The sequence below is a fragment of the Paenibacillus nicotianae genome, from assembly GCF_042681745.1.
GTDB lineage: Bacteria > Bacillota > Bacilli > Paenibacillales > Paenibacillaceae > Saccharibacillus > Saccharibacillus nicotianae.
Genome location: NZ_JBHUGF010000010.1, coordinates 1,268,769 through 1,384,111, shown reverse-complemented (window position 1 = coordinate 1,384,111; position 115,343 = coordinate 1,268,769). Strand labels below are relative to the sequence as shown.

Genomic DNA, 115,343 nt, shown 5'->3' with positions numbered 1-115,343 from the left:
GATTGTATCCAGATTCGTTCCTTTTCAGGTTTCCCCAAAATCACACCTTCAGGTGTACCTGTCAAAATAATATCACCCGGGTTAAGCGTCATGTGCTGAGAAAGATAATGAATAATATAACGACAATCGAAAATCATATCCGATGTATTGGAATGTTGGACTTGCGCTCCATTCAGATAGGCACTGATCTGTAGCTGATTGGGATCACCCACTTCATCGGCTGTAACCAGATAAGGGCCAATTGGTGCAAAATGAGGACATGTTTTGCCTAGCAACCATTGGCTGGTGAGCATCTGTAGATCGCGTGCAGAGACATCATTAGCAGCACAATAACCAAACACATAATCTAAAGCCTCTTCTGTGCTCACCTGACTCGCTTGCTGGCCGATCACTATACATAGCTCTGCTTCATAATCAACTTGTGTACTGGCTGGTGGGAGCGGTACAGATTGCAGATGACCTGCTACAACATCAGAGAATTTGCTAAAGACAACAGGTGTTTGCGGAATCGGTGCATTCGTTTCTTCTGCATGACGGCGATAATTTAGACCAATACAGATCAACTTACCGGGGTTTGGTATAACAGGTAACCATTCGATATCTTGTTCGGCAATCGATTGCGCTAAAAGTTCAGTGGTGTGTTGTTCTAAGATGTGTTGAATCTGTGTATGTAATCCATGTTGTGACCAGAGATCGTCAATCTGTACAGGAAGGGTTAACGAGGAATCGACAAAAGGTTGTAATGCAGACATAGGTACAATCACATCGTCTACAGCTATCCCGATGTGTTGCTGTTGTTGATAATTAAAATGAACATATTTCATATCAGAACACCTCCAACACTAATCATGACAGGCTGAAGGTGTTCTTTCAACTATTCTCTATGGGATATTGCTAGAAATAAGATTAATTATGGTAATGAAACACTTCAGGGATCACTTCAGATGTTGTTCCTTGACGATTGGTTATTAGCATATCCCCCATAAATTGTTGCCAGCGCTGATTAGCGGGATGTACCGCCAGTTGATCCATCGCCGATTGATAATGATCTACTTCCATATAAGCAAATAAAGTACCTTCATGTAAAAAAATACTATACGTATGAATCCCTACTTCACCGAACGCTTGAAGCAGCTCTGGATATACTGCTTGATGACGTTCAATATATTGTGCTTGATCTTGCGGATTAATATGTAATACAAATGAAACTCTTTCCATGTTCAACATCCTCTCTACATGATTTATTTGATTTATTCTATCTAAATTGTAAGCGTTATCCATCTAATAATCAAAAGACTTCTTTTACTTTTTTTAGACATTTTTCGACTGATTTTATGACGTTTGAACTTGATAAAGTGTTTCAAATAAATAAATTAGGTCTAAATACATGGAGCTCAGTTAATTGTTATACGCATGATGAACTGTTCATAAGATGCCTTTCTTCGTGTGATGTAATGCTATTCTCACTTCTATAGCATACTCAATGATAAATCCCCCTTTTCTTTCAGAATTATGATTCAGATGTCAATGGTTGTACATACGATAGTTATAGCTTAGATCCAATCAGCTATGAGGTAACGTAAACAAAAAAGAAATACGATAAAGGAGTACAAGTTATGATTAAATTTGAAAATGTAAGCAAAACGTATCCCGATGGTTTTCAAGCTGTAAAGTCACTTAATTTTGAAATACGTGATGGTGAATTTCTAGTCTTTATCGGTCCAAGCGGATGTGGTAAAACAACAACGATGAAAATGATCAACCGTCTGGTATCTCATACCGGAGGTACTTTGTCTGTAAATGGAAAAGATATCAAAAAGCAAGATCCGGTCAAATTACGCCGTACGATGGGCTATGTTATCCAACAGGCTGGATTGTTTCCTCACTATACGATTGAGCAAAATATCGCGCTGATGCCTGAACTCAAAGGCTGGGATGAACAAAAGAAAAAAGCTCGTGTGATCGAAATGCTTAATCTGGTTGGTCTAGATCCTGAATTATTCGCTAAGCGATATCCCAAAGAATTATCCGGCGGACAGCAACAACGTGTCGGTGTAGCGCGTGCACTTGCAGCCGATCCTGATATTGTATTGATGGATGAACCTTTTGGAGCACTTGATCCGATTACACGAGAACAATTGCAAGATGAACTACTACGTCTACAACGTGATCTGAAAAAAACAATCGTTTTTGTTACTCATGATATGGACGAAGCTTTGAAATTAGGCGATCGTATTGCTGTGATGAAAGACGGCGAATTGTTACAACTTGATACGCCTGATATGTTATTGCGTGAGCCATCTCATGGTTTTGTAGAAGAATTTATTGGCAAAAACAGATTGTACCAGAATCCAGAGTATATTCCGGTGACGGATCTGATGCGTAAAGATCCGTCTACTTCGCTTCCGGATCGTACCCCTGCCAAAGCTATTACTTTCATGCGTCAACGCAAAACAGATACATTGTTAATTACTGATGCACAAGGCATCTTACTTGGAGTCGTATCTGCATACGATGTGCTTGCTAACATCGATACCGTAGCGACAATCGGCGAGATTATTAAGCCAGTACTTCATATCTTAAAACCAACAGATACAGCGCAAGATGCGCTATTAAATGTGGTAGAAGCTAAAAACGGAATTTTACCGGTAGTCGATGAACAAGGAAAATTGGTAGGTATAGTAACTCGTGGTACTTTGCTGACGATGTTTGCTAATCACTGGGCTGGAGGCGAAGTATAATGGAAAACATATCATTGTGGGAACAATTTATCCGTCAGTTTAATCTTCGTGGTCCTGAGCTACTTGGAGCGACTGGTGTTCATATTAAATTAGTATTGATCTCGATGTTAATTGCTATTGTTATAGGTGTGCCTGCTGGTATTCTGGTTGCACGTATCAAAGGATTACGTACACCGATTATAGGCGTAGCCAGTATTTTGCAGACTATTCCGGGTCTGGCTTTACTTGGATTTATGATTCCGATTTTCGGGATTGGTACGATTACAGCAGTAGCTGCATTATTCCTGTATTCTCTACTTCCTGTTATTCGTAATACATTTACAGGAATCAAAGATGTCGATCCAGCAATTATTGAAGCCGCTAAAGGCATGGGCTTAACGAGTCGTCAAATTTTGTTTCGTGTTCAGCTTCCACTTGCACTATCTGTCATCATGGCGGGAATCCGTACAGCTACCGTTATTAACGTAGGTACAGCGACGTTAGCTGCTTTTATAGGTGCAGGTGGTTTGGGAGACTTTATCTTCCTCGGTATTACTCGTAATATTGATGCCCTTATTCTATTGGGTGCTATTCCTGCGGCAATTCTTGCATTGTTATTCGATTACTTGCTGGGATTGGTAGAACGTTGGACAACGCCACGAGGATTGAAATAAGGAATCTGAAATGCAGGAGGAATAAAGTGATGAACCTAAATAAACGCTTGGGTACGTTATTGATATGTATATTGACTATAACTGCTCTGCTAACGACAGCTTGTAGCAACTCGGCAGCTACTGAAGGAACGACCGGTGGAGAAATCACGATCGGTTCCAAAAACTTTACTGAAAACATTATACTGGCTTATCTGATGGCAGATATGATTGAAAATCGTACCGGCATTAAAGTCAATCGTAAAGTGAATCTAGGTGGATCAAGTGTTGCCTGGACTGCTCTTCAAAATAACAATATTCAATTGTATCCTGAATATACAGGAACCATTGTTGCTAACTATTATCAACAAGAGACAACCGATTCTACAGGAACACTAGCAAGCGCTAAACGTTTGATGAAAAAAGATGATTTGCAATTTATTGCTCCGTTTGGATTTAGCAATACGTATTCGCTGGCAGTCAATCAAGAAACAGCGCAAAAGTATAATCTAAAAACATTTAGTGATCTAGCGAAAGTATCGCCTAATCTTGAATTAGCATCCGAATTTGAATTCACCGATCGTGCAGATACGTATCCTGGATTGAAGAAAAAGTACAATATGATTTTCAAAGATGTTAGAGGTATGGATCAAGGTATCAAGTACCGTTTGATTGGTCAGCATGACACTGATGTAGTAAGTGTCTACTCGACCGATGGTCAGATCAAGCTTAATAATCTATTTGTGCTCAAAGACGATAAGCACTTTTTCCCACCTTATGATGCAGGTGTAGCTGTTCGTTCAGAGACGCTACAGAAATATCCAGCAATTCAAAAAGCTTTAGAAGCATTAGAAGGCAAAATCAGTGAACAAGATATGCAGACGATGAACGCTAAAGTGGATCAAGGTTTCCGCGAAGATGATGTTGCTCACGATTTTCTTGTTTCTAAAGGCTTAATTAAATAAAACAAAAAGCAGTCATACTCTTCTTATTCACATAGGAAGAAATATGACTGCTTTTTTTGTGTTAACGCTCTATATTAAACCTGATGTGTCCAGAAGCGTTCTTTACCGAAACGCTCTTTGATTTCTTTATCTTTTAATGGGTTCTGACCTAGCATTTCAACCGCTTGAAATTGAGAACGGTGTGCCTCGATTGATTTCATTTTATTTTCTAAATAATCACTGACATCATTTTCGATATCAGGATGCCCTAGTTCAGCATAACAATTTTTAGAAAATGCCATCGTATGCAATAATGGACGTTCTGCTTGAGGTAGACGTTCTACTGCACGTACAACAGCCGCTCCGGTAGCATCATGGTCTGGATGAACGCTATACCCTGGAGAGAATGTAACGATCAATGAAGGCTTGAGTTCAACGATCATATCGTAAATCGCGCCATCCAATACTTCTTTGACTTCAAATTCAATCGTTTTGTCATGGAAGCCAAGCATACGCAAATCTTGAATCCCGATAGCTTGTGCAGACTCTTCCAATTCACCTTTACGAATAGTAGGTAATCCAATACGGTTTGTAAAAGGAGGAATCCCCATATTACGTCCCATTTCACCAAGAGTTAGACAAGCGTATGTTACTTGACCACCGCCAGCAATATGTTTGGCAAGTGTACCGGACAAGCTGAATGCTTCATCATCAGGATGTGGCAATACGACAAGGATACGAGAATCAGCAGGAATAAGAGAGAATGTTGTTTTTTTATTATTGTCCATTAGAAAGGCTCCTTACTTAGTTGCAAAGCAACTACTAATTTACCTTGCGTATCATGACCGGCTAGAATAAGACGCTCTTGCTCGGTTTCTTCATAATGGGTTAATCCTTCTGAATATACCCAACCTAGCTCTGTTTTGAGCCCTACACGATAAGGCCCTTCACCAGAGATAGAGCCATGAATATAACGTAAAGTTGCATTGCTGATAAAGGTCGCTGCTGGATGCTTGGTACTATCCAGATGAGCCGCATATGCTCCAGTGGTCATTTCCAAATGAATATACAAATCTTGATCTTGTAGATCATCGATTCGTTGTTGAATCAAAGTTGGTTCGATAAGTAACATAATATATCCTCCATCAGGTCTGATCTTTTATAGCCAAAGATCGGATTAAGTTATTCATAACATTGAAAAGCTAATCGTATATAGTCTACCTTTCAAAACACTTCATAGCAATACTTAACGTATTATACTATAATTTCTTTAGTTATGTATGAACATCCTTACACCAAAAATCACCCAAAGCCGCCAACGTTAAACAACGAAGAGGCTTTGGGTGATAATTTTTCACTTATAATGATTCGGTAAAACAAATACACTCATCGAATATACATTATGACGTTGAATCAAATATAAAGTATACATATGAATTACAATCACTACAGTACAATCAATCAGTACAGACCTTGAGCTTTCATATTTTCTACGACGATACGAGCCAACTCTGTTGCGCCTGCATAATTAGGATGCAATGTATCTCCATTCATATACAGAGCAAGCGTAGCATTTGCACCGATTGAAGTGAAATAAGCAGAGCTGAGTATATTAAGGTCGATTAACGGTACATTTTCTTCTTGAGCTAGTGCTATTGTAGCTGCACGATACCAGCGACCTTCTGCATGATGCACGCCTGAACTATCGAAATCAGTCGCTCTCCCTTGAGGAGTAGATAAGATAACCGTTGCTCCTTTAGCTTTTACTTGCTTTACCATATCGCGCATAATCTCTTTAAATTGTGCTTCTGTTGTATTATTTTTGGCATTCGTATCATTGATTCCCAGTTGCACAATAAAGTAATCACCTGGTTTGATGTATTTCAAAATGGCTTCAAGTTGTCCATCATCACGAAATCCACGAGCGATCTGTCCACCGGATGCCATATTGCGTACTAAATAATCATTTTGATTGATGAATTTAGATAACATCTGCCCCCATCCACCTTGTACACTATTGGCTAATGGATAGTAGTTGGCTACTGTTGAATCACCACCGACATAGATCGTTGGGTGTGTTGTAGGATTGGTAGAGACTTGAGTAATCTCTAATGCACTTAATGTAAAGACTGCGCCTACTTTACCTTCGGTCACTAAAAGATTAAGCTGACCGTCTGTAATAGGAATCTGAAATTGATCAGTGGCAAGATCGCCCGTCATATTAATAAGCTGATATACCCCTTCTGCCGCTACACTAGAGCGAGTCGTATTGCCGAGGGTTACTTTGACTTCATACAGCCCATTGGGCAAATCCACATTGAACGTATTATTACTTTTCGTGCCAAATGTTACAAATTGAACAGCATCGCTTCCTATGCCTGTGCCTGAAGCAGATACATTTTTGATATTTGATGGTGTATTGAATCCATATCCAGTAGAGGGATTATAGGCTGTAGAAGCTTGAACACCTGTATATCCAGATACTACACTACCAGCGCCAAAATCAAATTTGTAAGCGGTTGCAGAAGCGTGTACAGCAGATGATTGTCCCCAGCATGTACTTAACAATGCGCCTACCAACATCATACAGCTTAAAGTGCCCCATTTACTTCGTAGTTTGCTTTTCATTATCCATCCTCCTCTAAAATGTTAACGTTTTCATTACAGTGTTACTTATTCGCTTGAGAAGAGAAGTTATCCTTTATATCAACCGAGATATTCTTTATCAAAATGTAGAAATAAGAATATAAGAATATAGATACTACAGTACTGCTACAGATAAAATGTAAAATACACACCAAATATCCTGCTCACAAATAGCGGCAGGATATTGGCTAACTCCATTTATTCCAACAGAGTTATTGTATTTGGTTCTTTTTATTTCACAATCATCACTGGAGATTTAGCACGTTGAGTAACATAATGACTCACACTACCCATTACAAATTCGCTCACTGTTCCTAAGCCACGACTACCCATAATAATAAGATCTGCTTCAATACGATCAGCATACTTAACAATACCTTTGCCTGCACTACCTTGAATAACCGTAGCTTGAGCGTTCGGAATCGTTGAGATCAAGCGACGAAGATTAAGGCGTACATCCTCTTCTTCATGGTCAAAATAAGATTCTAGTTCATGGGTAGGAATGATTAACGGCTGTTCTAAAATTTCTGTAGACGTGGAATCCACATACAATACTTCAATGTGAGCGTTGAGCTCTGTTCCTAGTCCGATTGCTTTTTCCAATGCTTTTTGAGAGTGTTCTGAGCCATCATAAGGAACGAGAATGTGGGATAATGACATGGTTAACGCCTCCTTTTGGAATAGTACAGATCATTGATACACTACAATCTTATTCACTTCACCTTATCATCTGGCAGTATATATGCTTTTTTGATAAATCCACAGGTGATTTCTACAAAGCAGATATCGTACTAAATGTCTTGCTGTAGACATGCCTTTTCCTTCAGCTTAGTGGCTACCTGCCGGATGACTTATAGGGCTTGGTGCTGGCTTGATCAGCGCTGTACGAATCCATGTGATTCCAAAAGTAACAATAGCTATCCATAGTAAATGAATCACAAAGGAAGAAATAGAAGCCCCACTATAAATTAACCTTAAATAGCCCTGTATAGCATTAGGAGCTGGTAAAAAGTGGCCTACATTTCGATATAAAGGAGATAACATAGCAGCAGGGATAATATTTCCGGCTGTCATCAACTGAAGCGGAATGAGCGCTACGTTGAACAATGGAGCGACATTGCCGAACAAAGAGAATGCCATTTGTGTAACAGCGATACAAGAAATATAGACCAACAGATGAAAACTCCACATTTGCCAGAACGAAGCAACCGTATCTGCAAACAACGACGCGACTGTTGTAATGACTAATGAAGCCACAACAGCGATCACAAGCAGTAATATCTGTCTTCCCCAAAAGATCTGCCACTTACTATGATCACGCTTTAACATCATAGATGCAATATTTAATTGGATATTCATGGTCATTACACCAACATATGTGACAAAACCTAAAATCATCGGCAACATCGAAACTGCAAAATTCGAAATATCATGTGTTTTAACAATATTAGTGGTCACGATCTCTTGATGAACATCAGCAAAAGCATGTTCTCCAATCGTAGCGGAAATTTGCGTAGCAGAACTTTGAACAATCGATTTGGCAATATCTGAATTACCTTGATTGATATAATAATTTATTTGAGTACTACCTTTAGATGACACATCTTCTGTAAAATGAGCCGGAATAGAAATGACCATTGTTAGATCACCATTGTCCATCTGTTGTTGTGCTGTGGTTAATGAATCATAAGCCTTAGTCTGATAAGGAACACCTGTAGTGATCGCTTGAGCGATACGTTCTCCTTGCTGTCCATCTTCATTCACAATTCCAACCACCAGTTGATCTACTCGTTCAGTTGCTCCATGATATCCAGTCATCCAAAATAATAAAAATACTAAAGGTACAAAAATAGAAAATACAATCCCTACTTTGGTTTGTGTAATGCCCAAAAAATCTTTAAATGTTTTGAATACAGTCATTTGTTCTCCTCCAACTATCTTTTCTCTTTTTTACAAAATACATGCATAGGATATAAATGGTTGTGCATGTATTACACCAAAAAATATCCAGCTGACAACATCAGCGGGATAAATGTTCAAACGTCTGATTGATCATCGCAATGAATTGCTTGGTTTGTTCCGGGGTGAACAATGCGTTAATCTCGTCGTCCACTTCTTGCATCATCGGCTTCGTCTGCTGAATTAATTCTTGACCTTTGGTTGTTAAATGTAACAATACAGCCCGGCGATCCGAAGGATCAACAGTACGTGTTAGCAATTTCTTATTTTCCAGACGATCCAGTGTTTTGCCGATACTGGTCTGGTCTTTGGAAATTAACTCCGCTAACGCTTTCTGTGAGATTCCGTCATGACTTGCTAGATTATTAAGCACACCAAATTGTTCTGGAGTAATATCATAATCAAGTAATAAATGAGATGCTTTTTTCTTATAGGATAAATAGGTTCTTGATAGTAATAAACCTAACGGGTTCTGCTCTTGGTTAAATGGCATAATGATCCTCCTAAAAAAATACTAGCATAGCCGATTATCGACTATGCTAGTATATTCTGGTTACAAAGGTTTTGTCAAAAAGTATTTATTTAATCTCGTGGATAGTTCACACCCATGATATCCATAAATTTCACTTTGTTAACTTCTTCTTCATATTGTACATGTACTCTACCTGTACGTGGATCCATATTTACAATCTGACCACGTACAGGTTCTTCTGCGCCCCACACTGTCAGCAAAATTTCCGATTTCTCTTGATAGGCTTCAGTAAGTTGATTACCAATTTCTTCTAGTGCAAATTCATCCCTTGTTGGACGTTTTGCTACTTTTGCTTTAGCCAAAATTAACCCCCCTTTACACTTCTCTATTCTATTTTACATTTAACTTGATATTGATACAATAGTTCACACTAAAAAATAAGCACAAACGTTCGCTTTTTTTGATAATTTGACATTTTTTCATCTGATTTTCTGCAAAATAAAGAGGCACGACATCTAACTATCGTACCTCATAGATTATACGGTTAACTTTTACGAATCCAGACAGCCATATCGCCTTCGCTACGATTCGCCCATAGAAAATAAGGAATCGCTGTAAATGGCTGTTCTTGAATCGTAGGCGGACTATCTTGATACAAATGATCATCCCAATCGCTGGTCTGTTCGCGAGTAGCTGTGCCTTCTATTACAACAGCTCCTCCTAGTAATTGATCATCAAATCGTGCCGTTAATGATTGTGTCGGGTTGATCGATAGTGCAGAGATTAATTCTCCATTATCTGCTTGTTCCAGACAGTAGACCAGTGGCCCATGTTGCAAAGCGATTTTGCCAGAAGCAGCGCGTAATCTAGGATGACTATGAATCACTTGCACATGCATTTCCATATTCCACTCTACCCGATCATCTGCCGACCACTCTCGCTGAATATAGATATATCCATCCTGTACCAAAGATTGATAGTCAATAGATTCACCATTGATCGTTAGCGAAGCTTTTTTGCACCAACCCGGTAAACGTAAAGCTAATGTAAAGGATAAAGGTTGTTCCAATTGGAACGAAAAGCGTGTTGCTCCATTCCAGGGATATCCACTTTCTTGCTTGATCACAACAGATTGTTCTCCAAGTGCTAACTCTGCTTCGCCACCAATATAGAGATGGGTATAAATAGTATCTGGATTAGTACTGTAAATGTATTGTCCTAATGAACTCACCAGACGTGCAATATTAGGCGGGCAGCAAGAACACCCGAACCATTTCTGACGGACAGGCTTCACATGATGCTTACCCGGATTATGATGACATGCAGACGGCCATACTTCCAATGGATTTACATAGAAATAATGTTTACCATCCTGCGCCATGCCACCTATAACTGTATTATAAAGTGCACGTTCTAATACATCGGCATATTCGCCTTTGGCTTCGATCTGTAACATCCGATGTGCAAAAAATACTATTCCTACCGCAGCACATGTCTCGGAATATCCGCTATCGTTAGGTAGATCGTAATCGATTGTGAATGCTTCACCATGATGCGTAGAACCTATCCCTCCGGTCACATACATTTGCTTGTGTACCATATTGCTCCATAAAGTCTGACAGGCTTGATATAGACTGGTATCACCTGTTAAGCCAGCAAGATCAGCCATTGCTGTGTACATATAGACTGCCCGAACAGCATGCCCTACTGCTTCTTTTTGCTCTCGTACCGGAACATGTGCCTGACTGTATTGAAGATTGATCTCATTCGTTTTGCCTACAAAAAAGTTAATTCGATCTCGCTTCTCCCATTCTTGTGTTAAAAAGTTAGGCTGTTGTCCACGCTCATCGATAAAAAATTGACTCAATTGCAGATAACGTTGTTCTCCTGTCAGTCGGTATAATTTGACCAGAGCAAGTTCAATCTCTTGATGCCCGTCATATCCACGTAGTTGACCTTCTGCTGTTCCGAATACAGTATCAATATAATCGGCTAGACGGCAGACAACATCCAGCAGTTTTTGTTTACCTGTTGCTTGATAATAAGCTACTCCTGCTTCAATCATATGCCCGGCTGTATAGAGTTCATGACAATCGGCTAGATTTGTCCAGCGCTTCTCCGGTTCTTTAATTGTAAAATATGTATTTAAATATCCATCTTCACCCTGTGCTTCTGCAACAAGATCAATCACTTCATCAGTCAGACGCTCCAATTCTGCATCAGGATGAGTCATTAACGAATAACCAACCGCTTCAATCCATTTGGCTACATCGGTATCTTGAAAAACAAATCCGTTAAATTGCCCTTCTTTGCGACCGGCAGCAATTTCAAAATTCTGAATAGCATAACTAGGTTCAGCATCAGCAATACGGTCATGCAGAGCATCATACTGATAAGGAATCACAACCTGACGTACCAGTTCATTGTATTTTGTCCAAAATTCGTCTGCAATACGTACTTCTTTAGGTGTCACCGTATTTAGCATTTTATTCAGGGTAGACATAAGTATTCTCTCCTTTAGATGAGTTCTATTGGATATGATATCGCTTTGTAATGATTACGCTTTCAAATAATTGTTTATGTTATTATTAATTAATATCACATTTATTAACGATATACAATCATTTCATACAAATGAGATCATACATAGTGTTATTGTTTAATCGTAGTCATTTCGATTAATTTATGGTATAACAAAAGTATGAAACCATTACAATCTTCTACTCCGTTCAGTTATCGCAGTTATCTTGCTTTAAGTATTCCATTAATTATTTCCACAGTTACCACTCCTTTGCTTGGTGCTGTAGATACCGCTGTTGTTGGTCATTTATCAAGTAGTATTTACATAGGTGGCGTTGCTATTGGTACCCTTATTTTTAATACGTTATACTGGCTGTTTGGCTTTTTAAGAGTCAGTACTTCTGGATTTGCAGCTCAAGCCAAAGGAGCAGGACAATTAGAGAAAGGTTTTTCTGAATTGGTACGCCCTACTATTATCGCTATTCTGATCGGCTTACTTTTTATTATATTGCAGTATCCTATTTTACAAGGTGTACTGGCATGGATCAGACCCGGCGCTGATATTCGTGAGCAAGCTTCGATTTATTTTCATATTCGAATCTGGGGTGCTCCAGTGACTTTACTGAATTATGTTATTCTAGGCTGGCTTATTGGCATGGCACATGTGAGACAGACGTTGTTTTTGCAGATTGGTATTAATGTACTTAATATGATTCTTGCGATTGTCTTTGTACATGTGTTCCACTGGCAAGTCGCAGGAGTAGCTTCTGCTACATTGATTGCAGAGATAGCTGGTCTGGTATTTGGAATTGTATTAATCTGGCGTTCGCCGTATTTTAAATGGGGATCGATTTCTCAAGCAGGAGTATTTAATCGTGAAGCGTTGCGCCGTATGATTAGCGTAAATAGTGATCTATTTATCCGTACGATCTGCTTATTGGCGATGTTCAATATATTTACAGCAAATAGTACTTCATTTGGGCCGGAACTGCTGGCAGCTAATGCGATCTTATTGCAAGTCCATTATATTATGGCTTACTTTTTCGATGGTTTTGCCAATGCAAGCAGTATCTATGCAGGACAAGCTGGAGGTTCTCGTAATCCATTACTCCTTTGGCAAACGATCCGTTGGTCGTGGTACAGTTCATTTTTACCTGCTTTGTTAATTGTGATTGTTTATTGGATTTTCCATGAACCATTACTAGGATTATTTACAGATTCAGCAGCTACGATTGCACTTGCGAATGAGTATAGTTTCTGGTTATTGTTATTTCCTTTAGTTACAGGTGCAGGTCTGGTATTTTACGGTTTATTTACAGGGTTATCGGTAACCGCCCCTATTCGTAATTCGATGATTATTTCTTTCGTATTGTTTCTAGTCGTTCTTTGGATAGCTGTGCCTGTGTATGGTAATCATGGATTATGGTTAGCATTTATCGTATTCGGGCTTGGACGAAGTATATTTTTGTTAATCCGTATTCCTCGTTTACTTCAAGTTATTCCTGATTAATTCGTGGCTTGATTGTACAGAAAATCAACAACATAGCAAAAATAGGCATCCTTAATAGTAAGGTGCCTATTTTTGTACAAATTAAGTACATTATATATTGTTTAATAACGATTTTAAAATTCTTGCTGTGTCGGACGAATCAACACTTCATTAATAGCAACATGTTTGGGACGAGTCACTACATATTCTATTGCATCTGCAATATCTTGTGCTTCTAGCGGTGTAATATCACCAAACAATTTGCCCATCTCTTCCATTACTTCAGAACGGACATGAGAAGACAATTCGGTCTGTACCACACCAGGCTCTATCAATCCCACACGCACACCACGACCTGTTACTTCTTGACGTAGCGCTTCACTAAAAGCAACGACTCCAAATTTGGTCATATTGTATACAGCAGAACCAGCACCTGCACGACGACCTGCAACTGAACTAATATTGATCAAATCAGCAACTTGACGCTCGGATTGTTCTGCGGCTTTGAGTAAGTGCGGTAATGCAGCATGAGAAATATGCAATAATCCATTCACATTGATAGATACCATGCGTTCCCACTCTTCCGCAGGAGCATTCTCTGCTGGGCCTAACAACATCACACCTGCGTTGTTGACTACAATATCAAGATGGTTATATTGACTAATGGTTTGTTCAATCGCTTTTTGCGCTTGAGATTGATCTGTAATATCTGCTTCAATCGCCAAAGCAGAACCACCTTGTTCACTAATCTCTGTAACTAATTGATCCAGACGATCTTTGCGACGTGCTACCACGACTACAGTTGCGCCCTGTGCAGCTAGAGATTTAGCAGTTGCTTCCCCTATTCCGCTACTTGCTCCTGTAACTAATGCTACTGTTTCTTGTAGTTTTTTTGCCATGTATAACACTCCTTTATGCAGATTAAATTACAAATGTCTATAGTAATATACCCCTGTTAAGAAGAACACAATCAAATTTGAAACAATTCATTTAAAAAAAGAAGTTATCTTTTCTTCATATATGCTCTATACATACCGATTAAACCTAGTATATATTAAAAATAATTTTAAGATTATGATCAGTATGGTAAAGGAGTGGACCTAAATGAATAGCGAAGATTCACTGATTCATCCGCTTCTTAAGTTAGCTTTCGATGCTATGGAAGATCTAGTGTATATTATGGCTGTCCAAAATCGACAATTTGTCTATTGTTATGTTAATCGAAAAGCAGAATTGTTCAGTGGAATCTCAAAAAAGGATATCGGAAAAAACTTTTTTGAACTTTATAGTGAACGGAATCAGTATGAAATGGCGCAGTATTTGCACAATAAATATTCTAAAGTGCTGGTACAAGCGCAAAGTGTACGTTTTGATGAAGGTCATTTGCTACCGACAGGAACGTTAAGTGGAGAAAGTATTATTTCTCCAATTTTCAGTGAAAATCAGATCATTACCCATCTGGTCTGTATCACTCGAAGTTATGAAGAACGTCATCAGTATAAAGAAAAAATGCAATATTATGCTTACCATGATGAATTAACTCAATTGTTGAATCGACGTTTTTTGTATGAGTTCGTTACTCATCCAGCTTATTTATTTATGTTTGATATCGATAATCTCAAATATGTAAATGATACACTGGGTATGGAAAGCGGCGACGCTTTGTTGATCGAAGTCGCCGGGCGGCTCAAGCGTAATTTCAGTTCAGAATATATCAGTATTCGACTTAGTGGAGATGAATTTATACTGGTATCGAATCGCCAACAAGAACATCCTGAGCAGATGGCGCAGATTATTATTTCTTTGATGAATGAACCGTTTACCTTTAACAATCGTCAAATCAAAATTAATGTAAGTGTAGGTATTGCTCATTTCTCGGAAGACATCAATATTTCGATCGCTTTACGACGCGCTGATATTGCGCTTTTTCATGCGAAAACAAGTGGTCGTAATAAACATCATTTATTTTGTGAACAGACTCAGTATGAACAGGTCGTTCGCTTTAATTACGAATTAGCATTAAATAGTTGTCTGGAAAAAGAAGAGTTACAATTACTATATCAACCGATTTATGGTAATAAACAAAAGCAAGTCGTAGCTGTAGAAGCATTACTTCGCTGGAAAAAAGATCATAAATATATGGTTTCTCCGGCTGATTTTATTCCAGTAGCAGAACAAACTGGGCTGATTATTCCTATAGGAGAATGGGTAATTCGTCAAGCTTGTCATGACCTCCCTATTGTTCAAGCCAAGTATGGACAACAGACCAAAATTGCGATTAACATTTCTAGGATTCAATTAAGTGAACCTGATTTTATTGATCGTATTAATCAGATTCTAGAGGAAGAACAAGTAGATCCGCAGTATATCGATCTTGAAATTACGGAAAGTGTAGCTATGATCGATACAGTCAGCGAATGTTCTTCGCTACTTCAATTACGTGAACAAGGTTATACCATTTCGATTGATGATTTTGGTACAGGTTATTCTTCATTGAGTACATTAACCCGTCTACCGGTCGATAATATTAAAATAGATCGTTCTTTTGTAGCCCAGATGAATCCTCCGGTATTAAAAGCTTTGCTTGCGATGGCAGAAGCATTGGAGTTACACGTGGTTGCTGAAGGCATCGAACAAGAAGATCAATGGCGACAATTGTTAGAACTCGGTTGTAACGATTTTCAAGGATATTGGATTAGTTATCCGATGCCTCTTGACAATCTACCTGATCTCCCTCATTTTCTTTCGTCGGTATCAACAGATTGTTGAGAGTGATGTACTAGAAAGCTTCTAATGCTTCGATATAATTGTGAAGAAAAGACCTTATCCATTACAGGGATAAGGTCTTTTCTTATTCGTTATCTTATAAATCTCTACATGATTGGGAATAGCTTTGATCGATTATTGTGCTACTCCCCATACTAATGTACCGCCTTTATACAGTGTAACTTTGTTCCAATCAGCATAAGCTGTTTTCGTTGCATCGAATGAATAATCGTTGCTTTCGTCCAGTGGAGACCAATCATTTTTAGCCATACGAAGCTGAATATCTCCTGTTTGCGCTCCTGGTTGAAGCGTTCCTGCTCCAGTTGTAAAGCCTACTTCTACATAACCAGGTGTAAAGGTAGTCGTTACATTACTTTGACCAACTTGCGCCCAATCGACCCAAGCTGTCATATCAGCCGATCCTTCTTTAGAGAAATAATAGCGTAATTTCAGATCACTCAGATTAACAGCAGTTGTCCCTTTGTTTTTGATATTAAAATAGGGTTTGATCTGGCTATCATTGATATTGGTATCTCCTGCACGATACTGTACAACCAGATCGCTGACAGGGGTAGGTGTTGGCGTTGTTGGGTCTGTAGGTGTCGGTGGCGTAGTCGTTGTAGCTTGTGGCTTAGCGCTGACTATAGCTGAGTTCACACTCGAACCTACTGTGTTATTTGCAGTAACAACATAATAATACGTAGTCCCGTTAGTCACTGCTTTGTCTGTATACAATGTAGTTGTAATATTAGACCCTACTGTTGTAAAAGCACCGGTTGAACTGGTTGCTCTTTTGACAGTGTAGCTGGTTGCTCCTGTGATAGAAGACCAGTTTAATTTGACCTGACCATCTTCAGCAGTTGCTTTCAGACCTGTAGGTGCTGTTGGTACAGTTACAGGAGGCGTTGTAGGTGTTGTTGTAGAACCACCTATCGCTGGATACGCATTGTTGATCAACATGACAAATTGATCGTGGAACCAAGCACCAGAGATTGGAGCATTAGGTAGAGCACCTGTTAACACACCATCTGCTGTCGTAAAGGTAGGATCACACATGCGGTCAAATCCTTTACCTTCATTGTTCGGAATTAGTGAGCTAGAACCATCCGATTCTCCTGGAGGTTTCACCCATACGTAAGCATCCAAATGAGCACCTGGAGCTGAAGTTGGAGCTACCCCAATACCTGCTCCACTTGCATTACACCAGTTCCCCCGATGATCACGACGGTCTACACGTCCAGAGTTAACGTACGTATTGATATCATTTCCGATTGCGGCTGTTGGACGATTAGGTCCACCCCATCCGTTACGTCCTGTATCAATCAAGAATCCAATACTGCTTGGCCAGCCGGCACGTACAAAATCGTTATACAAAGCGCCTGTAAAGTCAGTCTCATCAAAGTATGGATTCCATTCATAGAATTTAGCAGATTTGATCGGTTGTCCGCCTACATTCAGATCAGGATTCGGTAGATTCGGTTCATTCAGCGGTGTAGTGTTAGCTGTATTGGTGACAAAGCCATCTACACTGGCAAGACCTGCTGTTGTACCTTGAACCACTTTAGTATACAAAGAGATGGTTGCTGTACGGTTGTTATCCCATCCCAACCAGCCAGAGTGACCGATATCTAGATAGTTGTATACATTTGGAATCGCATGAAGTTTGTTTAATGCATAGGTTACACCTGCTTCATAGATTCCAGTCGAACTTGCTTGAGCACAGCGTGCATCGCTCAAGTTAGTCACAAGGTTCGGTAAGCTATCCGGTTCAATGACATTTACAATACGAATATCTTGATATTTAGGATTTGCAAAAATATCTGCAATCACATCAATATATTCTGTTTTGTAACGTTCTAATCCGGCTGGAGTCAAAGGCAATTCGCCATTAGAAGCTAACGCATGACAATCGCGTCCAGGAAGATCATAAATAACAAAACTTGCAGTAATCGGTGTATTACCTTTTTTCTGTGCTAACGCAGCATCCAGATGAGCTTCTAAGCTAAGACGACCTGCATTGTTCGCACCACCGCCTATCGCATCAATTCGATCTAACCAGACAGATGTAGGATAGGATTTTATAGTTTCCATTTTTGCTTTGAGTGAAGCATCACTTACTTTCGCAATTGAAGCATTAACTTCCTTCGCATAATCAGGATTCACATATGCAGTCGCGCCAACAAACGGATTATCAACATGAGCTTCGGCATAAGCAGCCGGTGTAGAAAGGATAGGTAAAAGACTTCCAGTTAATAGTGAAACGGCCATCGTGTATTTCAATGTTTGCCAGATACTTTTTTTGGATTTCAAAAAATTCACCTTTCTTTCTAAAGTAATTTGGTTGGATAGTGTTTACCCATTTCAAAAGTAAGCGTTATCTTTTTTTGGATTAGCTTGCTTGTTCCCCTTCTGAATCACCTCCTCAGGGCTGATTATACTCAAACTTTTTACTGGTGTAAATTGGTAATTATGGATTTTAATTGTTTATAATTTTAAAATTGTTAACGTTTTCATCTCTTTTTTTATATATCATATTGATACTTATCAACACTTATGCGGAATATATTATATAACTTCTAAAATGAATTATTTTTTTATTTCCTAATTACCATATAATTCCATTATGAATTTATAGTCTAAATATACAAAAAAAGTGCTCTTCTTCCCCTCAGGTAAGAAAAGCACTTCATTCTATTTCAACTTATATGAATGTATAGATACTAATTTAGAATAATAAAAATATTATTGAGCGTTAATTGACCAGTTCGATACTGTTAATTTACCGTTACCGCTCATTACATCGGTACCGAATTTCACACCACTTACATAATCAAAAGATTTCAATTCGTTACGATCTAGCAAGTTTTTGATAAAATCAGAAATGTTTAAGTCTACGCTATCTGCATTTTCTGTTCTAACAAAAGTATATACATTGCCATCCATCGTATTAAAGTTCGATTGACCTTCCATATCGCTGTTCATACCTTTACGATATACATCCCAATTCGCGCCATCTAGACTTACCGTACCTAGAGAATCGCCCCATGTTGCGGTAGTTGTGGTCAGATCTTCATTGGTGGTTGCTGTAGAATCATTTTTATTTTCCATAACAGTAGAAGCTTTTTGTGAAGTAGATGTTACTAATTTTACAATCGCAGACGGTTTGGACTCTGCTCCAGCCCATTGAGTATTATGAATAAATACAGTGTAACCAGTGCTGTAATCGCCTGTTGCTCCTTCTGTTGAATAACTTACAGAAGTATCGATATCTTTCATTTGGCTTTGGCGTGAGCTAGAACTTGAACTGTTGTTATTACGTCTGTTTTCGTTATCTTTATAAATTTGAACAGGGAAATTACCTGCGTTCTCATAACCTGGTGTCCAATTCCAACCATAAGAGATCGCTGGTGAATATTGTGTACCTGTCATGTCTTTAGAATAAGCCCAGTTATAACCGAACGATGAATTGGTATCATAGAAAATAGATTGTGCAGAATCTTGAGTTTCACCTGTCATTGTATCTTTGGATGTATTCATGCCCGCCCAGCCTGTATTGGCTAAGTATCCATTGCTTCCCAAACTATAACTGTCATTCATGTTAGAACTCTCTGCTGCTGAAGCGGCACCTGGTAAAAGCAAAGACGCACTAATTGCAAATGTAACTAAAGCAAAAATAGGTTTTTTAAAAGTCGTTGATTTTTTCATCATGTTACCTCCAGTAGGATTATAGTTAGTGATCAATACGGAATACAATCGATTGACATAGCTCTAGAAAGAATATCTATTTTTAACTGTGCACAAAATAAGCACAGTATAGTCCATAGTAGAACACTTGCCGTTCTCATTCTCTCTATTTTCAAATGAATAGTCGTTTATCCCCAGGCATAACGTTAGATGTAACTCTAGATCATGCTTCGGGATAAACGTTTCATTTGGATAAGTCTTCTCTAATATAGAAGATCTATCTATCGACTACTTCCTATTCATAACTTACCCAACCCTGCAATAGGATAACCGAATTTGATAACCATTTATTGTAAAAAAATTGTTTTGCCTTAAATTTGACATATTTTAATTTTCCATCAGTATCCATTTTTCTAAATCCTGAACAAAATGACGCATTTTACGAGCATGTTGACGATCAATTTCGCCACTTTCATATAGTTCTTGTACTTTATCACGTTGATTTTGGATAGCGGTAGTAATGAGGTCAAGCTTTCCTTTATCCAGTGTGATATCAGGTAGTGCTTGCCCGGTCTGATATTGAATCGCATGAATTACTTTTTCATAGCGGGCGATAATTTTATTAGAAGCTAGTTGATTGCTTGGATTAATCTGTTTTTGAATAGATTCTATCGCAGCAATTGATGTATGCAATTTTAGCTTTTTCAGCATATGCGTTCGGGCTGCTTCATCTTGAGGTTCTTGTGATTCCGAATGTTCTACATTGGCAAGAGGAATCATCCCTTTCCACTTATCCAGACATTCCGCGATCCCTGTATCTGATCGATCTCGAAGTACCGTTTCCAGACGATCTAATCGATATTCAAACGTCATAGCCATCTCAGCGGTAATCTCAGCACGATCACGCAATCGTCTTACTTCTGTTCGTTCAGCATGGATACCATGTAAATAAATTTCCATCTCCTGCGGGCCCATTCCGTTGATCTCCATAATACGTTTTTGGAAAGCATCGCTTTTGGACATATATCCTTTGACTTCAGCGATCAAGTTACGGGCTGCTTCCTGATTGGAATCATTCATATTGGAATGAACCGATTGTACGGCTGCTTCTAAAATTTTCAGACGAATATCTTTTTCTGATTTTTTCTTTTTATCTGCTAGTGTAACGACAGGTTCAGGATCAGAAGATAATAACGGCAAGAAGATACTTGCTAAGATCAGACTAAGCAAAATAACACCTGCTGCAATAAATAAAATTAATTCCCGTTCAGGAAATGCTGTTCCATCATTGAGCACATATGGAATAGAAAAAGCGGCTGCTAATGTCAATGCTCCTCGAACTCCAGATAAAGAAGTTAATAATATCCCTCTTAGACTAGGTCGATTGGATTCAGAAGGTGTTTGTAACAAATAACGAACACTCCAGAAAGCATAGATCCAGATAAAGCGCAGTACATATAGAAGTAACGTAATCAGAACAACATAACCAAGCACACGCCCATTATTAAAATTAACATTTTGGAAAATAGTGCCCATAACTTCTGGAATCTGTACGCCCAGAATCATAAACACCAAGCCATTTAGCACAAATACAAGCACAGACCATGTACTGGTAGACACCAGTTGCATTTTAAGTTGCACCGATTCGGCACGATCCCGTTCCATCGCATGTACAATACCACCGGCAACAACTGCCAGGATACCGGATACACCAATTTCTTCAGCCAGCAAGTAGATTACAAATGGAGTTAAGATTTGCCACAAGACATGAACTGTAATATCTTCCATTCCCCAGCGTCGCAACCATACCTGACAACGAATCAGAATAAAAGACATCAATGCTCCAAGTGCCAATCCACCAAGCGCTACAAGTATAAAGCTAAATGAAGCTTGCCATAATGAAAAAGTACCTGTCACTGTAGCTGCCACTGCAAATTTAAAAGCAACCAGACCCGAAGCATCATTAAGTAAAGATTCACCTTCCAATAGACGATGAATCGATTGTGGTAAATGTACACGCTTGGCAAGTGAGCCTACAGCAACCGCATCGGTAGGCGACAAAATAGCCGCTAATGCAAAAGCTGCCGGTAAAGGAATACTTGGAATAAGACTATGAATCGCATACCCTGCAATCAACACCGTCGCAAATACAAGCCCAAATGCTAGCGCAATAATCGGCACCCGCAGATTCCATAATTCATCTCTTGGTGTCCGTCGTCCATCGTTATATAGTAACGGTGCAATAAACAACACAAGAAATAGTTCAGGATCAAGAGGTAACTCTACGCCTACAATCGAGACGATAATCCCGAGTGCTATCTGGAATAAAGGTACTGGAACCAGAGGAACCAGACGATTCAAAATATTAGAAATACCAATCATTAAAAGTAATACAAGTACAGCGATAAAGTACTCCATAGCCTTCCCCCTCTTTTTGCTCTAATCGATATGCAATAAATCTTGTCATTATTCCCCTTTACAGTCAAGAAAGAAACAATCTTTTTGAACTCAAACAAAACGTATACACTACAACCATATCCTTCAAGTGGATTTTGGTGTAGCATATACGCTCTAATTTTGCTTACGATATACATATAAGTATGGGCTATGATTTTAGATAAGAGCTTTTGGGATCTAATCGATCTCTAAGATCATCTCCTATGATATTGATCGCCAGTACAAATACAGTAATCGCCAATCCAGGAAATGTACATATCCACCATGCTACAGTGAGGTATCCTCTGCCTTGAGATAATAGTGCTCCCCAATCTGGAATTTCATGAATAACTCCTAATCCCAAAAAGCTAAGTCCCGCCCCTGTTAGAATCGCTGTACCCAGACCTAGTGTAGCCATTACAAGAATCGGTGAAATGGCATTAGGAAGAATATGCTTCCATACGATACGTAGACCTGAAGCGCCCAGAGAACGGGAAGCTTCTACATAACCTCGACTGCGTAGACTCACCATTTGTCCGCGTATGACACGAGCATAACCGGGTATCGCTGATACAGAGATCGCTATAATAATATTGATCAATCCCGGCCCAAGCGCAGCAGCAATCGCTAACGCTAACAACACACCTGGAATAGTCATTAAAATATCGATCAGTCTCATAATAATTGTATCCAGTATGCCGCCTTTATAACCTGCCAGTGTCCCTAGCAATACGCCTGCCAGAACACCGATCAGAACCGAACTGAATCCAATCAATAATGAATCCCGAGCACCATACACAACCAGACTGAATACATCTCTGCCAAAATAATCTGTTCCTAGCCAATTGATCGTATTCGGTGCTTGTAAAATGCGATCAGCTACCATTTCTACAGGCGAGTATGGGGCGATCCACTGAGGTACAAGCGCGCATATGATGATAAATGCAATAATCAGTAATGCACCATACCACATATAACGATTGGTCACTGCTTGCCATGACCATTTCTGGATGACATTTGATTGAGATTGCTGAGACTCCCAATCTGCTGTTAGTGTAGCCGATGGTGTGATCTGCTTCATCAATATCCTCCTTTCAATCATGCTAGCATCATTTACGTGAGTGAACGCCGGATACGAGGATCAATATAAGTGTACGAAATATCAACCAATAGATTGATAACGACATACAGAATAGCTGTAAAAAAAACGACTCCTTGTACTACCGGAATATCTCGCGCCATAATCGCATCAGCTAGAATACGCCCTATCCCTTGTCTGGAAAAAACAGTCTCAATTACTACTGTTCCTGCTAACATTTCCCCGATCTGCATACCGACTACAGTCACCACAGGAATCAAAGCATTGCGTAGTGCATGCTTATACATGATGACATGACGCGAGATTCCTTTTGCCCGTAAAGTAGTGATAAAAGGCTCGTTTAACACTTCTAACATGCTATTGCGTACCATTCGAATCACAAATCCTGCTCCAACGATCCCTAGTGTAATCGCTGGTAATACAAGCGTAGATATACCGTCAGACCCCATCGCCGGGAACCACCCCAGTTGAATAGAGAAGATTAAGATTAACAAAATACCTGACCAGAATGTAGGCATCGAAATACCGAACAATCCGATCGTACGAGCCAATATATCGATCCAACCATTACGATGAATAGCTGACAATATTCCGAGTACGACGCCGATCAACACCGCGATACAAGTGCTAGCCAAAGTTAAGATCAATGTGGAAGGGAAATTCGCCAAAATTTTGGGAAGTACCGGATCAGAATTGACCATAGATACACCAAAATCACCACGTAACATATCTGTTAGATAATGCCCAAATTGAATATAAAACGGTTGATCCAATCCTAACTGGATGCGCAGATTCTCTATCATTTCAGGAGTGGCATATGTTGGATCGATCATCGATAGAACAGGATCACCCGGTAACAGGTAAAAGATTGCAAATACCAGTGTTAATGATCCTAAAATAACCAGTAGCGACGAAATGATACGTGTAATAATCGTCTGTACCATGTGGACATCCTCCTTATCCTCCGATACGCACATCATTAAATAGTGGATACCCTAAATAATCAAATGAAATGCCCTGTACTGTCTGAGATGTCGCAACCGTATACGGGAAAATATAGACAGGAATAATCACTGCTAGTTCGCTAATCCGTTGTTGTATGTTGCGATAGATGGTAGCACGTTGGTCTTTATCTTTCTCAACTGCTCCTTGTTCTAGCCATTGATCAATTTGCGGATCAGAAAGACCTGGTAATGTGGGGCGTGCAGATGGATCGGCTGTATGATAGAACGCTGATAGCGCATTCGGATCAGAGTTGACCTGACTGTTGCCATACAGATCATATTCTCCATTTTGATAGACGACAGTAGCGATGTCTTTGGTAATATTCACTTGTACATCAATACCGACAGCTTTTAATTGCTGTTGAATCATCGCCGCAATATCGTTTCGTTTTTCCCGATTAGGTGAGCCGTCTACATATTTAAGTGTGAGACGTTGACCGTCTTTGACACGTATGCCGTCTTGCCCTTTGACCCATCCTAATTCATCCAGCAGAGCATTAGCATGTGCGAGATCAGGTTGGATTTTATGTTCCAATGATTCATCATATCCCAATATGCCAGGCGTTAGAGCTGACCATGCACGTTCATACGTGCCCAGATATAACGTTTTGACAATCGCATCGACATCGATAGCAGATTGTAGAGCTTGTCTTGCTTTGATATTATCCCAGGGAGCATGACGTTCATTAATAAATAATGTGTATGGTAACCCTAATGTATTAGCTTGTAGTAATTGCAGATCAGGGCTATTTTTTAATGCCAAAATATTTTGCGGAGGTACTGTTTCTGCGGCAAGTACCTGCTTACTTTGCACACTACCAATACGGGTCGCTTCTTCTGGAATAATTGAAAATATAATTCCGTCTATATGAGGTGCACCTGTATTTTTGACTGTTGCCGGAGCCCATGTATAGTCAGGGTTCTTTTTCACTTCAATCGAAGTGTTATCTTTCCAATCGACATATTGATAAGGCCCTGAACCTACTGGTTGCTTGCCAAATTGTTCCCCTTCTTTTTTTATTGCAGTGGGTGACACAATCCCTAGCATGGCTTGACTGATATTGCCTAGAAAAGCTTCAGAAGGTGTAGACAAATTCACTTGAACTGTATACTCATCAATCACTTTAGACGATGTATAGGGGCGAATAAGTGCAAGCGCATTTGCTGCTTTGGTCGCTGGATCAATCACACGATCAAAATTAAATTTGACTGCTTCTGCATTAAATGGGGTTCCATCATGGAACTTTACATCTTTGCGCAATTTAAATGTATAACTTTTGCCATCTTTGGATACTGTCCACGATTCTGCAAGCCAGGGTTTGATCGAACCGTCCTCTGTCTGTACGACCAGACTATCATATAGTGTACGCATAACCCTTACCGATACGGCTAGACCGCTTCGATGAGGATCAAGCGTATCCGGTGAAGTTGCTAATGCATAAGTTAATGTACCACCATTTGTCGTTATCGTATTGCCTTGTGCATTGCTTTTCTCTACGACTCCACCGCAACCGGATAGTACCAGTGATATTGCAATCAGTACACCACTTACAGTCAACCATAATCGATACTGTCTATTATTTCTTTGGATAGCTGTCATAAGTTATTCCTTTCATCATGTGATCAGGGATATTTGTGGAACATCATTCGTTATCGATAGCAGAATGTTATATAGAAGAGATTATGCTAGTGCATTCAGTGCAAATTGAATATGCATTTTGGCTCCTAACAGGAGTACACTTTCATCGATATCGAACTTTGGATGATGTAGTGGATAAGCAGATGTTGCCTCCTGAGGACGGCACCCGATAAAAGCAAATACACCTGGACGATGCTGGGTATATAATGCAAAGTCTTCACCTGCAAGAAAAGGTTGCTCTAATTCCAACACATTTTCGGTACCGAAAATAGGTTGTGCCGCTTGTTTTGCTTTATAAACTGCGGAAGCTTCGTTATTCAGCACTGTACCGGTACGCTGTGTAATGGTTGCTTTTCCACCATGCAGACAAGCGATACTATGAGCATAATCAACAATGGCTTTGGTGATACGTTCAACTGTTTCAGTGCGAAAAGCACGAAACGTTCCGGTCACTTCACTTTCGCCTGCGATCACATTTTTCACTGTTCCGGCATGCAGCGTTCCAAAAGATAGCACTTTGGCTTCCGCAGGATTGATCCCTGTAGTCATAAAAATCTGCATATCATTCACAAATCGTGCTGCCATAATAATCGCATCGGAAGATAAATGCGGAGCACTGTGATGACCGGAAGTCCCTTGAAAATGAACAGCAAAATGGCAGGATGCCGCCATTGCTGTCTCTTTGTGTATTCCGATAGTTCCTACAGGAAGGTCAGGCCAGACATGCATTGCAAAAGATTGAGACACTCCTTGTAAAATGCCATCTTCGATCATGTCGCGTCCACCGCTTATCCATCGATCATCTAGTGGAGAACGAAGTGCCCCTTCCTCCGCAGGTTGAAACACAAATTTGATCGTTCCCCGAATCTGTTCACGATGACGACTTAATACTTTAGCAGCTCCAAGTAACATTGCTGTATGAGCATCATGACCACATGCATGCATATAACCTTCACGCCGGGAAGCATAAGCATAATCATGTTCTTCTTGAACCGGCAAAGCATCGATATCAGCACGTAACAAAATAGTCTCGCCTGCTTCTGTTCCATGCAGAATACCGACTACGCCTTGACCAAAATGCTTACCAACTCCACTTTGTACTTCTAGCCCCCATTTACGTAACAGTCCTATAATCAGTGCAGTTGTATGATCGACATCGAAAAGAACCTCAGGGTAAGCATGCAACTCGCGACGAATACGAATCAGGTCGGATTCAAGTGTATCCGGCAAAGATAAAGCAACAGCAAGTTCACTCATCCTCCATGTCCTCCCTTTTCTTTTCTAATGTTGTTAATTCCTATCTACTTAATTGGTATTGTTACATAAATGTAGACGTAATCAGGCTCAAGGTCAATGAATTCGCTTATAGATAAGATTGATACAGATATAGAACATATTAATAACGTTAGTGAAGCTAGCCCAAATTTCTGAATATTTGTTAAGAAACTCTTCATCTTTTCTTAGTTTTCATCTCGACAAAAAGTTAAGGTTTTTCTTTTTAAATAAAAGTAGAGCTTATCTTCGTGCTCTATTTATAGAAGCAATTAGGAAAGGAAACCTTAACGATGAATACAAATTCCACAAGCACTTATATTAAAAAAGAACAATTACCTGCGTTACAGGTGGTGCGTGCTATCGCTATCTTAGGAGTGATCACTGTTCATTCCACTTCATACGCAACCGTACAAATGCTAGAGTCGCATTATTATTTTCTGTATAACTTTTTGAATATTTTTATGAAATTTGGTACACCGACTTTTATTGCTTTGAGTAGTTTTGTCTTGTTCTACAACTATATCGATCGTCCAGTAGACCGTAAGCTCATTGCCCGTTTTTATCAGCGTCGTATGTTATATATTGTTGTTCCTTATATTGCATTCTCTCTGTTTTACTTTGTGATGCTTCATCTTATGTATTATCCTGATCGATCACTAACTGATACGATTAACAGTTTTGTAAGCAAATTATTCACCGGTAAAGCGTATACCCATCTTTATTTTGTATTTATTAATATGCAGTTCTATCTGATATTTCCATTGTTTTTGTGGATATTCAAGCGTTATTCCAAGCTAACAAAGTGGTTGATTCCATTAAGTTTACTGATTCAATGGGGATTTATTATAGCTAATAAGTATAGTTTTCAGCTAGACAATCGAGGTAGCTGGTCGCTATCTTATTTTTCATACTATATGCTAGGTGCGACGATCGGGATATTTTATCCTCAACTTAAACGATGGATAGTTATACAGCGTGATTCTTTTACTTCCGGTAGATTAGTGGGATTAGGCTTATTGTGGACGATCTGGTTAGGATCAGGATTGGTTCATGTCTTTCTCTGGTATCAGACACGTATGTATAACAGCTCATATTCTACATTATGGTATGAGCTGTTCTATAATCTGTATTCATTAACGAGTATTGTAGTGCTTATTCAGATCGCTTTTATCATTTATCGTGATGGATATTCATGGTTAGGTCGTATGCTAGCTCATCTTGGTTCCATGTCTTTTGGCATTTATTTGATTCATCCATTTTTCTTATTTCTTTATCGTGGTTGGATTCCTCAGCCAAGTCAATCATGGTTCGCTCATATCTGGTATGGAGGTGGATTCGTCACAGCATTAGGTTGTTCATGGATCACTGTCACGTTAGCAGCCAAATATATACCATATGCTTGGATCGCATTTGGAAGCTTACCTGTAGCACGATCTACACCAAGTACAAATACTAATCTGCCTGTAACAGAAGCATATTCCAAATAAAAAGAGCTTACAAAACTAAACTATAGCTATGGTTCATATCCTATTCATATAACAAATGTATGCTTGTTGGCATAACACTAGTGATAGAAAGGATATGAACATAATGGCTCAGGCAACAATTGTACTAGTCGATGATGAACCAGATATTATCAAATTAATGCAGATTTATTTACAACATGAAGGTTACGAATTACTGATTGCCTGCAACGGACAGGAAGCATTACAGATTGCTGCTACTCATACTATTGATCTGATGGTGCTTGATCTTATGATGCCAGAGATGGACGGGATTCAGACCTGTATGCATATTCGAGAATCGTCTCATTTTCCGATTATTATGTTGTCTGCCAAAGGACAGGATATGGATAAAATTACTGGACTTAGTGTAGGCGCAGACGATTATGTTACTAAGCCATTTAATCCTTTAGAATTAGTAGCTCGTATCAAGTCTCAATTACGCCGAACGCATACATACACTTCTTCAATCAATATCGAGAGTGACCCTATGATTCGTCTCGGCAGATTAACAATAGATCCATCTACGCATGAAATCATGATCGATGAACAAGATGTTCATTTAACTCCACGCGAATTTGCTATTTTGCTTTTACTTGCCAGACATCCCGGACAGGTATTTAGCACAGAGCATATTTATCAAAAAGTCTGGAAAGAAGAATATATGGATTCACCCAACACTATTATGGTACATGTTCGTAAAATACGTGAAAAAATTGAGTCAAATCCCCGCCAACCTCAATATATCAAAACGATTTGGGGTATCGGTTACAAAATGGAGTGTCATTCCTAAAGAAAGGCTGGCAGTAAGATGATCTTTAAGCGATACGATACATTATTTTGGAAAATGATTATATTTAGTCTGATCGCGATGAGTGGTGCAACCTTGATCATAATGAGCGCTTATTATGGGGTTATTTTTCTATTATGGTGGCATCCTGCTCAATCATCGCCACCATTCTATGTAAGTATCATGCGGTGGAGTGTGAATACGATCGGATTTGCTCCTGTGATGGTAACTGCCTTCATTCCACTATTTATTTTATTTTTTTATCTGTTATCCAGACATACGATGCAACGGATCTATTCGTTATCTTCAGGTATGACACAGATTGCTAATGGTGAATTGAATTATCGATTGCAGGTATCCTCCAAAGATGAATTAGGAAATCTAGCTACACATGTGAATCAGATGATGGATCAACTTCATCATGCGGTAGAGGAAGAACGAACAGCATTGCATGCACAACATCATCTGATTACAGGTGTATCTCATGATCTACGTACACCACTTACTTCGATAATAGGATTTCTAGGTTATATTGAAGCAGACCGATATCGCGATGAAATTGAACTTCGTTATTATGTGCATATTGCTTATGAGAAGTCGTTGACAGTACAGAAATTGCTAGACGATCTACTGGATTATACAAGGATCACCTTCCATGATATAACCCCTCTTTTACAGCCAATCGATCTACACCAATTAATAGCGCAACTGGCTGAAGAATGTATGCCATTATTTGAACAAGCAGATATGAATTATCAGATCACCGTCGAAGCCATATCAACCACTATTCTTGGTAATGCTGAAGAATTAGTGCGTTTATTTGAAAATTTATTTACCAATGCGATTCGTTACGGGCATCATGGCAAAAAATTAGATATTCAGATCACTCAAGAACATGAATCTCTCAATATCCGTTGTATTAATTATGGAACTATCATTTCAGCTACAGATCTTTCTCATATTTTTGAGCGTTTTTATCGTGGTGATTCGTCTCGTTCTACTTATGCACAAGGTAGTGGATTAGGGCTTGCTATTACGAAAAGTATAGTCGAACGCCATCAAGGAACGATTACCGCTTATAGTGATTATCATGCGACTGTATTTGAAATTATTTTTCCGACTTTATCCAATAGTACAGATGTCGTTTAACCAAATTACACAAAAAAGCTCGCTCACCTTATACAGTGAACGAGCTTTTGATATGCATACATTTCTGTTACGCATTAATTTCTTCCGAACGTTTTACTTCACTTTCTTTATCCGCTTGAGATAGTTCTTTTTGATAAATAGTTGTGCGATTTCTGCCTTCTCGTTTGGAAGTATACATAGCTTCATCTGCATGACTAATCAAATCATTTGGTGTTCTGCCATGTTCAGGGAACGCTACCACACCACTGGATACTGTAATTAATTCTCCTGAAGGACTCAAAGTACCATGAAGCAATTCACGTAATCGTTCAGCTACAATATACGCGCGGGTGACATTACATCCACGTAGTAAGATTCCAAATTCTTCTCCACCGTAGCGAAAGCAAACGTCACCTTCACGAGATACATTACGCATCGTGACTGCTAGAAATTGCATCACTCGATCTCCAGTTAAATGACCATACGTATCATTTACTCGTTTGAAATGATCGATATCTAACATCACCATTGCAAAAGATTCATCTCCGATACACCATGTTTCCAATGTGGAATCAAAGTTACGCCGATTAGCAAGACCTGTTAGACCATCGAGTGCTGTTTCATTTTTTAACTTCACAATATATTTCTGCAATTGTCTGGTGGTAAAGCGGATACTTTGATACAGTACTTTTACTTCATAAGTTCCAGAGCGAATAGGCGGTAATGCTTCACTTTTCCAATCATCTACCATTCGATTAGAGTAATCTGCTAGTACCTGCAAAGGACGCACAGCCAAATAGGTAATAATCCAACCCGCAGCTAACGTAATCAATAGCAAAGGTAACGATAGCAAAATACTTTTCTGAAGTAATTCTCGTAGCGGAACATCAATCACCGATGCAGGTGTTTGTACAATCACACCCCAACTGCTTTTCATATTATAAGCATATCCTGTATAAAACGTCTGATTCTGTTGATCTGTAAATTCAATCTTCCCTGCCAGACCAGCCATTACTTTCCACACCGCTTCATCGGCGGCTTTGTTAGCTCCTACTAATTTGAGATTAGGATGGAAAATAATATTACCTTTAGGGCCTACAGCATATACATAAGAGCCATCAGATTCGTAATCATGTTCCAAGATACCTTGTAATACATTAGACTTCTGCAAATAAATAGTTCCCGCAATATAACCGTAATACTGTTCTTGTTTGTCAAACAAAGGGCTAGTCACTAAAACAATCCATCTACCATCTTTGCTTAGAAAAGGCTCGGTGATATGAGGAATACGAATGTCCAATAACATATTGTTAATAGGCCCACTCAAATGTTGCCCTGCTCTCACACCTGATGTAGCCGGTACTGTATTGCTTACAATCAAATCTTTATTTACAATTACAATCGAATTAAAATAATTTTTGTTATTAGAATATAAATCTTCTAACAAATCTTGATCGATTTTATTTTCACGTTGCCATATTGTAGCCAATGCATCTACACTTTCTTGCATAGTACCTAATATATTACCTGCGGCATTTGCAAGTTCAGTGGCATGCTGGTAATTATTATCTAAATAATTATTAATCAGTGCCTGTTTGCTAACGATATAGGCGGAATAAATTGAAATAATCATCGTAAGTAGAATAGAGAAAACAATGATAGTGCTTACAATGGTGACAAGCCTGAATCCTTTTTTAGGATATAAACGCAATCGGACACCCCACCTGACAAATCAAATATTAATCAACTTTAATTTTAACACAACCTTTTTCACAAAAGAAAGCAAAAGACACTGTAAATCGTCTTTTGCTTTCTAGAATATTATAAAAAGATACTATTATGAACGTACTGTTTGTTCTTTGCGAGTTGCTTTCATTTTAGATAATGTTTTATTAATCCAAATAGCGGCTTGTGCTCCCTCACCCATTGCAATATTCGCTTGTTCTGAATGTGCACCCAAATCTCCAGCAATCCATACATTTTCAATATTACTCATTTTGGAACGTGGATCGGTCTCAATATGATGATTATGAATAGTCTCTACCCCTAATTGCTCGGCAAGCTCTGAATTTACATGATTGCCTCCAAAAGCGATAAAACCACGCTCGGCTTCAATCACTTGACCGCCTTCTAACTCTACACTGTGGATAATACCGCCTTCATGATAGTTTACCGTATCGACAGCCGATTCAACATATGATATTTCTTTTTCTTGTAGACGTTCCATCGTTTCTGGACGAAATGGTTTGGATTCATGATTAATATAGATAAGGTCTGAGGTACGCTCTGACAAAATTAAAGCCATTTGAGCGCCAGCTTCACCTGCACCAATCACCACAGTACGGCGATCTTCGATCTCATATCCATCGCAGTCTGGACATACATACACACTGTAGCCTAATGTTTCGACCAACCCCGGTAAGCGAGGGAATCGATCGATTAAGCCTGTCGCTAACAATAACGTTCTAGCTTTATAGCTTTCTCCTTGTGCTCCTTTAAGCAGAAAATGATCTTCTTCTTTTTTCGCTTCCAAAATTCGATCTTCATGAAATTGTACACCCAATGGTTCAGCATGTTCGCGTCCGATTTTGCGTAATTCTTCTCCTGATATCCCATTTGGAAAACCTAAAATATTTCCGTAGTTCTGACATAATGTAGAACGTCCATGCCCTGCATCAATTACCAGTACCTCATGAGCAGAATATCTTCCTAGCTGAATAGCAGCCTGTAATCCTGCTATTCCTCCTCCTACAATAATGCAATCGTACAATGTATTATCACTAATCATCATTATGAACCTCCTCGGATTATATTGCTTTTGATCATCATTTTTTATCGTTAACGAACACTTAGTTCTGTTTATAATAAAGTCCGATAAATAGGTAAGAGTACGTTAGTAAATGTTTGATACTTACTTACGATTAAAAAGATCGTATAAGATAATATGTAAACCTCTTATATATTATGAAACGCAATCTACCAGATATTACAAAAATCCTCTTCTTCTGTAGCGTATCTCTACAAGAAAAAGAGGATATCATGTGTTCTGGTGTATTAGTTAATATCTGCTGGTGTTATTTCATATAAGGTTCCACTCATCATGCCACCGAATCCACCACCATTGTTAGTACGGTTCATACCATTTATAGGGCTGTTCGTTGTAGCACTAGGTACTTTAGCATTATTTGCTCCAGAAAGGCTGTTTTGCAAAACGGTACTTGTTGTATCTTGCCAATCTTCTGTCGGAATTTCTGTACCATGTTCTTTGATCCATGTAGTTACTTCATTAGATTCTCCACCGCGACCACCAATTCCATTAATCATAAAGTATTTTATTTCTCCTTTACTGATTAATGCTTTCAAAGAATCAACAGTAAGAATAGGATCACTTCCGCCAAATCCACCCATTGCCATCACAGGCTGGCCTGTTTGAATAATATAAGGAGCGGCTGAACTAGCATTCGATACAGCAAATAGATATTTTTCACCTGTATTATGTTGAGTTACATATTGTAGTAATTTTTCATTAGCTGTTTGATACATACCGCCACGATTAGGCATTCTTGTCGGCGTTGTACTTGTACTCTCGGAAGATGGTGTATTTCCAGTAGGTATCATGGTAGTATCTGTACTATTGGTAGGTCGGAACGAAGCTGTACTGCCTCCTTCACCTGTCATAGTAGGCGGATTACCTCCAAATCTACCGAAACCTTCTTTGGCTTCAGGGCCACCCGCAGGAATAGCTACATTGCCAGACGCATTTACTATTGAAAAAGACGACCAGTATAACGGAGTCAACATTAATAATATAATCGCTCCAGAAGCTAGATATAACTTGTTAGCTTGAAAAATAGAACCTTTTTTGCCCATTAGTAAGCCTATCGTTAATACTAATCCCACTGCACCTATAATATAAAACCATGCTGAACCGATCGTTGTATTAAATGGATAGATCACATACATCTGAAAAGCTGTCGTGATAGCAACAGTAATAGGCAATAGCCATGATAACCATCCGCGTCCTTCACGATAACATCTCCATTGAGCCATAAAACCTGTTGCAGCAAGTACTGCCACTGGTGGTGCTAACATAATCAGATAATATTGATGGAAAAATCCTGCAATACTAAAGAACCCGGCTACAGGAAGTAACCACATCACCCAAAATAAAGTCTCAAGATACTCTGGTCGACGCCATGTATTTCGGCGCACGCCCGCAAATAAAGCAATTAACGATAAGATGGCAAACGGCAATAATAGACTTGCTTGACCGGATAGATTCGATTGAAATAACCGAAGCGGGCCTGCATCCCCAATATTGAACATTGTTCCTGTATTTCGGCCACCTGTTGGAGGAGACATCTGACTATTGGTCATGCCTTTGATCTGATCATTATTACTTGTTGCAGAAGGCGTAATCGCTTGAGTTGTGTTATCTTCTGGCGCCAATACAGAAGTCTGTCCTGTTAAGCGATTGAGACCGTTATAGCCAAAAGCCAGTTCCATAACAGAGTTCGTCTGACTACTTCCTTCATACGGTCGTTCACTTGCCGGTACACTATCTACAATCATCGCCCACGAAACTGAGATACCCGCCAGCAATACAGTTCCTAGCGCTAACACTGATAATTTTTGTTTCCATCTCACTTTGTAAGCGAGTAGATAAAATACGTATAAAGCAGGCAGAATCATATAGGCTTGTAGCATTTTCACATTAAAAGCAACGCCGACCATAGAGAAACCGGCTATAATCCACCATGCTTTTTGTTGCCTAACCCCTTTAAGTAGCATCCAAGTCGATAATAGTAAAAAGAATACCAACAGACTATCTACATTGTTTGAACGTTGTACAGCTATCGCTACAGGAGTAATCGCCATCATTAACGCCGCAAGACGCGCTGTATTCGCTCCAAAAGTAGGTTTGACGATAAGATAGATCAATCCTACCGAGCCTACACCTGCAAGCGCCATCGGTAATGTAACACTCCATCCATGCACTCCAAAAATAGAAGCAAATAATGTCTGCACCCAGAATGCTACAGGAGGTTTATCGATCGTAACAAATCCACCTGGATCGAACGAAGCATAAAAAAAGTTGTGGAAACTTTGAAGCATGCTTGTGACTGCCGCTGTATAATATGCATTGGCATTTCCATTTTCCCAAATCTTCCAGACATTTAGAAAAGCAGAAAGGATCAAAATCAAAATCAGTGGGATATCAATTCTTGATCGTGATTTTGATCTTGTTGGTATAGTGCTTGCACTTGCTTCCATCGGTCTTCCTCCCCAATCATCTATCATTCAGATATAATTTTTATGTAGATTTTATTTTGGCGCATCAACCTTAAATTCAGATCATGAATTACTTAAAAAAAGATTAAATATGCAATCTCTGATACAGTCATACTTGGATATAGAGCATAATTATACACAAAAAAGAACCTCCATACCCACTACGATGTGAGTTGGAGGTCAAATGTTTTGTTTATTATAGCAAGGGGGGATTTGCTAAAAACAAGGACAAATAAGGGTTAGTGTTGGACAAACTTATGCGCAAATGCTTTGACGATCGAATCATTATCCATAATTAGTATTGAGTGTTACCACTTTCCGTAATGTTTTTAACACCGATAAATTTAGTGCCTACATTGTGGTAACGAGTGTTAGTCATTTTCACTGTACTTGTAGAACTATCTGTACGGAAAATAGCTTCTTTCATATCGGAAATATCGCAATTGTCGATCGTTACATTTACTTTAAATGTACTTCCACCCAATTGACGAATAAATTTACCTGCTTTGGAACCTTTAAAGTTACTTACTTTGAATGTAGAAGCCGCATTGATCTGGAACATTTTATCATCACCGTTAGTAGCCGAACCACCTTTAAGTGTCACTGTTCCACTTTCTTTGATCGTCATTGCATCTTCACCAATATCTTCCCAGACAATATTCTCCAGAGTAGCGTTCCCATAAGTATGTACGCCATCAGCCGCTGGATAACCAAGCACTACATTTTTCAATGTACCGCCATTTTCAACGCGGAAAATAGGTTTTTGACCTTCTTTTTGACTGCCATCTCCAAGAGCACTTCCTGCGATGAAACGTGCTCCTTTGCCATCATACACTTCGCCTGCTTTGACCACAATTGTAGTGTTTGTGACTCCGGCTGCTTCTACTGTCGTTGTTGGCACAGCAGTTGTCGGCACAATTGTTACAACTGATGCTAACATAGTAGCCGCTAATACCGTTGTTACCCATTTTTTCATCCAAATACCGCTCCTTTTGAATACATTTTTAAACCTGTTACTTAAAAATAGAAATATCAGGTTTAAGTTAACAATAGCATTCAGAGTATAATTTTTCCATATGAATATAACGAACCCTTTTTACTCATAAAATACAAAATATAGAAAAATCAGAAATAATAAATACCGCTTCGCACCCAAAAAAAGAGAAACCTTATCATACAAGGCTTCTCTTTTTTTTAGATATTATTATTCTTTATCAAAAAAGAAATGTTCTGCTGATATTTGATCGCCTTCGATCGTAATCTTCCCATAAGAGTATCTTGGTTCACGACGCTTGTCTGTTGGTGATCCAGGATTAAATAATAATATATCTTCCCGTATCTCAGATAAAGGCATATGAGAATGACCAAATACAATGATATCAACTGTGTCATTAGGAAAAGTATTAAAAGCTCGATCCGGCGTCGTACCTCTCCATCCATCTCCATGAACCAGACCGATACGCTTGCCAGCAACCTCTATAATTTTCTGCAATCCAAGTCGCTCTACAATATCGTCTCCATCATTGTTGCCTGCTACCGCTTCAACGGGAGCTAATTCAGATAACTTTTCATATACCCACCAATCACAGAAATCACCTGCATGTAAAATAAGGTCTACTCCTTGTAATCCATCCCATAATGTAGCAGGAAGTTCACGCTGACGACTGGATAAATGTGTATCGGATACAATGCCAATAATCAATTAGTTTCCCTCCTTACTTTGATAAGCGAGACGGCGTTCATCTCGATCGGTTTCGCTAAGCTTAGGACAAGAGAAACAATAATCTCCGTCATCCATACGATGATACAAACAACAAGCACTTTTTAACGGAATCGACTGATCCCCTTGAATACTGGTCGTATAACGAGTCGGTAGATGAAGCGGATTACGTGATAAGCCAAATGTATCTGCTTCCATTTGTGTAGTTACATAATGGTGATCTTCTCTAATATGCTCTACAATAGTTGGCGATGAAGCTTCTTCTTGCCATGCTTGAATAAAATAGTTAAACTGGCTTGGAAATTGTCGCCAGAATACCCGCGCATGAGCACCTGTAACGATCGACATCGCTTCAATCAAAGGACGAAGCGTTTGTTGATACAACTGTTTTAGATGGGTTTGACGAAATAATTCCCGTTCTACAGAAGTATCCGGTCCTTGCTCTTCTCTCCAATGCTCAATCCGAAATGCAAACTGACAATATCCATTACTTTCATACATATCCATCGTTAGATTTTCTAACTCTAGTGCAATACTTCTATTATAGAAGGAAAGATAATATTGTTCTGCCAAAGCAATACGACCTAACCACGAACAGAAAAAGGTTCCTGCTGGCTCTGTATCCGGTGCTTTCAACAAAGGAGCATAAAACTGTAAAAACTGCTTCATCCCTCCTACTGTACTCAACTCTGCAAAAGAAGCGCTATATATCGCATTCGGATGCGGTTCCATAATGAGATAAAATTTAGCTTTTAGCATATCACGATCCAAGCTAAGCTCCATACGCTCCAAACCCTTCCTCTATTAAGATTCATTATCATTTATCCTATACCAATCTTCTTGATTCTTCAAATCAGCATAAAAAAAGACAGCCCTTTTATCAAGGACTGTCTTATAACGGAGGTATAACGATAATTCAATTATGAAGAAGATTTGGCTTCCACCGGTTGCTTTTTGGTGTTTGCTATCGTTTCTACAGCAGCTAGACGGCGATCTTCAGGCTGACCGGTTGCTTGAATCTTTCTTACTTTGTGAAGCACTTCTTTGTTCGGTAAGTAATGTAGAGATTTGATATAACGGATCGTTTTGGTTTTGGCACGCATTACAATAGAATGTGTCTCTGCACGATCATCCGCTAGATAACGAACACCACCCAGGATTTCACCAGGCGTTATACCTGTTGCGGCAAAAATAACATCGTCGGTGCCGATCATATCCTGCATCGTTAGAATCTGGTACGGATTTTCGATACCCATTGCCTGACAGCGTTCAAATTCGGCTGCATTGGCTGGCATCAATCTACCTTGTAGTTCACCACCCAGGCAGGATAGTGCAGCAGCAGCCAGTACACCTTCCGGTGCGCCTCCTGATCCTAAATACAGATCAATCCCTGCTTCGGGGAAAGCAGGAGCCATAGCGCCTGCTACATCGCCATCGCTGATAAATTTGATCCGTACGCCTACTTTACGTAATGTTTTGATAATACTTTCATGACGATCACGATCCAATATCATAACAGTAATATCTGCCATATTTTTACCGAGTGCTTTGGATGCTTTACGCAAAGTCACATCGACAGGATCTTCAATACTGAGTTTGCCTACTAATGCAGGCCCTACAGCTAATTTCTCCATATACATATCAGGAGCATGCAGGAGGTTACCTTTGTCTGCTACAGCGATAACCGAAAGTGCATTATTCAACCCCTTCGCTACAATAGCTGTTCCTTCTAATGGGTCTACTGCTACATCTACTTCTGGTGAATCTGTGTTTCCCACTTTTTCTCCAATATACAACATTGGAGCTTCATCCATTTCACCCTCACCGATTACAACGGTACCATTAATCGATACAGAGTCAAACATTGCACGCATCGCTAGTGTTGCCGCTTCATCTGCGCTGTTTTTGTCACCGCGTCCCATCCAGGGAGCCGAAGCCAATGCCGCGACTTCTGTTACTCTTACAATTTCCAATGCCATCTCGCGTTCCATGTCTTCCACTCCTTTAATTGGGATTTCAAAGATAAATGTTGTTTACTAGAGCATATAATACCACTTTTTCAAACTAAAATGTTGTTTTTACTGAAAATAATCTTCTAAAACAAATTTATATGTTTGATAAATAAATATTATAAAGGTTAATATAGCATTTCACAACTCATAAACAACATATTTCTTGTATTTAGAAATTAAATCTGTGTTTTTAATTTCATTTTCTATATATAACCACATTTTTGCGAATGAAACCAAAAAAAGAAACAGCAAACAATCTCTAAGAGATTATTTGCTGCTTCTTTTTGATACTTATTGAAGATTAGTTAATACCAACAGCGCTCAAAGAGTTTTTAACAGCCGTTGTTTGAGCAGAGCTTGCACCATACAAATCTGTAGATGCTTGGATCATTGCAGAACGGTAAGCAGAGAAGTTAGAGCTAGAAGTCAAGTAGTAGTTCAAAGCACGGTATACGATTTGGATCGCTTGTGAACGACCGATACCTGTTGTGTTCACTCCACCAAATGTTCCACCTTGTGCTAACAAGTAGTATGCTTTGTTCGGAATACCACTGTTTGTGTGTACGCCACCGTTATCATCAGATGTATTTACATAAGCAGACATTGTAGCTGGTTGTCCACCTTTAGCAGGGTTGTCCATATAACGAAGAGCATCACCAGAAGTACCTGGAGTATAGATCGCATCACCGATCAACCAGTTTTTACCTTCGATTGTGTTACCGAACATATCAGAGATTGCTTCGTTCAATGCACCGGATTGACCATAGTATTCAAGGTTAGCTGTATACTCGGTTACACCGTGAGTCAATTCATGACCTACAACATCCAAGTCACCAGACAATGGAACGAATGTAGAACCGTCACCATCTCCATATACCATTTGCGTTCCGTTCCAGAATGCATTGTTGTATCTAGTAGAGTAATGAACAGTAGATTTAAGAGCTAGACCATTACCATCAATACTGTTACGTCCAAAGTTGGATTTGTAGAAATCGTATACTTTTTCTGCGTAAGTATGAGCATCTACAGCAGCAGGATCATTAAAGGTACTGCTTGTGCTGGATACTGTTGTTCCTGGCAAGGAAGTACGGTTAGCCGCCGTATATGTTTGTACACCTTTTCCACGAGTGCTATCGATCAACAAGTTGCTAGAACCAGATACGGTTGTTGTGAACGACTTCGTATCGCCCAATACGCCTTTACCTGTTCCTGTAGCATGCTCGATCAAGTCATATTGGAACAAGATTGAACCGTCTTTTGCATCGATAAAGTAACGTGTACGAAGTGGTTCAGGAGTAAGTACATTTACTTCAGTTACATAAGCTAAGCTAGCTTTATCTTCTGGAGCATATACATACAATTTAGCAGTTGGTGCTTTTTGAGGCTCACCTAATGAACCAATTTTAGAAGCTGCATCTTTTTCAGCAATTTTGATTGCTTCAGAAGCGCTAATTTTTGGAGTTACTGCTGCTTTTGCATCTTTTGCATCGCTTAATTTACCGTAGACATCTTCAACTACGCTACCCAAGTACAAAGATACATTTCCTGTTTTGTCAAAGTGCAACGTTTGTTCTGCACCGTATACTGGAACACCTTCGTAAATTTGGTTGATACGATAATGCTCTGTACCTGTAGAGGAATCTGCTTGACGTTTAGTAATATCAAAAACTTGTTGTGCAGTTGCTTGTTGATCTCCGGCAATTGTACGTTTTTGTCTGTCCAAGAATTTCCATACTTTTGCATCGCCCGACAATCCGCTTGTTACCAAAGTAGATTGTGTAATCACTTGTGGAGTGTAATCTCCTAGTGGTGTTACTTCATTAGCAGAAGCAGCAAAAGCTGGAGCCTGAGCACCAATCAACAAACTACCGGCAAGTATAAATCCAAACGTCTTTTTCAAAGTATTCTCCCCTGTTCACTTGGTTTTTTGGTATAGCATGCTAACAATTCTTCTTGCTTTTTCTTCTAAGTACATGTGAGCCTTTGCCAAAATTCAATAATAGTATTCGTATAGAACACTTAGGCGCCAGCTACAAACTGCGGGCAACATCTACAACAACAATCAGTAACCGGTACCCCTCCTTTTGGACGCTCATATTTTACCAAAAAAATCATATTGTGGATTTCCTCTTGCGTCTGAAAGGAATCGTATCACGATTCCTAAAAAAAATAAATACCTTTTTAGATAAAAATATGGAAAAAGTTAAAAATACCCTTTTTATCTGACATCTGTTGTACACTTTAGTATCATTTAGATAAAACTACCTCGATTTTCGCACGTAAAAAAGACTTAATTCTACTTTTCAGCAGTAATTAAGTCTCATTTAAATTCAGATTCATAAAAAGTAAAAAAAGGTTATAAGAATCAGGGCGCAAATGACTCACATTTTAGCGATTTTACTGGAAATTATTTTGCTCTAATGACTTATTTTTTAAAAACGACTAATTTGGTTTCTAACATTTCTTCCAAAGCATACTTAATGCCTTCGCGTCCTATTCCGCTTTGTTTTACACCGCCATATGGCATATGATCTACGCGGAATGACGGAATATCATTCACAATAACTCCGCCTACTTCTAATTTCTCAGCCGCTTGAAATGCTGTCTGGAGTTGTTGCGTGTAGATTCCTGCTTGCAATCCATAGTTAGAGCGATTGACTTCACGAATCCCTTCTTCCATATCTGCGACCGGATTGATCATAACAATCGGAGCGAATACTTCCTGACAAGCTACACGTACTTCGGGATTCACACGCAATAAGACAGTAGGTAAAAGAAGGTCTTCTTCTATTGTACCTCCATAAGCAATCTCTGCTCCTTGTGATACTGCTTCTTCTATCCATTCTATAGCTCTTGTCTGTTCTTTAGGTGCTATCATAGCCGATACATCAGTCTCTTCATTCATCGGATCACCTAACTTTAATTGACGGGTCGCTTTTACAAATTGAGTTACAAATTCATCAAAGATCTCTTGATGTACATAAATACGCTGAATAGAAATACAGACTTGCCCTTGATTGCCAAATGCACCGGAGACCGCTCGTTCAATCATAGCCGGAATATCAGTATCGCGATCAATAATCAATCCTGAGTTAGAACCTAGCTCCAAAGTGACCTTTTTCAAACCTGCTTTGGATCGGATAGAGATTCCGACCGGCGGACTGCCTGTAAATGACAATGCTTTGACACGATCATCTGTTACGATCGCATCGCCTACGACTTTACCATCTCCTGTTACTACATTTAGCGCTCCCGCAGGTAAGCCAGCTTCTTGTAATAATTCTGCTAATAAAAAAGAAGATAACGGTGTCTGCTCTGCTGGCTTCAAAACCACTGTATTTCCGGCAGCAAGAGCTGGCCCTACTTTATGAGCAACCAGATTCATCGGGAAGTTAAAAGGAGTGATCGCTCCTACAACACCTAAAGGTTCTTTGACCGTATACGCAATTCTTCCTTCTCCACTTACAGAAGCATCGAGCGGAATCGTTTCTCCATGAATCCGTTTTGCTTCTTCGGCAGCAAATTTATACGTTTCTACTGTACGTCCTATTTCAGTTCGAGCAGCTTGTAGTGGCTTAGCACCTTCAAGTGCTATCAATTGTGCTGCTTCTTCTGCTCTTTGTTCTAATAATCGCGCTAGATTTTCCAAAATAGAGGAGCGTTGATGTGCTGGCATGGCACGCATCGTTTCTCTAGCTTTATAAGCAGCAGCAATTGCCTGCTTAGTTTCTTCTACTGTAGCCTCAGCCACTTCAGCAATAAGAGAACGGTTATATGGAGAATATAAAGGTGTATAAGACTGAGCCGTAACCCACTCCCCGTTAATATATAAATGTTTTTTATCCACAATAATCTTCCTTTCCTTATTCAAAATAAAGCTTCACTAGAAATGAACGCTCCTACTCAATACCCTTTTTGACAACAAAGTATGTTTGTTTATTTCATTTTTAGTAAAATAGGGTCTTTTATACTAATTAAATTACGACTATATTCGACAAAAATATTTACCAATTTATTTTCCAGATAACTATACATTTTTTTAAAATTTTGCCGAAATATAATTTGTTATAACAATAAAGTAGTTGTAAAAAGCATTTTTTTAGAGATTTATAAGGGATTTCTTGTATACCACTTTAATATTAAAGATTTCTTAAAAATACATTAAAATACATTTAATGAAAAAATATTTAAAAAACTATCGACATATTCGACAAAATGTGAGATATTTACATTACTTAAAAACCAAGACTTATTAACTACTAATTATTGATGAGATGAGATGACACAGATGAAGCATTTAAAAGTACAAACCAAAATTATAAGCTTAACGTTAATCAGTGCGTTGTTCATGATTATTGTTGGATTTGCAGGTTACAAAACAACAGATTTGATGTCTACCGAGTCAAATGAAATGTACAACCAGAATGTCAGAGCAATTAGTGATGTAAGTCAGATTATTATTGATAATCGAACAATTGAAGCCGCATTACTTGAATTTATTATTACGACAGATACTGAACGTAATACCGCATTAGACTCTTCTATCAAAGAACGTTTGACTCAAAATCAAACTTTATATACAGATATGAGCACGATCACTCTTACTCCAGAAGCAACCAAGCTTTACGATACTTACAGCAAGTCGCTAGCAGATTATACTTCCAAAATTGAAGAAGTACTTCAAAACGCATCGCAAAATAACAATACGGAAGCTTACCGTATTTTCCAAAGTGATGTCGAACCGTTACGCGTTAGTATGAATAATACAACGAAAGAATTAAATGCTCTCCTCAAAACAGAAGCACAAAATAATAACGAACAAGCTATACATCTAGCTTCTGTCGCTAAAATGATATTGATTATTGTTTTTATTGCCGGCGCTCTAATTTCTACTCTTGTCGGTGTTTGGATTAGTCGTATGATCAGTCGCCCTCTCAAACAGTTGGAACAATTAATGGGTAGTGCTGGTGAAGGTGATCTTACAGTTAATGGATCATATCAATCTCGTGATGAAATTGGACAGGTTACTACTTCATTTAATGCCATGATGACCAATGTCAGAGATATTATTCGCAAAGTGGATGAAAGTGCAATGACATTATCTGCTTCTTCAGAGGAATTAACTGCAAGTGCGGATCAGACTGCACAGGCAGCAGAACATATTGCAGTTGCTACTAATGAAATGTCTACAGGAATTGAATCTCAAGTAGAATCAGTTAACCAAGTTAATCAATCGATCGGGTTGATGTATGAACGTATGGGTCATGTAGCAGCTATCAGTAATGAAGTCAACCAAATGACAGAACAAATGAATGCTGATGCAAAAAATGGATTAAGCGAAGTTACCGAGATTACACAGTTGATTCAAGGTATCGCTCAAGATATGCAAGATAATCTAGCTGTTATGACGAATTTAAACGATAAATCAAATCAAATCAGTATTGCTTCGTCAGCGATCCAACAGATTGCACAACAGACTAATTTGCTTGCTCTTAATGCATCAATTGAAGCGGCTCGTGCAGGCGATGCTGGTAGAGGATTTGCTGTAGTTGCCGAGGAGATTCGTAAGCTTGCATCCAGCACAGCAGATTCATCTACATTGATCTCAAATATGGTTCAGTCGATTCAACACGATAGTAATATGGCAGTTGAACAGGTTCACAAATCGTCAGATAGTATCCAGAGTACAGTTGCTAGTAGTACTCGTGTAAATACAGCATTTGAAGCGATTCAACATTCGGTTAGCAATACTACAGAGAAAATTATTCGTACAGGCTCTTTAATTCAAGAAGTTGCCAAACAATCCGAGACGATTGCGGAAGCTATGGGACATGTAAGTGCAATCTCAGAAGAAAGTTCCGCAGGGATTCAACAGACAGGTGCTGCGAGTGAAGAGCAATTGTCTACGATGGAAGAAGTCTCCAGTGCTGCACGTTATTTAGCTGATTTAGCTGAGAACTTACAGACTACCCTTTCCCGCTTCAAAATATAATATATATTCAGTCAGGAGAAAATAGCATGAGAAATTGGAAAGTTAGAACTAAAATCGTTACTCTGATTATAGTAAATCTATTAGTTTTAGTGATGTTAAGCGCTACCGGAACATTAATGACAAATAAAATGTCCAAAGTCGCGTCAAATATGTACGAAGTCAATATGCGTTCTCTTACAATTATGGATCAAATTATTATGAACTACGGTGACAATGCAGCCAATATTCTTGAGTTAATGCAGACTACTGATCCAACAGCTAACAAAAGTTTGGTGAATCAAATTAACGTCATTACCGCAAGCAATAAAGAACAATTTGAATTGATGGGACAAATGGCGTTAAGCCCTTCTAATCAAAAATTAGCGGCTGAACTGGTTCCATTAGCAACAGCTTTTTCAGAACAACGTGATAAAATTACAGCATTGGCAGCAGCTAACCAGAATCAACAAGCTTTTCAAGCTTATGCGAATCTAAATAGTCAACGTACTCAATTAAACGAAGTGCTAAATGCAATGCGCAAAAATCTTATTGATGAAGCAGGTAATGCTAAAGTAGCTGCGGATCAACAATATACTCAATCGCAATGGATTACAGGTGTTCTATTTGTTATCGGATTGATTATCTCTCTATTACTAGGTGGTTGGATTGTACGCTTGATTGTACGTCCTCTCAATAATGTAAAACAATTAATGACGAATGCTTCGGACGGTGATCTTACTGTTCATTCCGACTATGCCTCTAAAGACGAGATTGGTCAATTGTCTGCTGGATTCAACACTATGATATCCAGTATTCGTGAAATCACGAAAAAAGTAGATGAAAGTGCAATGACTCTATCTGCTTCATCTGAACAATTAACAGCTAGTGCTGAACAAACAGCCAAAGCTTCTTCTCATATTGCTACTTCTTCTGGCGAATTATCAACTGGATTTGAATCTCAAGTCGAGACAGTTAACCAGGTAACTAATGCAACTAATGAAATGACCGATAAAATGAAGCAATTACAAACAAGCAATAAAAATGTTCAAATGCTTACCAATCATATGGAAGAAACAGCCGGTAACGGTATCAATGAAGTACAAGAAATTACGCATTTGATCAATAACCTGGCAAGCAATATTCAAGATAACTTGAACGTACTGACCAGTTTGAACCAAAAATCAGATGAGATTGGCCTGGCTTCACAAGCGATTCAACAAATTGCCAAACAAACCAACTTACTTGCTTTGAATGCTTCAATTGAAGCGGCTCGTGCAGGTGAATCAGGACGCGGATTTGCAGTTGTTGCTGACGAGATTCGCAAACTTGCAGAAGGTGCTGCGCAATCATCTACACAAATTACAGCTTTGATCTCAGACGTTCAATCCGAAAGTCAAAAAGCGGTAGAACAAGTTCACACTTCAGTAAGTAATGTACAAGCTGGAGTTCAAAGTAGTGAACGCGTGAATGTAGCATTTGAAGCGATTCGTCAAGCTGTTGCGGATACGGTAGAACAAATCGGTGGCACACGCTTGATGGTTGGATCTATCACTGTACAATCTCAACAAATCTCTGAAGCTATGGAACATTTAAGTGCTCTTTCTGAACAAGGTTCTGCGGGTATTCAAGAAATGAACGCTGCAAGTGAAGAACAATTATCAACTATGGAAGAAGTATCTGAATCTGCTCGTTACCTCTCTTCACTTGCTGAAGATTTACAACAACTATTAGCTGGATTCAAACTTTAATTAGTTATTTGCTTAATCTACACTTTCATTTTCTTTTTAACTGTCTGCTTTATTATAAAAAAGGAAGCTTTCTACAAGATAATGTAGAGAACTTCCTTTCTTTTTTTACTTCGTATTTTATTTCATATATTTAGAGAACAGTTCGCCTGCTCTTTTTGCAAATTCTTCAAGATCGATATTCGTTTTACCCAGACGAGAATACCAATTTTTGACCGTATCTAATACCCATGAAGGAATACTTTTGCCTGATATCCGACTATAAAACTGATAATATGCCCATACGAGATGATCCCAGCGCTTATCATCGCCTTTTTGGATATATTCCGATACATCAATTACTTTAGCACGTCCATTTTGCACAATCACATTTTTCAAATGAATATCCCGCGGATTCAGACCGATGCTACGTACATATTCTCTAGCAGCTTCTACATCTAAAATAACTTGCTCGGGAACTTCAATGCCTTGTAACAAACAATCTTGTAGTGTCGGCCCTTCTTCATAACTCATTACAAGATAATTTGTTCCCCGACCATAACAGATTGGGAAATAAGGAGAACCTGCTAATCGTTCATATACAAACACTTCAGATTGAATTTTGTCACTTGCTTCCGGTGTGAATAGCTTAAATGCATATTCAGGAACTTGATCATACGTGAATACAGCCGCATCTGTTCCTATCCCTATACATCTTGCTCCATCTGCATAACCGGATATTACTACAGGATCATTATCATCACTACCACTGACACCTATGCGGCGTAATGCTTCTTCTGCTACTCTCCAATCGGATACCATCCAGATTGCCCCTCTCTTACCTCACATCAACCGATAACGGATTCGTAATAAATATATCAATTTATACAGTATTCTAGACCATTTTTTTAAAGAAACCAAATTTTATTTTTACATATGGAAATTTATACATTTATACATTTTGTTTTCTTTGTGAATAGATTCCTGTAAAATAGATAAGACGGATCATAAAATGATTCTTTGACACATCTTTGTATTTGAAATGGAGGAATTTATCAATGTCAGATTTTCAGAGCAAATTAGAACAGTACGCCGAACTTGCGGTGCGTGTCGGTGTTAATATACAGCCAGGTCAGCGTTTAGTCATTAATGCTTCGATTGATGCTGTTGAATTTGTACGTATCGTCACCAAAAAAGCTTATGAAGCTGGTGCTGTTCTTGTTAAAGTCAATTGGAGTGACGATCAAGTCGCACGTATGCGCTATGATATGGCTCCAGATGAATCATTTGAAATTGGTCCAAAATGGTATGCTGCTGAAATGGAAGAACTTGCAGTCGATGGCGGAGCCATCTTGCATGTCGTTTCTGATGATCCTGATTTATTAAAAGGAGTAAATCCAGAACGCATTTCTACGTATCAAATGACTGCCAATAAAGCACTCGCTAAATATCGCGAATATGTACAATCCGAAAAATTAAGCTGGTCAATTGTGGCTGTGCCTTCAGAAGCTTGGGCTGCTAAAGTGTTCCCTGATGTAGCTAAAGAAGAACAAGTCTCTGCTATGTGGGATGCAATCCTCAAAGCAGTACGTGTAGGTAATGGCGATGCGATCGAAGCATGGGAAAAACATGTTGAATTATTAAATACCAAATCTAAATATCTTAACGATAAAGCATACAAACAATTACATTATGTTGCACCTGGAACAGACTTAACGATTGGACTTCCTGAGGGTCACTTATGGGCAGCAGCAGAAAGTACAAGCGAACGCGGATTTACATTTATGGCAAATATGCCGACAGAAGAAGTATTTACAGCACCACTAAAAAGTGATGTTAATGGCTATGTTAGTAGCACCAAGCCATTAAGTTATGGTGGTAACATTATCGACAACTTCAAATTAACATTCAAAGACGGTCGTATTGTCGGCGTAGAAGCTGAACAAGGACAAGATACATTAGAGCGTCTGGTGAGTATGGATGAAGGTTCTCATTATCTTGGTGAAGTTGCATTAGTGCCTCACAAATCACCTATTTCTCAATCCAATATTTTATATTACAATACATTGTTTGATGAGAATGCTTCAAATCACCTTGCGATCGGTAGTGCATACGCATTTAACTTGATTGGTGGTAAAGAATTATCTCGTGAAGAATTGAACGAACGCGGACTTAACAACAGTCTTACTCACGTCGACTTTATGATCGGTTCTGGTGAAATGGATATCTATGGAATCACTAAAGACGGCGAAAAAGAACCTGTATTCCGTCAAGGTGAATGGGCATTTTAAGCGTATTTCTTTGATACTCTATGCAATCATATAGTAATAAATATAGTAAAGATAAAAAACCTGTCATTTGCGATATGACAGGTTTTTTATTATGATTATTTGAGTTCATGGATAGGTAGCAATAGATATTTATACATATACAAGAATGTTATAGATTACATCAGACAGAATATAGATGATCTGTCGAAAGGAATGAATAGCAGCTATGCAATACTATGTTTTGGAATACCAATATCCGGGCAAAGGATTTATTTCAGGTGGGGCTACCTTTGTGCCTGCTCTGAGTGATTATTATGATCCCAATCACACAGAATTATCACCTTTTACTAATGTTAAAGTAACGCTAGATTCTAGAGTAAGAAAATTGGACGTTGATTTTTTCTATACAGGTAATCGAGCTACTGTCGTATCTGATACATTCAAGCAACTGCTAGAACAATCGAACGTTGTCGCACAATTTATCCCTGCACAGATCTATTATCATAATCATACGTCTGTACCGGAAATATACTGGATCGCTCATGCATTACAGTCTCTCGATTGTGTCGATTATGAACAATCTCACTATGCTGGCAAAGCGATGGTTCTACGCTCTATCGATCAACCGTCACGCCGAATAGCTAAAGGGTTTGAACAGATTATACTAGATGAATCGAGCATCGAAGGAAATGAATTTTTCACACTGGATTATACGTATATTTCTAATCCGATTATTTCAGAGAGATTATATCAGGAGATCAAAAAGCATAAATTAAAGATTCATACAACACCGATCGAGCAGTTTAGACCATAGCATTTTAATCTTATTGATCTTTTTAATTGTTCATGCGGCTCATTCGTCGTCCACATACCAGTGCAAGCATCCGTACATCGTGCATTAATGCGGCATATTCTTCAGAGGATAAAGCTTGAGTATTTATAGAGCGAGTATTTGTATAATCCTCTGTAATATTAGACTTTAGTTCTAAAAATAATCCATCTGCTCCTGCCGCGACACAGGCTTTGGTAATAGAGCTAAGTGTATTTCCATTGGATATACAATGAACTGGATAAGCAATAACAGGTAGATGCGTCAATTGGCGTAATTCTGGAATGGCTGCAATATCGAGCGAGTTATAATGTATATTTTCAAAAGGACAAATACTGCCTTCGCATAAAATAATATTAGGATTACCATGAGATAATAGGTATTCAGCCGCTCCTAACAAATCTTCATATGAATCTTGATGACTACGCTTCAAAACAATCGGACGCTTCACGCTACTCAATCGGCGTAATAACAATTGATTACGTAGTAAACGAATATCGATAGCAATCAGATCAGCATATTCTTCACATATTTTCAATTGTTCATGAGCGGTTACTTCTAACATAGTCAGTAGTCCATATTGATTGGCTACGCGTTGTAATGTGCTCATTTTACGAAAAGGAATCCCTTCATTCTGTTCTTTCCAATGACCGGCGATAATCTGCGCTCCTGAGCGACTGATTGCAGCGGCATCTTGTTCCATTTCTATTCTTGATTCTGCTTCTGTAGATACAATAGCGACAAAGCGTCCACCGCCGAATTGTACTTCTCCTATTCGAATAATACTGTCTTGTTGTTCAGGCTTGCGCAAAGATAATGTATAAAACGCATGGTGAAATGCGGGAAGAGATATATTCATTTCAACGCTTCCTTTCTAATTGAAAATGATTATCATTATCAAATTATAAGTTGAATATTTCGCTTTTGCAAGATCACAACACAAAAAAAGTGTAGACTCCATAAGGAATCCACACTTTTTATATTAAATGAGATACAGGTATTAATTACTATTCTACGAAAGATAGCCTATTATGGCTTCAATACAACTTTGATACAGTTCTCTTCTTTGCTATCAAATACATGGTAACCATGCTCTGCTTCATCCAAAGAAAGACGATGAGTAATAATATCAGCGGCACTGAACTGTCCTGTTTGAATTTGTTTGAACAACTCTGGCATATAGTGAACAACAGGCGCTTGACCCATTTTCAACTGAATATTACGTTCAAATAAATGACCTAAAGGGAATTGATTGTAGTTCAATCCATATACTCCTGTTAACTGAATCGTACCAAATTTGCGTACTACATTACTAGCTAATTGGAAAGCACCCAGTGAACCGCCTTGAATTTTCAAAGCTGTTTCGACTTTCTCGATAGTTGATTTCTCTGCATCTAGACCGACACAGTCAATAACCACGTCTGCTCCACCACTGGTGAGTTCAATCAGATATTGATCTGCATCGCCTACATCTTTGAAATTTACTGTCTCTACATTATTGGTACGCTTCGCATGAGCTAGACGGTAATCGATATGATCGACAGCGATAACGCGTTTTGCTCCTTTTTGCCAAGCAAATTTTTGCGTGATTAATCCGATAGGGCCACAACCAAGTACGATAACGGTATCGCCTTTTTTCACGCCAGCGCTTTCAACACTCCAGTAGGCTGTTGGGATAACATCAGACAAAAATAGTACATCTTCATCTGGAACTTCCAAGCTTTCTGGAATAACGAATGGTAAAAAGTTACCATAAGGTACACGTAAGTATTCGGCTTGTCCGCCTGCAAATCCACCGTAAGTATTAGAATAACCAAACATTGCGCCTGTATCTTTTTCAGGATTTTCATTCGCATTATCGCATTGGCTTTCCATTTCATTTTTACAGAAGAAACATTCACCACAAGATACGTTAAAAGGAATAATAACGCGGTCGCCTTTTTTCACTTTCGTTACTTCTGGGCCGACTTCCTCTACGATTCCCATCGGTTCGTGTCCAATTACATAATCTCCGTCCATTCCTGGGATATTGCCATTAAATATATGCAAATCAGATCCACAGATGGCTGTAGATGTAATGCGGATTAGAACATCATCTTGTTTTTGTAACTTTGCATCTTCTACCTCTTTGACTTTCACTTTACGTTTACCTTGATATGTTAGTGCTTTCACATTAATTCTCCCCTTTCAAAACTATAGTGGTTGTTATGTTGTATTAACCAAACATTTCCTTTTCCTAACAAACGATTGATTATTGGGATAGTAGGGTAAATGGAGAATAGATTGCATCATTCTACAAACATCTTATAAATTTACGATAACTCGTCTTGAGAGGGGAAACACACGATGAAACACTTACAATCTTCACAAATTGAGGAACTAAAAAATAGCTTATTGGAAAATAAAGAAGCATTAGAGCGTCATTTTAATATGGAAAATGATACGGCTGATGGTCAGACTGAATCTGAACTTGATTCGACAGGAGAACTTTCTTCTGTTGATAACCACCCTGGTGATCTTGGTACAGAAACGTATGAACGTGAACGTGATATGGCAATCGATGATAATATGGATGATACGCTAGATCAAATCAATGCTGCACTACAACGTATCGAAGATGGTACGTATGGAATCAGTGAGATCAGTGGAAAAGAAATTCCTTTTGAACGTCTACAAGCACTTCCTTATACCACTATGTTAGTTGGCGAAAGTGCTGAAGAAGGCGGCGGTGTCAATGATTATCGCCCGATAGAAGAAGATTTGATTACTCCTGCTGCTAAAGGTGCTGGCGAAAATCGTCAAAATCATACTGGTAAATTCGATGATGCTGGCGCATGGCAAGCTGTAGAAGAATATGGTGTAGCTGATTCACCTGCTATGTCTACACAGCGTGATGTCGAAAGCTATAATGAACTTGCTGAAGGTGGCGAAAATAAAGATAACGGTACAGTAGAAGATATTGAGAAATTCGCTGGTAACGATATCGAAGGTGGTCAACGTCATGTACAGCGCGGCGAAGATCTGGATCGTTATGTAGCTGATAATGAAGGCGATACCGAATTACAGGTAACCGAAGATGACGAAGAAATCGATGCTGAAAGCGAAGATGCAGATCGTCGTCGCTAAGATATATTTAGCCGATAACAATATAAATACTGTATATAGCAAAAACCCTCTTATCTTTGTGGTAAGAGGGCTTTTATTGTTTATTTTCTGATCCATAGTGCTTTCTATCCTATATAAAGAGATAGCGAATTAGATTTTGGTTATGCTGCTATACTTTCCAAATCAGGTTGTAATTTATTGCGCAACATATAGAGCATTATAGCCCCTACCAGAAATGCAACAACATCCGAGATCACAAGTGACCATACCACCCCATGAAAACCATTCATTTGATTAGCGATATACAATACAGGAATTAACGTAATTCCTTGAATAATAGACATGATAAATGCCGCTGTTCCTTGTGCGGTTGCTTGGAAAATACCTGTAAACAAAACGGTGATTCCTGTAATAAATAAGGATAAAAACGTTACATGCAGAATATAGCTACCCATTTCAATTAATTGCGGATCGTTGGTGAATAGACCTATTAAATGATCTGAAATAAAATAGACAATTATTCCGAATATCGTAGCTAATATTACAATCGCTTTGATCGTAAATGTGATCGTCTGCTTCATCCGTTCTTTATTGGCTACAAAATTAAAAGCAATCATCGGTACTACACCTTCGCATAATCCCATTAAGATACATTCAGGAAATTGCAATAAACGTGATGAAATCCCAAATCCAGCTACTGCTTGTTCCCCATACTCAATCAGAAAACGATTAAAAATCAGCGACATCGCTCCCAGAAAAAGGCTCATAATAAAAACAGGAACGCCTATTTTGAATACATTACTTACAATTTCTTTTGTTACTTTAAAAGCTCTGATAGAGATGGTCAAAAATTGACTTTTGTACCCGATATGAAAAGCATAATACGCACTGGCTACTAGATTGGAAATCACTGTAGCAGAAGCGACCCCGATGACTCCCCAGTGAAAAACAAAAATAACGAAGATATCAAGAATAATATTAACAATTACACTCAAAATCATACCGATCATTGACGTATTGGCTGCACCTTCTGAACGAACAATATTTTCTAACATAAAAAATAATAAAATAAATGGCGAACCCGCCAGCATAATCATCACATAGTCTCTGGTAAAAGCAAACGATTCTGAATTAGCTCCTAAAAATTGCACGATTGGATCAAGCAAAGGAAGCCCGATCGCTACAACAATCAACCCCAGAATCAGACTACTATAAAAAGCAAACGAAGATACATGTTTAACATCATCATATCTTTTTTCTCCTAGCAATCGAGAAATAAATGCTCCACTCCCTATCCCTATCAAATTGCCTAGCGCCATAATCACTGAAAATAATGGCAATGTTAAAGCAAGTGCAGTTAGCATCGCCGTATTATTCAGCGTACCAATAAAATACGCATTCAAAATCGAATACACAACACTCATCGACATTCCTAACATCATCGGTACCGCAAAATGTGTAACCGATTTGGCAATTGGCGCTTCTTCAAAGTAATACAGATTTTTAGCATCCATAGTTATCACTACTTTCTTTTATTCTTTATTGGTCAATACACTATTAGCTACAACATTATGCCTATCTCAATAGTTAGCAAAAACAATATAGATCATTGAACGTTTTTTATCTAACATCGTTAGATTATATCTTACAGTGTTAGATGATATCACCTATATCGGCTTCTGTAAAGAAAAATCGTACACTGTTAGATAAAAATAAAAAACAGGAATACGAAACGTTAACTATCTGTTTCGTATCCCTGTTTTCGACTTCTTTATTGAAATGATCGTATATTTAGTTCTTGGTTCAGCCTTATCATTTTCTACTATTATCTCGTGTATTATCAGCAAAAAAGCAAACCACTCCTATACAGAAGTGGTTTGCTTTTTTATTTGTGACGATATTCAGATGATGTTCAGGCTCCTGCCTGATTATGAGTTGTTGCGAATTGCGTAATTACTAATTTCACCCTTGAAATACGCTTCTGTTCCGTCTCTTCGATCACAAACAGATGTCCTTCATGTGCCACACTTTGCCCGGTTTGCGGAGGTAAAGACTCCACTCGGGAATACAGCCAACCACCAATGGTATCGTATTCTGTCGAATCCAAATCCAATGAGAACCGTGTATTGATCTCCTCAATTAACATCATGCCATCAATCGAGTATGTCATATCATCTATAGGTTCTACAGCCGGACGTTCATGGTCAAATTCATCTTGAATTTCGCCGACGATTTCTTCCATAATGTCTTCAAGAGTTACTAGACCTGCTGTACCGCCATATTCATCAATCAAAATCGCAATCTGTGTTTTGCCACGTTGCATTAGCTTCATCAGTTCACTAATTTTGATTGATTCAGGTACAGCTATAATGGGACGGATCAATTTGGCTGAATCTACACTTTGATAACGCATCAAATCTTTAATATGCACAAATCCGACAATATGATCTTTGTCGCCATCGCATACCGGATAACGAGTACGCATTCCTTCAAAAGCCAGCTCCAAATTTTCTTCTTTGGAACCATGTAGACTCAGACAGATCATTTCTGTACGTGGGATCATGATCTCATGGGCGGTTGTATCAGCAAATTCGAATATATTATCAACCAGCGCCAGTTCGGTATTATCGATCAGTCCGCTCTTGTTGCTTTCCTTCATAAGTATACGTATTTCCTCTTCTGTGTGAGCAGAATCTTCTTCAGAGACCGGAGCAATGCCAAACATTTTGAGTAAAGCGTTCGCCATGCCGTTCAACACCCAGATAAAGGGATACATGATTTTATGGAATAATAGCATCGGTGCTGCTGTCCATAAGCTCACGACTTCCGCTTTGCGAATCGCCAGAGACTTCGGAGCAAGCTCTCCAAGTACAATATGCAATATCGTAATCACTACAAAAGCAATCACAATAGAAACAGTGTGTACAGCTACATCATTATTCCAGCCAAATGCCGCAAATACAGGTCTGATCAGGTCAGCAATCGCCGGTTCACCAATCCACCCCAATCCAAGCGATGCTAATGTTATCCCTAACTGACAAGCAGAAAGGTAAGCATCCAGATTGTTTACGATCGTTTGCGCAAAGCGCGCTCTTTTACTACCACCATCGACTAATGTTTCTAATCGACTACTACGAATTTTAACCATTGCGAATTCAGCCGATACAAAAAATCCATTGAGCATCACCAGAAATGCCACCAAAACTAAATTAAGTAAACTGGGTAAGGGGTCAGTCAAGTGTATATCCCGTACTGTCCAATTGATAGACAGCTACGGGTTCACCTCCTTCGTATATTTGTTTTTTGAATTTGCCGCCACATCACATGCACCGTCATTTTCCCAAGTGTCCTCACTCCCTTCTTTTAGTTATGTATGATTATACATGTTCCTTACTTTATTATATCGTCTCAAACCCTCCCGTCAAATGCTCTATTCATCTCATTACAAATCTTTTACATAGATAATCATTTCTCTTAACATCCTGTATTTATACTGAACCACGTAGCAAGATGATCAAAAGGGAAGCAAATGATGAAAGTGAGGTAAGTGTTAACTTGGATAAAACGTCTGGATTATCAATGAAACGTTCGGTTCGAAAAACTCGTTCTATCGTGCGTTATCCCCGTCAGACCCGCCGCTGGAATGAATATATGCTGGCAGCTTTATTTTTAGCTCCTTCTATATTGCTGTTCGGTATATTTCTTTTTTACCCGCTGGCTAAATCGGTGTATCTCAGCCTACATTCCACTACACCGCGTGGAGATGTTGCCAAATTTGTAGGGTTTAAAAATTTCACGAATTTATTTACTTCCGATACATTTCTCAGCAGTTTGTGGGTAACTACTCAATTTATGTTGTTTACTGTACCGACAACATTGATCCTAGCATTGATTTTAGCTGCCTTTTGCCGGAGCCGTCTAAAAGGTAGCCGCATCTTCCGCTTTATTTTCGCTCTACCGCTTGCGATATCGGTTAGTACAGGTTCAGTCATCTGGATGGTTCTTTTTCATCCTACACTTGGAACGTTAAATTATTTTCTTAGTGTAGCTGGATTACCAACGATTAACTGGTTAACTGATCCGAACTGGGCATTGATCTCGATCTCGATTATGACGATCTGGATGAATCTAGGCTTCTTATTCATTCTGCTACTTGGTGGCATGGAAGGTGTACCTGAAGATATTTATGAAAGTGCACGTATGGATGGAGCAAGTCCAACCCGTACTTTTGTTCAGCTTACGTTACCACTGATCTCGCCTACAATTTTCTTTGCTAGTGTGACGTCGATGATTGGTTCATTTCAAGCATTTGGACAGATCAATATTCTGACTAAAGGTGGCCCGATGAACAGTACGAATGTTATTGTCTACAATCTGTATCAAGATGCGTTTATGAATTTCCGCTTTGGCACAGGTAGCGCACAAGCATTGGTATTATTCGTTATGATCTTGATCTTAACGCTTATTCAGTTCAAATTCGGTGAAAAGAAGGTGCATTACCAATGAGACAGGGTCTAATGCGCACAGGGATAGCTTACTTCTTTATGATTGTAGCTGCGGTACTTATCCTTTTACCTTTTTGGATTGCAGTTTCGAACTCATTTATGACTGAATCTGAATCAGCTACATATCCGCCACGATTTTTGCCATCAGGCATCAATATCGATAATTTTATAACGGTAATGAACAATATTCCGATTATTCGCTTTATTGTTAATAGCTTTGTGACAAGCAGTATTATTACAGTCGGTAATTTGATTACATCCTGTATGGCTGCTTATGCGTTTGCTTTTCTACGATTTCCGGGTCGTAAAATCTTATTCGGTATATTTATGGCTACCATGATGATCCCGTGGGAAGTGACTGTGATTCCCAATTATCTAACTGTTCGTAGCTGGGGCTGGTTAGATTCTTATCAAGGACTAACCGTTCCTTTTCTTGCGACTGCTTTTGGTACATTTTTAATGCGTCAATTTTTCTTACAATTACCTAAAGAATTAATGGAAGCTGCTCGTATTGATGGGTGCGGACATATTCGTATTTTCGCTTCACTGGCTGTGCCGTTATCGATGCCAGGTCTGGCTACACTGGGTATCTATTCTTTCCTCAATCATTGGAATATGTATCTGTGGCCGCTATTGATTACCAATAGTGAAAGTATGCGTACAGTGCAAATTGGGATCAGCATGTTGCAGTTTGCAGATGTGACTGCATGGAATGTCGTGATGGCTGGTATTGTGTTGGTGATGCTCCCTTCTCTTGTTCTTCTCGCTGTGGGTCTGGGTCGCCTTGTAGGCGGTCTAACAGCAGGTGCACTGAAGGGCTAACTCATAGATTATCTATTCAAAATTTTGTCAACCAAAAGGAGAATACGAAAAGAAATGAAAATCAATCGTTCGCGTCAAACATGGAGTTTGCTTAGTTTATGCCTATTTTTATTCCTGGCAGCTTGTGGTGGAGGTCAAAGTACAACAGGTTCTACAGCATCTACAGGTACAACTGCTGATGCAGCTAGCGAGACTTCTTCCGGTCCTGTAAAAATAGTCTGGTGGCATTCGATGAGTGGCGATTTGAATAAAGTAGTCGATGAATTAGTGAAAAAATTCAACGATTCGCAAAAAGATGTTCAAGTAGAAGCTATTTTCCAGGGCGACTACGATGCAAGTATTAACAAATTCAAAACATCGATGGGATCAGGTAGCGGCCCTACCATGATTCAAACGTATGATGTCGGTACACGTTATATGATCGATTCTCAAGCGATCACACCGATGCAACAATTTATCGATGCAGATAAATTTGATACTTCTCAATTTGAACCGAATATTTTGAAATACTATACATTTGATAATCAATTGTACTCTATGCCTTTTAACACATCTAATCCAATTTTCTACTATAACAAAGATGCATTCAAAAAAGCTGGTCTTGATCCTGAAAATCCTCCTAAAACTTTGGATGAATGGGAAGCAGCGGCTAAAGCTTTAACTAAAGATGGACAAACAGGGATGTCATTGCCGATCTACGGTTGGTTAATGGAGCAAATGTTTGCTAGTCAAGACGCTACATTGTTAAATAACGATAATGGACGTACAGCACTTGCAACAGAATCTCAATTGGGTTCTGAGCCTGGCGTTAAATTTTTAACATGGTGGAAAAAGCTAATTGATGAGAAATACATGTTGAATCTAGGTCGCAAAACAGACGATACGAAAAAAGCATTTGCTGCGGGTCAAGTTGCAGTAACGATGGATAGTACAGCTTCTCTTCGTGGATTGATTAGCTCAACAGAAGGTAAATTTGAAGTCGGAACAGCTCCACTACCTAAAGTGTCTTCTAGTGATATCGGTAAAGGTGGCGTTGTAATCGGTGGTGCAAGCCTATGGATTATGAATGATAAGCCTGCTGCGGAACAACAAGCTGCTTGGAAATTTATCAAGTTCTTAGCAGAGCCTGAACAACAAGCTTACTGGCATGTAAATACAGGCTACTTCCCAATTACCAAAGCTGCTTATAATGAAGATTTGGTTAAAGAAAATATGAAGAAATATCCGCAATTCGAGACTGCTGTTGATCAATTGCACAATACCAAAATCGATCCAGCGACTCAAGGTGCTGTAATGGGTATCTTCACAGAAGCACGTCAACTTACAGAGACAGCAATCGAAGAAGCTCTTAATGGTTCCAAACAACCACAAGCTGCTCTAAGTGATGCCGCTGCGCAGATCACACAGAAATTGAAAGATTATAACGACAGTGTTAATCCTTAAATAATAGCTGATCTATAAATCAAAAATAACACGTATACCAAAAGCTAAAAGTAGATAAAAAGCGCCAGTTCAACGGTTGAGCTCAACCACTGAACTGGCGCTTCTTTTATAGTATTATAGTGAGTGATTTGTCTACAGTTACATACGTGTGGATGGTGCATGAATAGAAGGATTTTGTCCAGAAATATGGGTATATGCACCATTCGGTTCTGTAAATACGGCATAATCCAGTGAAGTCAACGGCAATACATGTCGAAGCCCTGTATTCAGATCACGAATAACAATATGATCTTCCCCGGTAGCTTCTAAAAGACCACGATAATCACTATGCATAACCTCACGACTAGGAATCATATAGAACATTCCATGTTTGCCAAGATTATTTTGTAACTTCTGATGTAATGACAAATCCGTAGCACGAGTATTTAAACGATTAGGTTCGCGATAAGTAGATAAAGTTGGATTATTCATTTGAGTCGGAATAGGTTCCATGCCAGCCAAGCTGTGCTCAGTTCGATAAGCGACAGGACGATAAGGTTGAGTCAACATGATTACATTCCTCCCAATAGTAGAAAATTGTTAGATATGCTAACCCTTAATATTACCCTTTTATGTATCGCTCCAATCGTATATTTGACTTGAGATGTCTATATTTCGGTGATAGAAATAGAAAAAAGGTATCTCTCTGTATCGATTCTAAGAGATATACCTTCTTCTATATTGATATTATATTGATCTACTTTTTTATGAGATAGATGCTCCAGTTAGCTGTACCGATAAGTCCCATAGACGTTTGGCTTGCTCAGAATCGACTGCATATTCTTTTACACCGACAGAAGGTACACCTTCCACAGCCGGTTCAGCAATATCACAATCTTCACAGTATACGCCACCTTTACCTTCTAACTGTGGAGAAGTTGCAGCCCATAGTTGAGTCGCTGCCCCTTGCTCTGGCGTTTTGAAAGCAGAATTGATTCCATTTCCATCTTCATCTATCCATTTCAAAGCAACCATTTCTTCTTTCGGCAAATGACGTTGCAATGGTGTTAAGATACCTCCGGGATGAACAGAAAAGGCACGTACTCCTTGTTCACTACCACGTCTGTCCAATTCGACTGCAAATAGCGCATTAGCTGTTTTGGCTTGTCCATACGCTTCAAATTTCTGATAATTACCATCAAAATTAATATTATCCCAACGGATTGGAGAAATATGATGCCCTGCCGATGAAGTTGCTACGACTCTTGCGCCGTCACCTGCTGTAAGTAAAGGCCAGATCAAATTAATCAATGTAAAATGCCCTAAATGATTAGTAGCAAATTGTAATTCCCATCCCGGCCCTACTCGAGTCTCAGGACAAGCCATGACACCTGCATTTAGAATAGCCAGATCAATACTGCGTCCGCTCTCTACAAGGCGACCTGCAAATGCACGCACACTATCCAGATCAGACAAATCAAGCTCATCTACTTCTACATGTTCTAATCCTTTCAAAGCTTCTTGTGCTACGTCAGGGCGACGAGCGGGCACGATAACCGAAGCGCCTGCTTGTACAAGCGCACGTGTTGTCTCAAGTCCCAGACCAGAATATCCACCGGTAACTAAAGCAAATTTACCTGTAAGATCGATACCTTGTAATACCTCACTCGCCGTACTATCATGTCCAAATCCAGAATTGATCTTGTGTTGTGGTGTTTGTGTGTAAGCATGTTCCATATTATTTCTCTCCTTTTCATAGGTGATACTATTACTGTACAAGCTAGAGTTCACTCTAGGTCAAGTCTGATTTTATCGAAAATGTAATTTTATTTGGTACTCTATATTACTTAGATAAGTTATCAGTATCTGTATTGGCACAGTTCAGATTTTTATTTTCCCATGTCTGCTCCGGTTCATTACGATTTAAATAATTTTCATATATATTTGTTTTGAGCGTAATCACTTCCAAGCAGTCATTTAAATGTTCCATCTGACTAACCACACGCTGTTGATGTTCTTTCAAAATCTCCAAGCGTTCATGTTCATTGCCAGAGCCCATACGTACAAGTTCAGCAAAACGACGAATCTGAGCAATAGGCATACCAGAAGCGCGCAGTCGTGTGCAAATATATAACCATTCTACATCTACTTCACTATAGCGTCTCCGTCCTCCTTCGTCTCTTGCGATTCGTGTAGATAGTAACAATCCTTCTCGTTCATAAAAGCGAAGAGAATGGACACTTAATCCTGAACGTTCGGCTACTTCTCCTATACTTAACTGATTTTGTTGCTGGATATCAGTACTCATGGGTAGATCTCCTTTATACATATGATTAATAAAATGCTGGTAATCATGCCGGATGCTTTGGTTTCTATCTTAACTCAAGCGACACTCTTTCACCACCAAACATACATAGACTACTACTCAAAATCATTTGACACACTATACCGGAAATGCTAGTATCATTTATACCAAGTATGCTTGTCGGATTAGTTTATTAGTGACAATGATAAATGACGTATTCAAAATATAGATGACTTTTTAAAGGAGATAGTATTATGTCAACATCTGATCATATTCAACGGGATGAAGTCGAATTTGGCTGGTTTTTACCTACAATGGGAGATGGAACACGTTTTGGACAAGAATCGGAGCGCCCTCCAACACTTGAATATTTAACAAATGTTGCCCAGACCGCTGAAAAAGCAGGATTTGAATTTGCTTTGATTCCAACAGGTGGTGCATGTCTGGATTCATGGGTAGTTGGATCAGCAATTATTGGCGCAACTCGTACACTCAAGCCTCTTGTCGCTCTGCGCCCGGGATTGATAGCTCCTGTATTAGCAGCACGTATGGCAGCGGCGCTAGATAATTTATCCGGTGGACGAGCACGTATCAATATCGTGACTGGCAGTTCTCCTGATGATCTAGAAGAATTGGGCGATCCACTTGCTCGTGCTCATGATGAGAAATATGCACGTACTCGTGAATATGTGCATATTATGAAAAGCGTGTGGGAACAAGCTGCTGGTCTTTCTTCAACAGAGTTTGGAAGTTCCAATCGCTCTTCTGTATCCAATCACAAAGTGGATTTCAAAGGAGAATACTATGAATTAAAAGGCGGTACAAGTCGCCCTGCTACAGTTCAAAAACCAACACTTCCTATCTACTTTGGCGGCAGTTCAGCTATGGCAAAATCAGTTGGTGCGGCGTATTCAGATGTATTTCTAATGTGGGGTGAACCGCTTGAGATGATTCGGGAACAAGTGGAAGAACTCAAGCAAGCTCAAGCAGATTATGCACAAGAACATGGCGAAGTACGCCCTCTTCGGATCGGTATGCGTGCCCAGGTTCTAGTTCGTGATACTGAAGAAGAAGCATGGCAAGCTGCACGTGATCTGATCAAAGATATCGATCCAGAAACGATTGAACGTGCCAAAGCTTCATTTAGCCAGACAGGGGCTACAGGTCAGACTCGTCAAAATCAGATTCGAGATGCAGCCGCTCAAAACGATTTCATAGTTGGCCCTAACCTTTGGGCAGGATTATCTAATCTTCGTTCAGGCGGAGCTTTGATGTTTGTCGGTACACCGGATCAAGTCTCAGATCGTCTAATCGAATATGCAGAGATTGGAATCACTTCTTTTATTCTATCCAGCTATCCTCACTTAGAAGAAGCACAGATTTTTGGTGAAAGTACACTACCTTTGTTCAAAGAAAAATGGAGCAAGCGTCTAGTGACTTCTAATTAATAGCACGTGATCATTCTATTGGAATTGGGCTTGGGCTTGAGCTTGAGTTATATTTGAAGCTGATTTATACATGCCTACCAATAGATACATTACGATACAAATTCAACAAATTGTATATACAAAAAAAAGAGGTGCGAATATATCGCATCTCTTTTTGTTATGTGCATTATACTATGTTCTATTCGACATAGATCATTTTGCGCGTCATGCCACCATCGACGATTAATTCTGCCCCTGTGATAAAAGAATTTTCGGGATCAGTTAAAAATAAACAGGTTCTTGCTACATCTTGAGGTGTACCTACACGTCCAGCAGGATGTTGCGCGTGATCTTCTTTGGTCAAAGCACTATAATCGCCTGTCTCGATCCAGCCAGGGCTAATCGCATTAACAGTAATATGATCAGGCCCTAGCGATACGGATAAAGCATGCGTGATCGCTGTAATACCGCCTTTAGAAGCCGCATAAGCTTCAGAGTTAGGCTCAGACATATGAGCACGCGTTGAGGAAATGTTAACGATCGAACCACCCTCATGATCACGCATCACTTTAGCAGCTTCGCGAGATACCAAGAAACATGCTCTTACATTGGTATTCATTACATCGTCCCACTCATCCAGACTTAATTCATACGGCGATTTCCAGCGAGATACTCCCGCATTGTTAATGACTACATCAATCTGTCCGGTTGTATTTACAATCTCCTGAATAGTATCGATCACATCTTGTTCACTACGTACATCACAAGGTAAAAAATGCGCCTGTCCACCACTTTCACGAATAGTAGCGGCGGCTGAAGCACCTTCAGACTCTAACGTGTCTGTTAGAAATACGGTAGCCCCTTCTGCGGCATAACTTTCGGCTACGGCTTTACCGATACCTTTGGCGGCACCTGTTACGATAACTGTTTTAGAAGCATATTTCATAATATATCCCCTTTTGAGTTCGGCTATAAGTATCATTGTTCTATACTGCTTATTTCAACGATTAAACCCATTACGAAACACGCCTGTTTGGCTCTTATGTAATCTGCTACTCTAAATATAACAAAGGAACACACTTCTTATCCATCTGTGAAGTGTGTTCCTTTATGAAGTGCCCATATAAATTCCTTTTGAATGTCTACTTGTATTTGCAGGTACATTTGCTAATTGATTATGCATAATAAGCTTGTAAAAGCTCCTGAGTATCATCTTTAGCGGCATCAAGTACACCTTGATCTGCCCAACATGCTTTGCAAGCTTCTTCTTCACGACATTCATTAGCATCCAGACAAGTGTAGCAAAGGTTCATGTAAAACGTTGTAAGATTCTCATTAGTATTGTTTCTCATCTTAATCATCTCCTTGTTTTTTCTACATCCCAAGCATAACTGATTTAATATTATAATAATGTGATTTATTTCACATTCAATACAAAATTTTAAATTATTTTTTGATGTTCTAAAATAGAGTTATTTATACAAGCAAAAAGATCGATGACACCGCACCCGATAGGTTAATGTCATCGATCTTTTTGACTTACGCATTATATTATTTTCAGCTAATTATAAGACATGCCATGTTTTGCCGCCGTCTGTTGTCTGCATCAACAAAGAACGTCGTTCTTCATTTTTGGCAACTAACAACCAGCCTACATCTGCGGAGAAAAATTGCAATTTAACCAATTCAGGATATTTGCTTAACGTGTTCTGCAAGGTATTGTTTACAGGTAAAGCTTTCCACGTCTTGCCTTGATTCCCTGTGCGGTATACGACTCCATTGACGACAGACCATCCAATTTTGTCATTTAAAAAAGTAGGTCCCATCGATTGATTTACTCCGGTCTGCGCTTGTAAAGCAAATGGAGCAAAGTTCCATGTCTTCCCTGCATCATGAGTAAAGTATCCATTGTAGCTCGTCTGGTTATCTTTCACACAACCAATATTCATCCATCCTGCTGTTTTGCTATCACCAAAAAATTGAGGTTTTCCTGTAGTTAATGAATGGCAAGCAGGCAATTTTTTATTTTTATCAAAGTCTGGCCCTGTTTTCCATGTTTTGCCCCCATCGCTTGTAATATATAGATGAGGTGTACCATGTTGTTCCAGTGTGACAAATCCATTATTTCGATCTCGGAAAGACATTCCTACCAGCTTACCTACTTGTGGAATAGCTTGAGCTGTTGAACCTTCAGTGACAAATACGCCTGTGTTTTGCATGATTTTTTTCCACGTATTACCGCCATCGGTCGTTGTATATAATGCTTTCTCTTGGATATCTTCTGAATCTTTTGATGAATCCAAAGAAGTCATTACCCAACCATTGCTACTATCAATAAAATAAATACCTAATACAGTAGCTTCATCATTTAATGTAGCAAAGTTCCAATTTTGTCCGCCATCGGTCGTGTGCAGAATTAGTGTTTCTCCTACACCAGACGCATTGCGAATCACCCAGCCATTATTTTGATTAAGGAAAAAGATATCTTTCCCATAAGTAGGCGGTTCAGAAAAGGTAACCGTTTGAGCAGGAGATACATTGTCCCATGTGTCTCCGCTGTCCTGTGTAACATAGATACGTAATTCATTACGGGTTACACCCCACGCAAGACCTGCACTAGCACTAAGCAGTTGAAAATCTGTAAGTCTGGTCTGAATCTTATATCCTTTTGCAGCAGGAGCCCCCTGCTTGGTATCAGATGTTGCTGTATGGTTAAGGGTGAGTGTCTGCCCTTGATCTTCTGTTTGCATTTTTTTAAGTTCTTGAGATGATGCTTTGTCTGCTGCTGGATCGTATTCACTTGTAGACGATTGACAAGCACTAAGTACAAAAACAAGTGTGATCCATATGAAAAGCGCTTTGCGCATAGTTAACTTCATTCCTTCTCTCCTTCCGCACTTACATAAAGCTATCGTATTTCGATTATTCATGACCCTTATAAGAGTAAACTAAAATGAACATAGGTTGTTTACAGAAAAGTTACAAGCGATTACAGATTTCGCTGTTTTAGCAGGGTTTTCAGCCACTTTATACTCTTTTAGATTTGTGATCCTTTTTACATTGGTCACGCTTTCCGTTACAATAGTAGCGAATCTGTAACAAAAATCAATTAAGGAGATGATAAAAAATGACAGTATCTGAATCTGTATCCAAGCCCCACCGTGTCGTTGTTATTGGCACAGGAGCCGTTGGCTCCACAACCGCTTACACTCTTTTACTCCACAAGAGAATGTCTGAACTCGTCTTTATTGACGCAAATCATAACAAAGCTCTTGGCGAAGCACTCGATATGAACCACGGACTCCCATTTGTTGGCGGCGTCAAACTATGGGCAGGTGATTATTCGGATTGCAAAGACGCAGATATTATCATTATCGCTGCCGGTTCAAATCAACGTCCAGGCGAAACCCGGATTGATTTGTTAAATCGGAACTCAGCCATCTTCGAAGACATTATTTCGAATATTACGAAATATAATAATAGTGGTATTCTACTGATTGCTACTAATCCAGTAGATATCCTTAGTTATGTATCCTGGAAAAAAAGCGGCTGGCCATCTAATCGAGTGATCGGTTCCGGTACATTACTCGATAGCGCACGCTTCCGTTATTTAATTGGTAAAGAAAAAGGAATCGATCCTCGTAGTATTCATGCTCATATTATCGGAGAACACGGTGATTCCGAGTTGCCTGTATGGAGTCTGTCTAATATTGCAGGAGCTCCACTTGATTTTGAAGAAGACAAACAGAACGAAATTTTTGAAAATACTAAAAATGCTGCATATGAAATTATCAATGCCAAAGGCTCTACATCGTATGCGATTGCCTTAGCACTTGACCGCATTGTAGCAGCAATTTTGCAAAACGAACACGCTGTACTGAATGTATCTTCTCTGCTTGAAGATTATCATGGAATCTCTGACGTATACCTCGGTGTACCTGCTATTGTCGGTCGAGATGGTATTCAGGCAAAACTACCGATTCCTATGAATGAGCATGAAGAACAATTACTACGTGCTTCTGCGCAAAAATTAAAAGATCAGATTGCACAGCTAGATATTTAAGTCGTATATAGATAACTATAGACTATCTTCTATTCATATGACAAATCTCTAACTCGTACCAATCGATCAAATAACTGCTCCGTATAAAAAAAGTGGATTTAGGTATAAAACCCTGAATCCACTTTTCTTCTATGTTATAGATCCTTATTTGCTATGATGTGATCAATAAGGAATATCATCCTCACGTTCAGGTGCTTCATTGGCACGATCTACCAATCGTCTAGCGACCACTTCAAATGGTTCTGGCTGTAACAGTTCGACCGGGGAGAATCCTTTATCAAAGGTAAACGCATCGCCTTCAATCACCATAGCATAATGATCGCCTAACTTGGCAATATGAAGTCGGTATCCATAATCAGCGAGTAATCCACGAATACTGGTATCCCCTAGCTTCATTTTGATCTCAATCTCTGGCTTGATCTCTACGATACGCTCTGCTGCTTCGATGACATGTTGAGGTTCCCATTTTTCTTGAATATCCCGCTTTTCACTGGCTGCCCACAATTCTAGATCATGCTCTTCTTGTTGGCGTTCCAAGTTGGTCGCATCCGGCCACTTTTCTTCAACATAGGTCTGTACATAATCCATCACACGTTCATTGACAATCTCAGGAATCGATTGCTCATACGTAATATATTTCAAAAAGTCTTCAAAATAACGGGCATGAGACGATTGATGAATTTTGAGCTCCCATTCTTCAATCATCCCTTCTTCTGGCATATGAGGGTATTGGATAGATTTCATATTACGAGCACTGATCGCCATCTCTACTTCGCTAATCAGACTTCGTTCATCAGAGATACGGGCAATCCTCTGTTCAAAATCACATTTCATCACAAAAATAAACGGATCATCAAAATGAGTATCCAGCTTCGCTTGCGTAATAATCAATGCTCCACCACGTACCGAACTTGTTTCCAGATAGCTACGTACCAGATCATCACAAGCATTTTTGAAATCTTCTTTATTATCGACCGCTCTAAGACGCGTAAATAAATTAAAATTGGGATTACTGGTCAATTCATGTCCCGGTTCTACTAAAAATGTACCTATTTTGGTAGGTGGTTGTTCTGTGCCTGGATTTTTTTCTACTTTGCGCTTAGCGGTACGGGTAAATTCAGCATGAAGAAATTTTTTGATTTCACTTTCTTCATACTCATCTTCATCTAGTGTCTGATAATGTTTATAATTTTTGTTCGTTTGCCCTTCTTTGCCTTCCACTTGCAGTACAAAAAAAGATAAAAATTGAATATCAAATCGCATAATAAACTCCTTTAATATCGCTCAATTATTCAAATAATGACTATTTATACTCAGCGGATCATTATCGAATTTTAGATTATATCCCAAAAAAATATTATATCACCGAATGATTGGACTTTCGCTTGCGCGTGATACCTGGTTCACGAATCGATAACCATGCGTTAACACCCATACCACCGATAACAAGTACCAATCCTATCCACATTCCTATTGAAGATAGCATCACGCCAAGAAGTAACCATTCTCCCAGTAACGTGAATACAACTTCCAGCGCCTGTGTTGCTTCTACAGTCGCCAGACGAGCAGGATGATGTCTCACTTGATCGGTAGCCCCGAAGAACAACACTGTGGCTACAACGCCGGAGAACAATGCTACTAGAAATGTCTGTCCGGTCTGGGCAACAGAAGGCAACCCCGAGCCCAGATATCCAATCAGCGCCAAAATAATCCATACGGGCAGACTCCCAATACTCATACCCAGTGTTCGCTGAAAAGCATCCAATCGTCCATCACAGACTTCCATCATTTTACGGTTGCCTAGTGGATAAGCAAAGGCAGCAATAGTGATTAGTACAATGCCTTGCCAGCTAGCACCTTCTGTATTCTGCCTGATTTGTTCCCACTGCATTAAGCCGATCCCTGTTAAAATGATCAGCGCTGCTAACATGCCTACTCTTGGTATTTTGCCCCGTTCTTTTATCGATCCTTGTGGAGTATACCGTACAAACCAAAATAACGGTGACATAATCATACCCGCAACAATCGTCATTTCAAAAGCCGCCGCAGTTAACCAACCAGGTGAGTAAATAGCCGCCGCACATAGCGGTGCATAAAATAAACCAAACCCGATAATACTCCATAGCAACCATTGCAGAGGAGATTTTTTCATTTCAAGCCATAATGCTGTAAGATTACCACGTAACATAACCAGTAGAGCTAGTAAAGGAATCATAAAAAAGTAACGGAGCGATGCACTCCATAACCAGCTTCCTCCACCGACTTCCATCGAGCGATTAAGTACAAATGTAAAAGCAAAAAAGAATGCGGCTGCGACACCAATCAAAACAGCTTTCATCGTTGACCTGAGTCGGTAGCCGTTTGAGAATGACCAGCAGAAGCTAACCAGTTACCCAGACTCATCCAGTTACGTTCTATTCGCTCAGCAGTCAATACGCTATCTTTGGCTTCACAAGCTTCTATAATCCGTCTGTGATCTTCTGGTGAATTTGTATGATCAATACTGCTGAACTTGGCATACTCTAATCGTCTAATCTTTGGCATAACCCGGCTAAGTGTAGCTATAATCTCGGGATTATTGGCTTGTTGTACAAATACATTATGAAATTGATCATCTGCTTGAATCGCCGCAGAAGCGTTCTGCTGTTGAAGAGCAATGATCAGCTCTTGATTGAACTGTTTTAGCATATCATAATGTATGCCTTCCAAGTAAGGAATAGATAAGCGTGCCGCTAAACCATGCAAGACTGCCGCCACTGTCAAAGCATGTACTGCTGATTCTTCATAGAGAGGTGCAACCCGCGTAATCGCTCCAGGAAAAGACTCGATTAATCCTTCATCCTCCAATCGTTTGAGTGCTTCGCGCACCGGAGTACGACTAACCCCGAATTGCTCTGCTAATTCTGTATCATTTAATTTCTGTTCTGGTAGTAATTCTAAAGTAACAATACCTTGTTTCAGTGTAGTATAGACTTGATCACGTAACGTCGGTCGACTTATTTTTTGTATTAGATTTTTTTTCATAAAACCAATATATTGCATATCAATTATAATCTCAATACTTTTATGACCATTATAGACAGGCATACTACTATAGATATCATCGCTAAATAGCTAAAAAAATCCTCTAAACTGCGATATACACCACAGTTCAGAGGATTTTACTTACAACCTATTATAATAGGTTTTGTTCGATTAACGATTTTTGCGATTCGGGTTCAATAGACTATGATTACGTCCATAAGCGAAGTAAATCAATAATCCAACCAACAACCAGATAAAAAATACGATCCAAGTCAATGGTGCAAGGCGAGTCATTAAGTATACACAACCTAACGCACTAATGATTGGAATCCAAGGAACCAATGGAACGCGGAATCCTTTTTTCAAGTTAGGATGATTACGACGAAGTACAATAATTCCTAAGCTAACTACAGCAAAAGCAAACAATGTACCGATATTAGTTAATTCAGCTAGATCTCCCAATGGGATAAAGCCAGCGAAGATAGCGATAATGATACTCGCAATCCATGTTCCTTTAGCGGGTGTCTGACCTTTGCCACTAATTTTAGAAAAGACTGGAGACAATAGTCCATCACGAGACATGGAGTACAATAGACGACTTTGTCCATACATCATTACAAGCAATACCGTAGTAATCCCTGTAATCGCCCCTAACGATACGATCCAAGCCAGACCATTCAAGTTAACAAATTCAAAAGCAAATGCTACCGGATCGCTAACATTCAACATTTGATAAGGTACAATCCCTGTCAAAATCAACGAAACAATAATGTATAATATCGTACAGATTCCTAGAGAAGCAATAATACCGATTGGCAAGTCACGTTGTGGACGCTTCACTTCTTCGGCGGCTGTAGACACTGCATCAAATCCGATATAAGCAAAAAATACGGTTGCAGCTCCTGTTGTTACGCCTGCCATACCGAAAGGCAAGAATGGGTGCCAGTTCTCAGGTTGTACATAAAATACACCTACACCGATAAAGATCAATACAACAAGCAATTTTATAGCAACCATGATTCCGTTCGCACGCGCTGCTTCTTTTACTCCGCGTGTTAACAAGAATGCAATAATCAATGTAATCGCAGAAGCAATCACATCAAAATAAGTTCCTTTTTCTGGACTAAATGCACTGGTCAGAGCATGTGGGAGTTCTATACCGAACCCTGATAATAGACTCTGGAAGTATCCCGACCATCCGCTGGCTACTGCCGCACTAGCGAATCCGTATTCCAGAATCAAGTCCCAGCCTAGAATCCAAGCAATCACTTCACCGAATGCTGTATAACTATACGTATAAGCACTCCCTGAAGCCGGTACAGTTGAAGCAAACTCTGAATAACATAATGCTGCAAACGCACAGATAATACCTGCTAAAAGGAAGGATAGTACCAAACCAGGCCCTGCATATTTAGCAGCAGCTACTCCTGTTAATACAAAAATCCCTGTTCCAATAATAGCCCCAACTCCGAGCGTCGTTAGATCAAGAGCTCCTAGTACTCTTTTTAGCCCTTTGTCTTCCGATTCTGCTATAGGTTTACGTCTGAATAAAGAAGTCTGTTCTTTATTACTATTCATACACAAAATCCTTTCACTGTGAGGTATTATGACATTTTTTTATAATATTAAAGGACACCTATAAAAAACTACATAATACTACACTGTGGTGCGTTGAATTAATAAAATTATTTATGAATAACCTGTAAATTATGAGATAAAAGCTTTCATTGGCTCCAATTTGGTAAAAAGTTTATCCTTTTCTCATGATAAGCTATAAGAAATGATCCTAATAATCAAATAAATATATAACTCATATGATCATGCATCATCGTAGTATTCAATTTTAAAGGAGTCGTTCAATCTATGATCACACGAGAACACTTGGAACAATATCAGATTGGGATCTATATCATTGTTTTGATTATAGCCGCGATGGCGGGGTTAATCGCTCCTACAATGATGTCTACTCTGGATCATCAGCTTCTGATCTCGATCGTTATTGCTATATTGATGTTTGGTATGTTTACACAAATTCCCTTTTTACATCTAAAACAGTCTTTAGGTCAGCGCCGTTTTATCGTTGCTTTACTGGTTGCTAATTATATTGCTGTACCGATAGTAGTCTGGGGATTATCGCAATTGCTTCCACAGCAAGCACCTCTATTGTTAGGAGTATACCTGGTACTTCTTACTCCATGTATAGATTATGTTATTGTATTTACGCATTTAGGACGTGGAAATGAAAAAGCGATTTTGCTCGCCACACCTATTCTTTTTATTACTCAAATGATTTTATTACCATTCTATCTATGGTTATTTATGGGTAATCAAGCAGCCGAAGTGGTTAATCCAGCTCCTTTTATTGAATCTTTTCTAATGATTATCGTATTGCCATTGATACTAGCGATCGGTATTCAACTTCTTGCTAGCAAAGTAACTTCGCGCGGTCGATGGATATTAGCAGGATCAGCATGGATTCCTGTTCCATTCATGGCGTTGACTTTATTTATTATTGTATCGTCTCAAATCAATAAATTATCTATGTATAGCGATATCATTATTCAGGTGATTCCGATCTATATTGCGTTTCTATGTATTATGCCTTTGCTTACTAGATGGATTGTACAATGGTTCAAATTAGATAGCCAATCAGGACGAGCCGTTATTTTTAGTGCAGGCACTCGCAATTCTCTGGTCGTTCTTCCACTTGCTTTATCGTTGCCAGATCAATGGAGCACATTAGTTGCTGCTATTATTGTAACGCAGACGATTGTGGAGCTGGTTGGTGAACTGATTTATATTCGTGTCATTCCTCAATTTATTTTACCGGATAAACGTTAAGCAGAAATTTGTATCAGACAACATTGGTTGTAAAGGAGAAGAGAAATACCCTAATTTATAAGATATACGAAGAGGATAGATCGCTGGTGACACTAAACGATCTATCCTCTTTGTATTGTCTAATAGTTGATATACATCACATTATTTAATTTCAAAAGGAAGCTGTACATCCAATTTGGAGATTGCTTCTTCTTTCTCGCGATTACTAACATGCGTATAGATAGTTGTAGTCTGGATTGAAGAGTGACCTAACAATTCTTGTACTGTCCTCAAGTCCGTACCTTGTCGTAATAACATTGTTGCAAATGAATGACGTAATTTATGACTGGAATACGGAAGCCGTTGTTCAGGCTCGATATGACTTTGAAAACGATCAAATGTATCGGTAGCAATCTGCTGAATATTGCGAATCGATAATCGTGTTCCTTTTTGCGAAATAAAGAGTGCTGTCTCTCCATCTCTCCAGGGTGATAATCGTTCTTCAATTGCTTGATTTAGAATAGTAGCTACAGCGTTCGGAACAGGTAAAGTACGCCATTTACGTCCTTTTCCCAACACTTGCAATGTTCCCCGTTCAGGATTGTAATCGTTAAGATTCAGACCATGCACTTCTCCAACTCGTAAGCCCATATATGCCATAAACAAAAAAATCGTTAAATTGCGTGTACGATACTTTCCTTCTACAGACTGCATAAATTCAGTAATCTTGATCTCATCCAAGTAAACAGGTGCTTTGTTATGTTCTGTTTTGGCTTTTTTGATTCCAAAAGCAGGATTATGTTCAGCCATTTCAAGTTCGATTAAAGCTTTGAAAAAGCAACTGACTGCTGCATGTTTACGGTTTCTTGTAGAATCACTGACCCCGCGTGTACGTGCACTACTGAGAAAAGAAAGCACATGCCTTTTTTTCATTTCGTCCAGCGGTTTATTTCGAATCGCATGAGAATTCAGAAACTCGTATACATCGCTTAAATAGGACTTCTGAGTATAACGAGTATAGCCTGCATCTTTCATCCAATCGGTAAAAGCTTCAATCTCTTCATCATATATAAAATCCTCTTCTTCAGAGTCGTTATAAATAGTCATCAGACAGAAGTCATCCTTTCCTATACAATCTTGCTTTCTTCTATTATACAACAGTGTATTAGATGTATTGTTATTTCTCTATCGGAAATAAAAATAGGGAAAAAGATAGATAATAGCGTTTGAACGTTTCAAAACGGGTAAAAAAGAGTATAACTTATGTAGAAACAAACAGCGTAAAATTTTATTTTGCAAAATTAATTCAAATATTATTTTAAACAAAAATACTTACTTATGAAGAGGAGATTCTACGATGACCGAATTTAAAAAAGTTTATCTTGAACCTGCTGCTCAAAAATTTGCAGATGACAACTCTAAGCCTCCATTTCTATCTGACTTAGGTCCAGAAAAAGGTCGCGAAACAGTAGATGAAGTACAATCTGGCGAAGTATACAAACCAGAAGTAGATATTGAAGAATTGTCGATTGCAGGCGGCCCATCTGGCGAAGTATCCGTTCGTATTTTACGTCCTAAAAATGCTCCTGAGACTTTGCCTGTATTAGTATATATTCATGGTGCTGGCTGGGTATTCGGTAATGCACATACTCATGATCGTCTTAGTCGTGAACTTGCAACAGGTGCTGAAGTAGCTGTAGTATTTGTAAATTACAGCCTTTCTCCTGAGCACAAATATCCAACAGCAATTGAAGAAATCTATGCTGTTGTAGAATGGATTGCTAAAGAAGGATCGACTAAAGGTCTGGATGCATCCAAACTATATGTAGGTGGCGATAGCGTTGGTGGTAATATGACAGCGGCTATTACACTAATGTCTAAAGAACGCAGTGGCCCTACAATTCAAAAACAATTGTTATTCTATCCAGTAACAGATGCTTCGTTCGATACCGAATCCTATCAACAATTTGCAGAAGGTTATTTCTTGCAACGCGACGGTATGAAATGGTTCTGGGATCAATATACAACAGATCCTAATGAGCGTGCTCAAATTACAGCATCCCCTCTTCGTGCAACAACAGAACAATTAAGTGGTCTACCAGAAGCTTTGGTTATCACAGGTGAAGCTGATGTACTGCGTGATGAAGGTGAAGCTTATGCAAACAAACTGCGTGAAGCTGGTGTACCGGTTACCGCTGTTCGTTTCCAGGGAATTATCCATGACTTTGTGATGCTAAATGTATTGGCAGATACAAATGCCAAAAAAGGTGCTATCAAACTAGCAACTACATTCTTGCGTGAAGGATTCTAAAATTACTCTTTTAAAGATATAAATGAATTTAAGATATAGAAAAAGCGAGACTTTCTTATAAAAGAAGTCTCGCTTTTTTTGTAGAGTTTGATGTAGACATAACTATTTAATCTAGATAGCTATTGCATAGTCCACATTAGTTTTGTTGTATTTTCATTTTATTTTACATAATAAATATTATGTAAAATAAAATGAAAATGAATACTATCTCTTTATTTAGTTTGTAATGGATCACATATATGGGCTAAATCTATATTGCTACGACAAGTATGATGTTAACTAAAGGTTAGAAAAAATAGCTTAATAACGTTATTTATATCTTAGAATTATCAATATAGATGTGTGCAATATTTCGAAGCTATAACAAAGATTCGATAAATATTTCAACTGCTTTGGTATAGAAATCAACTTTGGGCGTAATAATAGAGAAATTTCGTGAGATAGGAAAGCCATCGTTAAGAAACAATTTCACTTTTCCAAGCTTTAGTTCATTTTTGATAGATGCATGCGAAAGTATAGAAATACCTAGACCTGCTTCAATAGATTCTTTAATTACTTGTGTACTTCCTAATGTCATATACTTCTTCGGTTCAAATCCTAACTGCTTCCATCCTTTTTCTTGCATTTCTCGTGTTCCAGAGCCTTCTTCACGTACTAACCAGGTTTCTGAATTTAATAATAAAGGGTCTATTTCATGTTGTTCTGCTAGATAATGATTGGAAGGAATGACAATAGATAACTCATCAATAGCAAATGGGATCACCTTTATATTTTGATTATGAATCTCTCCTTCAATAATACCAACATCGATCTTATGTTTTTGGATTAAATCTATAATCTCATGAGAATTTTTTATAGTAATCATTGGGTTTAATAGTGGGTAAGATTTGAGCATAGTAGCGATTTTATGAGGAAGAATGTATTCCCCATACGTATAGCTTGCGCCAATAGAAAATGGACCACTTGCTGTATTTTTTAAGTCATCAATAAGCTTGTCTGTTAGCATGTAAAGGTCTAAGATCTGTTTGGCATGATGGAATACTATCTCTCCAGCTTTGGTCAGTCGTACATATTTGTTGGTTCTTTCTAACAATTTGATCCCCATATTTTTTTCTAATGTTTGTATATAATTGCTCACTGCGGGTTGTGTCATATATAGAAGCTCGGCTGCTCGAGTGAAGTTTTTTTGTTCTGCCACTTTAGTAAATACTAACAAAGATTGATCCATTCTAATTATTCCTCCTTAGCACAAAATTAGGATATTATTTCAACTTTAATAATAAGTAATTTTATATGATAAATATAATAATAACCTATTTTACTTATAATTAAAATAACTATACTCTTAATATATAGAAGTAAACATAGGAGTTAGGAGTTGTTTAAATGAATATATTATTAGCACAATACAAAAAAACATCTGCAACTGTATTATGGTTGGGCGGGATTGGATTCACTTTTATGATTGCATGGCTAGGATTCGAAGTATCCAAAATACCAGGATTAGATCATGTAGGTCAATTAGCATGTGCAATTATTATTGCTGTATTTTATCGCCAAATCTGGGGATACCCAGAGAAGATTCGCACTGGAATCCAATTTTCAGCTAAACGGTTGTTAAGACTTGCGATTATTCTTTTTGGATTAAAATTAAATATAGATGTTGTTCTTCATCAAGGGTTAGGGTTACTTATCAGAGATGTTGGAACAATTGTATTCTCTATCTTTCTTACTATATGGCTTGCAAAACTATTCAAAGCCGACGCTTCTTTATCCTTATTGTTAGGTATTGGAACAGGTGTATGCGGGGCTGCTGCAATCGCTGCTGTTTCACCTATTTTAAAAGTAAAAGATGAAGATACTGCTATGGGAGCAGGGATTATCGCTTTAGTAGGGACTGTTTTTGCGATTACGTATACAATTCTACGCCCTTTTCTTCCCTTAACCAATATTCAATATGGTATATGGTCAGGTGTGGGTCTACACGAAATTGCCCATGTTGCTTTGGCAGGAGCACCGGCTGGTCAAGATGCACTTGCTATTGCACTATTAGCAAAACTTGGTCGTGTCTTCTTACTGGTTCCACTCAGCTTTATTTTAATGTACTGGATGAAATGCAAAAATAAAATAGGTTCACATTCGGATGTCAAAATTGAATTTCCGTGGTTTCTGCTAGGTTTTGTGATAATGAGCTTATTTGGAAGTTATATTCTAGGTCACTTCATTATGATCCCAACAGGTCTTATGAATAAGGTCTCTTTCTTCACTTCTTTTATTTTAACTATGGCTATGATTGGACTGGGATTAAATGTGAGTCTAAAAGACCTTAGAACTAAAGCATTGCGTCCCCTTCTAGCGATGACGATTACATCTGTTTTACTATCTGTTATCACATACTTTACAATATAGATATTCATAAATAAAAAGGATTATTAAATGAAAAAGGACTTATTTACTACTAAAAATTTAATTTATTCATATCATTCATGTATGATTATGATTGAGATAAAGTAGTGTTTAAATCATAGCGTATTTAAGTTATTATTTCGGAAAGGACTTGAATTCTATCAAACGTAACTTGTGTTTTTAACTTAATATAATTCAATGAATAAACATAATATTAATTATGTAAACAATGAAAAAGCAAAATAAATATTATATACAAAAAAGAGAATGCAATCTATCTACATTCTCTTTTTTAATCCAACTATATGGGATCAATTAATAATAAGCTTACTTTCCACCAGCTTGACGAGAATTATAAAATTCAACTGCTTTTTGAATCAATTGTTGCATAGAACCAAAAGAAGTACTTTCTTTAACCTGGTTATCCAATTGACCTTGAGGAACTTCTTTGACTTTGTCTGCCGAATCTGTAGAAGATCCTACTCCTGCTTTTTGCAACAATTCTCCAATAGATTGAAATGGAGTGTGTTTTTGCATAAACTCTGGAGTCAATAATTTTTCCAATGGAAGTTTTTGTAGAATTTGATCCAATGGTAAGTTTTTAGCGATTTCCACCAAACCACCTGGTGTTTTTGCTTTTTCAATCATTCCTTTAAGATCGCCCATTCCACCTAAATTAAATCCCATTATTGTTATCCTCCTCTAAAATTATCATTTGATCAGCTTTTACAGCTAGATGGTATACGTGTGTAGAGACGTAATCACATACGTCTTCTTGCTTATTACCCTAATCTATAGCTTGTGATTGATAAATCATTTTAGGCAAGTGGTATGTATGATGGTGATAACCAAATTATAGTTTACGTATTGTTAATTATGTAAACTAATAATCAAAAAACAAAAGCTAATAAAACGAGCTAAATAAATAACGTTTATGTTTATAGCTTTTTTTTGCTTTTCCTGTTATTCATTTAGTTGTAATCATTAGATAATTTCTAATACGCGTTCCCATGAATTCAGATACTCCAATTCTTCTTCGACTCTTTGCTTCTCTTCCATATCCAAGTCCTCTTGATTACTGAACTCTTCTCCATCTGCAAATTCGTTATTCATTACAGGTGTACAAAACCAGATAATTTTATCCGAAATTTCTTTTTGTTGAAGATCGTTATATTGATTCTCTACATTATAGACACGACTCATTGTTTATCCATCTCCTTCTACACGCTTTATCTTTATGTCGACATCCAGCAACATTCTAATAAGAGCATCCGACAAAATAGTTTATTTCTTTTTTATATCATAATACAATTTTCAATTTTTCAAATCCGCTCAGAGGATGAATTATGTACTACAAAATATCATCCTCTAGATGGAGTTAATTTTTACAATCCTCTTTTTAAAAAAATAATAAAAGCGAATAGAATTAATCATATTCTTCGGAATGATCTGTTCTGTTCTTTAGTTTACATAATAATAATTATGTATTATTAAATTCCTATACTTTCAATGCGTATGTAATGGTATTTATTGTTAATTTAATCGAAAAAGCAAGATATTTAACACACAATAGTGGTCGACTTTAATTATTTTAATGAATTTAAAGAGAAACAGCGTATAATTTATATTATACGCTGTTTTTTCAGAAGTTATATCGTATAATATAATCCAAGTTTATAGTAGATAACTACTCGAAAAACCTACTCTTTCTATCTGTATATTGTTTTCAGCACAAAAAAATATACATCGCTTGAAGAGTATGTATAATAAAGATTATCGCTATATCGGTAAGATTCGGAATACACCACACCTAAGGAGTTACAGGTAAATATGAAAATCAATAATCTTCCTACATCTAAAATCAAAGATAACCATACATCTGTTGTGTCAGTAGATTCATATACCCGTGTACAGGATATAGAGACTGTACAATTAGCACATTTAATTTCTGTGCTTGCTCCTCATGAAGGAACGGTAGATTTAAGTAAATATATATCGGGATTACATGTCAGTCGCTACTCCTATATCACTCCAGATACAATCAAGACATTTTTTTCTACATCTCTCATTATTGTTGCTCAAGGTGCCAAAGCAATCACTATAGAAAATAGCGTTTTTTCTTTTGGTAAATCACAGATGATCTTACTTCCGATCGCCTTACCATTAGATATCCAGATTACAGAGACCAGTCTTTCGCACCCTTATCTTGGAATCAAATTAGAATTAGATCCACAGAAATTAAGTGAACTGGTATTGAGATTGTACCCTAACGGACTTTCTACAACTCATCAACAAAGCAAAGGATATATCGCAAACACTGATTCCAGTATAATAAACGCCTCGATTCGCTTATTAGAATGTTTGCAAAATGCTGAAGATCGTAACATGATTGCACCATTGATACTAGAAGAAATAATGATACGTGTATTGCGTAGCCCTATCGGAATATCTATTGCTGAAACAGGATTTGGCGAGGTTGAAGTGCAACGAATCGCTAAAGTGATAGACTGGCTTCGTGATCACTTTTCACAACCAATCAAAGTTGCTGAATTAGCAGAAATTGCGCATATGAGCGTTTCTTCATTTCATGTGCATTTCAAATCAGTCACTTCGATGAGTCCGTTACAGTATCAAAAAACGTTACGGCTTCACGAAGCGAGACGTCTGATGTTAGCCAATTCTATTGATGCGAATACAGCGTGTCGATTAGTCGGCTATGTAAGTGATTCACAATTCAGTCGCGATTATAGTCGGTGTTTCGGTAATCCACCGAGTCGGGATATAGCAAGATTACGACAAAACCCACAAATGGTAGAATGATCTGTTGATCAAAAAATAATACACACTATTATTTTGCGACTACTTGATCAGGATGCACAATATCAAAAGCTACTTCCAAAACTCATGGTGCTATTACTGTGAGTTTTTTATATTTGTAAAGAAATCGACCGGTATTGAATAGTTATGAAACGATATTTGTAGAATCAGGCAAAAAGCGAAATGGAATAGACAATGATCAATATAAAGCAAAAGCTATACTAAATGTATCTTGTAGCGACAAGAAAACAGTCAATAGATAGCTAATTTTTCACATCATCATGCTATCTCATTTTAGGAGGAAATCAATTATGCGCGTTTTTGTCACAGGGGCAACAGGATTTATTGGGTCAGCTATTGTAAAAGAATTAATCCAAGCTGGACACGAAGTACTTGGACTTGCTCGTTCAGAAGAATCAGCAAACAAGCTTACAGAATGGGGTGCTACAGTACAACGTGGTTCTTTAACAGATTTGGAAAGTTTGCGACAAGGTGTAGCTACAACAGATGGCGTTATTCATGCTGCATTTATTCATGACTTTTCTGATGTGACCTCTGCTGGAGAAATAGATCGACGTGCAATTGAAACGATAGGTGCTGAACTTGCTGGAACCAATCGACCTTTTGTCGTTACATCGGTAATTGGACATCTTGCATCCAATCAGCTTGCCACTGAACACTCTTCGCCTGATCGAAATTCAATGACTCAACACCGCTTTGCTTCTGAAGAGTTGGCATTGTCTCTTTCTTCTCAGAATGTAAAAGTATCTGTGATTAGACTTCCGCCTTCTGTTCATGGTGAGGGTGATACAGGCGGTTTTATTCCCGCTTTGATTCGCATAGCTCAAAGTAAAGGAGTATCTGCTTATATCGAAGAAGGAAATAATCATTGGCCTGCTGTTCATCGTTTAGATGCTGCACGCCTTTATCGTTTAGCTGTGGAACAAGCTACTGCCGGTTCTATGTTACATGCTATTGGAGAGGAAGGCATTTTATTACGCGATATTGCTACAATCATCGGTCAACATTTGAATGTACCTGTCGTTAGCATCCCTACTACTCGAGCGAAAGAACATTTTGGTTGGCTAGCTCATTTCACTTGGATCAATATTCCTGCTTCAAGTCAAATAACTCAGCAACAACTAGGCTGGAAACCAGTTCATTCTACACTTCTCGCAGATTTAGATGGAGCTATTTATTTTAAAAGATAATATCTGTCCAATTATCAATAGTATTTTTTATTATACTAACATATCGCAAAATAATAACCAACTCCTAAAAGCTTATCATCAGCTACTAGGAGTTGGTTTTATTTAATAAAAATCTATCATTCAAACAGATAAATAAATTTTCAATCTTATTTCAATTGATTGAGTGTCTCAAAGTCTTCGTCACTCAACTTCAATTCTACAGCTTGAACATTTTGCTCTAGATGCGATACTGTCGATGTACCCGGAATAGGCAATACCACAGGAGAACGACGCAATAACCAAGCAAGTGCCACTTGAGCAGGTTGAGCATTTAGACGTTTGGAGATTTCGTCAAGCGGGCCGCCTTCTTGAGCTAATTTACCGGTAGCCAGCGGGAACCAAGGAATAAAAGCAATATTGTTCTTTTCCGCTTCATTGAGCAGTTCTTCAGATTGACGATTAGATAGATTATATAGATTTTGCACAGAAGCAATCGGAGTAATCTTGTTCGCTTCTCGCAACTCGTCTACACTAACCTCACTCAGACCAATATAGCGAATTTTACCTTCTTGACGCAGTTTCTCAAGTTCGCCTAATTGTTCTTCTAGTGGAACTTTAGGATCGATGCGGTGAAGTTGGAACAGATCAATACGTTCCAATCCTAGATGACGTAGACTTAGTTCAGCTTGTTGGCGCAAATATTCAGGACGCCCTACAGGACGCCAGTCATTTGGCCCTGAACGCGTTAAGCCTGCTTTGGTAGCAATAACTAGATCATCTTTATAAGGATGCAATGCTTTACGGATCAACTGTTCAGCTACGAAAGGGCCGTAAGAATCAGCCGTATCAATAAAGTTAACACCTAATTCAACCGCACGTTGAAGAACACGAACAGCTTCATCAGGATCTTTGGGATCACCCCATACGCCTTTACCTGTCAATTGCATACTGCCATAGCCAAGTCGATGTACACTTAGTTCTCCGCCAATTTTGAATGTACCTGAATCAGCCGCATTCCAATCATTTGTAGTCATACTCAGTTGCTCCTCTCGTTTTCAAATCTGCTTTTCGATATGAATAAATTGGTTTAGTTACTTCAGTCGGTAACTATGTACAATTATTACTTACTTACCCTAAATAAGCATACTATCATACATAAATATAGAAATAAATTTCACAAAAGCAAGTAATCGTTTGCTTAACTATATATCAAATCACACCTAACCCCGCTAACTACGTCCAAATGGCTGATAAAATCATCAAGTCCACTAAGCAGTTTCACACCCTTTTTATTTAAAAATTGAAAGAATTTAATCTAATTAATCTATGTATAGAGAAATGTCACTATATTAAAGGTATTCAAAATGATACTTCACAAAAAAGCGACTATCCAGATATATTATTTATACCGGATAGTCGCTTTTTTTGCTATTGATAGATCATAGATATTGGGTATACCAATTACTCATCGGCTCCAATATTCACTGCACTGCCAGATACTCGATTTTGTCCGTCAATATCAGCCGTTCCAATAATCGCTGTATCTGTTGATCCTTTATCTACAGCAGGTGAAGTGGTCTGAATATGATAATTATCTGCACTTACATCTACAAACTTAGGATCTGCGAAGATGGAATGAGCATCATTACCTGATCCTGATTTGTAAGCCGCAAATCCGTTATACTCTTTGTTTTTCCAAATCCAAAATGTAGAATCACTACTACCTGAAGCAAAGTATAAATTGTAGTCAACTACGTTACCTGAATTTTTGGTATACGGATTCGTGATCAAAGCATTGGAAGAACCAGCTACCATAATATTATTTTTGATAATGTTATTGGAAGTATCGTATTGGACTAATAATTGTCCATTATCGTCACCTAATGTATCGTTTTTGTACAGCGTATTATTCACGATTTTGGAGTTAGTGGTTGAACCACGACCTGTATCATAACCCCCCATAGCAATACCGGTTAAGCGGTTTTTATAGACCATATTGCTACGAACTGTAATATTGTCGGTCGCTTTGCCTGCATGTTCAGAAGCAATTTCGATACCGATATCGTTGTTGTAACTGTAGTTACGCTCAATAATCGTGTCTTTTCCACCATCTACATAAATACCATCTGCGGAATTGGTGTTATTAGGTACAGGACCATAAGATACATTATTATTGGACGTAATATTATACACTTTATTACCTTGAACCAATCCATTACGAGCTTGATCGTAAGCAACTGTTGGAGATTTACCTTCGAATCCTATTACATCAATCCCAATGTTGTCTGCATCATGGATCGTATTGTTGAGAATTGAAAATGTATCTACATTCCCGTTGACCACTAATGCTTCACTTGTACCTAACACTAAATTATATAATTCATTTCCGCTGATGGTCAGATTATTGATAGAAGCTGGAGCTTGGGTTCCATAGACAGCAATACCATGAGCATCACGTCCTAACCAGATGTCTCCACTTGATGTAGATGTAGGTGTAGCTGTACTTTTGATATCATGGATTTTGTTATTGAGTAGCTTGATATTGCTTCCTTTGCCATGGACATAGATACCAATCGGTAGTAAATCTTTAGTAGCTGTTTTGTAATTACTAAGTTCTAACCCTTGAATAGTAATGTAATCAGCATTTTGAATATCGATTAATCCTTCTAATCCTGTAACACTTAATCCTGTTCCATCAATGATAGGTTTTTCAGAAGCATAGTTGCTAAAAGTGATAGCTCCTGTAGAAGAGCCTGACTTGGTGATTTTCAGCTTCTGATTATACGTACCTCCACGAATATAGACAGTACTTCCTGCTGTAGCTACATCTGCGGCATGTTGCAGTGTTTTCCAAGGAGCGCTCAATGTCCCTGCATTAGAATCACTACCACTGGTGGATACATAATATTGGGTTTCTGCGGCTACCGCTTGAGAAGTATTCCACTGAATACCTGTGGTTACTAACAACACCATACTTGCGCCTAGCACTACTTTTTTGATGGACTTGAACACTTCATCATCAGCTCCTCTGAAATAGTGAATTGCGATACATTAACGTTGTTGCTTACCCCTTGTATAGCAGAATAAGTATTACAAGCTCACCTCCTTTAAAGAATAAACACGTTAAGAATGACTCATCTGTATATGGTCTATCTGCTGTAAAGTCGGTAAAGCTCCTGTACCGCCTACTCCTTGAGTAGATAAAGCACCACAAGCATTTGCAAATTCTAACAAAGTGGCTCTTCGATAACCTTGCAAATATCCATAAATGATCCCGGCATTGAAGCAGTCTCCTGCTCCTGTCGTATCAATAGGCGTCACCGGATAAGAGCGAATCGTTAGCGGTTGCTTGGTTGCATCAACAAGCAAAGAACCTTGAGAACCTAATTTTACGATCACATTGCCTATAAGATTAGGTAGTTGCGTAATAACTTCTTCCATGTGCGAAGTGTTATAAATATGCAATATCTCTTCTTCACTTGGAATAAACAAGTTAGTAGTTGTTAATAATTGTTCAATTCCTGAACGATCCCATAGATTACGAATGTCCCAACCGGTATCAAAAGAAGTGCTTACGCCTAGCTGCTGTGCCTGTGCAAACAACGTTGACCAATGCTCTCTCATCTGATCTTGTAAATAGTAGGAACCGAAGTGTAAATGATCGGCTTCACGAAGCAATGATTCTGGCACCATATCAGGTGTAACACATGGAATACTTCCCGGATAGGTGACAAGACCACGATCAGACGAAGTAGAAAATGATAATGTCACTCCTGTTTGGATATCCGAACGCGTATGGATATAATCTGTATTTACGCCCATTCGCTGTAATTCTTGTATACAAAATTCTCCAAAATAATCTGCTCCCACTACACTTACAAATTTCACTTCAACGCCAAGACTAGCGAGTGCACAAGCCGTAATCGCTGAAGACGATCCCAAAACAATTTCGAATTGATTAGCTATCTTTTCTCGATTCCATTCCGGTACAATATCTTCTCCAGTTAGAATCATATCAACATTCAATTCGCCAACGACAACAACACTTGCAATGGGTGTATGTGATGCTTTAGTACTCATCATTATTTCATATTCGGGATAAATTCCCGTTCCACTTCATATAATTCATCGAACATGTTGCTGATTTCTTCAAGTGAACAGACTGCCGCTGTTAATGGATCAGACATCAACGCATGACGTGCCATTTCTTTATCATTACCGAGTACAGCACCTACAGCTAGTTCAAAAAATGCCATATTCGAGCGACACAGCGCAGCTAGATGTTCAGGTAGACTACCGAACTGACAAGGATTGATTCCATTACCATCAATCATACAAGCCACTTCCACTACACCATTTTGCGGTAAATTATGGATAAGCCCTTGATTAGGTACATTACCATAGATCACTTTAGGTTCATTTTTTAGCATGGCTTCTATAATAACCGCTGCATACTCATTACTATTTTTCAATTCGATAGGTAAAGTACCTTCTAATTGTTGCAAGATGCGCTCATCGTTTTCTTTTCTCCAGGTGGGCCAGTTATCTGCATAAAATCCTGTTGCACCGTTATATCCTGTATTGCAGTGCTGATCAATTAATTCCTGACGTTTACGATAATAAGGAATATATTCAGAAAAGTGTCCGCTTGATTCAGATACAAAAGCACCTAAGTATTTCATTGCGTCTAAACGCACAGGATCTTGACGTAGCAACTCTTCGTCTTTTATTTTTTCCAGTAATACAGGGTACAAGTCTTGACCTTTATGCTTGAGTTCAACGAACCATGACATATGATTAATGCCACCTGCTCGCCATTCTAATTCGTTGTAAGGTACACCTGCATATTCTGCTAATTGACTGGATGTATTCTGAATCGAGTGACATAGACCGACTACCGGAAGTTCGGTAATCCGTGAAGTCAGTAAAGTGACTGCTGACATCGGATTCGTATAATTCAAAATGGTAGCATGAGGAGCAAGGTCTTCAATATCTCTCACAATGTCGATCCAGCTTGGGAGTGTCCGCAACGTTTTGAACAAACCACCTGGCCCAAGCGTGTCTCCTATACACTGATTTACATTGTATTTAAGAGGAATCTCATACTCGTACCTTACATTTTGCAATCCACCGACTTCAATCTGATTAATTACAAATTGAGAACCGCCAATAACTTCACGTCGATCTGTAGAAGCGATAACGTTCCAACGATTACCTGTCATTTCAATCAACTTTTCGACCATACGACGAGCAATATCCAGACGCTTTGCATCAAGATCGACTAACGCAATCGTTCCTCCATCGATTCCTTCTATGTTTAAGATATCTGTTGTGATATCTTGTGTAAAAGCACTACCTGCACCAATAATAGATATTTTTGTCATTATAATTCGTCCTCTCTGCATGTTGATTATGATGGAATATTGTTATTTCATACCTGTCATAGTTAAGCCTTTGATAAATTGCTTTTGGAAAATAAGGAAAACAACCATTACAGGTAAAGTAATTAAGACAGCCGCAGACATCACAACATTGTAATTGATCACATGAGTTCCGTTAAAATACACAAGTGCCAGAGGTACCGTCATATGATCGGTATCATTCAGTACGATTAACGGCCATAGATAATTGTTCCATGCATTCATAAATGTAAAGATACCAAGCGCTGATAGCATCGGCAAAATAAGAGGAGCAATAATTCGAATCATCAGTCGTAATTCACCAGCACCATCTATTCGCGCAGCATCCAGCAAGTCTTGCGGGATATCTTCAATAAATTGTTTGGCTAAGAACACTCCATAAGAACTAACAAGGTTAGGCAAAATAATAGCGGCTAAATGATCAATCAATCCAAGTCTTGCAGTGATCAGATATGTGGGAATCATAATCACTTGAAAAGGAATCATCATGGTTGCCAGAATCAATATAAATAAGATGCGTTTGCCTTTAAATTGATGCTTAGCAAAAACGTAACCTGCAAGCGCACTTGTAAACAGTGTAATGATGGTGATAATGACTGCTGAAATAGCGCTATTCCACATCCATTTCACAAAGGGAGCATCTTCAAATACAGTAAAATATCCTTCTAATGTCGGATGATTTGGAAAAAAACTTCCCTGACCTGACATGATATCCATATTACTTTTGAAAGAAGATACTACCATCCATAGATAGGGAACCATCATTGCCACCGCTGTCACGATTAGAAACACCAATACGATCGAATCCAACCATGGACTTTTTCGTTGCATCTGTATCTCCTCCTCTTATTGTTCCCAGCTAGCACGTCCTAATCGGAACTGAATTAACGTTACGATTAAAATGATGATTAGGAATATAGTTGCCATTGCCGAAGCATAGCCCATATTGGAATTGGAAAAAGCTTGGTCATAAATATTAAGCGCTAAGACCCTTGTTTCGTTAAATGGCTCTCCTTTGGTCATGATCTGGAATTGTGGAAATGCTTGAAAATATGAAATCACTGTAGTGATCGTTACAAATAACATCGTTCTCCGCAATAAAGGCAATGTGACAAAAAAGAACAAATGCCAGCGATTAGCGCCATCCAGAATAGCCGCTTCATAATACATATCAGCAATAGACTCTCTGCCTGCTATAAATAGCACAATATTATAGCCAATATCTGCCCAGAGCGTCATCATAATGACGGATAACAAAGCATATTTGGGATCACTTAACCAGTGAACAGGAGCAATATGTAGCTGACCCAGAATCACATTGAATAATCCACTGTCATAATTCAAAATAGTTGTCCAAACAATAGCTGTTCCCGCTAGTGGAGCAATCGCTGGTAAAAAGAACAGGGTACGAAATAAGTTTTTAAGCCATTGTATTCGTATTGCATAGATCGCACTTGCAATAATTAATGTAATCGCAATATTGCTGATAACAGTAATACCAACGAATTTAAAAGTAACCCAGAGCGATTTTAGAAAGACTGCATCTTGAAGTAACAATGTATAATTTTTCATTCCTGTAAAAACAGCATGATTACTGAGCGGACTATAATCGTAAAAAGATAACAATAAACTCCAAGCAATCGGTAGAAAAGCAAATACTCCAAAAAGAAGCAGAATCGGGGCTAGAGCAATACGCACAAACCATTTCTCATTTTGATATGACCGAGTCGTTCCTTTATCGAATGTCCTTTTGCTGGTATTTCCAGCTTCGATACTTTTATTCATTCGCTATTCACCTCGACTACTTGTGTTGGTCTTGACTTGAATTGATTGATTTTTCTATATTACTTAGACCTGTTTCGACGGTGATCTGTCCGCTTACAATCAATTGAAAGTTATCATTAATCTGTTTGAAGAAATAATCTCGATCTGTAATAGGCCCAATCCATTGACCATACTGCAAAATATCAAGCGGTGCTTTCATGTACGGATTTTCCTTCAAAAATTTAGGATTATTCGCGACTTCTTTTTTGGGAGGAACCGTAAATGTACTTATATTCCATTGAAGCAGATTTTCATTTTCACTTAAAAATTGAATAAAATTCAAAGCTTGCTTCTGGATTTCACTTTTACTGGCTACCACTACACCCCATCCTGATTCTGCCGCGAAATAAGGATTCTCATTCGTAAATGAAGGAACAGGGACATACTCAAAGTCTTTCATCTTATAGTTATTCAGTCCAGAAGCAACCGTCCAAGGCCCACGATAGGTCATAGCAGAATTGCCACGGAAAAAGTAATCTGAACTATCCAATTGACCGCCAAAAACAGAAAGATCAGTCACTTTATCTACACTCACCAAAGAAGTAAGCGTATTCATTGATTGGATAGCTTCTGGAGTTTGAAAGTTTACATGATTGTCTGTTCCCCAGTACTTTCCATTCTGCTGCAAAATCATAGAGAGAAAGGTAAACGTAATATTGTCTAAAGAAACAAAATCAAATCCTTTGATTTGAATACTATTATCATTACGTACCGTTAATAGTTTGGCACTTTCGACTAAATCAGCCCATGTTTTGGGCGGATACTCTAGCCCTTTATTTTTGAACATTTCAGGATGGATTAACATACCTCCATTTTCAAGATTATATTCAAGCGGTAAGCCATACAACTTTCCATTGTATTGATACGCTCCTAATGGGGCTGGATAATATTCTTTGCTGATCTTTTCGATATTAGGAACTTCAGTTAGTGCTCCATTTTTACTATACTCTGGAACCCATGTACCAAACATCTCAGCTACATCGGGAGGATTTTGTGCAGAAAAAGAGGCTTTAAGTTTTTGATTATAAACGTCATACGGAAAAGTCTGAAATTCAATTTCGATATCGGGGTGTTTGGCTTCATAGGCTTTGATTAGCTTGTTATATGCATCATTCATTGCACTTTCTTGATGTGCCCAAAATATAATTTTAGTTTTACCAGAAGAGCCTACATTTTTAGAATTCGATGCACATCCTGCTAGCATCACCGTAATCAAGACCAGTAAGATAAGGTAGTTCAAAACCTTAGTAAGCATATCAATAAATTCCCCCTTTCAAATGCAGTACTCTCACATACTCTATCCCTATTACTTATAGCGTATAGACAAAAGTTGTATATTAGATATAAGCAACCTTGTCTATACGTAATAGCAATACGATCAGATGGATATCTCAATCATTAGACTAATTGTAGTTGAACATGTTCTTTGTCACATAATTGCTGTAACCAGGAGTCGGGATGTGCATTAGTGATAATGCCGGTCACTTCTTTTAAAGGCATAATCGTAAACAAAGCTGTTTTTTCAAGTTTACTTTGGTCGAACACAGCATATACTTCACTAGAACGTTCACTTAATTGCTGAGCAATCCGTACTTCTAATTCAGAATGCATAGTAAACCCCCGTTCAGATGCTACCCCATCTACACCCAGAAACATTTTGCTCAAATTAATCTTCTGAATAACACTTTCAGCTAAAGGGCCGATTAATTCGTAACTTTGCGAGCGCATGACACCACCTGTGAGCACCACTTGAACCCCTTCGGCATCTGCCAATTCAAAAGCAATATTGACTGCATTGGTAACAACAGTGATATTTTTGCGATGCTTTAATTCCATAGCGATCAAAAAAGTAGTTGTACCACCTGTAAGTCCAATAACATCCCCATCGACTACTAATGCAGCAGCAGCTTCCGCGATTTTTTGCTTATCTGGTTGCTGAGCAAACTGTTTATCAACAAATGGAACTTCATCTTGATTGATTTTGCCTCCACCTTCGTAGACAGCTCCACCAATTGTACGAATCAATTGTCCTTCTTTCTCCATAAGATCGAGATCACGTCTAGCGGTAGCTTCAGAGCAACCAATAACGCTAGTGATTTCTTGGACAGATATTTTGCCATTCTTTTTGATCATATCCATTATTTTTGTACGTCGTAATTCACTTTTAGAATACTCCATTTCTGCAATCTCCTTTGATTTTTATGAGCATTATTCATATGATTATGCTCTTTTTAATCATTTTCTATGATTACAGAATGAATTGCAAGCATCTATTGTAGGATGATTTTATTCGCTTTTATAAGGGAATGACCTGAACAGCAGATTCTAACTCCAGATAAGTCGCATAATCCATATCGCCTGCTTTTTCAGATAATGCATTTGCAGTCGCAACAGCAGAAGCTAACTTTAACTGTTGTACAGGATCGTACTGTCTTGATGTTGCAAATGCCATACCTGCTACAAAAGCATCACCGCACCCTACTGTATTGATGGCTTGAATAGATGGAGATATCACTTGATAAACTTGCTTATTGATAATCGCAATAGACCCTTGACTTCCTCGCGTAATACAGACTTTCTCTATACCACGATCAACTAGAAGCCAAGCCGCATCAATGTATTGTTGATCTGTCGTCAGCGAGGTATTTGTCCATTGCTCTAACTCTTGTTGATTCGGTTTGATAAAATAAGGTCTAGCTTGGATTGAATCTGTAAAAGCAACTCCACTTGTATCCAAAAAAGCATGTACACCTGCCTGTTGTACGATTTCGATGAGTTCAGCATATCCATTCGCCGCTACTCCTTGAGGTAAACTTCCTGAAAAAACAATAATAGTAGATAACTGAGCAATTTGTTGTATTTTCTGCTTGATGGCTATCCATTGTGATGAAGAAATCGTAAGTCCGGGTTCTAACAATTCAGTAGAAGAATGTTGACTGGATTCATCAATAAGATTGAGACATATTCTTGATTCACCTGATGCTATAACAAAATCTGTACTTATTTCTCGCGTTTGTAGCAAGCGATCTATTAGTTGTCCATTGTCTCCTCCTATACAACCAGAAGCAGTCACTTCGCCGCCTAATAGTTTGATGATTTTTGCTACATTGTTTCCTTTACCACCTGGTTCTGTGAGTACACGTCTGACCCGATTGACCTGATGTGTAGCAAATGAATCCATGTAATACGTTTTATCGACTGCTGCATTTAAGGTCACCGTCGTAATCATTGTAAAACGCCTGCTTTACCTGCCGATCCGCATAGTCCAATTTTTTGTATCGCTAATTGTTTCACAGCTTCTTTGGCAGGAACCATATATTTACGTGGATCATTTTCGGAAGGATTTTCATCAAAAATATGTTTAATCGCATCTGAGAAAGCGATACGTAATTCAGTAGCTACATTCATTTTGGACATACCTAGAGCAACAGCTCGCTTCACTTGTTCTGCTGGAATACCTGAACCTCCATGAAGTACCAGTGGAACATCGACTAACTTTGCAATTTGCTCTATTCGCTCAAAATCAATATGAGGATCACCTTTGTAAATACCATGTGCTGTTCCGATCGCAGGTGCTAATGTGAGTACTCCTGTTTGTTTTACAAATTTCAGACATTCTTCAGGATCTGCTAATAGAGCATCTTGCTCATCGACAACGATATCGTCTTCTACGCCGCCTACTTTTCCAAGCTCTGCTTCGACGTTCACACCAGCAGCCGTTGCAATTTCCATGACTTTGCTAGTGATTGCTACATTTTCATCATAAGGGTGCATAGAAGCATCAATCATGACCGACGTATAGCCTGCCCGTATACATTCAATAATAAGATTGAACTCTGTACAATGATCCAAATGAAGTGCAATAGGAATAGAAGATTGATTCGCAGCAACCGTAGCTGCTTCGACTAGATACTTAGCACCTAAATGACGAACAGTACCTACTGTCGATTGGATAATAAGTGGAGATTCCATTTCTGTAGCAGCATCGACAACAGCCTGTAGCATTTCCAAAGTATGTACATTGAAAGCAGCTACAGCATAGTGATGTTCTCTTGCCTTTTGTAGCATAGCAGTTGATGAAATAATTGGCATATTAGCATCTCCTTAATGATTGAATAAATCATTTAAATTGACTCTTTAGATCATTTTTTAATTATAATACTCTTAATTAATGATCAAAACAATCTTTTTTTGATTTTTTTTATAAATTTATTTATTTTTTGATTATAAATGTAAAATAAAATATTCAAATAGTCTTATTTGATTTATTTCGTCATAATAATGATTGAAAAAATCAAATTAAAGAAATATACTATATGGTAAGTACCAATTGTAATGATTATTTTGCAAAATATACTATATGGAGGTTAACTGATGAATTTAACGTATCAGGAAGTAAAAAAGCAATACACAGCGCTACATCAGACATTCAATTATATGTTAGAACATCGTAATGCTATTCAAGATTTACGCGAACAAGTACAGCCTAGTTCAATTACATTTGTAGGCTGCGGTTCTAGTTACTGTTTAAGTGAATCGGCTGCTTTTTCTACTCGTTTATATACAAACATGCCTGCATCCGCATTAGCAGGCGGCGATCTCATGCTAAATGCAGAGCGGTATGCTCCCCTTTTGGCAAATACATTATTGGTCGCTCCATCACGTTCAGGTAGTACAAGCGAAATTATAGAAGCTATTCAACGTGTACGTAAACAACAACCTCTTTCTGTTCTTTCTCTATCTTGTGTATCCAATTCTCCTTTATCTACAGAAGCTGATTTATCGTTAGAATTACCATGGGCATTTGATCATAGTGTATGCCAGACTCGTACAGTCACCAATTTGTATGTAGCTAATCTGTTGATTAATGCTTTTTGGAGTAATAATGAAAAATTAATTGAAGATATCCAAAGTGCAATTCAAATGGGTGAAGCTTACATGGAAAAAGTAGAAGCTTCAATTCGAGAAGTGGCTGATTTTACATGGAAACGTGTAATTTTATTAGCAGATGGTGAATTACAAGGATTAGCTAATGAAGGTGCGATTGCTATCACTGAAATTGCGCAAGCAGAAGCCCATGCTTTTCACTTGTTAGATGTTCGCCATGGCCCAATGGTGACTATTGATCAAGATACATTGGTGATTGCGGCATTAACTGGAGAAGGTACAGAGTATCAACACAATCTTATTCAAGATATCCATGCTCGTGGAGCACGAATTATTGCGTTAGCAGATCACTCCAATCGGATTTCAGATGCATGGGTAAATTTAGGCATTGTTTTAGAACAACCTTTGCATCCAGCAGCTCAAGGGATTCCTTTTATTTTTATTCCACAAATGGTGGCATTAGCCAGTGCAGAGCGTCAGAATATCAATCCTGATCAACCGGATGGATTGGAAGCATGGGTAAAGTTGTAAAGATCAATTTTTGATAACGATAATGCTTTATATACAATACAATTAAAAAGAGAACAGATCCTTATACAGGACTGTTCTCTTTTTAGTTTTACTACGTAGCATGTAGTTCATTTTATATCACACCTAGACCTGCTAATAACGTCCAAATTCCTGATAAAATAATCAAACCCAGTGAATACTTTTTAAATTTCTGCTCGTTCAAATAGGTAACCGCTTTGACTCCTATCCATGTTCCGATTAGCATCACCGGTAACATCCAACCTAGATATAGACTCATTTCCTGATCGATCAATCCACTATATACAAATGTAATGATCGTGACTCCATTTAATATCACACCGACTAAAGCAAGATTGGCTCGAAACATCTGTTTGGACATGCCTTGATTAGACAACATCAATGCCATCGGAGGCCCGCTAACCGATATACTGCCACTAAGTATGCCACTCAAAGCGCCTGCGGAAAGATAAGCGACTTTTTCATTAGCTATCGGAATCGTGCGTCCACTTAATAAAAACACAGCAAACAATGTAATCAGTATACCTGTCACCATTTTAAGAGTATTTCCGCTAATAATAAGCAAAAATAATGTTCCGACCGGAGCCATAAGCACACTTGCGATAATTAATAATCCGATTTTGCGAATATTGGTATCCCTGTAGACAGAACATAAGACTAACAAGCAAATCAGCATACTTAATATGACAATCATCGGCACGACACGCTGAATCGGTAGAAATAAACTAAGTAATGGCAAAGCGATTAAAGCAAATCCAAAACTTGTTAATCCTTGTACAAAGCTTGCAATAAGGATAATACCCGCCCCGATCAGCAAAGCATTTATAGTAATCATGTATACTCCTTTATGATATCTAGATTCTACAGGTGTACAACTCACTTTTTTGATAACGATAATACCTAAATACGTAACGATAATTATGAACTGTTTTTTCTTTTTGGATATCAGTTTTTCACTTGCTCCAATAGTCGCAATGCTTCAGCAGCAGATTGTTGCACAGCAGGGTTATCATCCAACGTATATGGTAATATAACAGGAATATATTTAGGATTATATGTTAATCCAAGTGCATAAACTGTCTCCGATAACCATTTAGGATCGATCTTATTAATATGTTCTGCTATATAATCAAGATTTTGAAGAGAATACATACACAGTAGCTGGATAATTTCTTCTTTCACTTCATCATTTTCTTGCAAAAATAAATGCTGTTCCAGAAGAAAAATAATCTCGTCAAAATGAGGTAGATTATATCCAAACCATGGATCAAGATATTTATCCATACAAAATAATAAATTAAGCTTTTCTTGTGTACTCTCTTCAGTCAGAAACGTTTGAATAGGTTCTATGCCTTGCTCGATAATATCGCTATGCTTTGATGTATATGTTGTATAGCGCATTTGATTATGATCCATAAGAATATCCTCTCCTCTATATCAAACATTTCGTACCCATATCTTGCTTATATTATAACGCTTATAGCATGTATGTTTACTTTTTTAAAATCTAACTCCCCTTTTCTAAATCCTAAAACATCTTTTATTATATTCTAAGGTATACTGTTATAGATTAAGTAATAAATCAACTCACTATGATCCAAATAAGAAGCAAATAAATCATAACAATAGGCGGGATAAATCTATGAAATTAGAGCGATTGATTGCGATGATCTACAAATTGCTTAATCACGAAGTGTTATCTGCTTCTGTCTTGGCTGAACAGTTTCAGGTATCGCAACGAACAATCTATCGGGATATTGATGTACTCTGCGCGGCTGGATTACCCATTGTATCGTATCAAGGAAGTAGTGGTGGATATGGGATTATAGATGGATATAAAATGGACAAAAGTCTGCTTGGTGCATATGATGTCGATTCATTAATTACTGTGCTAACCAGCCTTTCCACTGTCTTTCAAGATGAACGTGCGCAAAGTACAATTGAACGTCTACAGACAGTCGCGCCTGAACATCACAATTCTAATCTAGCAATCAATTTCGATACATACCGAACAGAACCTTATGCTCTTATTTATCTACGTCAAGGGATTAATAATACCAAAGTAGTCCATTTTGATTATATTAATGCCAATAATGAACATACTCATCGGAAGATCGAACCGCTCTGGCTTCATTTCAAATATAGTACGTGGTATGTTCATGGCTTTTGCCAGACCAAACAGGATTATCGAGAGTTTCGCTTATCTCGAATGATGAATGTACAGTTAACGACTGAAGATTTTCAACCTCATCCATGTACTCCACAACAAATTCAACAGACTGAGCCAGAATGGGGAAACCAATTAAAAGAAATTGTAATTCGTGTAGCCCCTCAATCTTTAGCAGAAGCACTGGATCAATTTCAGCAAGCAGACAAAACATTTCAGTCTGATGGAAGTATGATCATGCGTATTCCTATCTATAAACCTCTTGAAGCCAAATGGTTATGGTCGATCTTGCTTAGCTTTGGGGATGGTGCTGAAGTGTTAGAACCTGCCGAGTTACGAATCATATTAAAACAACAAATTGAACAAGCCCTACACCTTTATAAAGAAGTATGACACACTGTTGTCATACTTCTTTGGCTATGATGAGAACTGTAATATAATTCATCATCATCTCAAAGGAGCTGTTGTTCATGTCCAATCACCCTGTAGAAATGTTCAAGTACCACATCTGGGCAAGTCGTATTATTATGGAAAGAATCCAAGAACTTCCTGACTCTGTACTACACGAAGAAGTAAATAGCTCTTTCCCAACGATAGCGCATGCGTTAAGTCATATGTATGCTGTGGATAAAATGTTTTATCAGGTTCTACAAGGTAAAGAAATGCCTGAAGCCTTACAAGAATGTATGGCTTTGAATCAGACCGCACTGACTTCTATCGATGAGTATATCACTCGTTTTGCAGTATTAACCGACCAGTATCAACAATGGCTACAAAACGGAATAGATTTAGAACAATCTATTCTACTTAACAATCCTTATGTTGGCGCAAGACAAACGCGCTTAGCGGAAATCGTACTACATGTAGCAAACCACGGAACATATCATCGAGGAAATATTTCTACTATGCTTCGTCAATTAGGTCATGCTTCTGCAATGAATGATTATATATTATTCTGGTATCAGGAATCGGCCCCATCTATCTAATCAGCGAAAGGAACAGGATACATTGAATAACATCGACCATCTTCTCACTATACATTCCAAAATAGAATTAAGAGTATGGTTACAACAGCATAGTAACGATATGCCGTATTGTTGGGTCATTGTGAGTATCGCACCTACTCCTGATGTTTTACTCTACTTGGATGTCGTCGAAGAATGTCTATGTTTTGGCTGGATCGATGGAGTTAAGAAGAAAATATCCGAGACCCAATTAGCACAGCGATTATCTCCCCGCCGTTTAAAAAGTTCATGGACTGAACTCAATAAAGAGCGTGTTCGCCGATTAGAAAAGCTAGGGCTTATGACAGATGCAGGTAGAAAAGTATTACCTGATATGAATAAGGACACTTTTGTGATACATCCACATATTCTACAAGCATTACAAGAAGATGCTGAAGTATATACCCACTTTCTAGCATTTCCAAAGTTATATCAAAGAGTACGAATAGATACGATTCAGAGTACTTATGATCAACCTGAAATCTTCTATCACAGACTTCAGAAATTGATAACTAATACCAAAGCCAATAAAATGTATGGTCAATGGCATGATCATGGACGATTATGGGATGATCACGATTGATTATGAATTATGAATTATGATTTACTTATATATCTATAAAGCCTCAAACCCAAAAACGTGTACTTCTATGTCGATGTCTGACATAAAAGTACACGTTTTGATTTTGTGATAAGGTAGCTGACTATCATGCGATCATTTCTATTAGAATACTATATTAGAAATGAGCACATCATAATATTAGATTGATTGAGATTCTATCCAGTTTTTCAACTTGGGAAAGACTTGAAGTGCATTATTGTAAAATACATTTTCCCACTGAGCTTCAGGTATTAGATTTTTGATAAAAGCAATATACGCATCTAGAGGCACTAACGGCCAGTCCGTACCAAATACCAGTCGATCATACTTTTCAGCGAATACGATAGCTCGCTTAAAATGATCTACATACGTTTGCTCACCCATTAGACGATATACTTTAGAACTATCACCAACGATCCAACCGGATAGATCAGCATACAAGTTCGGATTTTTTTCAAGCAAAGCCGCTGTATCCATCACCCACGGATCACCCAAGTGACATAACATAAACGTAATATCGCGATGCTTGAGAAACGTTTCTTCCATTGATAGCGGATGAGAATATTTGAGCAATCCATGATCTGAATAGGTTAGTCCACCATGAATAACGATCGGCAGTGCATACTTACGAGCAAGGTCATACACCGGATCATAGATAGCATCACCGACATTATAATGATAATATCCTGCATATAACTTGATTCCGACAACATGATCCCATTGTAACGATTCCTCTAATGCTTCCAATTGACCTTCTTGATGCAGAGTAACAGGATTAATCCCTACGCAAGTAAATAGATTATCTGGCATAGGATCTTTCAAATCTAACAACATCGGATTACGTGCGGCTGTATCAGGAAAACCTCCAGCAGACGTTTCTGTGACTCCCATGCCTACAGCCGCTACTACTCCTGATCGTGCAAATTCATCCAATAACCCTTTTTGGGTATAGTCAATGGAAGCTAACGATGTAGCTGTATCGTAAAAAGAGTCAATTTCTGAAAAGTGTATATGAGCATCTATGATTTTCATGGTGTGCTCCCTTCTGAATCATTGGTGGCATGATTGAAATCAAATTGAATATTGAACAAATCTGCTAATGTCGAATCTGGAATGTCTATATCTGAAATGATATAGAATTGTGGTTTGCCCCATACCTCTTCATTGTTGTTAGCAAATATTTTGGAAATAGCCACAGAAGCGACTAGGTGGGTATTCACAAACACAGCGCAAGACTCATTTTCTGGATGATCAACAAATAATAACTTTTCTTTCCGTTCATTTGATCCAAAGCGAATAATTTTATCTTTGGCTTCTGTCTCATATTGGACTCTACCTGCTTTATAGATAATATCTTCTTTTGTTTCATTTTTAACATAGGCTTTGGCTTCTTTGATCTCTTCACTCACTTTATAAAAGCTAAAATGATTAGCTCCAAATGGTGATAACGTTGTTCCTGTTTGTTGATCTAGCTTAATAAAATGACAAAGTACTGGAACACCTGGAAGTGTTACATAATACTGCTGGAACGATAGCCCTTTTAATTTTGCGTTTTGCTTAATATGAACGGTTATACAAATACCTGACCATGTATTTCCTATATTGTCTTTCACTTCTGTAAACTCAACTATCCGTTCTTCTTCCAACAATGTTCGCTGGGATAGACCATGAACTTCTAATGAAATACCGCCAATCCATGGATTCCACCATGACTTAGCAATCGGTTGTGGGAATGAAGAATCCAGCCATTCTAATCCATCATATTTAAGTGAAAATAAAGTCGGTGCAAAAGATTGCCTGGCTTGAAATTCTAACACCCCGTTACGCACTGTATGAACATCTCCATGTTCTGTTGAGATCACTTCTTGCATAATGACCTGTTCAGAGACTGGAAATACCAAATGCTGCTCTTCCAATACATAGGAGTCCATATCCAGTTGTAAGGTAAGCACATCGATTGGAGAAGAATTTTGTATCGGAAGTTGCACTTGGAAATCATGTAATTCTAATGTTTTGGATAGATCATATGAAGTCTGTTCCACACTATTGAACTGTGACGAAATCAAGAGCGTTCCATCCAAAATGGTATTTTTGTGTTCTGTAATCTGTACATCTACAGATTGCTGTACAAAAGGATTGCCTTGATTTACTTTACATTCAAGAGATGCAGTCGTTGTTAGATTACGATCTGAATGTTCCTGTACTGCAAATCGTCTAAAATCCTGCCAATTATTCCAGGTCCCAATAGCAAATTGAAGGGCAGGTGTTGCGACTTGATCTCCTATATTGTGTAAAGATAATGGATGTTCGAATGCATACAGCCAAAGGTCTTTGGTTAATGTTGTATCTGCTGACCAAGTTACACCGCATGTTGAATCAGAAGTATGTGCAAACAACCAATTTTCTGTAATATCGTTAGCTTCCCAGTAATCATTTTCAGAAGCATCTGAACCTTTAGCTGTATGAATGTACTGATTACGGTAAGGAATAATACTATTTTCCAATGGAAAACGAAAGTGTTCTTTCAAAAATAACGGTTCATTACGTTCTTGCTCTTGTTGATTCTCTATAGTGTAATAACGGCTTACCATACCATTCGCATGTAGTTGGATAATCGTTGTTAATATCACACCAATAGTAGCTACATTGTATCTTGCTTCCATGATCATAGCATCTTCATAACGGAACGTAACTTGAGAAGCACGATTTTTTTGAAATTCATTTTTATAAGGCAGTCCAAATTTGGGATGAAATAAACGAAGGGCTTCTTCTGTACCTTCATAGATCATCAAATTGTTGTTGATTTTATTTAAATGTATGCTGTATTTGCCATTAGAGATGATCCAATCTTTAGCCGTCTCGCCTCCAAATGCAGATTGTATTCCTGGAAAGACAAGACTTATGTATTGCTCCAATATTTTGGACTCTTCGGTGCATTCTGGCTGTGTATAGATAGGAATAGAATGATGCCAGATTCCATAATGAAGCAATGTGGCTGGAAGAGTAATACAGCGACGTGATCGAGCTGGAACTTCAATAGATATCACAGCATCTTGAAATGACAATATATGATCGTCAGGACATTTCATGTAATAAGTAATTTGTCGATCGTACTCATTTTCTACTGTTAATTGTAGTTGGATATTTTCGCCTACCATGAATGTACGGTGAGGAGCTTCTACTTTTAATCGTACCGGAAACTTGGGTTCTACACCGATTTTGAATGTAGCCGATTTCCCGTTGATCATTAATTCTGCTTCGACAACAGGATGCGTCTGAAAAGGATCTTGCTCTTCTTCAATCGGCATAATCTGAAAATGTCCTTCAATCGTTGTATGTGATGCTACTGTTCTAGATTCTTGCAATTCAAAAGCGATAGCATCATTAGGAATAGACTTGATCTCAAGCGATAACGGTTGACCTGTTTTGTTAATTGCTTCATAGATGATCGGGTACTCTGTTCCAAATGGCAATTGATGAGCAACAGGAATCGTAGCCTGAATGATATAATCATTCGTTTCAATCAATCGTAGACCGCGACCGGTTCGTTCATATTCCATTTTGAGTTGAAGATCACCTTTATGCCACGCATAAGTAAAATAATCAAATCTATATTCTTGACGCCCATCAGGTTCTGTTATTATCTCGCGCGTACTATCTGTATACCAGTCGATCTGTTCAAAATAAGGCTGTACTGCTGGTGTCTGCAATACCGCTGGAATTAAATTAATAAGATGGGTTGTATCGTCACGCCGTTCCCAGAAAAAGCCTGCTTTTTTATATGTAGGTACAGCTTTGATATTACCCGGCCATGTATATAAATCCAGTCTTGGCCAACCTCGTTGAATTGTTTCTTCTACTGCTCGTAATACTAATCTTTTTCCGATTTTGTATCCATGATAATCTGGACGTACATTCAGTAGCGGAATATATAAAGCTCCTGTATCTTCTTTATAATGAGAAAAGCTACAGTAGCCTACCACTTCATCATCTTTGACAGCTAAAAAGACATCAATATGGGTATGATTATGATGTTCTTTCAAAATCATTTCTTCTGTCTGGACAGTATTATCACCGCCCCAACTCTCATGACTGGCGTTCCACATCTCAGCAATCGACGCAGCAAAACGTGGCTCATAGCTTACAATGCGAATAGTATCTATTTGGGTCATTGTATTAGCTCCTCTATGTAGATAGAATATCTATATTTGTATAACTAATATTGCAAGTAAGATACAATTGTCGCTCCTTTCTTTTGTATTGTCTCTTATCATACTATGGTTTGCACGATAATCAAAGTTTGGAAATCATTATACACCTATCTTAACGATTAACAAATATGATGACGAAAAAACCTCCTTACTAGCAGGAGGTTTTCATATATTTATATATATCTGTCGTTATTTTTGTATATCTATCGTTATTATTCTAAAATCATTACACCATAAGCCGGTATCGTCGCTGATCCTTCTATCACCGTATCTGTTAACACATCTGTACGCTGTTCTTTCATATGGATAGAAGCTTCTTGATCACTATAATTTAGCAAAAAGATATAGCGATTCTGCTCATTCTGACGAATCCCAATCTCTACGTGTTCCGGTACTTCTAACCATTCTGCAACAGGTGAAGATATTTCTAAAATACGCAATAATTCATCGACAACATCTTCATGAAATGCTGCTCCATAATATAATACTTTTCCCTGACCGTATGGTCGCTGTGTTAATGCAGGAGCATCTTCATAATAAGAGGATGTATAGGTCGCTAATACTTCTACATCGTCTTCATTTAATTGTAAAATATCATTAAATAACTGTGCTACTTGTTCCATATGATGATTGGTATGTTGCCATTGTAATCCTGGTACTGGAGCATTACCTGTAATTGAAGTGAAATCCGCTACAGAGATTCCACATAAGGAAGCGACAGGGCCTGGCATAGGTGCCATTCGGCAATGACCGGATAGCTCTTTGTAACCTGTGCGAGCACCCAAAATAAGTGTTCCTCCTGCTTGTACGTACTGAGTCAATAAAGTCGCTGTCTGCTCAGACATAATCGCAGCATGTGGATAAATAAGCACTTTATATTGTTGTAATTCTGCCAGTGTCTGCTTGCGCAAATAAATGATATCAGTAGGAATATGCTGATATTGAAGTTGCTTAAACCACGCATTGATACTTTTAGCTGTCAAAGGGCCATGCCATATATCATACTCGCCATCCCAATCGTTGTCGTAATCTTTGACAATAGCTATATCGGCTTGATAAGTCGTACTTGCTATCTTGTTACCGATCGCTACAAATTCTTGTCCGACTTGAGATGCTTCTGCAATCCGACGGTTCGGTTGATTATGGTAATCATTTAAGCCATGCCAGTAGATTTCTGTACCAAATGTAGCAGTGCGCCAGCGGAAATACATGACTAGATCCGCACCATGTAATACCGATTGATAAGTCCATAATCTTAATTGCCCTGGACGCGGAGCAGGCATATTCATTCGATTCACCCAACCACCCGGCCCTGCTTGCTGTTCCATAACGCAGAAATTGTTAGATATATTACGGACAACGCTCAGATTCTGACTCCATTTACGATCCAACAATGGCTTAGGTTCATCACTGCCAAAGATGGTTGAAAATTGCGGATACGAATCATAGGAGAAAAAGTCGAGCAGTTCTTCTGTTAACGCATGACTATCCAAGTGCCCGAATAGACCGTTAGTCGTAATCCACTGATGCGGAGCAACTTCTCTCAAAATGTCTGCTTGAATACGGGCGAATGCAATCGTGTTGTCTGAAATAAATCGCTTTTCGTCTAATACATGATGCGGATTAGGAGAATGAGAAACAGTAGGACGTGGCAAATACACCTGTTCCCAATCGGTATACGTCTGACTCCAGAATACAGTCCCCCATGCTTGATTAAGCGCTTCCAATGTATGATAACGTTTTTGTACCCATTGACGAAATGAAATATGGTCAGCTTCTGCATAGAATTCACTGACTTCACAGTTCAGTTCATTATCAATCTGCCAACCGATGATAGCGGGATGGTCTTTAAAATGATTTGCCATTTGACGGGTAATCGTAGCGCATAGTTCCTGATATTTAGGACTACTATAATTGTAATGTCTCCGCATACCATGCTGATATGTAACACCTTCGATCGATACGTTCAATACTTCTGGATATTTCTGCGTTAACCATGCGGGTGGTGTTGCTGTAGGTGTGCCCATAATTACACTTAGTCCATACTGCTGTGCTAAGTCTAGTACGCGGTCGAACAGATCAAAGTCATATACTCCTTCTTGCGGTTCAAAAATACTCCATGCAAATTCTCCAATACGAATATGAGATAGATTCATTTCTTTCATTCGTCTAAAATCATCTTCCCATAACGAATCAGACCATTGTTCAGGATAATAACATAGTCCTAATTGTAAAGCATCAAGTTGAATAGATTTGCTCATAACGATCACCTCTAATGTTTGGATACGTTTATTTTAAGGCTATGTGATGTTTACGTATATAACGAGTAATTATCCTGATATCAATATTTTGCGATTATCTTTTTACTATGTAGCTGGTATTGCTGTAAAATAGGCTATATTATAGTATAAATTTCATATGAAAGGTAATCTAATATGAGAGAACATATTTTCTTTCCCAATCCTTCGTTTCCACATTATAGTTGTTATCCAGACTTTATAGGAGGCTATCAGAATCATTCTTCTCATACGGTAGATCGTCCGGCAAATAGTAGCGATTTCAAGTTAAACCGGTTGTATAATCTGCACTTCATTTTGAAAGGAAAAGGCTATGTATACAGTCAAGGAAACAGGTACGAGTTAAGTGCAGGTCATGGATTCTTGTATGGCCCCGAGTTGGCAGAACGTTATGAAGCTGATTCTTATGATCCGTGGGATATACGCTGGATTCACTTTTCCGCTTCTGCCCTAGAATCATTATTAGGCAAAAGAGGAATCAGTGAAGTATGGTTATTTGAATTACACTCTATGCAGACATTGAATATATGTATGGAAGAACTGTTAGCTCTAGGTCGTAACTTTGATCTCAAGCAAGAAATACGCGCTTCTGCTGTACTTTATGAAATGTTATTACATATTACTAAAGATGCCGTGTCCCTTCATTTGCCCAAAGACCCTGCTTTGCATGGTATTCATGCCGCAGCCAATTATATGCGTGAACACTGTACAGAAGCATTATCGATCAAAGACATTGCTCAATTTACTGGATATAGTGTCCCTTATTTCACACGTAAATTTCACCAATCTATGGGAGTGACACCGACTGCCTATTTACTGGAATCTCGTATTTTGTATGCGAAAAAGCTACTTCTTTCTACCACCAAAACTATTCAAGATATCGCTTTAGATTCAGGATTTTCGCAAAGCAGCTATTTTATTCACTGCTTCAAAAAAGTCGTTGCCATGACACCCGAACAATTTAGAGTAAGTTGGGATTCTTGATTATCTTTTTAAGACATTTATCTAGCTGATTTATGATATTAATGATTATTTTGCTTATATAAAGAAGCCACTTCGATAATTTGTATAACAGCTTTGTTTATACAAGGATAATTTTCGTCTGTATAATCTTCATTAATGCTCATGCCGTACCAGTCATAAGCATTAATGATAAGTTCTTTTATTTCTTTTTCTTTATGATTGATTATTAAAAATAATACTTCTCCTACTAATACTTCATGTTCATTTTCAGGTGCTCCCGAAGCCACTAGACCACATGGATCTAGTACATTAATGATATTAGTTATTGATTCAAAATAGGTAGGATACTCTTTTCTCAACATGTTTACTTGATTCATTCTCATCATTTCTTTCATTACAACTCTCCTTTATTATGTATACGATTTGACTACATGGTATTTAGTAGATGCTTGATATGCTAATATACGCTTTGTTTTTTCAGAAAATTTCACAATCAATTCTTTATCTTGTTGCTCACCAATGATCGCTTCAATCTGTCCTAGACCAAATTTAACATGATGGATAGTATCTCCAATTTTAATATCATCAACCCACCCATTCAATTCTACAGTGGAATCAGCTCGATCTATAAATAATGAAGGGATGATAGGCGGAAATAAATTAGGATCGTTATAATACTCTAGTTCATCTCCCTGTACATAACCATCGAGTTGAGAAGCTATTTCAATCATCAATGAGATTACAGTAGAGTCGGCTCCACATAAAGTTAACCTTCCATGTTCAAATATAAAAGGGAAATCTTTCAAAAGATGATTTACTTTGTTTAACTCTTTTTCAGTAATTGGATGGGATTGGCTATCCATCCATTGTTCTGTTTTAGAAATATGAAGATCATAACTCATTTTAATAACTCCTTTTCGCAAAGTATCTTTTGATTATGTATATTGAACAATTTCATAAATTTTTAAACCTACAAATATAATCAATTGGCTTATAATAAATCGCTTATGTGTAGGTCTTCCATAATTTTTATACCAACGAATTGATATACTAGTCATGATCAAGCTAAATAAAGGACCTCCCAAAGCTGCTGTAAACATAATTGCAGCACCACCTGGATGAATATGATAATCAGCTATATATTGATCAACATTAGTAAAACATTCATATATGACATTAACTAGTAGAAGACTAAAATAGTAATAATTATATAAACATAGTGCAACATATATTATGTACTTTAGTATCCGAATACATTCATATTTCATTATTCACCTATTTTCTGTATAGATTGTATATTCATGTTCTATGATTACTTATTATACAATACAAAAAATTGTTCTATCACTATAATTATCCTATATAAAACTAAAAAAGACGCTGAATACTTCTAGCATCTTTTTTAGTCCCATATGTTATCACACCTTTTCAATGCAATTCGTAAGGTCTTTGTTCTGTAACTTTGACAGAATCAAGCAATTTAATCGGATATTTTTCTATACATTGAAGTAACGTATTCACCAGTATACATCGATCTGTGGTGTTCATTATTTCTTGCTCTACATGGCGTATTTTACGCCACTGAGCACGTTTGGTATATATAGTTGTATGTTTACTATGCACCAGTATTTTGGAATGATATAGACTTTGTTGAATATCTAATGCTTGAGATAATGACATACTATGAGATTGCTTGATCTGTTGGTGCAAATGATCTTTGTTCCATCCCAACAAATTAGTATCATCTAGCTCATATAAGATACTATTCATCATTTCTAGAAGTAACGTGCTCAAACGATATTCCAGTCGTTGATAAGCATAATGAATCGCAGGGTTATCATATCTATTTTGCTTGCTTACACTGTTCTGCTGTAAATGAGGATAAACAATAGTGATATGTTGCATATAGCTTTGTATATACGCTATTATTTTTTGCTCGGGTATGACCTGTTGATCAGTATAATGATTAAAAATAAGGTCATCGATCTCCTGACAAATGATATCCAAAACCAAGCAAAATACATGATCTTTACTTTTAAATTGATGCGCAAAATCGGCTTGTGTGAGACTACATATCTCGATCATATCTTGTTCTGAAGTCTCTTCGTATCCTTTAGTAACAAACAATAATTTAATTTGTTCTATCATGGTATAGGTATGATTCATCCAGTACCCTCCTTGGCACAATGACGTAGATAGTAACACCAGACATTGCTGTCACTATCTACGCATAAGAACTTTGCTTTGAGAAGTGGTTATCATTGTAAACTATAATATTATTGATGTTTGGCTAATCGTTTGTTTTTACGTGCTAACTTGGAAGTCATGCGTTTATCAGTATAGCGCGCCATAACCATATATAGCGAAGGCACAACAAATAATGTTAGAACAGTTGAAAAGACCAATCCAAAAATAATAACGACACCCAATGGACGGAATAACAGTTCTCCTACTGTAGCAATCGGAATCATCCCAACTATAGCTGTTAATGATGTTAAAATAATCGGACGAAAACGTGCCGATGCTGCTAGAATAATCGCTTCTGTTAATTCCATACCTTCATGTCTTGCATCTTCTATAAATTCGATTAATACGATACCATTACGAACTACAATTCCTGCGAGTGCGATAATACCCATCACCGCCATAAATCCAATCGGCGTCTGAGTCACAAATAATCCTAATACACCACCTGCGGCGGCTAAATATACCGTCGTCATGATAATAAATGGAATCAATAACGAATAAAATTGCATCGTTATCAGGATGAAAATAATAAATACAGCAACTACAAATAATGCACCCAAATCTTTGAACGTATCTGTCTGACTAGATGTCTCACCACCAACTTCCCACGTATATCCTTCTGGAAGCTGAATTTGCTCAAGCTTAGGTCTAATATCTTGCATCGCTTCTGTAGCGGTAGGTCCACTCAGTTCTGCTTCTATCGTATTGACACGTTTAAGATCATAATGGTTGATCTGCTGAATAGAAAATACAGGCTTAATCTCGACAATTTGAGATAATGGAATCTGTGTGCCTGCCGAATTGGTAATATTCACCTGCTGTAATAAGGTATTGGGACTGCTGTTACGTGAATCTTTGATATATAATTTTAAATCGATCAAATCACTACCATTATCAAAGTCACCTACACTAAATCCACTACCCATCATTAGCAGTGTTTGTGTCAAATTTTTGTATGTGACTTGATAGCGATCCATTGCTTGTTTGTTGACAGCAAAATCTAATGTATAACTATCATTTCCGGTACTATCTGTAATGCCATACGTTCCTGGAGATTCAGAAATAATCTGCTTAATCTGATCGCTCAGACTACGTAATTCTGGTAATTGATCTCCTGTTACACGAATTGAAATAGGTTTTCCTACAGGAATTCCGAGCGCAGCACCTTTTACAGAGATTTGGATACCGGGATACTCTGCTTTGAGGGAGTCAGACCATAGCTCTACGGTAGACTCAACATTCATACCATGTTTTCCAGTGACTAAAATCTGACCTGAATCGGTTCCACTGCTAGATCCGTTCGTACTATTGAAAAGCTTGGGAGCCGCTCCGCCTACAGCATAGGCTATTTTATCAATATCAGGCTGTTTTTTTACCCATGTAGCAATACTTTCAGTTACTCGATTGGTCTCTGCCAGCGATGTTCCTGAAGGCAAGCTAACATCTACAGAAATTTGTGGTTCTTCCGATGTTCCGAACAATTCAATCGGTGTTAATAAAGCAAGGCTATACACTGCTGTACTGATAACTAACCCGGTTAAAGCAACCATTAATGGACGCTTGAGTATATTTGGCATTAAGCGGAAAGCATAGCCATTCGTTAATTTCTGAATTTGCTTCCCTAATAGACCTGCCGGCTTATCGATATGACGTTTGCCTTTTTCTATTTGTCTATTTTCATACCATTCGCGGAAAATAGGAATAATCGTTAAAGACATAATCATCGAAGCCAACATACACAATGAAATAACAACCGGAATCGGTCGAATAAATGAACCCATATCTCCGGGTAACAACATTAATGGTACAAAAGCAGCAATCGTGGCTAGGGTAGCTGTAATAATCGAAACAGCCACTTCTTTTGTTCCTCGCACAGAAGCTTCTGTGGGATGTTCTCCAAGTGTCGATAATCTGCGCTCGATATTGTCGTTAACTACAACAGCATCATCTACCAGAATTCCCAGCACAATAATCAGACCAACAATCGTTATCTGATTCAATGTGATGCCTGCTTGAGGTAATACAATTAATCCCAGCGCAATAGAAATAGGAATTGAAAGAGCAACAAAACCTGCTGTTAGCAAATTCATACCTAATGTACAGATGAGAATTACGGCTATAATAGCGATAGCCATTTCTCGTATTAAATCGTTAAAGATTCGTTGTACTTCATCACTTTGAGCAAACAAAGAATCGATTTTTAGATTAGAAGGCAACGTTTTTTCTAAAGAAGCCATTTTGGTAGATAGCACTTTGTTCATATCGATAACATCTGAGCCAGCTTGACTACTGATATCCATCGTGATGGACGGTACTCCATTGTAGTAACTCAGATAAGATGCTGTAGTAGGAACTATATTCACATCTGCTACATCTTTGAGATAGACAGGAATACCCGCTTCTGTCTGAGTAATCAGAATATCTTTTATCGTTTCAAAGTCGTCTGACTTGTCTACTTTGAGCTGGTACGTACGATTCTCATACGTAAGATTGCCTACAGGTATACGATCATTTTCAGACTGGATCGCTTGTAGTACAGTCTCCCAGGTAATATTATATTGCTTTAACTTATTAGTATCTGCTTCTATACTGATCTCCTGTTCAGGTAACCCTTTGATAGATACTTCAGTGATTCCTGGAATAGCGCGAAGTTGTTTGCGCCATGTGTTCATCAGATCATTTAACGCATAGACATCTTCTTTTGTTTTGCCATAGATTGCAAAAGACTGTACAAAGCTTTGCGCTAAATTATCGTTAACAATGGGTACATCTGCATCAGCAGGTAGGCTGGATTGAGCATCTTCTACTTTACGTCTAAGTTCATTCCATACACTTTCTGCATCAGCTTTATCTTCCGCTTGTACAGTAATAGTCGAGATTCCATTTCCAGAAGTAGAGGAGATTGTTTTGAGGTCAGTAACTTCTTTAATTTTTTGTTCTAGCACCTCGGTAACTGTCTGTTCCATAAGTTCCGGTGAAGCTCCCGCATATGTTGTCGTTACTAATGCTGTTTTCACAACAACATCTGGTTGTAATTGTCGTGGTAAGCTTATACCTGAATAGACACCATACAAAATCAAAAGTACAAAAAATAATAAAGTAACTTTACGTTTTTTGATAAAAAATTCAATCATGAGCCGTTACCTCTTGTTTATCCTCTGTAGTGGTGCGATTTGTGGTGTTAAGATTACCTTTTTTCGTTGGCGTAGTCAGAGTATCTCCGTTAAATAAACGGTCTGCTCCTTGTACAACAACTTGATCTCCAATGTGAAGTCCACTTTTAATCAGATATTGGTTATTATATGATTCACCAACAGTGACAAAAGTTTGAACCGCTTTGCCTTTATTATTTCTAAATACATAAGGTTTATCTCCTGTACTAATCACTGCTTCTACAGGTAACAATATTCCTTTTTGAGTAGTTGCTTGACGGGATGCTTTGACCACTTGACCGGGTTTCCAATCTTGCTTTGGATTGTTGACAGTCACTTCCGCATTGATCGAACCTGTACTTTCATTTGTCTGCGGATACAATTTGGTTACTTTGCCTGTACGCACATCATTATACAGACTTAGACTGACTTGTTGCCCGACTTTCCATTGACTGATTTCGCTATCCGCTATTGGTAGTAGTACTTTCAAGCGTGTTGTTTCTCCAATTACAAAAGGATCGGATGAACCGCCCATTGCTCCGCCGCCGCTTGAACCGGCACTTACCGTTTGACCTACGGATACATTTTTCTCTAAAATTACTCCTGATGATTGAGCTTTGAGTGTTGTATACGACAAGCTCAAAACGATTTTATTTTTGGCAATAACTGCCTGATCGTAACTGGCTTTCGCTTTTTCGATACCTGCTTGCGATTGTGCAATACCTGCTTCTGCTTGAGCTACACCTGCCCGGGCTTGCTCGATTGTTGCGCGGGCATTAGCGATACCTGTCTGTGCTTCTTTCACTGTAGATGCTGCATTTGCACGTTCGGAAGCACTTGCACCTTCTAACGTTAAAGAAAGCTTGGCTTGCGCATCTTTAAGCGTATCTGTAGCATCTGCTAGTGCGGTTTGTGCTTGTTCATTTTCTTGTTGTGTTAGCAATCCATTACTAGCTAACGTCTGTGAACGAGTGGCTTCTACTTTTGCCTGATTATAAGCGGTTTGCGCTTTATTCACTGCGTTTTGTGCTTGTGCTTTTTCTTGTGAGCGTGCGCCAGATAGAACACTTTGCTCACTCACACGAGCACTTTCAATTTTGGCTTGCGCACTTTCTAGTTGCGCGTTAGCAGAAGATACGGTAGCTAGCGAATTTTGTTTGGATGCTTGAGCATCTTTTAACGAAGCACTTGCACTGGATAAGTCGGCTTGAGCAGCGGCTACAGATTGATTAGCGTCTGCCAAAGACAAATTAAGATCTACTGTATCCAGAGTCGCTAATACAGCACCTTTAGTTACTTGTTGTCCGATTTCGCCTTTTACTGAAGTCACCGTTCCAGCCGTTCGGAAAGTAACAGGCACTTCGCTGTAGGCTGTTAAGGTACCTGATAAATTGTAATTTACAGTTAACGCTTGTTGCTTAACTGTTGTAAATGTGACATTGTTGCTCGTAGTCTGTACAGCAGCAGTCGATGGTTCTGTTGAGCATGCGGTTAGACTAACTACAAGCAGGAGTGCTATCAAAATAGAAGAACTTTTTTGCTTCATAGATCATATTCCTTTCTTATCTCTATCCAATATAGTGTTATTTTCTCTGTTTTTATCGTAACAAAGCTTGCTTTCTAGCGAATCGTCCGACCGTACATCCAGATATTGCCCTTTCGGGCATACACAGAAAAAAGAACACACCACTATAACAATGTGATGTGTTCTTTTTATTTTGCGCTAAATATGCACTAATCCTTGTTCTACGGCTATCGCAACAGCTTGCGCTCTTGAATCTACACCTAATTTATTATAAATATTAGTAAGATGTGCTTTGACTGTTCGTTCAGCTATTCCCATATCAAAAGCAATTTCTTTGCTCCGATGCCCATACGCTACTGCTTGTAGAACAATTTTTTCTTTTTCTGATAAAGAGGGAAATGGATTAGAGTTACTCTGCTTCTTAGATGTAGCATGACGCTTTCCTTGAAAAACGATCTCCATAATCTCAGGTTGTAATAACGTCTCGCCCCGAATTGCTGAATCGAGTGTACGAAATAAATGGTCTCGTTTGGTATCTTTGAGCAAATAACCTTTCGCTCCTATTGTAAGCCCTTTGATCATAAGATCATCTTCATTATAGGTCGTCAGAATAACTACAGGAATAGCACTATGCTGCTCTTGCAACTTTTCTATTGCTTCAATCCCATTCATAACCGGCATATTAAGATCCATCAAAATAATATCGGGCTTGAGTTGATCTATCAGTTGCAGAGCAACTTGACCATTTTCCGCTTCACCTATCACCTGATACTCTTCGCTGGTCTCCAAAATAAGCTTGAGTCCTTCTCTTACAACAAAATGATCATCGACAATCAATACTTTATGTTTCATCATGTTCTCCTGCTCTCAAAGGAATCTTCAAATGAATCGAAGTTCCATGAGGAATACGGTTCGTGATTGTTAGTGTTCCATGTATAATTCGTGTTCGTTCTTGCATACCGATCAGCCCATAATGACCGCTTAACGCACCTATCTGACGAATATCAAATCCTTTACCATTATCACTGATATCGATAATCAGATCATACAGATCACTTGCAATCGTTAACTGCACTTGTGTCGCCTGGGCATGCTTAATAATATTGGTTAGAGATTCCCGAATAATCTGAATACTATGTTCATGAATAAGCTGAGAAACTTCGGGTAGTGCTACACTCTTATATGCTACGGGAATACCTGTAGATTCAATAAAATGCTCTATTTCTTTTTCAACAGATTCGTTAAAATGAACTTTTTGTGCGGTATGTGCACGCAGATCGTCAATAGCATTGCGAGCTTCTGCTAATGTATGACGAGCCCCATTCATAGATAAATGAACAATTTCATGCGCTCTTTTGGTATTATTGACTGACAAATGTGCATCAACTGCTTCTAATTGCATAATCAGACCAGCTAATCCTTGAGCCAGTGTATCATGTAAATCTCTTGCCATCCGCTGGCGCTCATTCGCGACTGTTAATTCTTCTACCTGATGATGAGCCATCTCTAATTCGTTCAAAAAATGCTGTGTCCGCAATCGAGCTGAAAATTGGCGCAAAGTTAATCGAATAATAGCAACTACCATAATATTCATCAATGTGAATAAAGAAATAAACAGGATACTGATATAAATAGAATTAACATACTCGATAAAAGAAATACATATTATATAGCTGATAACAATAAAGGATATGATCTTAACTTTCGAGTAAGGTGCATATAGCATCTGTCCAATAAG

General features: G+C 38.3%; 97 protein-coding genes (2 of these 97 cut by a window edge). 28 read left to right on the top strand and 69 right to left on the bottom strand.

Going from position 1 to position 115,343, the window contains the following annotated elements; all coding sequences use genetic code 11:
- Positions 1–824 carry the 5' portion of a fumarylacetoacetate hydrolase family protein gene (locus ACFSGI_RS10385; RefSeq protein ID WP_204824062.1) on the bottom strand. 70 nt of this gene lie to the left of the window's left edge, so the window shows 824 of its 894 coding nt (coding positions 1–824); it begins with the start codon at positions 822–824; its stop codon lies beyond the left edge, outside the window.
- 82 nt (positions 825–906) lie between these two features.
- Entirely contained in the window at positions 907–1,218 is a 312-nt protein-coding gene (locus tag ACFSGI_RS10380; protein ID WP_204824061.1) for an L-rhamnose mutarotase, read from the bottom strand.
- 398 nt (positions 1,219–1,616) lie between these two features.
- Between ACFSGI_RS10380 and ACFSGI_RS10375 the strand changes: the two genes are divergently transcribed.
- The 3 genes from ACFSGI_RS10375 to ACFSGI_RS10365 are packed head-to-tail and all read left to right on the top strand — an operon-like array spanning position 1,617 to position 4,335.
- Positions 1,617–2,741 (top strand): ABC transporter ATP-binding protein, encoded by a 1,125-nt coding sequence (locus tag ACFSGI_RS10375; protein WP_204824060.1) that lies wholly within the window; start codon positions 1,617–1,619, stop codon positions 2,739–2,741.
- Complete coding sequence (locus ACFSGI_RS10370) at positions 2,741–3,394, top strand: ABC transporter permease (RefSeq protein WP_204824059.1); 654 nt, start codon at positions 2,741–2,743, stop codon at positions 3,392–3,394. Before ACFSGI_RS10375 ends, ACFSGI_RS10370 begins: the two co-directional genes overlap by 1 nt.
- A gap of 29 nt (positions 3,395–3,423) precedes the next feature.
- Positions 3,424–4,335 (top strand): glycine betaine ABC transporter substrate-binding protein, encoded by a 912-nt coding sequence (locus tag ACFSGI_RS10365; protein ID WP_204824058.1) that lies wholly within the window; start codon positions 3,424–3,426, stop codon positions 4,333–4,335.
- A 74-nt stretch (positions 4,336–4,409) separates the two neighbouring features.
- Here the strand turns inward: ACFSGI_RS10365 and bshB2 are convergent, their stop codons facing one another.
- From bshB2 to ACFSGI_RS10325, 8 genes are all read right to left on the bottom strand, one after another.
- Positions 4,410–5,102 (bottom strand): bacillithiol biosynthesis deacetylase BshB2, encoded by a 693-nt coding sequence (gene bshB2 / locus ACFSGI_RS10360; protein ID WP_204824057.1) that lies wholly within the window; start codon positions 5,100–5,102, stop codon positions 4,410–4,412.
- Positions 5,102–5,446 (bottom strand): YojF family protein, encoded by a 345-nt coding sequence (locus ACFSGI_RS10355; protein WP_204824056.1) that lies wholly within the window; start codon positions 5,444–5,446, stop codon positions 5,102–5,104. Before ACFSGI_RS10355 ends, bshB2 begins: the two co-directional genes overlap by 1 nt.
- 329 nt (positions 5,447–5,775) lie before the next feature.
- A complete protein-coding gene (locus ACFSGI_RS10350; RefSeq protein ID WP_379283137.1) occupies positions 5,776–6,942 on the bottom strand; it encodes a rhamnogalacturonan acetylesterase in 1,167 nt (388 codons plus the stop codon).
- Positions 6,943–7,191: 249 nt separating this feature from the next.
- Positions 7,192–7,620, bottom strand: coding sequence for a universal stress protein (locus tag ACFSGI_RS10345; protein WP_204824055.1), 429 nt, complete (start codon positions 7,618–7,620; stop codon positions 7,192–7,194).
- Between the two features lie 168 nt (positions 7,621–7,788).
- Positions 7,789–8,880 (bottom strand): YhgE/Pip domain-containing protein, encoded by a 1,092-nt coding sequence (locus ACFSGI_RS10340; protein WP_204824054.1) that lies wholly within the window; start codon positions 8,878–8,880, stop codon positions 7,789–7,791.
- A gap of 100 nt (positions 8,881–8,980) precedes the next feature.
- Positions 8,981–9,412, bottom strand: a complete 432-nt coding sequence (locus ACFSGI_RS10335) for a MarR family winged helix-turn-helix transcriptional regulator (protein WP_204824053.1) — start codon at positions 9,410–9,412, stop codon at positions 8,981–8,983.
- A gap of 89 nt (positions 9,413–9,501) precedes the next feature.
- Positions 9,502–9,753 (bottom strand): YolD-like family protein, encoded by a 252-nt coding sequence (locus ACFSGI_RS10330; protein ID WP_204824052.1) that lies wholly within the window; start codon positions 9,751–9,753, stop codon positions 9,502–9,504.
- Between the two features lie 182 nt (positions 9,754–9,935).
- Entirely contained in the window at positions 9,936–11,894 is a 1,959-nt protein-coding gene (locus tag ACFSGI_RS10325; RefSeq protein WP_204824051.1) for a glycoside hydrolase family 127 protein, read from the bottom strand.
- A 198-nt stretch (positions 11,895–12,092) separates the two neighbouring features.
- On the opposite strand from ACFSGI_RS10325, the gene ACFSGI_RS10320 reads away from it, so the two are divergent.
- A complete protein-coding gene (locus ACFSGI_RS10320; RefSeq protein ID WP_204824050.1) occupies positions 12,093–13,421 on the top strand; it encodes an MATE family efflux transporter in 1,329 nt (442 codons plus the stop codon).
- Positions 13,422–13,534: 113 nt separating this feature from the next.
- On the opposite strand, the gene ACFSGI_RS10315 is transcribed toward ACFSGI_RS10320, so the two are convergent.
- Positions 13,535–14,299: an SDR family NAD(P)-dependent oxidoreductase gene (locus ACFSGI_RS10315; protein WP_204824049.1), complete on the bottom strand. Its 765-nt coding sequence runs from the start codon at positions 14,297–14,299 to the stop codon at positions 13,535–13,537.
- 205 nt (positions 14,300–14,504) lie between these two features.
- On the opposite strand from ACFSGI_RS10315, the gene ACFSGI_RS10310 reads away from it, so the two are divergent.
- Positions 14,505–16,169, top strand: a complete 1,665-nt coding sequence (locus ACFSGI_RS10310; RefSeq protein ID WP_204824048.1) for an EAL domain-containing protein — start codon at positions 14,505–14,507, stop codon at positions 16,167–16,169.
- A gap of 132 nt (positions 16,170–16,301) precedes the next feature.
- On the opposite strand, the gene ACFSGI_RS10305 is transcribed toward ACFSGI_RS10310, so the two are convergent.
- The 7 genes from ACFSGI_RS10305 to ACFSGI_RS10275 all read right to left on the bottom strand — a co-directional run bounded on the left by ACFSGI_RS10305 (position 16,302) and on the right by ACFSGI_RS10275 (position 27,285).
- Positions 16,302–18,434, bottom strand: a complete 2,133-nt coding sequence (locus ACFSGI_RS10305) for a glycoside hydrolase family 6 protein (protein ID WP_204824983.1) — start codon at positions 18,432–18,434, stop codon at positions 16,302–16,304.
- Positions 18,435–18,908: 474 nt separating this feature from the next.
- Positions 18,909–19,871 (bottom strand): hypothetical protein, encoded by a 963-nt coding sequence (locus ACFSGI_RS10300; RefSeq protein WP_204824047.1) that lies wholly within the window; start codon positions 19,869–19,871, stop codon positions 18,909–18,911.
- A 366-nt stretch (positions 19,872–20,237) separates the two neighbouring features.
- On the bottom strand, positions 20,238–22,268 hold the full coding sequence (locus ACFSGI_RS10295) for a Na+/H+ antiporter (protein ID WP_204824046.1): 2,031 nt from the start codon (positions 22,266–22,268) through the stop codon (positions 20,238–20,240).
- A 187-nt stretch (positions 22,269–22,455) separates the two neighbouring features.
- The gene (locus ACFSGI_RS10290) at positions 22,456–23,367 is read right to left on the bottom strand and encodes an ABC transporter permease (RefSeq protein WP_204824045.1); all 912 of its coding nucleotides are present in this window, start codon (positions 23,365–23,367) and stop codon (positions 22,456–22,458) included.
- Between the two features lie 32 nt (positions 23,368–23,399).
- The gene (locus tag ACFSGI_RS10285) at positions 23,400–24,329 is read right to left on the bottom strand and encodes an ABC transporter permease (protein ID WP_204824044.1); all 930 of its coding nucleotides are present in this window, start codon (positions 24,327–24,329) and stop codon (positions 23,400–23,402) included.
- Positions 24,330–24,342: 13 nt separating this feature from the next.
- Positions 24,343–25,989 (bottom strand): ABC transporter substrate-binding protein, encoded by a 1,647-nt coding sequence (locus tag ACFSGI_RS10280; protein ID WP_204824043.1) that lies wholly within the window; start codon positions 25,987–25,989, stop codon positions 24,343–24,345.
- Between the two features lie 81 nt (positions 25,990–26,070).
- Positions 26,071–27,285: a M20 metallopeptidase family protein gene (locus ACFSGI_RS10275; RefSeq protein WP_204824042.1), complete on the bottom strand. Its 1,215-nt coding sequence runs from the start codon at positions 27,283–27,285 to the stop codon at positions 26,071–26,073.
- A gap of 308 nt (positions 27,286–27,593) precedes the next feature.
- Here ACFSGI_RS10275 and ACFSGI_RS10270 point away from each other — a divergent pair, with 308 nt between their 5' ends.
- From ACFSGI_RS10270 to ACFSGI_RS10260, 3 genes are all read left to right on the top strand, one after another.
- Positions 27,594–28,790, top strand: coding sequence for an acyltransferase (locus ACFSGI_RS10270; RefSeq protein ID WP_204824041.1), 1,197 nt, complete (start codon positions 27,594–27,596; stop codon positions 28,788–28,790).
- Positions 28,791–28,893: 103 nt separating this feature from the next.
- On the top strand, positions 28,894–29,598 hold the full coding sequence (locus tag ACFSGI_RS10265; protein ID WP_204824040.1) for a response regulator transcription factor: 705 nt from the start codon (positions 28,894–28,896) through the stop codon (positions 29,596–29,598).
- Between the two features lie 18 nt (positions 29,599–29,616).
- A complete protein-coding gene (locus ACFSGI_RS10260) occupies positions 29,617–30,744 on the top strand; it encodes a sensor histidine kinase (RefSeq protein ID WP_204824039.1) in 1,128 nt (375 codons plus the stop codon).
- Between the two features lie 67 nt (positions 30,745–30,811).
- On the opposite strand, the gene ACFSGI_RS10255 is transcribed toward ACFSGI_RS10260, so the two are convergent.
- From ACFSGI_RS10255 to ACFSGI_RS10215, 9 genes are all read right to left on the bottom strand, one after another.
- Positions 30,812–32,356 (bottom strand): sensor domain-containing diguanylate cyclase, encoded by a 1,545-nt coding sequence (locus ACFSGI_RS10255; RefSeq protein ID WP_379283130.1) that lies wholly within the window; start codon positions 32,354–32,356, stop codon positions 30,812–30,814.
- A 204-nt stretch (positions 32,357–32,560) separates the two neighbouring features.
- A complete protein-coding gene (locus ACFSGI_RS10250) occupies positions 32,561–33,511 on the bottom strand; it encodes an NAD(P)/FAD-dependent oxidoreductase (RefSeq protein ID WP_204824982.1) in 951 nt (316 codons plus the stop codon).
- A gap of 266 nt (positions 33,512–33,777) precedes the next feature.
- Entirely contained in the window at positions 33,778–35,997 is a 2,220-nt protein-coding gene (locus ACFSGI_RS10245; RefSeq protein ID WP_204824037.1) for a glycosyltransferase family 39 protein, read from the bottom strand.
- Positions 35,998–36,310: 313 nt separating this feature from the next.
- Positions 36,311–36,955: a pectate lyase gene (locus ACFSGI_RS10240; protein ID WP_273616306.1), complete on the bottom strand. Its 645-nt coding sequence runs from the start codon at positions 36,953–36,955 to the stop codon at positions 36,311–36,313.
- A 264-nt stretch (positions 36,956–37,219) separates the two neighbouring features.
- Positions 37,220–37,717: a metallophosphoesterase family protein gene (locus tag ACFSGI_RS10235; RefSeq protein WP_204824035.1), complete on the bottom strand. Its 498-nt coding sequence runs from the start codon at positions 37,715–37,717 to the stop codon at positions 37,220–37,222.
- Positions 37,718–38,494: a (2Fe-2S)-binding protein gene (locus ACFSGI_RS10230; protein ID WP_379283127.1), complete on the bottom strand. Its 777-nt coding sequence runs from the start codon at positions 38,492–38,494 to the stop codon at positions 37,718–37,720.
- Positions 38,495–38,655: 161 nt separating this feature from the next.
- On the bottom strand, positions 38,656–39,726 hold the full coding sequence (gene glpX / locus ACFSGI_RS10225; protein WP_204824033.1) for a class II fructose-bisphosphatase: 1,071 nt from the start codon (positions 39,724–39,726) through the stop codon (positions 38,656–38,658).
- Positions 39,727–40,048: 322 nt separating this feature from the next.
- Entirely contained in the window at positions 40,049–41,647 is a 1,599-nt protein-coding gene (locus ACFSGI_RS10220) for a M4 family metallopeptidase (RefSeq protein ID WP_204824032.1), read from the bottom strand.
- A gap of 525 nt (positions 41,648–42,172) precedes the next feature.
- Positions 42,173–43,600, bottom strand: coding sequence for an aldehyde dehydrogenase family protein (locus tag ACFSGI_RS10215; protein WP_204824981.1), 1,428 nt, complete (start codon positions 43,598–43,600; stop codon positions 42,173–42,175).
- Between the two features lie 435 nt (positions 43,601–44,035).
- Between ACFSGI_RS10215 and ACFSGI_RS10210 the strand changes: the two genes are divergently transcribed.
- Together ACFSGI_RS10210 and ACFSGI_RS10205 are read left to right on the top strand one after the other, a co-directional pair.
- The gene (locus ACFSGI_RS10210; RefSeq protein WP_204824031.1) at positions 44,036–45,739 is read left to right on the top strand and encodes a methyl-accepting chemotaxis protein; all 1,704 of its coding nucleotides are present in this window, start codon (positions 44,036–44,038) and stop codon (positions 45,737–45,739) included.
- Positions 45,740–45,765: 26 nt separating this feature from the next.
- On the top strand, positions 45,766–47,466 hold the full coding sequence (locus tag ACFSGI_RS10205; protein WP_204824030.1) for a methyl-accepting chemotaxis protein: 1,701 nt from the start codon (positions 45,766–45,768) through the stop codon (positions 47,464–47,466).
- A gap of 117 nt (positions 47,467–47,583) precedes the next feature.
- Here the strand turns inward: ACFSGI_RS10205 and ACFSGI_RS10200 are convergent, their stop codons facing one another.
- The gene (locus ACFSGI_RS10200) at positions 47,584–48,264 is read right to left on the bottom strand and encodes a serine/threonine protein kinase (RefSeq protein ID WP_204824029.1); all 681 of its coding nucleotides are present in this window, start codon (positions 48,262–48,264) and stop codon (positions 47,584–47,586) included.
- A 236-nt stretch (positions 48,265–48,500) separates the two neighbouring features.
- Here ACFSGI_RS10200 and ACFSGI_RS10195 point away from each other — a divergent pair, with 236 nt between their 5' ends.
- Both ACFSGI_RS10195 and ACFSGI_RS10190 read left to right on the top strand, forming a co-directional pair.
- Positions 48,501–49,733, top strand: coding sequence for an aminopeptidase (locus ACFSGI_RS10195; protein ID WP_204824028.1), 1,233 nt, complete (start codon positions 48,501–48,503; stop codon positions 49,731–49,733).
- A gap of 205 nt (positions 49,734–49,938) precedes the next feature.
- The gene (locus ACFSGI_RS10190; RefSeq protein ID WP_204824027.1) at positions 49,939–50,526 is read left to right on the top strand and encodes an imm11 family protein; all 588 of its coding nucleotides are present in this window, start codon (positions 49,939–49,941) and stop codon (positions 50,524–50,526) included.
- 22 nt (positions 50,527–50,548) lie between these two features.
- Here the strand turns inward: ACFSGI_RS10190 and ACFSGI_RS10185 are convergent, their stop codons facing one another.
- Both ACFSGI_RS10185 and ACFSGI_RS10180 read right to left on the bottom strand, forming a co-directional pair.
- Positions 50,549–51,400, bottom strand: a complete 852-nt coding sequence (locus ACFSGI_RS10185; protein ID WP_204824026.1) for a hypothetical protein — start codon at positions 51,398–51,400, stop codon at positions 50,549–50,551.
- Between the two features lie 170 nt (positions 51,401–51,570).
- On the bottom strand, positions 51,571–52,713 hold the full coding sequence (locus ACFSGI_RS10180; RefSeq protein ID WP_204824025.1) for a zinc-dependent alcohol dehydrogenase: 1,143 nt from the start codon (positions 52,711–52,713) through the stop codon (positions 51,571–51,573).
- 174 nt (positions 52,714–52,887) lie between these two features.
- On the opposite strand from ACFSGI_RS10180, the gene ACFSGI_RS10175 reads away from it, so the two are divergent.
- Positions 52,888–53,667 (top strand): TraR/DksA C4-type zinc finger protein, encoded by a 780-nt coding sequence (locus ACFSGI_RS10175; protein ID WP_204824024.1) that lies wholly within the window; start codon positions 52,888–52,890, stop codon positions 53,665–53,667.
- 140 nt (positions 53,668–53,807) lie between these two features.
- Here ACFSGI_RS10175 and ACFSGI_RS10170 read toward each other — a convergent pair whose 3' ends face one another.
- Together ACFSGI_RS10170 and ACFSGI_RS10165 are read right to left on the bottom strand one after the other, a co-directional pair.
- Positions 53,808–55,160, bottom strand: a complete 1,353-nt coding sequence (locus ACFSGI_RS10170; protein WP_204824023.1) for an MATE family efflux transporter — start codon at positions 55,158–55,160, stop codon at positions 53,808–53,810.
- Between the two features lie 398 nt (positions 55,161–55,558).
- Positions 55,559–56,884, bottom strand: coding sequence for a hemolysin family protein (locus tag ACFSGI_RS10165; RefSeq protein ID WP_204824022.1), 1,326 nt, complete (start codon positions 56,882–56,884; stop codon positions 55,559–55,561).
- Between the two features lie 341 nt (positions 56,885–57,225).
- On the opposite strand from ACFSGI_RS10165, the gene ACFSGI_RS10160 reads away from it, so the two are divergent.
- From ACFSGI_RS10160 to ACFSGI_RS10150, 3 genes are read left to right on the top strand one after another with little or no spacing between them, the layout of a single operon-like run.
- A complete protein-coding gene (locus tag ACFSGI_RS10160; RefSeq protein WP_204824980.1) occupies positions 57,226–58,152 on the top strand; it encodes a carbohydrate ABC transporter permease in 927 nt (308 codons plus the stop codon).
- Positions 58,149–58,973 (top strand): carbohydrate ABC transporter permease, encoded by an 825-nt coding sequence (locus ACFSGI_RS10155; RefSeq protein WP_379283121.1) that lies wholly within the window; start codon positions 58,149–58,151, stop codon positions 58,971–58,973. The genes ACFSGI_RS10160 and ACFSGI_RS10155 overlap by 4 nt, the downstream gene beginning before the upstream one ends.
- A 54-nt stretch (positions 58,974–59,027) precedes the next feature.
- Positions 59,028–60,416: an ABC transporter substrate-binding protein gene (locus ACFSGI_RS10150; protein WP_204824021.1), complete on the top strand. Its 1,389-nt coding sequence runs from the start codon at positions 59,028–59,030 to the stop codon at positions 60,414–60,416.
- A gap of 138 nt (positions 60,417–60,554) precedes the next feature.
- Here the strand turns inward: ACFSGI_RS10150 and ACFSGI_RS10145 are convergent, their stop codons facing one another.
- The 3 genes from ACFSGI_RS10145 to ACFSGI_RS10135 form a co-directional block, all read right to left on the bottom strand.
- Complete coding sequence (locus ACFSGI_RS10145; RefSeq protein WP_204824020.1) at positions 60,555–60,965, bottom strand: spore coat protein GerQ; 411 nt, start codon at positions 60,963–60,965, stop codon at positions 60,555–60,557.
- Positions 60,966–61,160: 195 nt separating this feature from the next.
- Positions 61,161–62,132, bottom strand: a complete 972-nt coding sequence (locus tag ACFSGI_RS10140; protein ID WP_204824019.1) for an SDR family NAD(P)-dependent oxidoreductase — start codon at positions 62,130–62,132, stop codon at positions 61,161–61,163.
- Between the two features lie 106 nt (positions 62,133–62,238).
- Complete coding sequence (locus ACFSGI_RS10135; protein WP_204824018.1) at positions 62,239–62,703, bottom strand: MerR family transcriptional regulator; 465 nt, start codon at positions 62,701–62,703, stop codon at positions 62,239–62,241.
- Positions 62,704–62,954: 251 nt separating this feature from the next.
- Between ACFSGI_RS10135 and ACFSGI_RS10130 the strand changes: the two genes are divergently transcribed.
- A complete protein-coding gene (locus ACFSGI_RS10130) occupies positions 62,955–64,148 on the top strand; it encodes an LLM class flavin-dependent oxidoreductase (RefSeq protein ID WP_204824017.1) in 1,194 nt (397 codons plus the stop codon).
- 178 nt (positions 64,149–64,326) lie between these two features.
- On the opposite strand, the gene ACFSGI_RS10125 is transcribed toward ACFSGI_RS10130, so the two are convergent.
- The 3 genes from ACFSGI_RS10125 to ACFSGI_RS10115 all read right to left on the bottom strand — a co-directional run bounded on the left by ACFSGI_RS10125 (position 64,327) and on the right by ACFSGI_RS10115 (position 67,006).
- Entirely contained in the window at positions 64,327–65,073 is a 747-nt protein-coding gene (locus tag ACFSGI_RS10125; protein WP_204824016.1) for an SDR family NAD(P)-dependent oxidoreductase, read from the bottom strand.
- 229 nt (positions 65,074–65,302) lie between these two features.
- Complete coding sequence (locus ACFSGI_RS10120) at positions 65,303–65,479, bottom strand: hypothetical protein (protein WP_204824015.1); 177 nt, start codon at positions 65,477–65,479, stop codon at positions 65,303–65,305.
- Positions 65,480–65,692: 213 nt separating this feature from the next.
- The gene (locus ACFSGI_RS10115; RefSeq protein ID WP_204824014.1) at positions 65,693–67,006 is read right to left on the bottom strand and encodes a WD40/YVTN/BNR-like repeat-containing protein; all 1,314 of its coding nucleotides are present in this window, start codon (positions 67,004–67,006) and stop codon (positions 65,693–65,695) included.
- 248 nt (positions 67,007–67,254) lie between these two features.
- Here ACFSGI_RS10115 and ACFSGI_RS10110 point away from each other — a divergent pair, with 248 nt between their 5' ends.
- Entirely contained in the window at positions 67,255–68,190 is a 936-nt protein-coding gene (locus ACFSGI_RS10110; protein WP_204824013.1) for an L-lactate dehydrogenase, read from the top strand.
- 162 nt (positions 68,191–68,352) lie between these two features.
- On the opposite strand, the gene ACFSGI_RS10105 is transcribed toward ACFSGI_RS10110, so the two are convergent.
- The 4 genes from ACFSGI_RS10105 to ACFSGI_RS10090 form a co-directional block, all read right to left on the bottom strand.
- Positions 68,353–69,453, bottom strand: coding sequence for a DUF3900 domain-containing protein (locus ACFSGI_RS10105; RefSeq protein WP_204824012.1), 1,101 nt, complete (start codon positions 69,451–69,453; stop codon positions 68,353–68,355).
- A 94-nt stretch (positions 69,454–69,547) separates the two neighbouring features.
- Positions 69,548–70,528 (bottom strand): DMT family transporter, encoded by a 981-nt coding sequence (locus tag ACFSGI_RS10100; protein ID WP_204824011.1) that lies wholly within the window; start codon positions 70,526–70,528, stop codon positions 69,548–69,550.
- On the bottom strand, positions 70,525–71,214 hold the full coding sequence (locus ACFSGI_RS10095) for a GntR family transcriptional regulator (RefSeq protein ID WP_204824978.1): 690 nt from the start codon (positions 71,212–71,214) through the stop codon (positions 70,525–70,527). The genes ACFSGI_RS10100 and ACFSGI_RS10095 overlap by 4 nt, the downstream gene beginning before the upstream one ends.
- 171 nt (positions 71,215–71,385) lie before the next feature.
- Positions 71,386–72,792 (bottom strand): amino acid permease, encoded by a 1,407-nt coding sequence (locus ACFSGI_RS10090; RefSeq protein ID WP_204824010.1) that lies wholly within the window; start codon positions 72,790–72,792, stop codon positions 71,386–71,388.
- 285 nt (positions 72,793–73,077) lie between these two features.
- Here ACFSGI_RS10090 and ACFSGI_RS10085 point away from each other — a divergent pair, with 285 nt between their 5' ends.
- The gene (locus ACFSGI_RS10085) at positions 73,078–74,055 is read left to right on the top strand and encodes an arsenic resistance protein (RefSeq protein ID WP_204824009.1); all 978 of its coding nucleotides are present in this window, start codon (positions 73,078–73,080) and stop codon (positions 74,053–74,055) included.
- Positions 74,056–74,196: 141 nt separating this feature from the next.
- Here ACFSGI_RS10085 and ACFSGI_RS10080 read toward each other — a convergent pair whose 3' ends face one another.
- Positions 74,197–75,141 carry a tyrosine-type recombinase/integrase gene (locus tag ACFSGI_RS10080; RefSeq protein WP_204824008.1) on the bottom strand — a complete coding sequence of 315 codons (945 nt, stop codon included), beginning with the start codon at positions 75,139–75,141 and terminating at the stop codon, positions 74,197–74,199.
- Positions 75,142–75,391: 250 nt separating this feature from the next.
- On the opposite strand from ACFSGI_RS10080, the gene ACFSGI_RS10075 reads away from it, so the two are divergent.
- A complete protein-coding gene (locus ACFSGI_RS10075) occupies positions 75,392–76,345 on the top strand; it encodes an alpha/beta hydrolase (RefSeq protein ID WP_204824007.1) in 954 nt (317 codons plus the stop codon).
- Between the two features lie 358 nt (positions 76,346–76,703).
- Here ACFSGI_RS10075 and ACFSGI_RS10070 read toward each other — a convergent pair whose 3' ends face one another.
- Positions 76,704–77,573, bottom strand: a complete 870-nt coding sequence (locus ACFSGI_RS10070; RefSeq protein ID WP_204824006.1) for a LysR family transcriptional regulator — start codon at positions 77,571–77,573, stop codon at positions 76,704–76,706.
- A gap of 158 nt (positions 77,574–77,731) precedes the next feature.
- Here ACFSGI_RS10070 and ACFSGI_RS10065 point away from each other — a divergent pair, with 158 nt between their 5' ends.
- Entirely contained in the window at positions 77,732–78,754 is a 1,023-nt protein-coding gene (locus tag ACFSGI_RS10065) for a YeiH family protein (RefSeq protein WP_204824005.1), read from the top strand.
- Between the two features lie 324 nt (positions 78,755–79,078).
- Here ACFSGI_RS10065 and ACFSGI_RS10060 read toward each other — a convergent pair whose 3' ends face one another.
- Together ACFSGI_RS10060 and ACFSGI_RS10055 are read right to left on the bottom strand one after the other, a co-directional pair.
- Entirely contained in the window at positions 79,079–79,438 is a 360-nt protein-coding gene (locus tag ACFSGI_RS10060) for a hypothetical protein (protein ID WP_204824004.1), read from the bottom strand.
- Between the two features lie 297 nt (positions 79,439–79,735).
- Positions 79,736–79,954: a hypothetical protein gene (locus ACFSGI_RS10055; protein ID WP_204824003.1), complete on the bottom strand. Its 219-nt coding sequence runs from the start codon at positions 79,952–79,954 to the stop codon at positions 79,736–79,738.
- Between the two features lie 627 nt (positions 79,955–80,581).
- Between ACFSGI_RS10055 and ACFSGI_RS10050 the strand changes: the two genes are divergently transcribed.
- Both ACFSGI_RS10050 and ACFSGI_RS10045 read left to right on the top strand, forming a co-directional pair.
- Complete coding sequence (locus ACFSGI_RS10050; RefSeq protein ID WP_204824002.1) at positions 80,582–81,571, top strand: AraC family transcriptional regulator; 990 nt, start codon at positions 80,582–80,584, stop codon at positions 81,569–81,571.
- 308 nt (positions 81,572–81,879) lie between these two features.
- On the top strand, positions 81,880–82,779 hold the full coding sequence (locus ACFSGI_RS10045) for an SDR family oxidoreductase (RefSeq protein ID WP_204824001.1): 900 nt from the start codon (positions 81,880–81,882) through the stop codon (positions 82,777–82,779).
- A gap of 146 nt (positions 82,780–82,925) precedes the next feature.
- On the opposite strand, the gene ACFSGI_RS10040 is transcribed toward ACFSGI_RS10045, so the two are convergent.
- The 10 genes from ACFSGI_RS10040 to fba form a co-directional block, all read right to left on the bottom strand.
- Positions 82,926–83,792 (bottom strand): aldo/keto reductase, encoded by an 867-nt coding sequence (locus ACFSGI_RS10040; protein ID WP_204824000.1) that lies wholly within the window; start codon positions 83,790–83,792, stop codon positions 82,926–82,928.
- Between the two features lie 427 nt (positions 83,793–84,219).
- Entirely contained in the window at positions 84,220–85,731 is a 1,512-nt protein-coding gene (locus ACFSGI_RS10035; RefSeq protein ID WP_204824977.1) for a right-handed parallel beta-helix repeat-containing protein, read from the bottom strand.
- Between the two features lie 150 nt (positions 85,732–85,881).
- Positions 85,882–86,838, bottom strand: a complete 957-nt coding sequence (locus tag ACFSGI_RS10030; RefSeq protein WP_379283109.1) for a carbohydrate kinase family protein — start codon at positions 86,836–86,838, stop codon at positions 85,882–85,884.
- 2 nt (positions 86,839–86,840) lie between these two features.
- Positions 86,841–88,142, bottom strand: coding sequence for an alpha-galactosidase (gene melA / locus ACFSGI_RS10025; protein WP_204823998.1), 1,302 nt, complete (start codon positions 88,140–88,142; stop codon positions 86,841–86,843).
- A gap of 42 nt (positions 88,143–88,184) precedes the next feature.
- Positions 88,185–89,009 (bottom strand): carbohydrate ABC transporter permease, encoded by an 825-nt coding sequence (locus ACFSGI_RS10020; protein ID WP_204823997.1) that lies wholly within the window; start codon positions 89,007–89,009, stop codon positions 88,185–88,187.
- Between the two features lie 15 nt (positions 89,010–89,024).
- Positions 89,025–89,963 (bottom strand): carbohydrate ABC transporter permease, encoded by a 939-nt coding sequence (locus ACFSGI_RS10015; RefSeq protein WP_204823996.1) that lies wholly within the window; start codon positions 89,961–89,963, stop codon positions 89,025–89,027.
- Positions 89,964–89,979: 16 nt separating this feature from the next.
- Positions 89,980–91,257 (bottom strand): ABC transporter substrate-binding protein, encoded by a 1,278-nt coding sequence (locus ACFSGI_RS10010; protein WP_379283106.1) that lies wholly within the window; start codon positions 91,255–91,257, stop codon positions 89,980–89,982.
- Between the two features lie 143 nt (positions 91,258–91,400).
- Positions 91,401–92,180, bottom strand: coding sequence for a DeoR/GlpR family DNA-binding transcription regulator (locus ACFSGI_RS10005; protein WP_204823995.1), 780 nt, complete (start codon positions 92,178–92,180; stop codon positions 91,401–91,403).
- 118 nt (positions 92,181–92,298) lie between these two features.
- Positions 92,299–93,231, bottom strand: coding sequence for a 1-phosphofructokinase family hexose kinase (locus ACFSGI_RS10000; protein WP_204823994.1), 933 nt, complete (start codon positions 93,229–93,231; stop codon positions 92,299–92,301).
- Positions 93,228–94,094 carry a class II fructose-1,6-bisphosphate aldolase gene (fba, locus tag ACFSGI_RS09995; RefSeq protein WP_204823993.1) on the bottom strand — a complete coding sequence of 289 codons (867 nt, stop codon included), beginning with the start codon at positions 94,092–94,094 and terminating at the stop codon, positions 93,228–93,230. The genes ACFSGI_RS10000 and fba overlap by 4 nt, the downstream gene beginning before the upstream one ends.
- Positions 94,095–94,376: 282 nt before the next feature.
- On the opposite strand from fba, the gene ACFSGI_RS09990 reads away from it, so the two are divergent.
- Positions 94,377–95,420, top strand: coding sequence for an SIS domain-containing protein (locus tag ACFSGI_RS09990; protein ID WP_204823992.1), 1,044 nt, complete (start codon positions 94,377–94,379; stop codon positions 95,418–95,420).
- A 112-nt stretch (positions 95,421–95,532) separates the two neighbouring features.
- On the opposite strand, the gene ACFSGI_RS09985 is transcribed toward ACFSGI_RS09990, so the two are convergent.
- Both ACFSGI_RS09985 and ACFSGI_RS09980 read right to left on the bottom strand, forming a co-directional pair.
- A complete protein-coding gene (locus tag ACFSGI_RS09985) occupies positions 95,533–96,273 on the bottom strand; it encodes a sulfite exporter TauE/SafE family protein (protein WP_204823991.1) in 741 nt (246 codons plus the stop codon).
- A 110-nt stretch (positions 96,274–96,383) separates the two neighbouring features.
- Positions 96,384–96,854: a HEAT repeat domain-containing protein gene (locus ACFSGI_RS09980; protein ID WP_204823990.1), complete on the bottom strand. Its 471-nt coding sequence runs from the start codon at positions 96,852–96,854 to the stop codon at positions 96,384–96,386.
- 226 nt (positions 96,855–97,080) lie between these two features.
- Here ACFSGI_RS09980 and ACFSGI_RS09975 point away from each other — a divergent pair, with 226 nt between their 5' ends.
- The 3 genes from ACFSGI_RS09975 (at position 97,081) to ACFSGI_RS09965 (ending at position 99,192) form a co-directional block, all read left to right on the top strand.
- The gene (locus ACFSGI_RS09975; RefSeq protein WP_204823989.1) at positions 97,081–97,998 is read left to right on the top strand and encodes a helix-turn-helix transcriptional regulator; all 918 of its coding nucleotides are present in this window, start codon (positions 97,081–97,083) and stop codon (positions 97,996–97,998) included.
- Positions 97,999–98,075: 77 nt separating this feature from the next.
- Positions 98,076–98,591 carry a DinB family protein gene (locus ACFSGI_RS09970; RefSeq protein WP_204823988.1) on the top strand — a complete coding sequence of 172 codons (516 nt, stop codon included), beginning with the start codon at positions 98,076–98,078 and terminating at the stop codon, positions 98,589–98,591.
- A 22-nt stretch (positions 98,592–98,613) separates the two neighbouring features.
- Complete coding sequence (locus ACFSGI_RS09965) at positions 98,614–99,192, top strand: YdeI/OmpD-associated family protein (protein WP_379283102.1); 579 nt, start codon at positions 98,614–98,616, stop codon at positions 99,190–99,192.
- A gap of 177 nt (positions 99,193–99,369) precedes the next feature.
- Here the strand turns inward: ACFSGI_RS09965 and ACFSGI_RS09960 are convergent, their stop codons facing one another.
- From ACFSGI_RS09960 to ACFSGI_RS09950, 3 genes are all read right to left on the bottom strand, one after another.
- Complete coding sequence (locus ACFSGI_RS09960) at positions 99,370–100,242, bottom strand: amidohydrolase family protein (RefSeq protein WP_204823986.1); 873 nt, start codon at positions 100,240–100,242, stop codon at positions 99,370–99,372.
- Positions 100,239–103,382 (bottom strand): GNAT family N-acetyltransferase, encoded by a 3,144-nt coding sequence (locus ACFSGI_RS09955; protein ID WP_204823985.1) that lies wholly within the window; start codon positions 103,380–103,382, stop codon positions 100,239–100,241. Before ACFSGI_RS09955 ends, ACFSGI_RS09960 begins: the two co-directional genes overlap by 4 nt.
- Before the next feature lie 251 nt (positions 103,383–103,633).
- Positions 103,634–105,682 (bottom strand): beta-galactosidase, encoded by a 2,049-nt coding sequence (locus ACFSGI_RS09950; protein WP_204823984.1) that lies wholly within the window; start codon positions 105,680–105,682, stop codon positions 103,634–103,636.
- A gap of 174 nt (positions 105,683–105,856) precedes the next feature.
- On the opposite strand from ACFSGI_RS09950, the gene ACFSGI_RS09945 reads away from it, so the two are divergent.
- Positions 105,857–106,702, top strand: a complete 846-nt coding sequence (locus ACFSGI_RS09945; RefSeq protein ID WP_204823982.1) for an AraC family transcriptional regulator — start codon at positions 105,857–105,859, stop codon at positions 106,700–106,702.
- Between the two features lie 38 nt (positions 106,703–106,740).
- Here the strand turns inward: ACFSGI_RS09945 and ACFSGI_RS09940 are convergent, their stop codons facing one another.
- The 8 genes from ACFSGI_RS09940 to ACFSGI_RS09905 all read right to left on the bottom strand — a co-directional run.
- Positions 106,741–107,076, bottom strand: a complete 336-nt coding sequence (locus ACFSGI_RS09940) for a hypothetical protein (protein WP_204823980.1) — start codon at positions 107,074–107,076, stop codon at positions 106,741–106,743.
- Between the two features lie 15 nt (positions 107,077–107,091).
- Complete coding sequence (locus tag ACFSGI_RS09935; protein ID WP_204823978.1) at positions 107,092–107,583, bottom strand: hypothetical protein; 492 nt, start codon at positions 107,581–107,583, stop codon at positions 107,092–107,094.
- Between the two features lie 33 nt (positions 107,584–107,616).
- Entirely contained in the window at positions 107,617–107,781 is a 165-nt protein-coding gene (locus tag ACFSGI_RS09930) for a hypothetical protein (protein WP_204823976.1), read from the bottom strand.
- Between the two features lie 328 nt (positions 107,782–108,109).
- The gene (locus tag ACFSGI_RS09925) at positions 108,110–108,847 is read right to left on the bottom strand and encodes a TetR/AcrR family transcriptional regulator (RefSeq protein WP_204823975.1); all 738 of its coding nucleotides are present in this window, start codon (positions 108,845–108,847) and stop codon (positions 108,110–108,112) included.
- Positions 108,848–108,957: 110 nt separating this feature from the next.
- Positions 108,958–112,062, bottom strand: coding sequence for an efflux RND transporter permease subunit (locus ACFSGI_RS09920; protein ID WP_204823974.1), 3,105 nt, complete (start codon positions 112,060–112,062; stop codon positions 108,958–108,960).
- Positions 112,055–113,626 (bottom strand): efflux RND transporter periplasmic adaptor subunit, encoded by a 1,572-nt coding sequence (locus tag ACFSGI_RS09915; RefSeq protein ID WP_204823973.1) that lies wholly within the window; start codon positions 113,624–113,626, stop codon positions 112,055–112,057. Before ACFSGI_RS09915 ends, ACFSGI_RS09920 begins: the two co-directional genes overlap by 8 nt.
- 177 nt (positions 113,627–113,803) lie before the next feature.
- Positions 113,804–114,457 (bottom strand): response regulator, encoded by a 654-nt coding sequence (locus ACFSGI_RS09910; RefSeq protein WP_204823971.1) that lies wholly within the window; start codon positions 114,455–114,457, stop codon positions 113,804–113,806.
- Positions 114,447–115,343 carry the 3' portion of a sensor histidine kinase gene (locus ACFSGI_RS09905; protein WP_204823969.1) on the bottom strand. 297 nt of this gene lie beyond the right edge of the window, so 897 of the gene's 1,194 nt are visible here — the last part of the coding sequence; its start codon lies beyond the right edge, outside the window; its stop codon occupies positions 114,447–114,449. Before ACFSGI_RS09905 ends, ACFSGI_RS09910 begins: the two co-directional genes overlap by 11 nt.

What these genes read in the sequence shown, in the direction of transcription:
- ACFSGI_RS10345 (WP_204824055.1), bottom strand. Translation starts at nt 7,620, where the DNA reads ATGTCATTATCCCACATTCTCGTTCCTTATGATGGCTCAGAACACTCT.
- ACFSGI_RS10175 (WP_204824024.1), top strand. Translation starts at nt 52,888, where the DNA reads ATGAAACACTTACAATCTTCACAAATTGAGGAACTAAAAAATAGCTTA.
- ACFSGI_RS09970 (WP_204823988.1), top strand. Translation starts at nt 98,076, where the DNA reads ATGTCCAATCACCCTGTAGAAATGTTCAAGTACCACATCTGGGCAAGT.
- ACFSGI_RS09945 (WP_204823982.1), top strand. Translation starts at nt 105,857, where the DNA reads ATGAGAGAACATATTTTCTTTCCCAATCCTTCGTTTCCACATTATAGT.
- ACFSGI_RS10350 (WP_379283137.1), bottom strand. Translation starts at nt 6,942, where the DNA reads ATGAAAAGCAAACTACGAAGTAAATGGGGCACTTTAAGCTGTATGATG.
- ACFSGI_RS10380 (WP_204824061.1), bottom strand. Translation starts at nt 1,218, where the DNA reads ATGGAAAGAGTTTCATTTGTATTACATATTAATCCGCAAGATCAAGCA.
- ACFSGI_RS09960 (WP_204823986.1), bottom strand. Translation starts at nt 100,242, where the DNA reads ATGAAAATCATAGATGCTCATATACACTTTTCAGAAATTGACTCTTTT.
- ACFSGI_RS10095 (WP_204824978.1), bottom strand. Translation starts at nt 71,214, where the DNA reads ATGAAAAAAAATCTAATACAAAAAATAAGTCGACCGACGTTACGTGAT.
- ACFSGI_RS10155 (WP_379283121.1), top strand. Translation starts at nt 58,149, where the DNA reads ATGAGACAGGGTCTAATGCGCACAGGGATAGCTTACTTCTTTATGATT.
- ACFSGI_RS10115 (WP_204824014.1), bottom strand. Translation starts at nt 67,006, where the DNA reads ATGAAGTTAACTATGCGCAAAGCGCTTTTCATATGGATCACACTTGTT.
- ACFSGI_RS10250 (WP_204824982.1), bottom strand. Translation starts at nt 33,511, where the DNA reads ATGATTAGTGATAATACATTGTACGATTGCATTATTGTAGGAGGAGGA.
- ACFSGI_RS10085 (WP_204824009.1), top strand. Translation starts at nt 73,078, where the DNA reads ATGATCACACGAGAACACTTGGAACAATATCAGATTGGGATCTATATC.
- ACFSGI_RS10130 (WP_204824017.1), top strand. Translation starts at nt 62,955, where the DNA reads ATGTCAACATCTGATCATATTCAACGGGATGAAGTCGAATTTGGCTGG.
- ACFSGI_RS10280 (WP_204824043.1), bottom strand. Translation starts at nt 25,989, where the DNA reads ATGACAGCTATCCAAAGAAATAATAGACAGTATCGATTATGGTTGACT.
- ACFSGI_RS10050 (WP_204824002.1), top strand. Translation starts at nt 80,582, where the DNA reads ATGAAAATCAATAATCTTCCTACATCTAAAATCAAAGATAACCATACA.
- melA (WP_204823998.1), bottom strand. Translation starts at nt 88,142, where the DNA reads ATGACAAAAATATCTATTATTGGTGCAGGTAGTGCTTTTACACAAGAT.
- ACFSGI_RS10305 (WP_204824983.1), bottom strand. Translation starts at nt 18,434, where the DNA reads ATGGCCGTTTCACTATTAACTGGAAGTCTTTTACCTATCCTTTCTACA.
- ACFSGI_RS10325 (WP_204824051.1), bottom strand. Translation starts at nt 11,894, where the DNA reads ATGTCTACCCTGAATAAAATGCTAAATACGGTGACACCTAAAGAAGTA.
- ACFSGI_RS10205 (WP_204824030.1), top strand. Translation starts at nt 45,766, where the DNA reads ATGAGAAATTGGAAAGTTAGAACTAAAATCGTTACTCTGATTATAGTA.
- ACFSGI_RS10230 (WP_379283127.1), bottom strand. Translation starts at nt 38,494, where the DNA reads ATGCTAAAAGCTAAATTTTATCTCATTATGGAACCGCATCCGAATGCG.
- ACFSGI_RS10290 (WP_204824045.1), bottom strand. Translation starts at nt 23,367, where the DNA reads ATGAAGCAGATCACACCATCGGCTACACTAACAGCAGATTGGGAGTCT.
- ACFSGI_RS09930 (WP_204823976.1), bottom strand. Translation starts at nt 107,781, where the DNA reads ATGTTTACAGCAGCTTTGGGAGGTCCTTTATTTAGCTTGATCATGACT.
- ACFSGI_RS10040 (WP_204824000.1), bottom strand. Translation starts at nt 83,792, where the DNA reads ATGACTACAAATGATTGGAATGCGGCTGATTCAGGTACATTCAAAATT.
- ACFSGI_RS10070 (WP_204824006.1), bottom strand. Translation starts at nt 77,573, where the DNA reads ATGGATCAATCTTTGTTAGTATTTACTAAAGTGGCAGAACAAAAAAAC.
- fba (WP_204823993.1), bottom strand. Translation starts at nt 94,094, where the DNA reads ATGCCAATTATTTCATCAACTGCTATGCTACAAAAGGCAAGAGAACAT.
- ACFSGI_RS09940 (WP_204823980.1), bottom strand. Translation starts at nt 107,076, where the DNA reads ATGAAAGAAATGATGAGAATGAATCAAGTAAACATGTTGAGAAAAGAG.
- ACFSGI_RS10310 (WP_204824048.1), top strand. Translation starts at nt 14,505, where the DNA reads ATGAATAGCGAAGATTCACTGATTCATCCGCTTCTTAAGTTAGCTTTC.
- ACFSGI_RS09925 (WP_204823975.1), bottom strand. Translation starts at nt 108,847, where the DNA reads ATGAATCATACCTATACCATGATAGAACAAATTAAATTATTGTTTGTT.
- ACFSGI_RS10030 (WP_379283109.1), bottom strand. Translation starts at nt 86,838, where the DNA reads ATGAGTACTAAAGCATCACATACACCCATTGCAAGTGTTGTTGTCGTT.
- ACFSGI_RS10320 (WP_204824050.1), top strand. Translation starts at nt 12,093, where the DNA reads ATGAAACCATTACAATCTTCTACTCCGTTCAGTTATCGCAGTTATCTT.
- ACFSGI_RS10275 (WP_204824042.1), bottom strand. Translation starts at nt 27,285, where the DNA reads ATGAGTGAACTTGCTGTTGCTTTATCTTTGCCGGATACACTTGAATCC.
- ACFSGI_RS10200 (WP_204824029.1), bottom strand. Translation starts at nt 48,264, where the DNA reads ATGGTATCCGATTGGAGAGTAGCAGAAGAAGCATTACGCCGCATAGGT.
- ACFSGI_RS10120 (WP_204824015.1), bottom strand. Translation starts at nt 65,479, where the DNA reads ATGAGAAACAATACTAATGAGAATCTTACAACGTTTTACATGAACCTT.
- ACFSGI_RS10100 (WP_204824011.1), bottom strand. Translation starts at nt 70,528, where the DNA reads ATGAAAGCTGTTTTGATTGGTGTCGCAGCCGCATTCTTTTTTGCTTTT.
- ACFSGI_RS10110 (WP_204824013.1), top strand. Translation starts at nt 67,255, where the DNA reads ATGACAGTATCTGAATCTGTATCCAAGCCCCACCGTGTCGTTGTTATT.
- ACFSGI_RS10195 (WP_204824028.1), top strand. Translation starts at nt 48,501, where the DNA reads ATGTCAGATTTTCAGAGCAAATTAGAACAGTACGCCGAACTTGCGGTG.
- bshB2 (WP_204824057.1), bottom strand. Translation starts at nt 5,102, where the DNA reads ATGGACAATAATAAAAAAACAACATTCTCTCTTATTCCTGCTGATTCT.
- ACFSGI_RS10185 (WP_204824026.1), bottom strand. Translation starts at nt 51,400, where the DNA reads ATGAATATATCTCTTCCCGCATTTCACCATGCGTTTTATACATTATCT.
- ACFSGI_RS10315 (WP_204824049.1), bottom strand. Translation starts at nt 14,299, where the DNA reads ATGGCAAAAAAACTACAAGAAACAGTAGCATTAGTTACAGGAGCAAGT.
- ACFSGI_RS09980 (WP_204823990.1), bottom strand. Translation starts at nt 96,854, where the DNA reads ATGGATCATAATCAAATGCGCTATACAACATATACATCAAAGCATAGC.
- ACFSGI_RS10190 (WP_204824027.1), top strand. Translation starts at nt 49,939, where the DNA reads ATGCAATACTATGTTTTGGAATACCAATATCCGGGCAAAGGATTTATT.
- ACFSGI_RS10300 (WP_204824047.1), bottom strand. Translation starts at nt 19,871, where the DNA reads ATGAAAAAATCAACGACTTTTAAAAAACCTATTTTTGCTTTAGTTACA.
- ACFSGI_RS10245 (WP_204824037.1), bottom strand. Translation starts at nt 35,997, where the DNA reads ATGGAAGCAAGTGCAAGCACTATACCAACAAGATCAAAATCACGATCA.
- ACFSGI_RS10005 (WP_204823995.1), bottom strand. Translation starts at nt 92,180, where the DNA reads ATGGAGTATTCTAAAAGTGAATTACGACGTACAAAAATAATGGATATG.
- ACFSGI_RS10125 (WP_204824016.1), bottom strand. Translation starts at nt 65,073, where the DNA reads ATGAAATATGCTTCTAAAACAGTTATCGTAACAGGTGCCGCCAAAGGT.
- ACFSGI_RS09955 (WP_204823985.1), bottom strand. Translation starts at nt 103,382, where the DNA reads ATGACCCAAATAGATACTATTCGCATTGTAAGCTATGAGCCACGTTTT.
- ACFSGI_RS10265 (WP_204824040.1), top strand. Translation starts at nt 28,894, where the DNA reads ATGGCTCAGGCAACAATTGTACTAGTCGATGATGAACCAGATATTATC.
- ACFSGI_RS10080 (WP_204824008.1), bottom strand. Translation starts at nt 75,141, where the DNA reads ATGACTATTTATAACGACTCTGAAGAAGAGGATTTTATATATGATGAA.
- ACFSGI_RS10020 (WP_204823997.1), bottom strand. Translation starts at nt 89,009, where the DNA reads ATGCAACGAAAAAGTCCATGGTTGGATTCGATCGTATTGGTGTTTCTA.
- ACFSGI_RS10065 (WP_204824005.1), top strand. Translation starts at nt 77,732, where the DNA reads ATGAATATATTATTAGCACAATACAAAAAAACATCTGCAACTGTATTA.
- ACFSGI_RS10295 (WP_204824046.1), bottom strand. Translation starts at nt 22,268, where the DNA reads ATGGAGTACTTTATCGCTGTACTTGTATTACTTTTAATGATTGGTATT.
- ACFSGI_RS09920 (WP_204823974.1), bottom strand. Translation starts at nt 112,062, where the DNA reads ATGATTGAATTTTTTATCAAAAAACGTAAAGTTACTTTATTATTTTTT.
- ACFSGI_RS09935 (WP_204823978.1), bottom strand. Translation starts at nt 107,583, where the DNA reads ATGAGTTATGATCTTCATATTTCTAAAACAGAACAATGGATGGATAGC.
- ACFSGI_RS10335 (WP_204824053.1), bottom strand. Translation starts at nt 9,412, where the DNA reads ATGCCATTTAACCAAGAGCAGAACCCGTTAGGTTTATTACTATCAAGA.
- ACFSGI_RS09990 (WP_204823992.1), top strand. Translation starts at nt 94,377, where the DNA reads ATGAATTTAACGTATCAGGAAGTAAAAAAGCAATACACAGCGCTACAT.
- ACFSGI_RS10355 (WP_204824056.1), bottom strand. Translation starts at nt 5,446, where the DNA reads ATGTTACTTATCGAACCAACTTTGATTCAACAACGAATCGATGATCTA.
- ACFSGI_RS10240 (WP_273616306.1), bottom strand. Translation starts at nt 36,955, where the DNA reads ATGTTAGCATCAGTTGTAACAATTGTGCCGACAACTGCTGTGCCAACA.
- ACFSGI_RS10340 (WP_204824054.1), bottom strand. Translation starts at nt 8,880, where the DNA reads ATGACTGTATTCAAAACATTTAAAGATTTTTTGGGCATTACACAAACC.
- ACFSGI_RS10035 (WP_204824977.1), bottom strand. Translation starts at nt 85,731, where the DNA reads ATGGTGTTGTTAGTAACCACAGGTATTCAGTGGAATACTTCTCAAGCG.
- ACFSGI_RS10045 (WP_204824001.1), top strand. Translation starts at nt 81,880, where the DNA reads ATGCGCGTTTTTGTCACAGGGGCAACAGGATTTATTGGGTCAGCTATT.
- ACFSGI_RS10090 (WP_204824010.1), bottom strand. Translation starts at nt 72,792, where the DNA reads ATGAATAGTAATAAAGAACAGACTTCTTTATTCAGACGTAAACCTATA.
- ACFSGI_RS10140 (WP_204824019.1), bottom strand. Translation starts at nt 62,132, where the DNA reads ATGGAACATGCTTACACACAAACACCACAACACAAGATCAATTCTGGA.
- ACFSGI_RS10150 (WP_204824021.1), top strand. Translation starts at nt 59,028, where the DNA reads ATGAAAATCAATCGTTCGCGTCAAACATGGAGTTTGCTTAGTTTATGC.
- ACFSGI_RS10105 (WP_204824012.1), bottom strand. Translation starts at nt 69,453, where the DNA reads ATGCGATTTGATATTCAATTTTTATCTTTTTTTGTACTGCAAGTGGAA.
- ACFSGI_RS10285 (WP_204824044.1), bottom strand. Translation starts at nt 24,329, where the DNA reads ATGGTACAGACGATTATTACACGTATCATTTCGTCGCTACTGGTTATT.
- ACFSGI_RS10365 (WP_204824058.1), top strand. Translation starts at nt 3,424, where the DNA reads ATGAACCTAAATAAACGCTTGGGTACGTTATTGATATGTATATTGACT.
- ACFSGI_RS10075 (WP_204824007.1), top strand. Translation starts at nt 75,392, where the DNA reads ATGACCGAATTTAAAAAAGTTTATCTTGAACCTGCTGCTCAAAAATTT.
- ACFSGI_RS10370 (WP_204824059.1), top strand. Translation starts at nt 2,741, where the DNA reads ATGGAAAACATATCATTGTGGGAACAATTTATCCGTCAGTTTAATCTT.
- ACFSGI_RS10055 (WP_204824003.1), bottom strand. Translation starts at nt 79,954, where the DNA reads ATGAGTCGTGTCTATAATGTAGAGAATCAATATAACGATCTTCAACAA.
- ACFSGI_RS10135 (WP_204824018.1), bottom strand. Translation starts at nt 62,703, where the DNA reads ATGAGTACTGATATCCAGCAACAAAATCAGTTAAGTATAGGAGAAGTA.
- ACFSGI_RS10015 (WP_204823996.1), bottom strand. Translation starts at nt 89,963, where the DNA reads ATGAATAAAAGTATCGAAGCTGGAAATACCAGCAAAAGGACATTCGAT.
- ACFSGI_RS10060 (WP_204824004.1), bottom strand. Translation starts at nt 79,438, where the DNA reads ATGGGATTTAATTTAGGTGGAATGGGCGATCTTAAAGGAATGATTGAA.
- ACFSGI_RS10270 (WP_204824041.1), top strand. Translation starts at nt 27,594, where the DNA reads ATGAATACAAATTCCACAAGCACTTATATTAAAAAAGAACAATTACCT.
- ACFSGI_RS09975 (WP_204823989.1), top strand. Translation starts at nt 97,081, where the DNA reads ATGAAATTAGAGCGATTGATTGCGATGATCTACAAATTGCTTAATCAC.
- ACFSGI_RS10145 (WP_204824020.1), bottom strand. Translation starts at nt 60,965, where the DNA reads ATGTTGACTCAACCTTATCGTCCTGTCGCTTATCGAACTGAGCACAGC.
- ACFSGI_RS09915 (WP_204823973.1), bottom strand. Translation starts at nt 113,626, where the DNA reads ATGAAGCAAAAAAGTTCTTCTATTTTGATAGCACTCCTGCTTGTAGTT.
- ACFSGI_RS10210 (WP_204824031.1), top strand. Translation starts at nt 44,036, where the DNA reads ATGAAGCATTTAAAAGTACAAACCAAAATTATAAGCTTAACGTTAATC.
- ACFSGI_RS10010 (WP_379283106.1), bottom strand. Translation starts at nt 91,257, where the DNA reads ATGCTTACTAAGGTTTTGAACTACCTTATCTTACTGGTCTTGATTACG.
- ACFSGI_RS09985 (WP_204823991.1), bottom strand. Translation starts at nt 96,273, where the DNA reads ATGATTACTATAAATGCTTTGCTGATCGGGGCGGGTATTATCCTTATT.
- ACFSGI_RS10255 (WP_379283130.1), bottom strand. Translation starts at nt 32,356, where the DNA reads ATGATTATTTCAATTTATTCCGCCTATATCGTTAGCAAACAGGCACTG.
- ACFSGI_RS10160 (WP_204824980.1), top strand. Translation starts at nt 57,226, where the DNA reads ATGAAACGTTCGGTTCGAAAAACTCGTTCTATCGTGCGTTATCCCCGT.
- ACFSGI_RS10170 (WP_204824023.1), bottom strand. Translation starts at nt 55,160, where the DNA reads ATGGATGCTAAAAATCTGTATTACTTTGAAGAAGCGCCAATTGCCAAA.
- glpX (WP_204824033.1), bottom strand. Translation starts at nt 39,726, where the DNA reads ATGGAACGCGAGATGGCATTGGAAATTGTAAGAGTAACAGAAGTCGCG.
- ACFSGI_RS09910 (WP_204823971.1), bottom strand. Translation starts at nt 114,457, where the DNA reads ATGAAACATAAAGTATTGATTGTCGATGATCATTTTGTTGTAAGAGAA.
- ACFSGI_RS10375 (WP_204824060.1), top strand. Translation starts at nt 1,617, where the DNA reads ATGATTAAATTTGAAAATGTAAGCAAAACGTATCCCGATGGTTTTCAA.
- ACFSGI_RS10260 (WP_204824039.1), top strand. Translation starts at nt 29,617, where the DNA reads ATGATCTTTAAGCGATACGATACATTATTTTGGAAAATGATTATATTT.
- ACFSGI_RS09950 (WP_204823984.1), bottom strand. Translation starts at nt 105,682, where the DNA reads ATGAGCAAATCTATTCAACTTGATGCTTTACAATTAGGACTATGTTAT.
- ACFSGI_RS10000 (WP_204823994.1), bottom strand. Translation starts at nt 93,231, where the DNA reads ATGATTACGACGGTGACCTTAAATGCAGCAGTCGATAAAACGTATTAC.